Below are 111,551 nucleotides of genomic sequence, written 5' to 3'. Positions count from 1 at the left end.
GGGCGGCGGACGCGGTGGAGGAGTACTTCGACGGCGCGGATCACGACGGCGGCGCCGGCGCGCGGCATCCGCTCGACCTGCCGTGGGATTGGACGGGCGTGCACGGCTTCACCCGCGCGGCGCTCGAGGCGGTCTGCACGATCCCCTACGGCGAGACGGCGAGCTACGGGGAGGTGGCGGTGCTCGCCGGGAGTCCCGGGGCGGCGCGGGCGGTGGGGACGGCGTGCGCGCGGACGCCGTTCTCGATCCTCGTGCCGGTGCACCGGGTGGTGCGCGCCGACGGTTCCATCGGCGAGTACGGGGTAAGACCCGAGGTCAAGCGGGCGCTGCTCGACCTCGAGGTGTCGCGGACCCGACCGTGACACCGCGGCGGGCGCGGGGTGTGTAGGCCACCCCGCCCCCGCCCTGGGAGGGTGGGTGCACTGGCAGGGTAGGAGGATGCCGCCCTCCCCCGACCACTCGTCCGATCCTCGCGCGTACGACCTCGACGCGGTCCGGGACCGGGTGCTCCCGCACACCGAGGGAGAGGTCGACGACAGCATCCCGGAGCTCGCCGACGCCGACCCGGATCTGTGCGGCATCGCCCTCGCCCTTCCGGACGGCGAGGTGCGCGGGAGCACCGGAAGCGACGTTCCCTTCAGCATCCAGTCGGCGGTGAAGCCGTTCCTCTTCGCCCTCGCGCTCGTCGACACCGACGGCGACGCCCTCGACCGGATCGGGATCGAGCCGACCGGCGAGGCGTTCGACGCCATCAAGCTCGAATCCGGCACGGGGCGTCCGCCGAACCCGATGGTCAACGCCGGTGCGCTCCTCACGGCCTCGCTCGTGGACGGGGACGACGTCGCGGCTCGCGTCGCGCGCGCCCACCGTGGCCTCTCCGCTTTCGCAGGGCGGACCCTCGCCGTCGACGAGTCCGTGGCTCGCAACGAGCACCTGCTCGGCGATCGCAATCACGCCCTCGCGCACCTGATGCGCGCCGAGGAGACCCTGTCGGTGAGCGCCGACGACGCCGTCGAGGCGTACGTGCGTGCCTGCGCGGTCCTCGTCGATGCCCGGACGCTCGCGGTCATGGGCGCGACGCTCGCCCTCGGGGGCGTGAACCCCGTCACCGGCGAGCGGGTGGTGCCGGCATCCGTCGCCCGCGACGTGGTCGCGGTGATGGCGACGTGCGGCGTGTACGACGGGTCGGGACGCTGGATGCGGGCGGTCGGCGTCCCGGCGAAGTCGAGCGTGTCGGGGGCGATCGTCCTCTCGGCGCCGGGGCGGCTCGGGGCGGCCGTCGTCAGCCCGCCCCTCGACGAGCAGGGCACGAGCGTACGCGGGCATCTCGCGAGCGAGATTCTCAGCCGTGATCTGGGGCTCCACGTCTTCGCGGCGTAGTGTTACCGTCGTCGATACGATTCGGCGGCGAGAGCGAGTGATTCGTGACCACGATGCAGTGGACATCCTCAGACGGCCAGGTGACGCGGAGCGCTCCGGACGGGCAGCTGATGACGCGTGCACTGAAGGACCTCGCCGCGCACACGCGTTTCCCGGTCGTCTTCGGCGGCTACGTGCAGGACGGCAGCGTCCGCGTGAGCACGGTGATCGGCAACCGCACGCGCAGTCTGGAGGGCCTCGTGGTCCGGCCCGAGCGCGGCCTCGGCGGGCGGGCGATCACCGAGCTGCGTCCGCGCATGACGCCGGACTACCGCTCGTCGCGTCAGATCACGCACGACTACGACGGGCATGTGCTCGGCGAGGGTCTCTCCACGCTGCTCGCCGTGCCGATCGTCGTCGGCGGAGCGGTGCGCGGAGTGCTGTACGGCGGCGCGTGGGCGGAGTCGAGCGTCGGCGACGTCGTGGCCGCGCCGGCGTTCCGCGTGGCGCAGGAGGTCGCCACGGAACTCCGGATCCGCGACGAAGTCGAGCGCCGCGTGGCGGCCCTCCGACCCGCGACGGGACCGATCGCCGTCACCGCGCCGTCCGAAGCGACGACGGATGCCGCGCAGCGGGAGGAGCTGCGCGCCAGCTACGCGGAGCTGCGGAGCATCGTGGCGAGCGTCGACGATGCGGGCCTCCGCGCGCGCCTGTCGGCGATTGAGGAGCGGCTCGCGGGGCTCACCGGCGGCGGATCCGACCCGGCGGAGCCGCTGGACATCCACCTGTCGCCGCGGGAACTCGACGTGCTCGCGTGCGCCGCGCTCGGATCCACGAATGCCGAGATCGCGGCGACACTCGGTGTGCGCGAAGGAACGGTGAAATCCTATTTGCAGACAGCGATGGGAAAACTCGACGCCTCGACGCGTCATGCGGCCGTCACAAAGGCGCGTCGTGCGGGAATTCTCCCCTGAAAGTCCTGCACGAATCGAAAAGCGCGTATTGTCTCCTGCATGACCCGCAGAATTGTGCATCAGCTCGTCGATGACCTCGACGGCACCGTCCTCGAAGTCGGCTCCGGAGAGACCGTTCTCTTCTCCCTCGACGGCATCGCGTACGAAATCGATCTGACCGACGAGAATGCCGCGGCATTCCGCGCCGCCCTCGACCCGTATGTGTCCGTGGCACGGTCGATCTCCGCATCGCGTTCTTCCGCGACCGGCGCTTCCGCCTCGCGCAAGCGCCGCCGCGGCGGTCAGCAGGATTACAGCGCCGTGCGAGAATGGGCCAAGCAGAACGGCCACCAGGTTTCCGAACGCGGCCGGGTTCCGGCATCCGTTCTGGAGGCGTACGAAGCCGCCCACTGACCCTCGCCGAGAAGCGGATTCCCTCGTCCTCGAGGGAATCCGCTTTTCTTTGCCGCCGGAATATTGGACGACCTGTCTATAACGCTGCGCGAAAGCGCGTACGCACCGACAGGGCCGCGAAGGCGATGACCGCGACGGCGCCGAGAATCGTCGCCCATCCGAGAGATTCTCCGAGCAGCAGCGTCGCCCACAGAAGGGTCAGAACGGGCTGCACGAGTTGGATCTGGCTGACCTGCGCCATCGGTCCGATCGCGAGCCCCCGGTACCAGGCGAAGAAGCCGAGGTACATGCTCACGACGGCGAGGTAGGCGAAGGCGAGCCAAGGGACGGCGGATGCCGCGGGCGGCGCCGTCGCGACCGAGACCGCGCTGACGGTCACCGTCACCGGCGCCGCGACCACGAGCGCCCAGGAGACGGTCTGCCAGGCACCGAGTTCACGGGCGAGGAGCCCGCCCTCCGCATATCCGATGGCGGCGGCGATCACCGCGCCGAAGAGGAGGAGGTCGGCCCAGGTCAGGTGCCCGAATCCCCCCGAGGAGAGCGCGGCGAAGACCACCGCCGCCACCGCACCGAGGACGGCGAAGATCCAGAACGACATCGGCGGCCGCTCGCGCGTGCGGAGGACCACCGCGACCGCGGTCGCCGCGGGGAGGATGCCGATGACGACGGCGCCGTGGCTCGCGGGCACCGAGGTCATCGCGAACGAGGTGAGGAGCGGAAACCCGAGGACGACCCCGCCCGCGACGACGGCGAGCCGCGCCCACTGGGTGCCTCGCGGCAGACGCGCGCGGGTCGCGGCGAGGAGGATCGCGGCGAGGATCGCGGCGACGACGGCGCGGCCGGCGCCGATGAAGACGGGGTGGAGCGCCTCGACGGCGACGCGGGTGAACGGGACGGTGAACGAGAAGGCGACGACCCCGACGAGGCCCCACCACACACCCGCGAGGGGCGATAACACTGTCGGCGCGGGGAGAGTAGCGCTATTGTTCTCTGACATGGCACACAATAGCACCGACCGGATCGTCACCGCGTTGCGCACCTGGATCGCGTCGGCGCCGGCGGGAACGCAGCTGCCGTCGAGCCGTAGGATCAGCGCCGAGCACGGAGCGAGTCCGGTGACGGTGCAGAAGGCGCTGCACCGCCTGACCGCGCAGGGCCTCATCGACGCCAAGCCCGGGATCGGGACGTTCGTGCGCGGCACCCGCCTGCGCCCGCCCGCGGACTTCGGCTGGCAGACGGCGGCGCTCGGTGCACCGCAGGGGCGGCATCCGGACCTGTCCGTGACGCAGCGCCCCGGCGCGCCCGATGCGATCGCGCTGCACTCGGGATATCCCGCCGCGGAGCTGCTACCGGGCGGACTCGTGCGGGCGGCGCTCGCGCGCGCGGCGCGATCGGATGCCGCGGTCCGGCGTGCTCCCGCGGACGGCCTCGCGGAGCTCCGGGAGTGGTTCGCCGCCGAGCTCGCCGCCGTCGCTGCGCCCGAGGTGTCGCCGGTGTCGGCGCGGGACGTGGTGATCGTGCCGGGAAGCCAGAGCGGGCTCGCCTCGGTCTTCCGCGCCGCGGTCGGCGAGGGGCGTCCGCTGGTCGTGGAGTCGCCGACGTACTGGGGCGCGATGGTCGCCGCCGCTCAGGCCGGCGTCACGCTCGTCCCCGTGGCGTCGGGACCGGAGGGTCCGGATCCGGACGATGTCGACCGGGCGCTGGCAGCCTCCGGGGCGCGGGCGTTCTACGCCCAGCCGACGTTCGCCAATCCGCACGGCGCGCAGTGGAGCGACGAGCGGGCCCGGGCGGTGCTGGAGGTCGTCCGCCGGCGCGGCGCGTTCCTGATCGAGGACGATTGGGCGCACGATCTCGCGATCGACACCGATCCCTCCCCGCTCGCCCGTCTCGATCAGGACGGGCACGTCATCTACATCCGCTCTCTCACCAAGAGCGTCTCCCCCGCCCTGCGCGTCGCCGCCGTGGTCGCCCGCGGGCCGGCGCGCGAGCGGATCGCCGCCGATCGCACCGCCGATGCGATGTACGTCAGCGGCGTCCTGCAGGCGGCGGCGCTGGACGTCGTGACGCAGCCGGCGTGGCGCCGTCACCTGCGCGCGCAGCGGTCGGCGCTGCGTGACCGACGCGATGCGCTGCTCGGCGGCATCCGTGCGCATCTGCCGGAGTGCACCGTGGCGCTGGTGCCCGCCGGTGGGTTGAACCTGTGGGTGCGCCTGCCGGACGGCACAGATGTCGCGACCCTCGTCCCTGCGGCCGCCGCGCGCGATGTGCTGATCGCCGACGGGCGCGAGTGGTTTCCCGCGGAGACGCCCGGCCCGTACGTCCGCCTGAACTACGCCGGTCCGTCGCCGGAGCGCTTCGACGAGGCGATGCGCCTAGTCGCCGACGCCCTGGCGGAGCAGGGCTGAATGTTCTGGAACAGGGTGGGCCCGATCGCGGTTGACGCCCCCATGACACTCGCGACTCCGCCGACGCAGCTCCGCCTCATCATCGAGACCGACGACTTCGATCGGACGGTGGCGTTCTACCGCGACGTCCTCGGCCTGACCGAGCGTCCCGCGTTCGCGACGGAGGGCGACGATCGGGTCGCGATCCTCGAGGTCGGCGACGCGACGATCGAGATCGCCACGCCCACCCACGCGCGGAACATCGACGTCATCGAGAACGTCCCGGCATCCGAGGGTCCGAGTCTGCGGCTGGCGCTCGAAGTGGCCGACACCCCGGCTGCGGTGCGCGCGAGCCGAGAGGCGGGTATCGAGGTCATCGCCGATGCCACGGACACGCCGTTCCGGACGGTGAACGCCCGCGTGCAGGGCCCCGCGGGGTGGCAGGTGACGTTCTTCCAGGAGACCGAGTCACTCGAGGAGCGCCGCGCGCGGCCGGGCTTCGAGACGGACGACCGTCGCGCCCGGTAGCCCGGGATGCACGACCCTCCCGACGAGAGAAGGCGGGCTCCAGGAGGACCAATTCCGGGGAGCCCGCCTTCCGGCTTGAGGGGCGGGGCGATCAGCCCGTGACGGTGACGAGGGTGCGCTGCCAACCGGACGACCCGTTCGGGGCGATCGGGGCGCGCTCCTGCTCCTGCACCTCGCCGTCGCGGTTGACGGCGCGGACGGTGACGTAGTGGGTGCCGGGCTCGGCCTCCCACTCGAGGAACCACTGCACCCAGGTGTCGACGTTGACGGCGGTGGACAGGGTCGCCTCCTGCCAGTCGCCGTCGTCGATCTGCACCTCGACGCGCTCGATACCGACGGTCTGCGCCCAGGCGACGCCGCCGATGGCGACGGTGCCGGCGGGCACGGGGGCGCCGGCCTTCGGGGTGTCGACGCGGGAGGAGAATTTGATCGGCGCTTCGGCGTCGTATCCGCGCGGGGTCCAATAGGCCTCGTCCTGCGCGAAGGTGGTGACCTTCAGCTCGGTGAGCCACTTCGTCGCCGAGACGTAGCCGTAGAGGCCCGGAACGACCATGCGGACGGGGAACCCGTGCTCGAGCGGCAGCGGCTCGCCGTTCATGGCCACGGCGAGGATCGCGTCGGTGCCCTCGTCGGTGAGCGAGGCGAGCGGGGTGCTGGCGGTGTAGCCGTCGACGCTGCGGGAGAGCACCATGTCGGCGCCGGACTGGACGCCCGCGAGCGCGAGGATGTCGCGCACCGGCACGCCGAGCCATCGTGCGCTGCCGACGAGGTTGCCGCCGACCTCGTTCGACACGCAGGTGAGGGTGATGGAGTACTCGTCGAGGCCGCGACCGATGAGGTCGTCGAAGCTCAGCTCGATGCGCTGGTCGACCATGCCGTCGACGACGAGGCGCCACGTCGCGGGGTCGATCGTCGGGACGGTGAGCGCGGTGTCGACGCGGTAGAACTGGTCGTTCGGCGTGTACAGCGGCGAGATGCCTTCCACGTCGAGCTCGGCGCCCTCGGGGATCGTCACGCGCGACTGCGGTTCCGGAATCCGCAGGGCGCCGCGGATCGCGTCGACGGAGGAGGTCGCGGCGCTCACCGCACGGGCGGCGACGCCCGCGATGACGGCGGAGGCGCCGGCGATCGCGCTGGTGAGGAAGAAGGCTCGGCGGTCGAGGCCCCGCTTCTCGGTGGGCTTTCCCACGGATGCCGAGGCTCCGGCATCCGGTGCGGGTGAGACCTCGTCCCGCCACGCGCGGAGGCGGCGGATCAGCACGATCAAAATGACGGAGCCGGCGATGGTGCCCGCGAGCGGCGGAAGGAACGATAGCGGCTCCGCCAACGCGCGCGTGACGATCGCGGCACCCGAGAGCAGGCCGGCCAGGACGAGGGCGGCGACGCCGAGGTGCGGACGGACGTACTGCAGGATGCCGGCGATGGCCGAGGCGATCGCCACGGCGAGGCCCAGACTGCCGAGAAGGACGATCTTGTCGGCGGACCCGAACGCCGCGATCGCGAACTCCTTCACCGGCTGCGGAACGATGTCGATGACGAAGGATCCGACGGCGAGGATCGGGCTCGCCGCGCGCGCGGCGATGAGCGCCACCAGCTCGGCGGCGGCGAGGAACACCGCGCCCGAGACGAGCCCGGCCAGCGCCGCCCAGAGGAGGAAGCGGGGTCCGGTTCTGCGTGCGCCCATGCGGGTCTCCTTCGGCTTGTGGCTTCGGGAGTTCTTCGGAGCGCGAGGGTCCCCGGATGGGATTCGCTTCGTGTGCGGGCGCTACGCTGCCGGGGCGGTGATCGGATCGTCGTCGACCGGGAGGACGATGCGCGCCGCGGCGGCGAAGTCGGCGAGCAGCAGTCGCAGCTGTACGGGATCGCTTCCGGCGTCCTCGGGGTGCCATTGCACTCCGAGGATCCACCGGTCGTCCGCGCTCTCGATCGCCTCGACGACGCCGTCGGGGGCGGTCGCGCTGACGATGAGTCCGACGCCGAGGGCGTCGACGGCCTGATGGTGCCCTGAACGCACGTCGCGGATGCCGGATCCGAGCACGGCCGCGAGGCGGGTGCCGACGTGGATGTCGACCGGGTGGGTCACCATGTCCTGGTTCGGCTCGCGGTGGATGCCCGCGCCGAGATCCTGGATGAGGGTGCCGCCGCACACGACGTTCAGGAGCTGTGTGCCGCGGCAGATGGTGAACAGCGGAAGGTCCCGCTCGATCGCGGCGCGCATCAGGTCGGCCTCGAACGTGTCGGCCGCGGCATCCGCGGAGTCCATCCACGTGCCGTTCGCGGTGGCGCCGTACAGGGCCGGGTCGACGTCGGCGCCGCCCAGCACGATCACGCCGCGTGCGGTGGCGGCGAGGTCGCGCGCATCCGCGTGGGGCGCGGCCGCGTTGACCCATCGCGCCTCGAGACCCGCCTCGGCGATCGCGATCGCTGCACCTTCGGCGAGGGTGCGGAGCTCTTCGGCGAACGCGGCATCGTGCCGCGGGGTTTTGCTGGAGTACGAGACGAGGATGGGGACGGGGTCGCTCACGAGCACAGCATAGGCGTGGGCGAAGCAAGCCCATCCCGCGAATCGGAGCACCGTGGTGCACTGGGGGTATGCGTGACACGACTCATACGGCCATCAGCATCTTCGGAACCTCGCTGCAGTGGTCCGATCTGATCGCGGCGGCCGTCATCGCGGTCGTCGCCGTCGTGGTCGCCCTCGTGCTGCGTCAGGCGATCGTCCGCTACTCTCAGCGCTCCGACACCGCGCACACCTCCACCTGGTACACGCTGTCCCGCCTGACCACCTACGTCGTCCTCACCATCGGCTTCTTCCTCGTCATCGGCGAACTCGGTGTGCCGCTCAGCCGCTTCACCCTCATCGCCGGCGCTCTCGGCGTCGGACTCGGCTTCGGCCTGCAGCCGCTGGTGGCGAACTTCGTCGCCGGCATCGTTCTGCTCTTGGACAAGTCGCTGAAGGTGGGCGATTTCGTCGAGCTGGAGTCCGGCGCGACCGGGCAGGTGCGCGACATCCGCATGCGGGCGACGACCATCGTCACGAACGACAACATCGACGTGATCGTGCCGAACTCCGAGTTCGTCGCCGGACGAGTCGTCAACTGGACGCATCGCGACGTCCGAAGGCGCGTGCGCATCCCCTTCGGCGTGGCGTACGGCACCGACAAGGAGCTGGTGAAGACCGCCGCGCTCGAGGCCGCCGAAGCGGTGCCGTTCACCCTCGACCTCGACGGACCCCTGCGCCCGCAGGTGTGGCTGAGCGAGTTCGGCGACAGCTCCCTCGTCTTCGAGCTCGTGGTGTGGCTCAATCCCGAGGCGACCATGAAGCCGATCGCCGTCACCGCCGCCTACAACTGGGCGCTGCACACCGCTCTTCAGCGGCACGGCATCGAGATCCCGTTCCCCCAGCGCGACGTGCGCGTGCGGAGCCTTTTCGGTCTGGAGGACGAGGATGCGCGCGCGGCGTTGAACCTCCGCGATGGCGGCGACCGGGAGGCGCCGACGCCCACGGCGGCTCCGTCGCCCTCATCGCCTCCGTCCGAGACGGAGCGGCCGAAGGACGACAACGACGCGATCGCGGACCTCAGCGGCGAAGCCGGGTACGCACCCGAGCGGGTCGATCGATCCGGCGAGCGCGACGCCCGCTGAACCCTGCGCGGGTCGCCCCCCTCAGGCGACGCCGGACTGGAGCATCGCCTCCTGCCCCGCGAGGTAGCCGGCGTATCCGCCGGGCGTGCGACCGACGAATCGGCCCGATGTCATGACTTCGGCCACATCGGACGCGGTGAGGATGAAGCCCGCCGCGCGGGCCGCGGCGACGAAGCCGACGTCCTCGTGCTCGGGCACGTCGGCGAAGCCGCCGACACGGCGGTATACCCCGGCGCGGAAGCCGAGGTTCGCGCCGTGCACGTGCCCGTTGGGGCGTCCGGGGGTGTGCGTGGCATGCCAGTGCTGGACGTGACGGAGGGTCAGGTCGGCGAAGTCCGGGCGGACGGTACCGATCATGAGGTCGGATCCGCCGGCCGAGAGGGCGACCTGGTGGGTGATCCAGTTCCCGGGGACGATCGAGTCGGCATCGGTGTGGGCGACCCACGCGCGCGACTCGTCGTCGAGGCGTCGGAGGGCGGCATCCGTTCCCACTCGTCGGGCTCTCCCCACGCAGCCGGCGTCGATCTCGACGAGTTCGACCGGGTAGCGCTGCGCGATGAGCGCCGAACGATCGGTGCACGCGTCGAGGACGACGACGGTGTGAACCTCGACGCCGAGATCCCGCGCGGTGGCGCTTGCGCACTGGATCGCGTCCAGGCACGACGACAGGAGCTCCTCCTCGTTGTGGACGGGGACGACGACGAAGACGGAGGTCGCGATCATGGGAGCATTCCGGTCTCTTGCGCCACCGACGAGGCGGGGTACGGGCTGAAGACCTCGAGCACGAAGTCCTTCTCGAGGTGCACGACGACGCTCTGCCAGCGACTGTTCGCGCGCAGGCGATCGTGGACCTCGTCTCCACCGGTGGGGTTCTCGGGCATCGGATGCCGCCAGTGGCATGCGACCAGGTGTCCGGACTGCGCGAGGCTCTGCGTGATGCGGTCGATGGCGGTGTCGAGGTCGGCCGCGTTCCAGAAGTAGCCGATCTCGGAGAGCACGACGAGGTCGTACTGCCCCTCGGGCCACCGCTGCGGGAGCGCGGCGGTCCGCAAGGTGACGTTGTCGTGACCGGCGAGCTCGCGCGCGGCGGCCGCGAGGGCCTCGGCCGAGAAGTCGACGGCGACGAGGTGCGCGCACCGTTCGGCGAGGCGGGCGGTGAGGATGCCGGTCGCGCATCCCAGCTCGAGTCCGGCGTCGTACGTCGCTCGCGGGAGGGTCGCGAGGAGGAGGTCGCGCTTGCGCTGCTCGTACCAGCTCGAGCGGAAACCCCACGGGTCGTCGTGGGTGGCGAAGAACTCCTCGAAGTGGGATCGCGGCGTCGAGGAGGTGGGGGGCTCGGGCCGGACGACCTCGGGCCGGAGGAGGATCTCGTGCGCGCGGTCGAAGTGCTCCCGCATCCGCGCGTGGACGATCGCTTCGTCGCCCGGGGCGCCGGAGAGCGGGCGGAGCTGGCTGTCGTGGACGGCCAGGGCGCGGCGTTTGGCGTCGTGCGCATCCGCGTCGAGGGCGACGGACTCGACGCGGTCCCAGGGGACGTCCGCGGGGGTGCCCCAGTGCCAGAGCCAGATCGGGTAGCCGCGGACGGTCGCACCGACCTCGGTCGCGACGCGTTCGGCGAGGGCGCCGACGATGCGGTGGTCACGGTGGCCGTCGCCGGTCCAGGGCGCGACGATGAGGATGCGATGGGATGCGGCATCCGTCAGCCGCATCAGGGCGGCGAGCTCGTCGCGCACGGCGGCGGCGAGCGGATCCTGGTGATCGCCGATCGTGCCGTCGGGAAGGTGGAGCAGGCGAAGGGTCGCGGCGGGTGCGACGACAGCCAGCGCGTCACGCACTTCGGTCTGCCGGCGCGTGGCGAGGTCTGCGGGGGTGTGGGTGGGTGATTCGGGGTGGGAGTTCTCCCCGTCGGTGGCGATGATCACGCGGATGGGGATGCCGCGCTGTGCGACCGTGCGCAGGAGTCCGGCGACACCGAGGGTCTCGTCGTCGGGGTGGGCGGCGATGACGAGGAGCGCGTCGATGTCGAGGGACACCTCGGGCAGGGCACGCGCGGCAAGGGCGGTGCGCCACGCGGATTCGGGGGTTCCGGGGTCGCGGTGGTCGAAGGTCACCACCCGGACTCCCCCTCGCTGGTCTCGTCGTGCTCAGCTCGTCGCCGGACGAGGTCGCGACCGAGGCGCGCGAGGTCGCGTTCGGCGTGGTGCTGGCGGAGGTAGAGATGCAGGTCGGCGACCCGGCGGGCGTGGGTGTCGTCGGCGACCAGCGGTGCCGGGCCAAGCGCATGATCGGCGGTGTGGAGGACCGTCTCAGCGGCGTCGGCGACGATGGCGCGGACGCGGGCGGCGAGGATCGCGCGGTCGATCGCGTCGCCGTCTGAGGCGCGCGCGGCCGCGTCGACGAGGGTGGTGCGGGCGGCCCAGAGGGCGGCATCCGCTCGTCCGAGGTGGACGCGGGCGAGCTGGTCGGCTCGGTCGGTGGCGGCGGCGTCGGTCAGGGCGTGGAGGATGCCGGTGGCTCCGCCCCACCAGGCCGCGGCGACGCCCATGCCGCCGGTGGCGAAGCCCGGGCGGGCGAGGTACCAGCCGGGGTCGCCGACGGGGACGGCCGGGGCGGCGGCGAGGTCGATGGGTGCGCTGATGATGTGCGGGAGGCCGCGGGCGTGCCAGGGTCCGTCGTGCACGTGCACCTCGGGACTGCGGAGTGCGATCGCGAAGAGGCCGCGGTTGTCGTCGTCGATCCAGGCTGTGACGAGGGCGTGGGTGAGGTGGGCGGCGAGGGAGCACCAGGGTTTGGTTCCGGTGAGGGTCCATCCGGTCGACGTGCGGGTGGCGGCGAGTCGAACATCCGGTCCTTCGGCGGCGAACACACCCCAGGTCGAGGTGGGGTCGACGTCGAGCGGGCGGAGGTCGGGGGTGATGCTGTCATCCCATGCCTCGGCGAGAATGCGTTGCGCGTCGACGTGCGGTTCGAGGATGCGGCCGGCGGCGACGTCGAGTGCGGCGGTGGAGGCGAGGAGTTGCCAAACCGTGTCGACGGATGCGGTGGCCGCCCCCGTTTTGCGCGTCGCGTCACGCGCCCACGCGAGGGTGGCGGCGACGGCCGTGCCGAATTCCGGGATCTCTCGGGCGGCGTCGATGGCGTCGACGATCGAGGACTCGACGTCGTCGCCAGGGAAGAGCGGTGCGGGGAGGCGAGAGGTTGCCCGTGTTCGGGCGGAGGAGAGGGGCACGGCCGCATCATGACCCCGCGGGAACGAAACCCGTCTGGGGGTTGCTTTCGTTCGCTGACGCCTGCTACGTGGGCGGCGGATTCTGTCGTCGCCCGTGGATTTCTTTGGCGAACTGTGCGCCTCCGGCGGCGACGATGAGGATGCCGACGACGACGAGCAGGATGCGCAGCCACAGGGGCATGTCCGGGTAGAGCAGGTTGGGCAGCGTGAAGATGAAGGTCGCGGCGATGAAGTACCAGACCGCGACCTGCTGTGGAGGTTGTGCGGGCGGTTGCGGCTGGGGCGGTCCCGGCTGGTCCGGGGGCGGCGGGGGTGCGGGCGTGTTGTCCATGTCGTTGCCTCCTTCACCGGCCACGTTACGGATGCCGTGGGGCGCGGCACCTCCCCCGTGCGACGGAGATCGTCAGGTGAGGCGTTCGAACACCATGGTGGCCTGGATGCGGTCACCGCCGCCGAACCCGGTGCTCCCGGACGCGGAGGTGGAGATCGTGTGGAGGCGGTAGCCGAGGGCGGCTTGCCGGTTGATGACGCCTTCGAGTTCGGTGAGGTTGCCGGATCCCGAGCCGAACAACTTCTCCTTGAGGACGACCTGTAGCACGACGTAGCTGGCTCCGGTGGCGGCGGGGCGGGGCTGTGCGCCGGAGACGGCGTCGGCTTGGGCGCGGGCGATCATGCCGCCGAGTCCCGGTTCGGGTGGGGGCGGCGGCTGGATCTGGTCGGTCCATGCCCGGCCGTCCCACCACCGCATCGTTCCGGTGCCGTCGTCGTACCAGCCTGCTTGTGCGTCGGTCATCGTCGTCCCCCTGTTCGTCCCCTGTTCGTGCGCTCGTCGTGGCGAGCGGTTTCGTGAGAATGTAGCGCGCCGCGTTCCTGGACGCGGCGTTCCTCGAGGATGCCGAGCCTTTCAAGGTCGAGCTCGTCGCGAGCGATGAGGCGTCCATGCGGCCATTGTTGACTAAACGCGTGGTCAAACCCCCGTTGCGGCGATCGACGGAGCGCGCAGGGGAACCCGTGCCGCGTTCAGCCGCGCGCTCGGGGGCAAACTGAAGACGCCTGCCGTGCGAAGGAGGAGCGATTCGGAGCCGATTCCGGCTTAGAACGGTGCGGGGTCGGGCGGCGGTGCGCCGCCACCCTGATCCGGGGGTGGTGCCCCACCTCCGGACGGCATGAATCTCACGAGTGGTGCTGGGGGGTGGTCGATGTAGACCCTCCCCGTCGGTGAGGTCCATTCCAGAACCCCGCCCCCGAGCTGTCGGACGCCCCAGGAGGTGAATTGCTTCATCGAATGGTGTCGTTGACACAGGTGGCAGAGGTTCCGGATGTCGGTGGGGCCACCGAGCGCGTAGTCGAAGGTGTGGTCCAGTTCGCAGCGGATCGCCGGGCGTCGGCATCCGGGGAATCGGCAGTGCCGGTCCCGTGCCCGCAACAACCTCGCCATGGAGGCGGTGCGCCGGTACGAGTCGGTGCAGAGAACCTGCCCTGACACCGGGTGCACCACGAGGCGTTCCCATGTGGTGATGGCGCCGGCGAGTGCGCGGGCGGTGGACGGGTCGATCGGCGACGAACCGACGAGGTCGGCGGTGGTGGTGTCGTTCGCCGGGTCGTCGTCTTTCCCGAGGAGCGTCAACGCGGGGACGACGACCTGCACTTTCGCGCGGATCATCCCGAGGGTGCCGTTGCCGTCTCCGTCGATGGTGGGATCGGCGAGGGGTGAGGCGCTCAGCAGCATGTCGCAGAGGATGTCGGCGCGGATCTGATCCCGCGTCCGACAATCCGGCTCGTCAGCGACGGCGTCAGCATCCGCGTCCGTCGCGAAAGCCGATCCACCCGTGCCCGTCCCGGCATCCGCTCGGGGACCTGCGGGCGCGTTGCGGGCGTCGATGACCGAGGAGGCTTGTTCGTTGAGGCGGTCGCTGATTCCCTCCGCCAGAAGTGTCGGGAGCGTCGCGACGAGTTCCGACATGCCGTCCCGCAGCGGGGTGACGCTCACCCGCCGTTCCTCGCGGGCTTTCGCGTGCCGCTCGGCAAGGGTGCGGGGATGCAACTCCTGCGCGAGATGGTCCAGACGGTCCTTCACCCGCCCGACGCTCTGGCCCACACACATCTCCGCGGCCTGGGCGTCGAACTCCGCCCGCGCATCCCGGGGCAGCACGGTCCCGCACCGGAGTACGGCGGTGGCGTGACCGCGGGTGATCCGCCCCGCCTCCCACGCCGCGAGGGTGGTCGGGTAGCATTCCACCCATTCCACCGCCTGGCTGATCTGCGCCTGCATCGACCGGTCGGTGGTGAAGGTCACCCCGGCAAGTTCCGCGGCGACGGAGCGGTAGACCATTTCCTGCGACCGCACGGACGCCGGCAAACGCCGCGACACCCGCTCCGCGATCGCCCCGGCGCGCGCCTGGTTGCGGACGTTGCCGACTTCCATGGCGCCGAGGGCCGGTGTCATGGTCTCCGCGTACTGCGCGACCTCGTCGAGTTCGGCGAGGTCTTCTTCGCTGAACTCGACCAACCGGCTCGTATTCATGTTCGAAGACTAGCGACAGCCTCCGACATTCAAGACGAACATCTCCCCGATGTGGAAAAGAATCTCGAAAGCCGTCGCTCGATCACCCACCCCCGCGGGCGCACCTCCACTACTCCAGCAACATGCGCCCGACGACGACCACGTAAGGCAGCACGATGAGGGCAACGATGCAGGCCAGCATCGCCGTGTTGCCTCGCGTGTCATTAAGCCGCTGTCCGTCGCGGTGGACGCCGACCGGCGGCACCCGCAGGGTCCCGTCGGTGTTGACGAGGGGGCCGGCGTTGAGCCTGTCATCGCGCCAGTGGGTCCAGCGTGCGACCCGTGCGCGCCACTGACGGAGGAACCTCACGCGCTCTTCGAGAGCGCGACCCCCCGCGGGCATCGTGGATCCGGGGCGGAAGAAGACGGCATCCGTGTCGATGAGCTCCACATCCCAGTCCGCAGCCGAGTCGATGAGGTCGGCCATGACATCGGGGGTGAGGAAGTAGAGGGCATCAGCGCCGTATCCGGCGGGCGCATACGTGTGGAAGTGCGCATCGAAATCGCCCTCGAGCCTCACGCGCTGCGCCCGACTCAGCGAGACGCCCGCGTCAAGAGAATGACCGCGCCGGTTTCCCGTCGCGTCAAGGACGATGTGCGGGAACTGCACCACCGCCGGAACCGACACGAAACTCCACACGTGCGCGCTGTTCGCGCGCAGGTGCGAGTACGTCCGGATGTACTCCCACTCGCCGATTCGCGATCCGTCGGGGAACACGAGCATCGACCGAGCACGCCCACGCGAGCCACGGGAGGCCAGCACCTCCCCCGGCATCCACCCGCGCGCGAAGGGGGTGGAACTACGCACCCAGACGCGCGGCCGCTGCGGCGAGTGCCGTCCACGTACGGTGCGTGACCACCGACATCAGAAGCGCGAGCGTCCAGAACGCGACGATCCACGCGACGGAGACCGCGGCGACCGGCCCCGCGACACCGAAGTGTCCCGCGCCGCCTGACGACGAGGCGGTCTCACCCACCAAGACCAGACCGACGACGCCGACGCCCACGTATCCGGGGAACGCCCACGCCGATCGGCGAGCGCCCCACGTGCGCGCGTAGCGGAGGCCGGACCAACGGATGCCGGGTCCGATCCGCGGCTGGCGTCGTCGACGTCGTGTCGGCACCGGCGGGCGGGCCGATACCGGAGCGTCAGAGTCGAGCACAGGCCGAGTCTGTCAGACCCTTCCCGTAGAGCTCATCGTCACGCCACCCGGAAAATCACACCCCCGGGCGGATCATCAACTCCGGAATCTGCGCATCACGCGGCACGTCGAGCACCGTCAGCATCGCGGTGACGACCGACTCCGGATCGATGAACGCTCCCGGATCGTACGCGGCACCCTCCTGCTCGTGCACGCGCTCCTGCATCGGCGTCGCCGTGCGGCCGGGGAACACCGACGACACCCGGACACCGTGCGCCGCCTCCTCCTGCCGAAGCGCGTCGGCGAGCGCCTTCAGACCGTGCTTGGACGCCGCGTACGCCGACCATTCCGGAGACGCGCGCAGCCCCGCGCCGGAGTTCACGAACACGACCTGCCCCTTCGCCGCACGCAGCGCCGGCAGCAGCAGACGCGTCAGCTCGGCAGGACCGGTGAGGTTGACGTTCAACTGCCACTCCCACGACGACACCGGCAGCTCGCCGACCGGCCCCAGGTCGACCACCCCGGCAGCATGGATCAACGAATCGATCTGGTCCGGCATCCGCTCATCCGCCACGGCCTGAGACACCGCGTCGGCGAGCGCTCCCGGAACAGCGAGGTCTGCGACGACGGCGACGGATCCCGGATGCCGCTCCTCGAGCTCGCGCGCCCGCTCGGCGCTTCGCGCGATGAGGACGAGGTCGTCGCCCCGTTCGCGCAGCCGCGTCGCGAGCGCTGCGCCGATTCCCGAACCGGCACCGGTCAGTACGTGAAGAGCCATACGTTCATGCTCGCACGCACCCCCGACGCGACCCCCGCCGCCGACCCGCCCGGCAGCGCCCCGCCCCACACCGCCCACACGCAATGGTGCCCGGCGCGAACCATCCCGCACCGGGCACCACCACGCAGAATCGCCCTAGATCACCAGCCCCAGCGCCCACGGTCCGATGAGAACCGTGAAGAGGGTGATGAGGATCGCGCCGACGATGTTGAGCACGAGTCCGCCGCGGACCATCTCGGTGATCTTCACCTGTCCCGACGCGAAGACGATCGCGTTCGGCGGGGTGCCGACGGGGAGCATGAACGCGCAGGTCGCGGCCAACGCCGCCGGGATCAGCAGCGTCATCGGGTCGATGCCGATACCGATCGCGACGCCGCCGAGGATCGGGATGAACGTCGCCGCCGTGGCGGTGTTGCTCGTGATCTCGGTGAGGAACAGCACCAGCACCACGACCAGCGCGATCAGCAGGACGATGGGCAGCGTGCCGAGGCCGGTGACCTGTTCGCCGAACCAGGCGTCGAGGCCGGTGGCGGCGACCGCGCCGGCGAGGGAGAGGCCACCGCCGAAGAGCAGCAGCACGCCCCAGGGCAGGCCCTTCTCGGCGTCCTTCCATTCCAGCGTCATGGTGCCCTTCTTGTCTCCGGGGAGGAGGAAGAGCAGCACGCCGGCGCCGATGGCGATGACGGTGTCGTCGAAGATGCCCAGCCACGGCATCAGCTGTTCGAGGTCTCCGATGCCCGCGAGCAGACCCGGAACGATCCAGAAGAACGCCGCGAGGAGGAACACGGCGAGCACGGTCTTCTCGCCCTGACTGGTGGGTCCGAGCTTGGCGATCTCGTCGTCGATGAGCTGCTTGCCGCCGGGAACCTCGTCGAGCTGGAAGCGGAACAGCACCCGCGTGATCAGCAGCCACGCGAGGAAGGTGAAGACGATGACGATCGGGACGCCGAGCATCATCCACTCGAGGAAGCCGATTTTGCGGCCGAGTTCGTCGCTGATGTAGCCGGCGACGATGGCGTTCGGCGGGCTGCCGAGAAGCGTGCCGAGGCCGCCGATGGTCGCCGACCAGGCGATGGCGAGCACGAGGCCGACGCCGAACTTCCGCACGTCAGGGACGCGGATGACCTCGCTGATCGGGGTGCCGTTGCGGATCTGCTCGGTCATCGAGCCGGCGTTCTCGCGTCCGCCGATGCGGTCGCTGTTCTCGACGACAAGGGCGAGGACGCTGAGGCCGATGGGGAGCATCATCAGCGCCGTGGCGGTGTTGGAGACCCACATCGACAGGAACGCGGTGGCGATCATCATGCCGAGCACGATCCGGCGCGGGTGCGTGCCGACACGGCGAAGAGTCAGGAGCGCGATGCGGCGGTGGAGGTTCCATTTCTGCATCGCGATCGCGATCAGGAACCCGCCGACGAAGAGGAACACGATCGGATTGGCGTACGGGGTGGTCGCTTCGGGGACCGTCCGCGCCGTCAGCAGCGGGAGGATGACGATCGGAAGGAGCGAGGTGACCGGGAGCGGCACCGCTTCGGTCGTCCACCACACCGCCATGAGGATCGCGAGGGCTCCGACCACTCGCGCGTCGTCGCTCACGGTCGTGGTGCCGAGCAGAAGCCACGTCACCAGCGCGAGCACCACGCCCAAAAGGCGGAAGAACCAGATCTTCGCGGGTGGTCGGGTCTTCTTGGTGCCCACCTGCCCGATGGGCGCTGCGGGCGGTTGGGTCTTGGTCGCGGGAGTCATCGTCGTCTCCAGGAGTACTTCGTCGTCTACGCCGGCGGTTGCCGTGTGCACGATCCTGGACGGATGCCGCGGCCACGTCGTGTTTTGGTCTTAACGGACGCAGGGAGGCACGCTGCCGGTTCGGCGTCGTTTGGGTCCTCGCCGCTCGACGTGATCGCATCGCGTTCGAGACCGAGCACGGCCCCGACGCCGGCAAGCAAGACCCCGTCCGCTGAGGCATCCGCCTCGGAATCTCGTGCCCGACCTCCCGCTGATGGTCGACGAAGGGCGCCGAAGTCAGCGCCATACTGCTGAGATGGAAAGCGATGCGAAGCCCCTTGCCGCATCACGACGGCCTCGCCTCGCTATCCCCAGCCTCGTCATCGGCGGCATCCTGATCCTGGCCGGCGTCGTCGGAGCCATGGCGCCCTTGATGACGCGAGACGCGTCAGCGTGCGTCTACAACATCCAACCTCCGGCGGACTTCACCGCGACGCACCAGGAGGGCATCACGGCGACCGGCGAGATGATCTCCTTGTTCCCCTTCGGCGCGCGGTGCTCGTACCTAGCCCCGTCGACCGGTGAAACAGCACTCTCCGTTGTGCCGCTTTGGCCGACGATCAGCGTGCTCGGCGGAGTTGCCGGCATCGCCCTGAGCGCGACGACCCTCGCGGGATCCCGCCGGGCGGGTTAACGTCGCCACAGCCCGCTTCTTCACTCGACGTCGGAGCGCACCCACCGGCACCCGAGGCTCCCTACCCCGCGACGGCCACCCGCACCGCGTCGATGATCTGCTCCTGCGCCTCGCGCCCGGCTCGCGTCGGCACGAGCGGATACACGTGCACCTGCCCGGCCTCCTCGCGCAGCTCGAACGACACTCCCGCCACACGCGCTCTCTCCGCGAGGACGTGCGCGTCGGGGTTCAGGACGTCTCGTGTGCCGGTGAACACGGTGATCGGGCCAAGCCCGGCGAGGTCCCCGAACAGCGGACTCACCACCGGGTCGAGCAGGTCCAGCTCGCCCCGCCAGTGCTCGGCGAGCACCCGCCCTCCCGGAGTGCCGAGCCACGGGTCGGTCGGTTGCACGATCGGGATGCGCGGGTTGCTCCACGACAGGTCCAGCGCGGGTGAAATGAGGATCGTCCGCGGCAGCACCACGCCCTCGTCGCGCAGAGCGAGCGCCGCCGACAGGGCGATCTGACCGCCGGCGGAGTCCCCCGCGAGACACGTCGCCCCGTACTTCTCGTTGCTCGCCCGCACGAGAGCGACGACGCCGTCTCGCGCCTCCTGCGCCGTGCCGAACGGCACCAGCGGGTAGATCGGAACCACGACCGCCACCGGTGCCTCCGCCGCGATGCGCGCCGCGAGATGCCAGTGCTCGGCTGAGATCTCGTTGACCCATCCCCCACCGTGCACGTAGACGACGGCTCCGCGCACCTCCGGCGGCGAGATCGTGTACACCGGCCAGCCATCGACCTGCTCGACATCCACACGGATGCCGCTCCGCAACCGCCCCGGAGGCCCATACGGCATCGGCCGCAGCTCCCGCTCCCGGATCCGCCGCCGCGCACCCTCGGCGGTGACGAAGGTGTGGTTGGCGCGCATCAGCCGCAGAAGGACTGGGACGAGGGAGTCGGGTAGAACCAGGTTCACCGCCCCAGCATCACACGTCCCTGACGCGCAGCGTTGCTCGCGGGATCACTCGCGCCACAGGCTGGCCGAGGGCCGGATCGACCTGAGGAGCGCATCCGTCGGCAGGGGTACGGTCGTCTTGTGGCCGAGGGCATCGCGAGCGTACGACACCGGGACCTGACCCGCGCCCAACTCTCTTCCCTCCGAGACCTCTTCGACCGCGAGTACCGCTCGAGTCACGGGGAGTGGGACCCTGACCGCCCCTACGGTTACTCACCCGCCGACGTGCACGTCATCGCGACCGACGCAGGGCGCGTCATCGGCCACGTCGGGTTCCAGACTCGCTGGATCAGGATCGGGCGGGGGAACATACTCATCGCCGGAGTGGGCGGCGTACTCGTGCACCCCGAGCACCGTTCACGCGGTCTCGGCCGCCAGCTCATGGAGGCCTGCCATGAACGCATGCTCGGCGAGACCGATGCACGGTTCGGCTACCTCGGTTGCCGCGGGGAAGTAGTCTCCTTCTACCAGAGCGCCGGCTGGTCCCGCGTGGAGGTCGTGGAGCGCTGCATCTCCAGGGAAGATCAGACGACTGTCGAGATCTCGACGAACACTCCGGTATTGATTCGGCCGGTACACGCCAAGCTCGGAGACTGGCCGGAAGGCGACGTCGATCTGCGTGGAACCCCCTGGTAGGACGCCGCCGGTTGCTTCTATTCTCAGCAGTCCTGCCTGATTCCTCAGCGCCCCGGTCATACACCCGAGCGGCGACGCCGGATCCACCGCACCACCCGCAGATCGTCGGAGGTGAACCGTCCGCGCGGTAGCGCGGCGCGGATACGAGCCTCATCGAACGGCAGGCGAGGACGAAGATCCGCCGGGAGTTCCGGTGCCGGCGGAGCGGCTTCACTGACCCCTTCGGCCAGCATTCTGGCCTGGGCTTTCGCGACAAGCGGGGTGACCATCAACCACTCCGTCACCTGTGCGATCGCGCGAATCACCCATACCGGAAGTCGCACGTACAGAGGCTGGCGACCCGCGACACCCGCGATTCGTCGGACTGCCTGACCCAGCTCCAGCTCCTCAACCCCCATGACGGCGTACGTCTTATCGGGCACTCGCCCGCCAACTGCGGCGACCAACACATTCACCGCGTCTTCGACGGGCACAGGGCGCACCTTCCTGTCGCGATACCCGACCGTGCCGAAGAGGGGGAACGTCCGCACCGCCTTAGCGACGTGGTCGACCATGTGGTCTCCGGGGCCGTAGATCATTCCGAACTTGAGGATCGCGTACTCGATGCCCGATGCACGGATCAGCTCCTCGGCCACCCATTTGGTCTCGTGATAGCCCGAATCGCAATCGGGTCGAGCTCGCAGAAAGCTCACCATTACGATGCGCTTCACACCAGCCCGACGAGCGGCCTCGACCACGGAACGGGTGCCCTCAACGTGGACCCGCGCGAAGGTCTGATCCCCCAGTTCGCGGTTAATCCCGGCGCAGTGCGCGACCGCCTCGCATCCCTCGAACGCTGTCGCCAGGGCGTCGACATCGTCGATGCGGACGCCGGTTCGTCGAGAGATGACGACGGTGTCGGTCGGGTCGAGCTTCTCGGCAAGGTGACGGCCGACAAAACCCGTGCCCCCGGTGATAGCTACTCGCATGACAATGCTCCTTCGCTTATTAGCAATGGAGCTAAATGCTAATTAGCCTTAGTGCTATATTGCAACAGTGACAGATTCGGTGTCAGACATCTTCGCGGCGCTTGCGCATCCCACGCGGCGGCAGATCCTCCAAGACCTCAAGGACGGCGAGCTCGCAGCCGGCGAGATCGCGGCGCGCTTCAATGCCACCGGCCCGACGATCTCCAGGCACCTCTCGGTGTTGCGGCAAGCAGGTCTCGTCACCGAGCGACGTGATGCGAACCGCATCCTGTATTCACTCGTCGGCGAACGCCTGGCGCTGTCCGTCGGGGACTTCCTGTCCACTGTCTGCCCTGAGCAGATGGTGCTCCGAGAGGTTCGGAAGCGCAGCAACGGTCACGCAGTCAAGGCAGACGCCTGATCGGCACCTACCTTGACTGGGGTTCGGCCTCCTGGGCCGAGTAGCAGCGCCGCAGCCTACAGCGCATCCACCGCCGCGAGGATTTCCGCGGTCTCGGTGCGCTGGGTGTAGTCGACCTTGATGTCCGCGAACGCCACGGTCCGCGCGGCGTCGACGACGATGACCGACGGGAACGGGATCGCCGGGGTGTCGTCGGCGTTGCTGTCCTTCACCGCGAAGCCGAGCTGCGTGTGCGCGTCCTGCGCGGCTCCGCTCGGGGCGGTGACGATCCCGAGCGCGCCGGCGAGCGCGTTGCCCGGGTCGGAGACGACGGTGTAGCCGAGCTCCCCCTTCTCGACAGCGGATGCCGTGCCGTCAGGTGACTGGGGGCTGATGGCGATCAGGCGCACACCGCGCTCGTCGAGCTCGGGGGCGAGCGTGCGCTGGTAGTGCGCGAGGGTGATGTTGCAGAAGGGACACCACGCACCGCGGTAGAACACCAGCACCGCGGGGCCCTCGCCGAGGAGCGACGCAAGGTCATGCGACTCACCGCGGATGTCGACGACGGTCGCCGCAGGCAGGGCGTCACCCACCGCGACAGCCCCATCCGGCACTCCCCCGGCTCGCAGATCGCTCTGCTCCTCGTCGAACACGGCGGTCAGCGCCGGGCCGACGGCGTTCGAGAAACCGGGGACGAAGTCGGCGACCTCTGCGGCGATCGAGTTCGAAGTGGTCATGGGGGCTCCTGTCTCGGAAGTCCCGCCGGCGCTCACACGCGGCGGAGTCGGCTGTCTCCGATTATTCGGAGCGGATGCCGGGCCAGGGCGAATCTGCCCGAAACGCAGTCACGAACGGTAACACTCCGCTCGAAGCTCCCGCCCGCAGGAAGCACGAGGGTAGCGCCATCACCGGCGCCCGCCCCGCCCGTCATCTCCCGGACGGCGCCCCATCGATCCCGATAGCCTCGAAAAGGCGCCCCTGGGGGATGTCCGCGAGGCGAGCTCGTTTCATCCTCTTCTGCCCACGTACCCGATCGTGAGGCTGTGCGGCGCCGGCACCCGAACACAGCGAGAGGCAGATCATGACCCGCCGCACCCACAGCATTCACAACACCCGCCTCACCTCCGGCGCAAGGCGCACGCTGCGCCGGCACCGAGCGACACTCGCCCTCGCCCTCACCGCCGCGGCATTCGTCGCCCTCACGGCGTGCGCCGCACCGGCCGCCGCGCCCGTAATCACGCCGACCGAGACGACGCCGGCCGTCTCGCGACCCGCGGCCCCCGAGGGCGACCTCCCCGCGGATCTCGTGGCCCAACTACAGCAGACGCTCGACGAGACCATGGCCGAGTACTCCGTGCCCGGCGGGGCGGTCGGCGTGTGGATTCCGGGCGAGGGCTCGTGGACGGCCATCGCCGGGATCGCGGATGTCGAGACCGACGAACCCGTGACGCCCGACATGCAGTGGCCGATCCGCAGCATCACGAAGTCGTACACAGTGACGCTGATCCTCCAGCTCGTCGACGAGGGCGTCCTCAGCCTCGACGACACGATCGACCAGTACATCGACGGAATCACCGACGGCGACACGATCACCCTGCGTCAGCTGGCCGACATGTCCAGCGGCAACTCCGACTACTTCACCGACGCGTTCATCCAGGACTTCTTCATCGACGACCCCGAGCGGCTTTTCACCCTCGATGAGCTGAACAGCTATGTCCTCGATCAGCCGGCGCAGTTCGCCCCCGGCACCGAGAAGGTCTACACGAACGCCAACACCAACCTCCTCGGGAAGGTCGTCGAGGTCGCGACCGGACAGGACTTCGCCGAGGCCCTGAACGAGCGCATCCTCGAACCGCTCGGGCAGACCGGCACGCGCTACATCACCGATGTCTCCACGTGGACAGCCCCGCACGCGATCGGCTACTCCCCCGCCGAGACCGGTGAGGGGTGGGAGGAGGGGATCCCGAACTTCTCGGTGCTCGGACCCGCCGGGTCGATGGTCACGACCCTCGACGACGCGCGCGTGTGGGGCGAGATGCTCGCCGGGGGCACGCTGCTGGATCCCGCGACCCAGGCCGAGCGCCAGCAGGGCGCACCGCTGGATGCCGGTCCCCCGTACGACATCTATGCGCTCGGCATGGGTGAGACCGACGGGTGGTGGGGTCACAACGGTGAGGGGCTGGGCTATACCGCCGCGACCTTCCACGACACCGAGACCGGGGCGACGATCGCGGTGTTCTTCAATCTGTCGGACTTCACGCCGAAGGCGCACCCCGCCGACCAGCTCTTCCGGCGCCTCGCCGCCGTGATCGAGGGCGAGCGATGAACCGGCGCGGGTCGGCCGCGGCTGCTGCCGCCGTGCTGCTGGCCGCGGCATCCCTCACCGCGTGCACGATCGGCGGAGGCGATGACGACGACACCTCGTCAGCGACGGATTCCGCCGGGATTCCGGATGCCGCGCTCGCGGTGATGAACGAGGACCGTTACGCGAACTCGCGGTGGCAGATCTACGTCGAGGACCTGGAGTCGGGCGACGTCCTCGTCGACTACTTCGGCGACGCGATGGCCGAGCCGGGCTCGTTCGTGAAGACGTACAGTGCGGGCGCCGCGTGGCTGGAGTTCGGCGCCGACAGCACGCTGACGACTCCGGTGAAGGCATCCGGGGAGGTCGTCGACGGCACCCTGCAGGGGGATCTGATCCTGGTTGGTCAGGGCGATCTGACCATGGGCGGGCGCACGAAGCCCGACGGGACCGTCAGCATCACCGACCTCGACCACAACGACGCCAACCCCCTCCCGGGTGCGACGCTGACGCCCGAAGATCCGCTCACGGGCCTCAACGACCTGGCCGAGCAGGTCAAGGCGTCCGGCATCGACAGCGTCAGCGGCGACGTGATCGTCGACGACCGGCTGTTCACCGGCGAGCTCGTGGGGCAGCCGGTCACGCCGATCAACATCAACCAGAACATCATCGACGTGCTCATCACCCCGGGGGCGTCCGAGGGCGACCCCGCGACGGGTGAGCTGATCCCCGCGGTGGCGCCGTGGACGCTCACGGTCGACGTCAAGACCGTCGAGGCCGGCGGCACGACCGCGCTCGACGACCCGGTGGACGCGGGTGACGGGCAGCTGACGATCACCGGGACGATCGCGGCGGATGCCGACCCGACCCTGAAGGTCTACGTGTTCGATGACCCCGCGACGTTCGCGCGCACGGCGTTCATCGAGGCCCTCGAGCGCGCGGGTGTCGCCGTCACCGCCGATCCGATCACTCCCAATCCGGATGCCGCCCTCCCGAGCGAGGACGAGGTCGCGGAGCTCGCCGCCGTCGCCGAGCTCGCGTCGCTGCCGCTGTCGGAAGAGGTCACGTATGTGATGAAGATCAGCTACAACCGCGGAGCGCAGACGCTGATCTGTCGCCTGGCGGTGGCGGGCGGGTCGAAGGACTGCGACGACGGCATGGCGGTCGCCGGCGAGATCTGGCAGGACGCGGGTCTCGACACTACCGGCGCGTCACTGGTCGACGGATCGGGGCTTCCCGGCAACTTCATCACCGCCGAGAACGCCGCTCAGGTGCAGCGCATCATGATGGAGGGTCCGGATGCCGATCTCTGGGTCGATACCCTCCCGATCATGGGTGTCGACGGGTCGCTGGCCACCGTGCAGGCCGACAGCGAGGCGGCGGGCAAGGTCTTCGCGAAGACCGGGACGCTCGCGGCGTTCGACGCGTTCAACACGCGGTTCCGCATCGTGACGAAGACCCTCGGAGGGGTGATCGAGGCCGAGAGCGGCCGCACCCTGCTGTTCACGGTGATGATGAACAACGCATTCGCGAGCCCCGAGGACTACATCGACGCCGTCTTCCAAGCCAACGACGACGTCGGCGCGATGGCCGCAGCGATCCAGCAGGAGTACTGAGCGGGAGATGCACGGGCGTTGTGACCGGCGGGTAGGCGAGGATCCCCACCCGCAAGACTAAGCGCCTTCGATGGTCACCGCTCGGCCGCCCCGGCCCTCTGCATCCCCACCGTTGGCGACTTCCGGAGCGTTGCGCTCACGATCGCGGACGAATCCCTCGTTGGCGACGCCGCGCAGCCCTAGGGCGGAGTGGCAGCCGGGGCCGGGGTCGGCGGGCGATTGCACGACTGAACATCGTGAGGTCACGGGATCGACGCCCGTCGGGGCCACACGGACCGTCGTTACAACGGCCCCAGAGGCCCTCGCCGAGCTTCGACTGACGGGGGCTTTGCTTCTTCCCGATAAAGGGCGCTCTCACGTTGCGCGCGGCGCTCCCATCGTCCGGTCGTTGTCCGCACGAGGCTAGTCGAGACGTTCAGCGAGGATGCCGGCCCGCTAGCCGCGTCGGCGGCTTGGGCCGGTCGGGGTGCCGATCCGGTCCGAGAGCGAGCCAAGCGCCAATTGCTGGCGCGGATTTTGGTGGCCGCGGAGGTGACGCCGAGGTCGCACAACCCTCCCGCGATGACGGCGACACCTTGTAGCGTCTGGAGGATGGGTCATCTGCCTCCGAAAACCATCGCCGAAACGCTCCGCGGCATTCAGTCCTATGAGTTTGTTCTTCCGGCGATTCAGCGTGAATACGTGTGGAAGCCATCGCAGGTGGTGAGACTGTTCGACTCGATCCTGCGCGGGTATCCGATCGGGAGCTTCCTTGCTTGGCGCATCGAGCCGGAAACGGTCGAAAAGTTCAAGTTCTACGGTTTCATGAAGGATTACTCGCAGTTCGACAATCGGCACAATCCAGATCTCGATCTCCCGGGCAGGACAGTGACTGCGGTGCTGGATGGCCAACAGCGTCTCACTTCACTGAACGTAGGACTGCGAGGTTCTTACGCCGTGCGAGAAAAGTGGGCTCGCCACAACACTGCGCGCGGCTACCCGACCCGACGGCTCTACTTGAACGTGCTCGGCGAGGCAGCTCCCAACGATGCCGGATTGCTCTACGACTTTCGGCTCCTCACTGATGACGAACTGCAAAAGTGGCAAGACGACGACGCGCACCACTGGTTCCCGGTCGCCAAAGTGTTTGATGCGCCAACCGCGATTCAGCTGATGCGGGATCTGGCGAAGGTCGACCTCGGCAACAACGACTTTGCGATCGAGGTGCTCGGAAACCTGCATCACGCGGTGCATTCTCACCCCTCGCTTCATATGTACGAGGAAACCGATCAGGACGTGGAGCGCGTGCTGGACATATTCATCCGTGTGAACTCCGGCGGGACAGTCTTGTCGTACAGCGATCTGCTACTTTCCATAGCCACCGCGCAGTGGAAAGAGCGAGACGCCCGCACCGCGATCCATGGCCTGGTTGATGCTCTGAATACAACTGGCGCCGGCTTCAGCTTCTCGCAGGATGTCGTGCTCAAGGCTGGCCTCATGCTCGCCGGCATCCCGGACATCTCATTCAAAGTGAAGAACTTCACTGCGGGCAACATGGCTGAGTTGGACCAACAGTGGGACGGTATCGGCGACTCGCTCAGACTGGCGGTCGCCTTGCTCAGCGATTTCGGCCTCTCGGACGCGACCCTCGCTGCCAAGAGCGTCGTCATCCCCATCGCCTACTACGTGCACAAGCGCGGGCTCGACGACAGTTATCGCACGGCTGTTGCGCACGCTACCGACCGCGCTGTGATGCGCTCCTGGGTCCTCCGCTCTCTCATTGCACGCGGCATCTGGGGGTCGGGGCTCGACACACTCCTTCGCGACCTTCGCACCGCAATTGATGCGCATGGGGATACGGGCTTCCCATCCGCTGAGCTTGAGCGAACGATGGCGTCGCGCGGAAAATCGCTCGCTGTGACCGACGAGCTCGTTGACGACATCCTTAATCTCTCGTACGGCGGCGGACGCACGTTCGCAGTTCTTGCCATGCTGTTTGATCACGTAGACACGCGAAATCAGCACCACGTCGACCACGTCTTCCCGAAGGCATTGCTGGACCCCAAGCGCCTCCGCGAGCAGGGCTTCTCTCGTGACGAGATCGAAGAGCTCAGTGGCCGGCGTGACCGGTTTGCGAACCTCCAGCTGCTGGGAGGCCCAGAGAACATCGACAAGTCGGCAACCACTCCGGATGAGTGGGCACTGCACGCGTTCCCCACGCGTGATGCGATGGCGAACTACCTATCGCTCAACGAACTGACCGTGTTGCCGAGCGAGGCGCTCGCGTTCAACGACTTCTTTGAGGCCCGACAAAGCGCTCTGGCCGACCGAATCCGGCGAAAGCTAGCATCGGGCGTCATTTCTTCGGCCACCGTGCGAGAACCTCAGGAGTACGACGCCATAGAGCTCGACGCGGCTCTCGAGGAGTAGGCCGGAGCGGCCAGGCACCCCGATTGGGCCGGACACGCGGTGCACAGCGGTCAATGAAGAACACCGAGGTCAACGCTGCTTTTAAGGCAAACTGGACACCTGCTACCGTCGGCCGCATGGCCTTCGCGAGCGACGCAATCTCCAGCCTCAGCGGCATCCGATACAGCATCACCGATGCGCCCAGGCACGTACCAGAAAAGCCCGGCCTCTATGCCGTCTACGGCGACGACCAAGCGTGGGACGAACTCGGCTTGGAACCCAATCTCGACTCGCCGCTATACGTAGGGAAAGCGGAAGACAGCCTCGCGCGCCGTGAACTGCGAGGACATTTCGCCGCCGGCGGAGGCCGAGCGCAGACCGGGAGCTCTACGGTCCGAAGGAGCTTTGCGGCTCTACTCCGAAACCGGCTTGGTCTCCGTGGCGTCCCCCGCAATGCCAACAATCCTGGTCACTTCAGCAACTACGGGCTGGCCGAAGGGGGAGACGCCGCGCTATCGACGTGGATGCACGAACGACTGACGATTGCTGTGTGGCCGGCGCCGGCGAGCCTCGACGTACCGCTCGCGACGGTCGAGCGCGAGGTCATCCGACACTGGACGCCGCCGATCAACATTGCCGAGAACCCATCGCCGGCGCCCGGGCTCAGCGCGGCCCGCGCCGCGATGGCGGCAGAGGCTCGAGCTTGGATGCCGGGACCCTCCTGACTTCCCAAGTGGAGCGCCACTTGACGGGGTGGCCGCGAGGACGAGGTGGCGGGCGCGTGCCGATGACTCCCGAAGGCCCAGTTCGATAATCAAACCCGCGGCTGACAGGCTGGCGAGCATGAATCGCACCCAGAAGATCACCCTCGCCGCTTCGGCGTTCGTCGTCGCTGGGCTCGTCGCCCTCGCACTCCCCGCGGTCACGTCGGTGACTGTTCCCGAGGAGCCAAACGTCGTCGACATGCTCCCCGTCACGGGGTCACAGCCGGAGGCCGTCGAAGTTCAGGCGGAGACTGAGGGTGAGTTCGCGATCCCCACCGAGCGACCGCTCACAGAATTGCCTGACTGGGCGAAGGACAACGCCCCCTGGTTCGTCTACCCGGATGGCCTTCGTTGCCAGGGCACTGAGGGTTGCCCGAACGACTATCGCGCGTTCTTTGGCGAGCCCGGAGAGACGTTGCCGCCGGGCGTCGTCGTCTACGACCCTGCGCAACACGACGGGGTGTACGTCTTCCCGGCGGAGTAGCGGCATAGAAGGGGCGAGATTGCCGATAGTGCAGCATTCCACCTTAGGAAGCAGCTCGCATAGCCTCGCCACCTCGATCGCTGGCCCCCGCGCTACTGCTTCTCTGCAGCCCTCCTCCGCTGACGCTCTGCTTCCATCTCAGCCGCAACCTCGGGGGTCGGTGCCGCCCCGCCCAGGTGCGCCGGCTGCCACCACTGCCCCTCGCCGGATCGTGGATAGGACGCCTGCGCGTCCGCGAGCAGGGTCTCCAGCTCGGTCCGCAGCGCCGCTGTGGCCTCGACCGGGTCGTCGGACTCGCTCACGTGCATCGACTTTCCGATCGACACGCGGATCGGAGCCCGGAACGCCTCGCGGAAGCTCGCGCGGTGATTCTTCGTGCGAAGGAACTGTCCACCCCAGACGACCACCGGGATGACCGGAACACCGGCGGCCGCCGCCATCCGCACGGCACCCGTCTTCAGCTCACGCACCGTGAACGACGCGCTCACACCCGCCTCGGGAAACACACCGAGAACTTCGCCGCGCTTCAGCGCCGCGACCGCGTTCGTGTAGGCGTCGCGTCCGGCGGACATGTCGACCGGGATGTGCCGCATCTGGTTCAGGTGCCACCCGACCACCGGCTTATCGGCGGCGCGCTTGGTCACCATGTACCGCACCCGGCGACGGGTCCGGAGCCACGCGACCCACTCGACCAGGGCGAAGTCCATGTACCCGAAGTGGGTGATCGCGAGTACCGCGGGTCCGGTCTTCGGGATCGCCTCGGCGCCGGTGATCTTCGGCCGAAGCTGCAGCGCTCCCCCGAAGAACACGCGGCCCGCGCCGACCGCCATCGAGTAGATCGGTTCGAATCGACGCTTCGGGTTCGGGTGCATCCTTCTATTGTTTCGCGCTTGGCTGTGAGATGGGCCGTGAGGCTAGCGTCTGACCAGCCCCATGGGTGCCGCTCTCAGCGCCCCGCGAGCCACTCCCGCGCGGCGTCGATGTCGCTCTGTGCGAGGCCATGCCCGCCGGGACGGGTGTGACGCGTCACCGTCGCACCGTGCGATGCCGCGATCTCCTCCAGCCGGTCGACCGAGGCCGACGGAGCCATCGGGTCGGCGACGCCGTTCAGCAGCACTACCTCGACCGTCGAGACCTCGCCGACGGGGTCACGGTCGGCGAACGGGAACATCCCGCTGAACGCGACAACGCGGTCGAGCACCTCGGGGTGAAGAAGCGCCGTCGCGAGGCCGATATTCGCTCCGTTCGAGAAGCCGACCGCGATGATGCGCCGATTCGCGAGGCGGTACTGCTCGCGCGCGGCGGTGATGAACTCAGCGAGCTGACCAGCCCGCTGGATCACGTCGTCGACGTCGAAGACGCCCTCTCCGAGGCGACGAAACCAGCGGTTCATCCCGTTCTCGCTCACGCGTCCGCGCGAAGAGAGGACGCCGGCGCCGGGCCAGAGGTGGGAGACGATCCCGGTGATCTCCTGCTCGTTCCCGCCGGTTCCGTGCAGGGTGAGCAAAACCGGGGCATCCGCTTCCCCGGGGGTAAAGACGTGGGGCCAGGACTCGATCGAGACCGCGCTCACGCTGCCGCTCCCGGGTTGTTCTCGGCGGGAAGCTGCACCGGAACGACGGCGGCTTCGATCGCCTCGCGGGAAGGCTCGAGCCACGGCGGCAGCTTGAGGGCGCGGCCGAGTTCGAGGAGGGGCTCGTCGATATCGAAGCCGGGGGTGTCGGTGGCGATCTCGAAGAGCACGCCGCCCGGCTCGCGGAAGTAGATGCTCGTGAAGTACTGGCGGTCGAGGATCTCGGTCACCTGGTGTCCGCGCGAGACGAGCTCGTCGCGCCACTGCTGCTGCGTCTCCTGGTCCGGCACACGGAAGGCGATGTGGTGGACCGTTCCGCCCGCGGTGAGTCCCGTCGGGGCGAGGCCGGAGCCCACGACGTCGACGATGGCTCCCGGAAGACCGTCACCGGCGGCGAGGCGCGTGCGGTTGCCGGCCTGCTCGACGACCCTCATGCCGAGGTCGTTCACGAGAAGCCCGACCGTGCCCTCCGGGTCGCGCACGGTGAGGACGCTGGAGTGCTGCCCGCGCACGGCGTACTCCGCCGGCACGCTCGCCGAGTCCCACGGGTCGCGCGGGTCGTCGGTGTTCGTCGCGACGAGTTCGATGCGGAGCCCGTCGGGATCGGCGACCATCAGGCGCTCCTCGCTGCTGGAGGGCGAGGTGATGCGCGGCTCGGCGCCGAAGGAGGTGAAGTGCTCGTGCCACCAGCCGAGGGACCCGGCCGGTACGCTGAACGCGGTCGAGGTCGACTGTCCGGCGCCGATGCGTCCGGGAGCGATGTTCCGCCACGGGAAGAAGGTCATGAGGCTTCCGGGCCGTCCGGACTCGTCGCCGTAGTAGAGGTGGTACGTGCCGGGATCGTCGAAGTTGACGGTCTTTTTCACCAGCCGCAGGCCCAGCCCGCGGACGTAGAAGTCGATGTTCTTCTGCGGGTCACCGGCGAGCGCGGTGACGTGGTGCAGTCCCGAGGGTGCGACATTCATGGGGTTCTCCCGTCGATGGTCAGATAAAGTTCGGGATCGGTTCTCTTGAGACCCTCTCACCGCTTCCATTCAAACGCATATAACTTCAGAACATTCCCGGGTTGACACTCGCGCCGCTGTGCGCCCCTGCTGCTTCCTCGGCTGGCGCTCCGCCACGAGCATGACCACGCCGCTCGCGCTGGACTGCCTCAGCATTGCTCTTGTCGACCCGCCGTCGTAAAGGCGTCTCTGGGTCCTGGTTCCCTTGCCGCGCACCAGTCCGTTGATGCCGAGGTCCCCCATCAGCCGGTCGACCTGCCGCTTCGACACGACCAGACCCTGTCGGCGCAGCAGCGCGGTCATCTTCCGCGACCGATACATCGACTCCGGTGTCGCCTGCACGTGCTCGTCGACGCGGGCGGCGAGGATCGCGTCGATCACGACCGCGTCGTCGAGATCCCTCGCGGAGGGTTGGGCGCGTTTCCACGCCCGACAGGTGCGCTCGGCGGCCTGCACGCCCTGGTCCCGCAGGACCTGGCAGATCGACCCGACCGAGCGGCCCTTGGATAGCTACTCCTCGATGAACGCGAGGATCAGCGGCGTCGGGGGTCGAGTTCCCGGCGAAGAAAACCGCCGCACCCAGCAGGATAGCGTTCGCCTCACGCAGCTCAACACGCAAATGAAGCCCGGCCGATGGCCGAGCTTTTCATGACAAGTCGCCTATGTCGCAACTCACCTGTCGCCTATGTCGCGACTCATCACACTGGTGAACCTGACCGAGGCTCCGCGATCGCGGGCAGGCACTGCTACCGAGCAAGGCGATCCACCCGGGCGCTGAATGATTTGTACCACGGGCCCGGTGACCACGACCCCTCAGCCGCGGCCATCGCCGTCGCAACGATTGCCCAGTCGCGCGGTGAGGGATGCCGCGGCGACGGGCGTTCGAGGATGGCGAGCTCGCAGAGCGCCTCGAGCGCCAGATCGAAGTCGCCCCGCGACGAATTGAATCGTCGGACGGATTCCCAGAGCTTGTCGAAGGCCCCATCGACATCGCCTAACGCTGCGAGAATGCGGCCGTCCGTGAGCGCGTCGAGTTGGAGGACCCAGCCGGACGCCTCCTTGAACCCGGCGAAGGCGCGAGCATACGCGGCATCGGCCGCGTCGGGTCTTCCCATCACTGCATGTGCACGTGCGAGAAGCGCCTCAAGTTCCGTCTGAGCAAGCGGATCACGCCAATAAGGCCTCTCGGTGTCACCGCCATGCAGTTCGCTCTCGTCCAACTCCTGCGGTCGGTAGGCGTCTAGAAGGATGTCGCTCACGTCGGCGGCTGTGCGGACTGGGTCGCCCGCGGACCACAGTGCTGCGATCTCGTTCATGTAGGGACGGGCGAGCCCGGAATCGTTGAACTCCGACATGGTGACAACCGCGAGGAGCGATTCCTCAAGCCCCATGAGCTCGTCCTGCCAATCCGCGAGGTTGCGGATCTCGTGATCAGGGTTTGCGATGTAGTGCTGCCACGATGCCTTCGGGTTGTGGTCAACGAGCGAGGAAGCCGGATCGGTAGCGTCGATGATCGCGCGGAGTCTCTGTTGTTTCGACTCATCCCACCTGGGCACGAAGGACCACCAGGTTACGCTCTCGACGAGCTCGAATGCGAGGTTCGCCCATTCGGCGCGCCTCAGAACTGCGTCGATCTGCGGATCATGGGCTTCGAACGTGGCGAGCTCAAAGAGCGCCTGCAAGTAGAGGTCCGGGTCCCAGTGGTCATTCGCCGGGGGCTGCGCCGACATGCAGAGACGATCGATCGCCGCTTCCGGATGCCCGAGGAAGCCCTCCAGACGCGCCTCGGCGAGAAACCTCGCCTGCATCAGATACCAAGGGCAACCCATATCGATCTCTGTCCAGAGCGCGCGGAGGGCTTCCTCGTTCTTTCCTGCGTCCAGCAGGTTCCGCCCTGCCCAGGCGGACCGAGCCCAATCCGGGAGATCAGTGAGCGCTGAACGCTTGTCTCGGGCGCGCGCAAGCCCTGCCCGCGCGTCTTGGATCGCTTGGTCAACCTGCTCGACGGTCACGTTGGGGTCTCCTTCCGATCCGAGCACTACACGGCTTGTGATTCGGATCTACTGTCTTCGGCGATGAGGGCCATCCACTCGGCTTCAAGCGCGCTACCAATGCGTTGCTCCCGAGCAATCGACTCCTTGAGCCAGGCGATCGTTGCCGGCGCCATCGCAAGCAACTGCGGGTAGTTGAGCGCGGCCGGATTCATCCCGAAGACGAGACCCGTTTTGACCAGCGTTCCGGACGACGCCACAGTGTGGCCGAGCAGGAGCATCGAGCGGAGCTTCGCGACTTCCAGTTTTCGCTGGTCGGCGCTCTTCCCAGTAGAGAGAGCATCGAGCATCCAGTACGCCCGGATGATCGCTTCGACAGCCGCGGGGACGATACCCATCGTCAAAAAGTGTCGGAGGTCGTAGCCGTTTCGGTACATGTCGCGGGCGATGTCCGTCCACGGCACCTTTGGCCCGTCCTTCCACAGCGCGAACGGGGACTCCGTCTTGACGAGTTGGAGCAGGCTGAACAACGGAGCGGGCAAGCCGGCCGGCGTGAAGGCATCAGAGAGAAGGTGAGCTACCTGTTTGAGCAACGCGGTCGTAAGGTCCACCGGCGCCATGTTGGTCGTCACCTGCACAAGATTGCCGAGCTGGTCGACGTATGTCCCCGTCCCGCGCATGAGGTCGGCAATGCCCACCAGGAAGCCGAGCATCGGGTCGTGTCCCGGACTCATCAGCCTGTGCACCTTCGGGAACATGCCTCGCACGGCATCGTTGGTGGCCTTCGTCGTTGGCGCGTCGAAGGGAACCTTGGCGAAACCTTCGAACGGCTTGCCGAATCGCTCATGGAGAGACTTGCTGTTTTCGTTGAGCCAATCCGTCAGCGGTGAGCCCTCGTACTTCTTGCCCAAAAAATTCCGGTCGGCGGGGATTCGCACCAGCACGACGTCGAGGATCGTCGCAACGACTCCTGCACCGAGGATGACAGCCCAGTCCGCCTTGGTCCAGCTCACGTCTCCAAACTGAGCGTCGTACTGCTGGAGACTCGCCTTGATCTGCCCCTGCGGCAGTACCTGGAGAAGCGGATCGCGGCTCAGATCAACGTCGAGCATGGCGAGGCGGGCTTCTGCCAGCGCGGTGAGGTCTGAGAAGTTGAGTCCTGTCGGCGCGACGTGAAATCCATGGCCGGGCTGGTGAACTGCGCCATCCGAGGGCACCTCGCTCGCCTGCGCTGTGTCGCGTGGGAAGTCCGGAACGTGGATGCCTCGCGCCGCCAACTGCTGTCTGACGGCGCCGATCTCGTCCTCAATGCTCGATACCGAGGCGCTTACTCGAGCCTCCCGCTCAAGTGCCTCACGCAGGTCGAAGTCGACGCGATCGAAGACGCCACGGAGTTCGGTCAATGTCACGTCCTGGTATGCCGCAACGGTCGAAACTGCGGCGAGTGAGTCAGGCACTGACAGGCTCACCCTGCTCAAACGCGTCGCGATTGGCCTGCAGGCTTGCGAGTGCGAGTTTGAACGCTGCAAGGTCGGCGCGCAACGCGGCGAGTCGGTGTTCATTCTGTGTCGTTTGTGCGAGGTAGTCCTCCATGCGGCTTGCCAGCCCGGCGATGTCTTGAGTGAGGTCACCGATTGCCTGCTGGTGGTTCTTGAGAACCTGCTGGATCAGGTGTTCGCGACGATGCTCTCGTTCGCGCTCGTTGATGCCGAGCACCCAACGGGTTCCTGCGTACACGCCCACACCGAGGAGCACTGCGACACCGATGCCGGTCGTCATCGGGTTCAGGCCGAGAAGGCCACCGAATCCGAGTGCCGCGAGCCCCGACGTGATACCCGCGGCGCCAAGGCCGCTGACGCTTCCGGCGAAACTGACAGCGGCGATCGGCGCGCTAAACGCCGCAGCCTTGGCGAGCACATCCTTCGTGACGGTCTCTAACTGAGTGGTTGAGATCTTCCCCGCAAGGTAATCCTCCTCAGCTATGACCAGGGTTCTGGTGGTCGCGACCACATCGTCATTAGCCTCGCCGAATTGCACCTCCGCGATCTTCGCGATTAGCCGGTCCTCTTCCTCGGACTGGTGCTTGTCGGCGCGAGAGATACGGAGAAGATCCCTAATGAGCGCAGCGAACACGGCTTCGACGTCCTCGTCGACGAGTTCCTCCTTCAGGCCAACCGCGTATCCGACGGCCGACTCCTCGAGCGTTTCGGTCTCGTTGCCAAGACTGTGCGCCGTCAACTCTCCACGCAGAACTGAGCGCGCGTCGGGCTCAAGCTGAATCGTCGAAGCGAACAGATACAGATTCGCAATCTCGCGAGGGTCAATCGCGGCGTCCGCCAGAGTAAGGCCCGCGAGAATGCGGCAGTAAGCGAGCTTGGCCTCGGTACTCAGCGCTGACAGGTCCGCGCCATTCTTGTGCTTGCCCTGGAGACGACCTGCAACGCCCTGCCCGAAGGCAGTGAGCGAAGCGGCTGTCTGATCCGCAGACTTCTTCACGCCCTGCCCAACGCCGTCTGCGACCTCTACGGTCTTCTCCCAGCCGGAATTCGCCACGCCCGCGACCTTGCGACCAGCCGCGTCAGCAACATCCTTGAGCCGGCCGAAATCGAGTCGCCGTTGTTCCACCATCGACCTTGAGCCTCTCCCCATGCGGAACGATGTTCGCCATCTTCCGACACCCTGAGGCTATCGCGCGTCTCCGACCCTCCCGGTGGACTTGCATCAGAGACGGCCGAGGGCGTGGATGCGCGACGAGTTCGGCAGGACAATCAGCCGTAACCGCGGAGCATTGACTTCAGCGAGGAAGTGGCGGAGACGCGTCGATGAACGCTCCGCTCCCCCAGCCGACTTCCCACCCCTGCCGGGTGTCGTAGTAGTCCGCGAGGGCGATGGGCACGGCATCCTGCGCGGTGATCAGCCGCATAAGCCGGACGTACCAGTCCGCATAGGCGGGGTCGAGCACGTGTTCTTGTACCCACGGCATGGAAGCAAGGATCAGGCCGGCGACCTCTTCTGGCTTGGAGGATCGGTCGACGATTGTGTCCGCGAACTCGGGTGCGGCTCCGGTGCTGTATCTGAGCACCACGTTCTCGTTTCGGTAAGCGACGTAGCCTTCGGAGTCGTCCATGGCTGCTGCCTCTGCGATTTCGACGCGCCAGTGTATCCCTGACGGACTCATATACGTGAGGACGCGGAACTGTTCGTAGCCGCGTTTGTAAAGTCGCTGAACGCCTTCGAGGATCCGGCGCGGAGTGGCTTCGTCCTGCTTGGCCCGCATCCGCTCGTAGACGTCGTGATTAAAGGCGACAAGTGTGACTGAGGTCACGGCCGCGCGCTCAGTCGTCATCATCTGTGAACCGCAGCTCAAGCCGACTACGGAATGGCAGGCGATCGCACGCGCGCGACGCTTGGGTCAGCTCCAGTCCGTCCAGGTTCACCGGCTCCTGTCCGAGGAAGGTGCCGACCTACGCGTGACGCAGATCTGGTCATCACCCGTCTGTTCCCTCGTCCGCGAGGCCTCTTGTGTGTCGCCGTCATCTGACGTGGCCCTCACGCGATCGACATCCGAAGTTTCGTGGGTAAGCGAGGTCGACCGCGTACCTAGATCAATGACGATGTATGGATAGTGTCAATCGGGATAGAGCCACCGTGGTCGTTCCAGAGAAGGGGCCCGCGGGTGAGATTGCAACCCGCGAAATTGGAGAATCGATATGGCGATTGTCAGAGCATTGGTGCAGGGGCACCAGAACGTCCACGCTCATCCGACAACGGTGGAGGGGTACGTGCAGATCCTGCATGACGACGACGGGCGCCCTCTCGTGCATGTGAGCACCTGGGGCTCCGACGCTCGGCAAACGGTCAAGAAGCAGAGCCAAGTGGTTCAGTTCGATAAAGCGTCTGCCGCCCAGCTAGTGCGCTATTTTGTCGCGGCGTTTGGCGATCGAGTACGTCCATAGTCAGCAACCCCAGCAATTCCAGTTGTCGACGACTATCTGGGCTCTTCGGACATTCGGTGGGGTGAGGGTGGCGGCGTGATTGGCGGGTAGGGGACGAGGTCCCCGAGGATCAGAAGCGCTAACCCTCATCGACTACGAGGACCTCGAAGTGCTTCACCCTACGGCCGGGTGCGCTGACGCGCGCCCCGCCGACTGTCCGTGAGCCCGTTGCGAGCTGATGCTCGGTCTCGACGGCGTCCATATCGCGGACGTCGACCTCCGCAATGAGTTGTTGGTCGCGACGGTCTCGGGCCCGTCGGCGCCGGCCGGGTGCCCGGCGTAGGGGTTGTCGCGGTCGGCCGCAGGCGACGGCGTCGGGTGCTGCATGACGCGCCTGGGTGACTAGATTGCGAATCGTGTGAAGGCAACGGATGTTCCGGTGCGGTGGCGTCAGCTACGCGAAGATGACCTTTGTCGAGCAGACTCCGAGCGGGGTCCTGTGCCGCGGGTCGATCGCCATCCGCGCGATCAGCTGGGCGATCGGGCAACTTCGGCGAGAGCATGCGACCATCGCCGGACTCGCCTGGCAACTCGGAACATCATGGACGACGGTGTGGCGGGCCGTCGAGCCCGAGCTTGTAAAGCTCACTGCGGACGAGTCCCGGTTCGACGGCGTCACCACGCTCGGTGTCGACGAGCATATATGGCATCACGTCGACCCGCGCCGGCGGGGTCCGAAGGAACGACCGGGATGGTCGACAAGACGACTAGCTTTCGATGGCTGAGCACGATGTCGGCACGAACGCGCATCCTCGATTCGGGTCGAGCATCAACTTGATAGCGAAGACCAGCGGCGTGCAAAAGACGCCGAATGCGCAACTCGAGATGGGTGCCTCTTCGCCGATTGGCGACCATTGTGAGCCGCGCGGCTTAGCTCGAGGCCAAAGAATCAGCCATGTAGTCACGCTAGACCAATTCGCTGAGCGGCCGAACATCCCGACCCTGGGCGCTTCCCCCAGACCGAGTCAAAACGCGTCTGAGGGGATGATGCCCTCCTGCACGCAGCGTTCTAGGACTCTCACGAGTCTGAGCGCCTGGCGATCGGAAGGCATCGACTTCTTGGTTGCGAGTTCCACGAGGGCTACATCGGTGGGGCTGAGAAGTCCGGCGCGCGTTCCCTCCACAACCACCGTCTCCCATGTGGCGGCGGCGACGCTCAATATCCGGGACGCTGCTTCGAGACCGGAGTCGATCTGGCGCTCCCGCTTGGCGTCGGCCAGACGGCTCCTTTCTTCGGATGCGCCCAGCAAATCGTCGGCAATGGACGGTGGGAGCTCCACTTTCGCCTTCTTCGCTGCTTCCCATGCAGCCGGTTGCTTCGCCCACTGAGTCACGTTCGCCTGCGGGCGATCGTCGGCGGTGAGGACTTTCTGCATTTGATGCGCGATATGAAGGAGTGATTCGCGACTTGATTGAGATAGCGCCTGTCGGCGCCAAACAGATTCGAAGTCGTATTTTTGGTTGGGGTGCTGTCGCGACAGCTCGAACGCGAACCGAGAAACGGCGTAGGCAACGATGTTCGCGAGGTAGCCAGTCGCGTACCAATCTGCGCTGAGAATCGTTTCGCGCACATCGTGAAACATGATTGCCTTGGCGACGCCCGTGCGGAAGTATGCGTCGCCGATTTGATCAGGGTCTTTCTCCCAGAGATCGTTAGCGACTTTGGCGTAGGCCATGAAGTTCGATTGCGCGCCCTTGCTCACCTCATGCGGGCGTTGAGACCAGCAGAACGCGAACTTTGCCCAGTCTGTCTTTGTCAGCCGTTGCCGCTTGGGGTACTCGAGTTCGAATCTCTTCGCCTCGGCTGCCGTGCCCGCGTTTCGCTGGTTCTCCCATTGGCCTCTCGCGCGCTCATAGAACCACTTCGTCTGATACTGATGGCCCTCAGCCGGCGGAGCCATCACTCGTCGGCTGATCTGCTCGAGGCGGACGTGGAAGGGGCTGTTTGAGAACAGGTCGGCTTCGCTCACGGCATTCTGACTATTGGCGAACCGGGATATCGAAGCGACCATTTCTGAGGCTGTCTCGGGCTCCACCGTTACTAGCTTCATGGCAACGTACACATCGTCGACCTCACGGTTCCCCGCGCCGCGGATGAAATGGGCAAGCGACGCCGTTGTCTGTCCGCCATTCACGATCTGCCAATTGTGCAACGTATGGATTCGGGTGCCTCCCGAACCCTCGATCATCTCCACTCCTGTCGCAGTCGTCGTGAGTCCGTTGTTGTACGCCAAGAACATGTCGGGATGGTTGGCCAGCGTCGACTGAATCCCCCGGTTCACCTTGCCGCGCGCGCTGAGGAAGGTCCGGACATTAGATTCGAGCAACTGACTTCCAAACTCCGCGTAGAGGTCCGCGAGAAGCTTGCCCGGTATAACTGCGAGGTAGGACTTCGCGCGCGAATCGCTCTCCGATCCGACGAGACACGGCAATCCCGCCGGTAGCCACTTGGTGAGATCGACTTCAAAGTCATCTTGCCCGGACTCTGACATCGTCAAGTCCTCGAACCGGCGCAGGTCCCAGATCGCATATGACGCCGGACGGCCGCACAGCTCGTCCGTCGGAATTGACCTGATCCTCTCGCTCATCGTCCCGTCAGTCGCGAGAACGAACTTGAATCGCTCGACACGACCCAGGGAGTTGCGATGTTCTCGCGAGAGCAACTCTTGGAAGTAGCGAGCGTGCTCGGCTTCGGCCGAGCTGATCTCGAGCGCGTCGATCAGGTATCCATCTGCCGATTGCTCGATGAATCCACGGGCAGAGGCGAACACCGACTCAGCTTCAGTCTTCGTGAGCGTCCTTCCGGGCTCTCCATAAAAGGCAGCGCAAAGGACGACAAGCGAACTGTCCGCCGCGTCCTCGGCGTACCCCAAGAGGCGCAGCTTCCGGCGGTTTCTTCCAGTGCACTGTAGGGCGATGACCGTGAGGTCGAGTGCGACCTCCGCCTCCTCGAGTCGCTCGGCGACTTCCTCCCCAAACGCCGTCAGCTGAAAGCCTGAGTTGCCATGGGCCCGCAACGTGACTGAATTCGCGAACTCCTCATGAAAATCGGCCACTGTCCCTCCTATTCCTCAGGCGCGTCGACCCAGAACGCGGTCGTTGCGTAGTCAGTGACTTGGTCGATGTCGATCGAATACCGCACACCCGTGATTGGCGAAGGGACGTCGTCCGGCCTTATCCGCGGGAAGCCATCGGTTACGTCGAACCAACGCCACTCGCCGAGATCGAACCGCCACTGCCGGTAGTACGCATCCGTGAGATCCAGTCCGATAGTTGCCAACGCTTGAGCGAACAGGCTGGCAGCGGCGGGGTCGTCGTCCATCCAAGCCTGGACATCCGTCATGATCGCGTCCAGCGTCACGCCAATGCCGTCGATCCGACGATCAAGCTCCAGAACCGCCAGCCTGAGTTCCTCCCCCCTTGGGTCGAGCTGGTCCACGTTGGAGATCTGCAACCTGTGGTTTTGACGCCGCACAGACTTGACCTCGACACACTTCCGCCCCGGGAGAACGAAGTCCTTGGCGGCACGATATGGGCCCTGCCAGGACCCGACGGCTGCGGCGGGACTGTAGCCCGCGCCGCGCAGAGCCGTGAGCATCGCCAGCTCTGCGAATAGCCCTCGTACTCCGGCCTCGCTGAGCTGTCCTCGGTCTGCAGCGAGCATGGACTTGAACTCGTCGAAGCTGTCAATGAGTGCGGAGAGGGCGCCGTCGATCCCGGGATGCCCCACTGAGCTCTCGAGGAGCGAGTCGATCAGCGCTTCGAACATAGGAGTCGCTCCGGGCACAAGGGACTCAAGCCTCAGGTAGCTTTGTCCTCCGGAAGTCGCCTCGACAACCACTTTGACGCCCTGAGTCCCGGCGATGTACCGCTCGATAGCCCAGGGCACGTCGACGACGATCGCCGGTCTCCCATCAACGTTCTGCGCATACATCGAGAGAACTGGATGATCGATTGGGAGAACTTGAAAGTTCTGTTTGGTGAGGACCTCCGCGATACGCGCGTCCATCACAGGTCTTCATCCTCGTCGGCGTCGTCCTCAAGGCTCATGGACATCCCGAGCTGTCGGCGCGCGTACACTCTGTTGACTTTCCATCGGACGCCTCGGCCGTTGACGAGCTCCTCATACTCTTCCTCCGCAGACAGCTTGGGTGTAGCGACAACGGCAGCGACGAGCGGAGCGTCCAAGGGCACGTGCACCTTCCCGTCGGCCAGCTCTTTCCCGTCAAGATTGGAAACAACCGTGTAGAGCATGAGCACCGGGCGTTGCAGGATCTCGCGTGCCAGAGCCCGGTCTCCCTTTAGCGCAGTGGGTCGTTCGCCCTCGCCCTCCGCCGCGAGCGGCACCAGCGATCGAAGGTCTTGGCCTGCGGCGACGCGACGATTGGGGAACTCGACGAAAGGTCCACCATCGCCGATCGGAGTGCCCACCTGGAGCTGGTCGCGGACGCTCGCCTTATGCTCAGCCGGAAGCCCAACCGCGGTGACAGCTGGACCGGAACCGGAGATGTACGCGACATCCCACGTGTCGCCGTTCTTGATCTCCGATATGTTCTGGAGGATCAGACCCCCGGGCCTTCCGCCACCGAAGTTGGGTTCCTCTGAGTAGCTGCGGAACGCCCCGAGGAAGTCCTCAACGATCCTGCGGTCGACCTGTGGCCAGTACGGGTCGCCTGGACTTCGTTTGCCGGGGGTCCTGGACGACGGGCCGAGGACTTTGAGGAGGGTACGCAAAGCGCTCAGGTTCGCTTCGCGGTCGTCAGGGCGGAAGGAGAGCGCCGTCGACTCGAAGACACGGCCGTTAATGGAGATGATGCCGTCATGGTCGACCGCGTCTCGCATTTTTCGAGCGGCGGCGATCTGAAAGCCTTCGGGATGGCGTTTGATCTTCAGTCCGAACTGCGCAGGCGTCAGCCCTAGGCCCTTCATCTCAGAAATTGACTCTCGCAGCTCGGCGGAGATATCCGCGGTCCAGCGGAAAAGCTCCGCCGTCTCGTCGTCGATCCACAAACGAACGAGGTCTTCATATCCCGGCCGGTAGCCGAACCACCTGCCCATCTGGAGAAGGGTGTCGGCGGCAGCGGCGCGGCGCGAGTAGTAGCTGACCTGAAGGCCCTCAATGGTGAGACCGCGAGCCAGCACGTCTCCTCCGACGTAGATCGTCGGCAGGAGCGCCTCGGCGTCACGCACGCTTTTAGGCGTCTCGCGCGTGTGCTTCTCTCTCTCAGCCTTTGTCTGCGAGTTGATCAGCTGCGTTCGGAACTCGCCCGCGATGGGGATGAGTTCCTGTCGGACCGTCTGCCAGCTGACGCCCGCTTCTTCGAAATGATTCGCAAAAGCATCGAACAGCAGTTGCCCGCGGCGACTGCGGCCGCTGGACGCCTCGGGAATCCCAAACTCACTCATGATCGTCGCGGCGAGCTCGCGAGTAAGGTCCTCGACTAGGGCGGCGACTTGAGATTGGACGTCATTGAATCGACTGACGTTTATCAGCATCGACGCCGGCCGCGGTTGCTCCTCGCGAATGCGCCGGATCGCTGTCCCCACGAAGAACGCAGCGATTGCTCGCTCGACGCTTGGCGGAAGGTCTCGAACAGCGAGCGTTCGCTTGTGAGAGTACGGAATGGCGGTGAGTGAGTCGGACACATCTCCGACGAGGGCCGGATGATTCGCACTGGAGAAGTACTTGCCTACACCTTGGTAATTCGAAGGACTCTGCAGCGCGACGATGTAGTCACGCGGGAAAATGTCCTCTTCGACTTCATCGTCGATGAAGACATTGGCAAATGGGGTTGCCGTGATTCCGAGGTAACTGTTCCGGTTCGATGTCGCGAGGATGTCTCGGATAGCTTGATTTACTGCGGACACATCTTCGCGTGAGTTGACGTTGATCGAAGCCCAGTCCGCCTCGTCGTCGATGAGAATGAGCGGCGGCTGACTCGCCCAGTTGGGAATGTGCGCGCGCAGGTATGTCGCGAGGTTCTGCATGACTCGCGCGTTCTTCTTGATGACGAAGATCGTCGGCGTGTTGCCCCCGAGAGCCACGTTGCCGGCGCGCTTGCTATGTGCGGAAAAATCGGACCGTGTCGTGGTCAACACATTGATGCTGGAGGCGAGCGTCTGATCGACGCGTCCGATGCCGATTCGCGCCACGTCGGTTTCGACGATGATGTTGTCTGCAAGATAGGCCGAGTCCACGCCGGTCAGGTCCGAGTCGAGCCGCGCCTGCGTTTGTCGCCTGAGATCTTCGGTGTGGCCACCGATCACCACGATGATCTTGTACCCGTAGTCGATCGCCTTCGCGAGCAGACCGATGTAAGTGCTGGTCTTGCCAGACTGGACCTCGCCGATCGCCAAGCCGCGACGCTTCCATGGTGCTGACTTCTCTGGATCGCCAACCAGATCCATAATTCGATCGGTCTGCTCGTCGAGCGTGTCGACGACATTTCCTGCCCACGAGCGCGACAGCAGAAGCTCCTGATATGCGCCGGACCGCCTCGTTTCGACACCTGGCTTGCGCTCCTCGAGCCAAGGGGCGAAGGTTGCCGGATTGACAATTGAGTCGCCGACGCGCAGGACGATTGCGTTCATCTCAACGGCCCGAGCGATCACCGCTTGGAATTCAGCGTCCTGGATTCCTGGCGCGACAAATGGCCTGACCCCCGATGCCGCGCTCTTGAGCGCCGTGAGATCAAGCGTCTCGTCCTTCCGCAACATCGCGTTGAGGGTCATCAAGAGGGTCTCTCCCTCGTCACTCAGTTGCGTACTCATTCGTTCTCCTTCCAGACCTGCATGACCAGGTCCTGCAAGTTGTCGACGTCGTTGAAGGGCTCGACTCGCCTCAAAGCCGGCACGAGCGAGTCGGCATCTGCGAGGGCGCCTCCGGCGTCACGGATCGCGCGGAGTCTGGCGCGCAACTCATCGTCTGAGACTTTGGTCGCGACCTGTGGCTGACTGTCGGCCATTCGCAGGTAGAGGTCTGGTGCCGGAAAGTATGTCGCCAGATCCTGCAGGGTCTGCAAAAGTAACAGCCGCTTCTCCGGAGGCAACTGCGCCTCGAGTCCCGAGATCATCGGGTGCGTCATATTGACGGCGTAACGGTATCCGCCCCGTTCCTCGATCACCTGCCACAAGTGAGTCGTTTCTGTGCGGCTCTGCGAGCGGCCGCGAAAACGATGCATGCGCTTGCTCCCACCCGTCACATGCTCAATGATCTGGCGAAAGCGGCTGCGGAATGCCTGAGGCGGTTCAACACGCGACTTCTTGATATCGAGTTGCCACTGGTGATCGAGCTCCGGCGGGATTTCCACTCTCACACGCGACTGTTTGCTCAGCTCGTCGAGCTTCGCGAGGCCGAACCACCCGCCACTACTGATCAGCCGGCGGTTTCGGTAGACGTAGAAGCCCTGGTGCTCCCGCATTGCCGCCCCGAAATCGGGCCTTCCGCGCTCGCGTGCGGTGAGGGACGACGGATGCGGCAGGGTGAACGGTTCCACAGACACGACATGCCCATCGATGACAATGTTCTCCTGGGGGCCGGGTTGGGTTTTGGAGTTGCCTTCGAGAAAGGGGTCGATGGCATCGACGCGTACCCCGTTGATGTCGATGCTGATAGCGCCCCGGCCCTCCAGGAAACGCTGAAACACGAGCCCGAGGTGGTGACGCAGACTCGCAAGTCGCTCCGCGACCTCGAGGGCCGGATCGTGCGCCCCGGCAAGGAGGTAGTCAAGGGATTGCCAAACGACGAGCGTGCCGGACACTGAAGATTTGAGTTGCTCGGCGTGCGGAATCTCGGAGATGTCGTCTTGATCGAGGACGCGGATGGACCAGCTGCCTGTGCTTAGAACATGGTCCAGATCCCATTGAAGTCCAGTCATAACGCCCTCTCGTACCGTGAGCACGCTTAGCCGCCGACACTGCGAGAGGGAGGCCGTTTTGAGACCCAAGCCGAATCGCCCGAGATCACGCGAGTCACGTATGCTCCCACTTGTCCCAGCCAGCCGTAGCGCGTGACGCGCTTCGTCGTCGGACATTCCCTCGCCGTCATCGAGAAATGCGATGTAGGTTGCGTCAACCGAGTCTGCGAGCACACCGACGTGCTTCGCATTCGCTGCGATGCTGTTGTCGATGATGTCGGCGACCGCCGCATCAAAGGAATAGCCCACGGAGCGCATCGACTCGAGGAGCTCGACGCCCGGCACAAGGATTTCGTCGCGCACAGTTTTGCTATTGCGTTCGCTTGGTGCTCGGGGCTAGACGAGCGCGGGCATCTGCAGGTTCGACGAGATGCTCTCGTACGATTCTCCGCTAAAGGTCTTGAAAAGAGCCTCGAAGATCTTCTGGGCTCCGAGTACGGGAACTGCCATACCCACCTGCTTGCGGACGCTCTCTTTCGTCCCCTTGAAGACGAAATCGTCAGGAAAGGTTTGGAGCCGGGCACGCTCTCGGTTTGTGAGGGCGCGGGGCTCGTCCCAGTGATAGCCGTGTGTACCGCCGCCGCCCGATCCGGTCATCGTGTAAGCCGGTTCATTCGGGTGCAACCGGCGATAGATATGACTCAAGGTGACACCCTTCACATTCAAACGCAGATCGGCCGGGATATCGGCGTTGAACGCGTTCTGTCCTGGCTCGATGTATGACAGCCGGTCGACCACCCGCTGCGATTGCCGTGTCCGTTCTTGATTCGTTGCCCATGCCGGAATCCCCTCCAACGCACGAGCGGCGGTCTCCCACATATCCGCCGTTGGATGCGTCGGAGCAGGCACGCGAAAACGGACAGGAATGTTCGCGCGGACGCCGACGATGATGATCCGGTGTCGTCGCTGCGGAACGCCGTACTCCTCGAATTTATAGAGATGAGGCGTAAGCACGTAGCCTGGCCCCGAGGAAGACATCGCTTCAAGAATCTGCTCAAAGTCGCGACCGCCGTTTGAGCTTCGCAACCCGCTGACGTTTTCCGCGACGAACCACTCAGGCTGATGGTGGTTTAGAACATCGATCCCGTACCGGTATAGCGGACCGAACTTTCCGTTGAGACCAAGGTTTTCTCCGACCACGCTGTAGTCGTTGCACGGAAAACCGAATGCGAAACCGTCAATCCGACGGAGAGCCGTGACATCGAGGTTTCGAACGTCTTCGCATCGCACTGAATCGGTTGTAGCGCCAGGGATGTTGGCGAGGTACGTGTTGCACGTCGCATCGTCGTAGTCGTTGGCCCATCCGTGGCGAAGGTCCACCCCGAGGCTCGAGGCGGCCAGATGCGCCCCCGCAGCCATTCCACCGGGTCCAGAGAAGAGTTCCCCCATGGTGAAGTTCAGTCCCAATTGCATTCTCCAAATCCACTAGATGGCGCGGGTTGTCGAGTCGCGACTCATCGCGTGAACACAGCCCAGCCCTCTAGTTAGCAGCATACCCGGTCGCATTGCTCTCACCGGAGAGTCGGACTACGTGTCTCCCCCGAATGTAGCTTCGGGCGCCGACATCGCGGCGTGTTCTGCGGGCCCCGATACCATCAAGCACGCACCGGACTCGACCCCTGATCGGTGCGCCGTGTGCTCCACGGACGAGAGTCTCCACGTCAGCCCCGCCGACACGTCGGTCGCAGCCTAGGAGCATACGGCGGCGCTCGACCGAGGCCAGCCTTCCTCTGACATTCAGCGGCCCGGGCGGTCGGGCGCGGCGCAGTGCTCGTCGTCGAACGGCTGCTAGCGGAGCGCGCCAGCGCGGAGCCTGCAAGGAGTGAGCGGCGAGAACGGAGGTGCGAGCGATCGCTACACTCTCGGCGTCGAAGGGGAGCCGCATTCAATCCGACGCCAGTTGGCGACGTCTTGCTTCGTTTATCCACATCTCGCCTCGGTCGCGTTGACGACGGCCGATCGGTGTCGGACCCTGGCCGGATACGGACCGTGAAGCCGGCATGAGCGGAGGTCGAGATGGGCTATATCACCCCGTACGAGACGGCAAAGGGCCGGCGCTACCGTGTGCGCTATCGCAAGCCAGATCACACCGAGACGCAGAAGCGCGGGTTCACGACGATGCGTGAGGTGCAGCTCTACCTCTCCATGGTCACGGTGTCCAAGTCGAAGGGCGAGTACATCGACCCGTCGTCGTCGCGGGTTCCGGTCCGGATGTTCGCCGATAGTTGGCTGCGTTCGAAGCAGCCGCCAATGTCGAAGCCGTCGTACTACACGACACTCGGGCAGTCGTGGCGCAATCACGTCGCTCCGATGTGGGCAGATAGGGAGATCTGGTCGATCCGGCGATCCGGCGATCCGAAGTCCAGGATTGGGTATCGGAGCTCGCGACGCGGAAGTCGCGTACGATCGTTCTTCGCGCTCTCGGTGTCCTTGCCGGCATCCTCGATGTCGCCGTCGACGATCGCCGTCGACGATCGCCGCCTTACGAGCAACCCGGCCCGCCATATTCGCAATCTCCCTCGCAGCGGTCAGCGCAAGCGCCGCGTGTACCTCTCGCACGACCAGGTGGCGACGCTGGCGGCGTGCTCGGCGCATCCGACGATGGCCGTGACCCTGGCGTATACGGGCCTGCGCTGAGGTGAGGCGACGGGCCTGCGGGTGCGCAACGGGAACCGACTGCGTCGACGTTTCGTCATCGAGGAGAACGCGGTGGTGATCGCCTACGAGATCCATGTCGGCTCGCCCGAGACGCACGAGCGGCGCTCGGTCCCTTACCCCGAGCGGCTCGCTCCCTGGCCAGATGAAAATCGAGTGCCCCTGGAGGGACTCGAACCCCCAACCGTTTGCTTAGGACGCAACTGCTCTTCCATTGAGCTACAGAGGCTGGCCCGGCAAGTTTAGCCGAGCGTTCCGGGGCAGGATCGCGGTCGCGACGACCCAGACGGCGAGCGCGGGCGTGCGTAGGGTGGGGGCGTGCGCACTCCCCCGGCATCCGTCACCGGGGTCTGCGTATGAGCGCCGAGGATGCGGCGAGTGACACCTCGGAGACCGAGGTCGTCAGCCGGAGCCCGTTCCTGCACGCGCTACTGAACACCGGCATTCTGCTCGCCATCGCCGCGGTGGCGTGGGCGGTGTTCCTCCGCGACGACGACGTGCTCCTGTTCGCCTGGATCCCGCTCGTTTTCGCCGCGATCGGCTGGTACGTGCACGGACTGCTGCTGCGGGTCTTCCCCCCGCGATCGCGCTGGGCGGCCGCGTGGCGCGCGATCGCCGCCGCGTACGTCGGGCTCGGGGTCGGACTCTTCCTCCTCTCCCCCGGAGCACCCCAGCTGCTGTTCGGCGGACTGCTCACGTTCACGGTGTTCGGCGGGTTCGTCGTGGTCGGCGCGGTGGCGATGCTGACGTGGCCGCTGCTCGGCATCCGCTCTCCGCATCGGGTCGATCCGCTCGCGGCGGACGAACCTCCGTATCCGGTGTGAGTCGACGCCCATAGGGCGGTATGGGTTGCGGTCGCCGCGGATTCTCGGAATCGTGGCCACCTCGTTGACCGCAGGAAGGAAAGGAGCACTCAATGCTTACTATGACCGACACCGCGGCCGAGGCCGTCAAGACGATCATCGCGCGCGTCCCCGAGGCCGGCGACGGAGGGGTCCGCATCCGCGACACCGGCGCCCAGAACGGCTTCGAGCTCAGCGTGGCTCCCGCACCGGAGCCCCAGGACACCGTCGTCGTCACCGACGGCGCACGTGTCTTCCTTGACGAGGCCGCCACCACCGCACTCGACGACCGGGTGCTGGATGCCGAGCTCGGGCAGGACGGATCCGTCCGCTTCGCCCTCGGCTCCCAGGCGTGATCTGACGTCTTCCGGCTCAGCCGGACCTGCGGGCCTTCGCGTTTCGACGCGGGGGCCCGCCGTCGTGTGTACCGGGGGTGGGTTGCGAGGGGTGGGTAGGGTCGGACGATGAGCGGGGCAAAGGACATATCAAGTCAGTCGACAACGACGTTTCTCGCGGGTGCGGGCGTTGCGAGGCTGCTGATGGCGAGTGCCGCGATCATGTTCTTCGCCAGCGCCGGCCTCCTGGTTCTTGCGGATTCGTCGGGCTGGCGTCTGCTCGGCTCAATGCTGATCCTTGTGGCGATTCCTCTGGCAATCTGGGGCGGGCGTTCCTGGCGGATCCATCGCGAGCGATCCGCGCGAACCTCGAGCCCGCAGGAAGGCGGACGATGAGCACCCCACGCCGTCGCGGCGAGATCATCGGGTGGGTCGCCTCCGCCGTCGCGCTGGTCGCGGGGTTCGTACTGATCCTGGTTGGGATCGCGACACCGGTCAGTGTGGCGTCGTTCGGGTGGGCCGCGTACGCGCCCCTCTCCGATTTCGCCTACGTGGCCGGCGCACCCGGACTGGCCGTGCCGCCGGTCACCGCGGTCGGGTTCACCCTCTTCGTCGTCGGGCTGGTCGGGGTGGCGTTCCTCGTCGGCATCCGTGTCGGAGCGCGTCGCGGGGCGTAATTTCGCGACCCGCGAGGCCCATTAACGCGCGGATCTCGGCATCTTCTCGGAGTGTTCACACGCGGCACACAGGTTCGGCCCTATGCTCACGCGCATGCATGTTGCTCTCGAACTTCTTCCCCTGATGACTTCCGACAACCTCGGCAACTCCGGCGCGGGCGCGGGCGGACTGATCGGTGGCCTCATCGGCTACGTTCTGTTCGTCGCCGCCGTGTGGCCGTTCCTCAACAAGGCCGGTCAGCCCGGCTGGACCGCCCTCATCCCCATCGTCGCCGCGTTCTTCATCGTCCGCGCCGCCGGCCTCTCCGCCTGGTGGACCCTGCTCTACCTCGTGCCGATCGTGAACATCGTCTTCGCGATCATCGTCGCCCTCCGCCTCGGCAAGGGCTTCGGACACGGCGCCGTCTTCTCGGTCTTCCTGCTGTGGCTGTTCGCCCTCATCGGCTACTTCATCCTCAGCTACTCCAGCAACACCTACGACCGGTCGCGCATCGCCTGATCACCCCCTCGACGCGCCCCCGTTCCCCGACCAGGATGAACGGGGGCGCGTCGCATATCGAGGAGGCATCCGATGACGAATTATCTGATCTCGTTTCCCAGTTCGGCGATGGTGGTGACGGAAGCCGAGCTGCCGGCCGTATCCGACGCCGCACACGCCGTCGTGCGAGAGGCGAAGGATGCCGGAGTCTGGGTCTTCGGCGGCGGCATCGACGAGAACATCCCCCCGGTCATGGTCGACGCGGACGGCACGGTGACCGAAGGCACGTATCCCGAGACGACGAAGATCGAAGGCGGATACGCGGTGCTGGAGCTCCCAACCCCCGAGGACGCGACACGCTGGGCCGCGAAGTTCGCCGCCGCCTGCCGGTGCCCGCAAGAGGTGCGGGCGTTCATGTACGACCCGGAGAGCTGAACACGTGCGGCGTTTCGCGGCGGTGATCGCGGCGGCATCCGTTGCCGTGGTGGTGAGCGGGTGCGCGACCGGGGCCGGTGGTGTGGGCGACGGACGTGGTGCCGAGGGCGCCGAGACGGCGAGCGCCGACCAGATCGCCGCGAGCATGGGCGGGCTGACCATCGACCCCACGCTGGTCTACACGACGGATGTCGACGGCTACGACCTCGCCCCGCAATCAGTCGGCGGAAGCGCCGAGACTGGGATGTCGGCCGTCTGGTTCAACGCGACGTCGTCCGCGATGGTCGAGCTCCGCACCGAGGCGGGCGACCTCGACGCCGAGAGCTGCGCGGCGCTCCCCCTCTGGAACGGTCCGAGCGGCGACGTGACCTGCACCGAAGAGCCCGGCGACATCTGGTACCGGCAGCTGGATGCGGCCGTAGAGTTCATCGCGGTCCGCGACGGGGCGCTCGTCCGGCTGATCGGCAACGGCGCGAGCACCGACGACCTCCGCGCCGCCGCGCAGAACGCGCACGTGCCGACGGTGTCGGAGCTGGAGGTGCTGTTCTCGGACGCCCCGCGGATGCCGACCGGCGAACCCGTCGAGCGCGGAGACCTCCCCGAGAACGGCGACGGCGCGCCCGACAACTCGGTCGGGCCGGGCGGCTGACCGGGTCTCGGTCGACGTGCCGCTCCCCCGGAGTGTCGGGGGTCGGTGCGAGCATCGGCGATCATGACGGCACCCGATCGCCTTCCCGCGCCGACCCGCGCACCTGACGTCGACGACGACTTCCGCGACGGCCTCGACCCCGACCGATGGGTCGCGGCGTACCTGCCGCAGTGGACCACACCGGACCGCGCACGCGCGCGATACCGCCTCGTCGACGCGGGCCTGGATCTTCGGATCGAGGCCGACCAGCCTGACTGGCGACCCGAGGACGCGCCGCTGCGCGTATCGAACATCCAGACCGGCACCTTCTCGGGGTCCGTCGACTCGGACCGCGGAACCCACCGTCACCGCGACGGTCTGCGCGTGCGGACCGAGACTCCCGAGCGGCTGCTGTTCGCGCCGTCGCGCGGACGCGTCGAGGTGACGCTCTCGGCAGGAACGGATGCCGGCACCATGGTCGCCGCCTGGTTGGTGGGCACCGAGCACCGCCGCCCCGAGGAGTCGGGCGAGATCTGTCTGTTCGAGATCGACGCGGACACGGTCGGTGCGACGAGCCGAGCGCGAACGGGCATCAAGGCCCATCACGATCCGTCGCTCGACACCGACATTGCCGAAGTGTCAGTGCCGATCGACGCCTCGCTGCCGCACACGTGGACCGTGATGTGGGGCGACGGCGAGACCGTCATCGGCTGCGAGGGCGAAGTCGTGCGGCGGATCGCGCAGGCGCCGGAGTATCCAATGTTCCTGCTCATCGACCTGTTCGAGATCGGCGGCCCCGGTGGGACGTACCCGAAGGCGGCCACGATCCACCGCGTCCGCGGCTGGGATGACAGCGGCCGGGACGCCGGAGTATGAGCTCGATCAGGCGTCGCGGCGGTCCAGCACCGCGCGCGTGCTCGCCTCGGGCGCGAGGTCGATGCGGCGGAGCAGCTGCGCGTTCAGCGCGACCACCACCGTCGACAGCGACATGAGGATCGCGCCGATCGACATCGGCAAGACGAACCCGATCGGCGCCAGCACACCCGCGGCGAGCGGGACCGACAGCAGGTTGTAGCCGGCCGCCCACCACAGGTTCTGCTTCATCTTCCGGTACGTCGCACGCGAGAGCTCGATCACCGACAGCACCGAGCGGGGGTCGGAGCTCGCGAGGATCACTCCGGCCGAGGCGATCGCGACATCCGTTCCCGCACCGATCGCGATGCCGACATCGGCCTGGGCGAGCGCGGGCGCGTCGTTCACGCCGTCGCCGACCATCGCGACCTTCCGGCCCTCCCTCTGCAGCTCGGCGACCTTGTCGGCCTTGTCTTCTGGCCGCACGTGCGCGAACACCCGGTCGATACCAAGTTCGGAGCCAACGGCGTCGGCCACGGCATCCGCGTCTCCCGTGATCATGACCACCTGGATGCCGAGGGCGTGGAGCGCGTCGACCGCGTCGCGCGACTCGGGGCGGATCTCGTCGGCGAGCTTCAGCCCACCGATCACGACGCCGTCGCGGACGACGTGGAGGATGATCGCGCCGTCCTGACGCCACGCGTCGGCCTGGGAGATCTCATCGGCGTCGATCTCGTCGAGCAGGCGCGGACCGCCGACGCGGATCTCGGCTCCGTCAACGGTGGCGGTGACGCCGACCGCGGGCGACGAGGTGAACCCGGTCGTCTGCGGGATGGAGAGGTCCTTCTCCTCCGCCGCACGGACGATCGCCTTCGCCAGCGGGTGTTCGCTGTCACCTTCGGCGGCTGCGGCGAGCGCGAGCACGGCATCCGCGTCGAGATCCCCGACCGCGTCGACGGCGGAGACGACGGGCTCACCCTTGGTGAGCGTGCCGGTCTTGTCGAACAGGACGGTGTCGACCGTGCGCATGCTCTCGAGCGCGAGACGGTCCTTCACGAGCACCCCGCCGCGCGCGGCGCGCTCGGTCGCGATCGAGACGACCAACGGGATCGCGAGACCGAGGGCATGGGGGCACGCGATGACCAGCACGGTGATCGTGCGGACGACAGCTTCGTCGGGCAGGCCGATCAGCGTCCAGACGAGGGCGGTGATGACCGCCGCGGTCAGGGCGAACCAGAACAGCCACGCCGCCGCACGATCGGCGATGCGCTGGGCGCGGGACGAGGAGTTCTGCGCCTCGGTGACCAGCCGCTGGATGCCGGCGAGGGTGGTCTCATCGCCGGTGGCCGCGACCTCGACGCGGAGCCCGGAGTCGGTGGCGACGGTGCCGGCGGTGACGGGGTCGCCGGTCGTGCGTGCGACAGGACGGGACTCACCGGTGACCATGGATTCGTCCATGTCGGCGCTGCCGTCGACGATCGTTCCGTCGGCGGGCACGCTGCCGCCGGGGCGAACCAGGACGACATCTCCGACCCGCAGGTCGGCGGGCGCGACGGTGACGACCTGGTCGCCCTCGACACGCTCGGCCTCATCCGGGATCAGCGCGGCGAGGGAGTCCAGGGCCGAGCTCGTCTGGGCGAGCGAGCGCATCTCGATCCAGTGGCCGAGCAGCATGATGACGATGAGGAGCGCCAACTCCCACCAGAACTCCAGCTCGTGATCGAGGATGCCGAGCGTCGCGCCCCACGACGCGACGAACGCGACCGTGATGGCGAGGCCGATCAGCAGCATCATCCCGGGCGCGCGCGAACGCAGTTCACTGACAGCGCCGGTGAGGAACGGCCACCCGCCCCAGACGTACATCACGGTGCCGAGCGCCGGCGCGATCCACATCGCCCACCCGGGCACGTCGTAGCCGAGCAGCATCCCGAACATCGGCGAGAACACCACGACCGGGATGCCGATGATCAGGTTGATCCAGAACAGGCGCCGGAACTGCGAGACGTGGTCGCCGTGGCCCGCGTGGCCGCCGTGAGACGCGTGGTCGCCGCTGCCGTGCGCGGCGTGGTCGTCGTGCTCGTGGTGGCCGGCATCCGTCGTGGCGTGGTGGGCATGGGGGTTGGTCATCGATTCACTTCCCTGGGCCTCGTGGGCATCGCGTGCGCGACGTCGATTGCCTCCAACCGGCATACCCCCCTAAGGTATTCCTGATCGAGTTGGAACGCGAGAGATCCCTAGGATCGAGGGCGTGCTGGCCTTCGACGATCCCCTGCCGTTCCGGCCCCGTCGGGTGCTGGTCGCGGGAGTGTCCGGCGCCGGGAAGACGACTCTCGCCCGCCAGATCGCGTCGGTCATCGACGCGCCGCACACCGAGATCGACGGGCTGTACCACGGGCCGAACTGGGTTCCACGCGAGGCGTTCCTCGACGACGTCCGCGCGCTCGTTCAGACCCCCGCGTGGGTGACCGAGTGGCAGTACCGGGCCGCGCGTCCGACGCTCAGTGCGCACGCCGACCTCCTCGTCTGGCTCGACCTGCCGTTCTTCCGGGTGACGCTCCCCCGCGTCGTCCGGCGCACCGTTCGGCGACGGATGCGGCGCGAAGAGCTCTGGAACGGCAACGTCGAACCCCCGCTGCGCTCGATCTTCACCGAACGCGACCACATCGTGCGGTGGGCGGTGCGGACGCGGAAGAAGTACGACGCGCTCCCCGTGCGGCTCGCGGACGAACGGCCCGACCTCGCGATCGTGCGGTTGCGCACTCCGCGCGAGGTGCAGGCGTGGGTGGCGGGGCCGCTCGCCCGGGCGTGAGCGACTGATCAGCCGGCGGGCCTACGATCCGACTCCCGGTCCGACGACGGATAGTGCGCCGGGCGGGTCCTGTCAACGGGTGGAGATCTTCGGGGCAACGCCGTCAAAGTCGAAGCATGATTGAGGACGAACCCGAGTTCGCGAAGCGATGGAACGCAACGTGGGTGTTCATCACCGTCCTGATCGTCTGCGGTTTGGCGGCCATCACAGGAGTCCTTCTTCTCATTGCAGGAACGCTTGCCGGCGCCAGCTTCCTGGTCACGGGACTTCTCTTCGGATGGGTGAGCATCTTCTCGCTCCGCCGATTCGCTTCCGAGCGCCGCGAGTACGAGAGCAGGAGCGAGCAACCGTAGGGGCGTGGGGCGGCCCGCTCAACCGAGGGACGTCACCCCCGCACCCTCTCGCGGCGACGTTGCTCGACATCCCACCTCGACCGCTCGCGGCCCGTACAAGCGAGCGCTGGAAGCCCTTCGGCTCGCCCTCGCTCCGACGAGGTCAGCGTCTCGATCACGAGCCTGAGATCGAACGCGGGCATGGCGCCCATCCGTGCGGAAGGTCGCGGAGGATGGGTGCGGCGTCTGTGTACCGCTCGGTGGGGAGATCCCGGGAGCGAGAGGGTCCCCCGGTACTCGTGCCGTCGGGGTAGGTGAAGGCATAGCCGACCCAGGATCGGAGTCCGCGCGTGATCGTCTCTCGATAGTTGCCGCTGACGACCGCGAACACCTGCTTCTCGAGTTCATCCGCTTCGGCTTCCCAATTCGAGTCGCACGCGTCGCAACCGCAGATCGGATAAGGGAAGTCGTGCAGCAGACCCGCGTGCATGTAGATCCCCGGGTAGGTGGTGAAGACGAACGTCAGGGATGCGCACTTCGGATCGCGGGGCCGTATCCGTACGGCGCGCACCACGTCGTGAAATGCGGGATGCAAAAGATCGCCCGCTGTCTCAGCGTCGTCGTCTACCTCGACGTCATACGTCTCTCGGAGGTGCACGATCAGGGCGTCGGCTACGGCATGGATCGGTGCAAACCGCTCGGGGTGCGTGTCGACCGAATAGGTGTCCTCCGGAGGTGAGCCGTGCTACCGATTCCCGTAGTCGATCACGGCACCGTCGGCATCGAGGAACACCGGCGCTTCGATCGAAGGGCGCACGTAGGAGCTCATCCCGTCATCCTGCCGGATCCTCACGGATGCCGACCGGCCCGTTCTGCAGGTCGTCGAACGGGTTGTGTCCCGGCCCGGTGCGCTTTGAGCCGGTCGAGATCAGGTAGACCGCCCGGTCAGCCGGCGGGGGCGACGTCGATCAGCACCTCGTTGCGGCGGAGGAACCACGGGATGAAGGGCGCGTTGAAGCGCGCGAACTGCGGCTCGCCCACCGGTTCGAAGCCGGCCTCGCGGACGTGCGCGAAGAGTGCGTCGCGGTGCTCGGCGTACGACTCCTCGGTCCACCGACCCGAGAAGGTGGTGGCAGCGACGAGTCGCTCGGGAACGGTGCGGATCGTCACGCGCGAATCGGTCGGGACCGGGGCATCCGCCTCCTTGATCTCGGCGGGGAGGACGAACGCGACGACGAAGCCCTCGTCATCACCTCCGGTCTGCACGACGGGCGCCGTCATCTCGATCTTCTCGGACGTCTGCGGCGAGCGCCCCTGCACGACCGGCGCGGTCATCGCGATCGACTGCCGCGAGACGTTGTCACCCTTGATGTAGCCGACCAGGCGCCCGAACGCGCGATTGCCGGCGTCTTCGAACGCCACCCCGGTCACCGTGGTCTCGGCGATGACGTGCGGCGGGTAGCTGCGCAGCTCCCACTCCTTCTCTTCGCGGACGACGGTGTACGGCTGCTGCTCGGTCATGCTGCGACGGTACGCCCGACGGATCCCGCGGGGAGGGGTCTTGACGGGCGGCCTCGGGGGCACTCCGGGTATCGCGATCTCGCGCTACAGTGCCGCATGCGCATCGTGGTTTCGGGAACGCACGCCAGCGGCAAGAGCACCCTCATCGCCGACGTCGCCGCCGCTCTGCCGTCGTACGCGGTGCTGCCGGACCCGTTCGAGCTGCTCGACGAGCGGTTCGACCAGCCGGGCCCGGCGATGTTCCTCCAGCAGCTGCGGCTCACCGCGGAGCGCCTTCTCGACGACCCGCCCGCCGACCTGATCGCCGAACGCGGACCGCTCGACTTCCTCGCGTATCTCGCGGCGCTCGACGAGCTCGGCCGGGGCACGGCATCCGGCGACGCTCTCGACCGCGCCCGGGTGCTCACCGAGCGCGCCCTGCACCGCGTGGATCTCCTGGTGATCCTTCCGCTCACTGCGAGCGACGGCATCCGTGCGGGAGAGGACGAAGACCTCGAACTCCGCGAGGCGACGGATGCCGCCCTCCTCGACCTCGTCGACGAGGCGGAGCTGATCCCCCGCACCGCCCGGGTCGTCGAGATCACCGGCGACCGGGCGACGCGGGCGGCGGCACTGCGGGCCGCGATCACCGAGTGACGCGGGACTCGCGTCCGCGGAGGGCCAGCGTCGCCCAGGCGATCGCGAGGGCGCACATCCCCACGACGACCGCGACGACGCCCGACCACGCGAAGGCGCTGAGCACGTACCCGAGGGCCCACCCGAGCAGGCTCGACCCACCGTAGTAGGCGAGGTAGTACAGCGACGACGCCTGCGCCCGGGCATCCGGCTGTGAGATGACCGGCGCCCATCCCGACGCGATCGCGTGCGCGGCGAAGAATCCGGCCGTCAGCACCACGAGACCGATCAGCACGAGGACGACACTCCTACCCGCCGTCAGCACGACCCCCGCCGCCATCACGACCGTCGACCCGACGAGGACCCGAAGACGCCCGATGCGCGCGGCCAGCGCTCCCGCACGCGGCGAGGCCACTGTGCCGGCGAGGTAGGCGACGAAGAGCAGGCTGCCCTGGGCCGGCGGCAGCGCGAACGGCTCGGCGATCAGCCGGAACCCGAGGTAGTTGTAGATCGCGACGAAACCGCCCATGAGAAGGAACGCCTGGGCATAGAGCGCCCACTGCGGTCCGGAGCGGAGGTTGACCGCGAGGCCGCGCCGGAGTCCACGGATCCCGGGCGCTCCGCCGCCGGCTACTCCCCCACCGGGGGCGAATCCGCGCGACGGCGGCGCGAGCCGGAGGAACGCCACCGCACTGAGGGCGCAGAGGAGCGCGACCGCGAGCACGCCGGTGCGCCACATGTCGAGGTCGGCGACCGGACCGGCGACGATCCGGCCGACCAGGCCGCCCACGCTCGTGCCGGCGATGTAGCTCCCCGCCACGCGGACCGTGTGGGCGACACTGACCTCCTCGGTGAGGTAGGTGAGCGCGATCGCGGGCATCGCGCCGAGGCCGACCCCTTCGAGGAAGCGCGCGAGGAGGAACAACTCGACCGTCGGGGCGAAGGTCGCGAGGATGCCGATCGCGGTGGCGACGCTGATGCCGACGGCCATCGCCGGCACGCGCCCCCATCGGTCGGCTGCCATCGACCACGGCAGTACCGCGAGCGCGAGCCCCAGAGTCGACACCGACACCGCGAGCGCGGCGACCGACGGGCTGACCGCGAACTCGGCGGCGATGAGCGGCAGCACCGCCTGCGGCGAGTACAGCTGCGCGAACGTCGCGACACCGGCGAAGAAGAGTCCGATCACCAGGCGCCGGTAGTCGCGATCCCCGGGCGCATGACCGAGGAACGCACTCACCGGATCACGATAGCCCGGCCGGGGACGGCAGGAGCGCCCGCGCCGTCGGCGCCGCCCGGGATAATGGCCCGATGGAATCGTGGGAGCTGCGGGAGTGGTACGCCGACTTCCTCGACACCTGCAACCGCCACGACCTGGACGACGTGCGCTCGTTCGTCGATCCTGGGGTGCGGCGCGCGCACCTCCCGGGCGGCGCGGACGCGTTCATCGACGACCTCGCCGATCTGTTCCACGGGTTTCCGGATTGGCGGTGGCGCCGCATCCTCGTCGTCATCGAAGACGACCGGATCGCCGTGCATCTGCGCGGGACCGGCACGCACACCGGGATCTTCCGCGGGATCGCCGCCACCCGTCGTCACGTGAACGTCGCGGAATACGTCTTCTACCGGGTGCAGAACGGGCGCATCACCGAGGTCGCGGGAACCACCGACCGCGCGGACCTCGTCGCCCAGCTCACCGGGTGATGTCGAGGCCGTCGGCGCGGCCGGCGTGCCGAGTGATGAAGGCGGTGGTGCGGTCGTGGAGCTCGTCGCGCTGCGGCAGCTGCTCCCACCCATGGTCGGCGCCGTCGACGATGACGACCTCGGCGCGGTCGCCGAAGACCTCCGGATCGGCGTAGCGCTCGGCGTAGGAGTGCGGTACGAAGTCATCGGTGCCGTGGAGGAGCAGCGCCGGTCCGGCGTACGCGGCGGCCCTTCCGTACGGGTCGAAGGTGGCGGCATCCGCGCGCATCGCAGGCCCCAGTCGCATGCCGTGGAAGTCGAACCAGCCGATGGTGTCGAGGGTGTCAAGCGACATCCCCTGAATCCGACCGGAGCGGATCTCGTCGACGAACACCGCGGCGGTCGACCACATCGTCAGCGATCGGACCGGACGCGTCGCCTGCTGCTCGGCCGCGACGACCGAGGCGATCACCGCCCCGAGGCTCATGCCGAGGAGGTGGAGGTCGTCGCCGTCGACACCGGGCAGGGCGCGAACGACCTCGAGCACCCGATGGGCGGTACGGATGTCGCCCGACGCGGTGGTGTCGAAGAACTCCCCGTCGCTCTCACCGTGCCCCGCGCGGTCGTACGTGACCACCGTGATGCCTTCGGCGGTGAGCCGCCGCGCCTGCGTGACGAACATGCGGGAGGCCTCGACGCGGGTGCCGCCGAATCCATGGAAGAACACGGCGACGGGACGGGGGCTGCCGGCTGCGGCATCCGCTCGGAAGATGCTGCCGCGCAGGGTCGCGCCATCGATGTCGACGGAGAAGGGCTCGACGCGGGGATCGGTCATGCTCGCCATTCTCGCCGAGCCGCGGCGCCCGGGCTCGGGACGGACCGAAGTGACCTCACCGGAAGTCGCGCGACGCGTGCACCACCCCCACCCGCAGGTCTTCGAACCGGTCGGCGAGGAGGTTCGTGACCCCCTCCGGCGAGCGCTCCAGCATCCCGCGCACGATGAGCGCCGGCGCATCGCGGGCGACGCGACGATGCCGGTTCCACACCCCGACCGAGCAGATGACGTTGACCACGCCGTGCTCGTCCTCGAGGTTCAGGAACGTCACGCCGGATGCCGTCGCCGGACGCTGCCGGTGCGTGACGAGACCCGCGACCTCGACCCGGCGCCCGGTCTCGTGGGTGCGCATCTCGCGGGAGGTGAGCACCCCGCGGGCATCCAGCGCCGACCGGTAGTGCGCGAGCGGATGATCGTCGGTCGAGATGCCGGTCGCCCACAGGTCGGCGGCGAGGATGTCGTAGCTCGACTGGTCGGCGAACAGCGGCGGCTGCACCGACACCATCGAATCCGGGAGGTACTCGGCGCGATCCTGCGCCGCCGAGCCCGCCATCCAGATCGCCTCGCGCCGCGTGATGCCGAGGCACTCGAACGCGCCCGCGGTGGCGAGCGCCTCGACCTGGGCGGCGGTGATCCCGGTGCGGCGGACCACGTCGCGGAGGTCGCGGAACGGACCCTCCGCATCGCGTGCGGCGACGATCTGCTCGGCGACGGCGGCGCCGATGCCCTTGACCCCGGCAAGACCCAGGCGGACGGCGAGGTTGCCGTCGCGCCGGTGCGCCTCGTCCTCGACCGGGGCGGTCGGATCGAACACCTCCACCGGCGGCTGCACGCGGTGGGTGCAGGAATCCCGGCCGGTCGGCGCGACCGCGGGCGGCGGCGCCACCGCGACGGCGGGCGGGTCGACGACGGGCTCCAGCACCGCGGTCACCCGGGAGGCGTGGAGGTCGGGGCGACGCACCTCCACCCCGTGCCGCCGGGCATCGGCGACGAGGGACGCCGGCGAGTAGAACCCCATCGGCTGCGCGCGCAGGAGCCCGGCGAGAAACGCCGCCGGGTAGTGCAGCTTGATCCACGACGACGCGTACACCAGCAGCCCGAACGACAGCGAGTGCGATTCGGCGAACCCGAAGTTCGCGAACGCCTGGATCTTCGTGTAGATCTCATCGGCCACATCGCCCACGAGCCCGTGCGACGCCATCCCCTCGTAGAGCTTCTCCCGCAGCGACTCGATGCGCTCCACCCCGCGCTTGGATCCCATCGCGCGGCGCAGGAGATCGGCATCCTCTCCGCTGAGCCCGCCGACGGCCATGCCCATCTGCATCAGCTGCTCCTGGAACACCGGGATCCCGAGCGTGCGCTCGAGCACCGGCTTCAGCTTCTCGTGCGCGTAGGTGACCTCCTCCATCCCGAGCTTCCGCCGGACGAACGGGTGCACCGCCCCGCCCTGGATGGGCCCCGGGCGGATGAGCGCGATCTCGATGACGAGGTCGTAGAACTGTCGGGGCTGCAGGCGCGGCAAGAGCCCCATCTGCGCGCGCGATTCGACCTGGAACACCCCGATCGAGTCGGCACGGCAGAGCATGTCGTACACCGCCGCCTCCTCCTTCGGCAGGGTCGCCAGCTCCCACACCTCCCCCGTCGATTCGCGGATCATGTCGAAGCAGTACTGCAGCGCGGCGAGCATCCCGAGCCCGAGGAGGTCGAACTTCACCAGCCCCATCCACGCGGCGTCGTCCTTGTCCCACTGGATCACCGTGCGGTTCTCCATGCGGGCGTGCTCGATCGGCACGACCTCGCCCACGGGCCGGTCGGTGAGCACCATCCCGCCGGAGTGGATGCCCATGTGCCGCGGCGCCTTCAGCAGCTCGCCGGCGAACTCGATCACCTGATCCGGGATGTCGTGGCCCTGCGTCGACTCCAGCGACGCGCCCCAGCGCTCGACCTGCTTCGACCAGGCATCCTGCTGGCCGGGCGAGTGCCCGAGCGCCTTGGCCATATCGCGCACGGCGTTCTTCGGCCGGTACTGGATGACGTTCGCCACCTGCGCCGCACGGTCGCGCCCGTAGGTGGCGTAGACCCACTGGATGATCTCCTCGCGCCGATCCGAGTCGAAGTCGACGTCGATGTCGGGCTCCTCGTCGCGGAGGCTCGAGAGGAACCGCTCGAACGGCAGTCTGTAGGCGATCGCGTCGACGGCGGTGATGTCGAGCAGGTAGCAGACGGCACTGTTGGCCGCCGATCCTCTCCCCTGGCAGAGGATGCCACGGCGCCGGGCCTCCTGCACGATGCCGTGGACGATCAGGAAGTAGCCGGGGAAATCCTTCATCTCGATGACGGCGAGCTCGCGATCGATGCGCGCGGCATCCTCCGCGGGAAGGTCGGGGTACTTCCGCGGCACCGCCTCCCACACCAGGTGCCGGAGCCACGACATGGGGGTGTGCCCCTCGGGGACGGGGAGCTTCGGCAGCGCGGGCTTGGCGCGACGCAGCGGAAACGCCAGCTCGTCGGCGAGGGTGACCGTGCGGGCGACGGCGTCGGGATAGCGGACGAAGCGCTCGCTCATCTCGAGCCCCGACCGCAGGTGCGCGCCGGCGTGAGCGGGGAGCCACCCGTCGATCTCGTCGAGCCCGCGGTTGGCGCGGACGGCGGCGACCGCGGCGGCGAGGAGCTGGCGCTGCGGTACGGCGTAGTGGACGTTGTTGGTCGCCAGCAGCGGCAGCCCGCGCTCGCGCGCGAGCCCGGCGAGCACGTCGTTGTCGCGGGAATCGCAGGGGTTCCCGTGGTCGATGAGTTCGACGTGGACGCTGTCGCCCCCGAACAGGGCGACGAGGTCGTCGAGGGCGCGGGCGGCGCCTGCCTGCCCCTCCTCGGCGAGCGCGTGGCGGACGGTGCCCTTCCGGCATCCGGTGAGGACGGCGAAGTGCGCGCCGTCGCCCTCCCGGCAGAGTGCGGACAGCTCGTCGAGGTCGTACTGCGGGCGTCCCTTCTCGCCGCCGCGCAGTTGCGCGTGGGTGATCGCCGAGGCCAACCGGTGATAGCCCTCCTCTCCGCGGGCGAGGACGAGAAGGTGTCGCCCGGTGGGGTCGGGCTGCCCGTTCTGGGGTCCGGGGAGTCCGAGCGACAGCTCGGATCCGAATACGGTCTTCAGCTGCAGGGTCTCGGCCGCCTCGGCGAAGCGGACGATGCCGTAGAAGCCGTCGTGGTCGGTGACGGCGAGCGCGTGCAGGCCCAGGCGCTCGGCCTCCTCGGCGAGCTCCTCGGGCGAGGAGGCGCCGTCGAGGAACGAGAACGACGAGTGCGCGTGCAGCTCGGCATACGGGATGGTCTCGGCGGGTCGCTCGATGCCCTGCGCGACGTACGAATCGCGCTTGTGCGACCACGCGGGGCTGTCGCCTCCGTCGGCCCCCGCCGGTCGGGTGCCGGGACGCCGCCGGCCGCTCAGCACCCGCTCCATCTCGGACCACGGGACGCCGGGGTTGTTGAAGCCCATCAGTCGTACGCCCCCTCGACCCACCAGCTCTCGCCCTCGCACACCAGCAGCCACGCCGCCCCCTCGACGTCGACGACCTGGAAGCGGTGCGCGCGGCGCGCACGGGCGGCATCCCACCCGCGTTCGACGACGGGCCACGGTCCCGCCCACGCGGTGATCTCGCGGCTCCGTCCGCTCTCGGCGAGGAAGGCCGGCACCGCCGAGACGCTCCCCCGCTCGTCGACGTCGATCACCTCGCCGCCGAGCGCACGGACGTCGGCGGGCACCGGCTCGAGGAACACCGTCGCCGGATGCGGCTCGGGAAGGCTCCCCGGCCACGGCCGGGCGCGCACGGCCGTCTGCGCGCCGACCCGGTCGCCCCACGGCACGAGCACCTGCCGCTCGGCGAGCCAGCGTCCGCCGCCGATCTCGGGGGTGAGGACCCCCCGATGCCCGAGCATCGCCTGCACGCGCGAGAGGGCGTGGTGCACCCGCTCCTCCGGCCCGCCGCCGAAGAGAGCGGGGGCGTGGTGGGATGCCGCATCCACCGCCGCCGGCTCGATCCGCACCCGGGTCACCCCGCTGCGGAGGCCCTCCTGATCCTCCGCGAGCTGCCAGCGCACCCGGTCGACGATCGCGGCGGCGTCGAAGGACCGCGGATGCAGCCACACGCGGTGACTGTGCTCGCCGCGGTCGCCGAAGAGCTCCACCCGCAGCTCGGTGCACACCAGGTCGATCGCCCCGAGGCGGGTGGTGAACTCCTCCGCCGCCACGCGCATGCCGAACGCGACCTGGTCGGCGATCTCGAGCGGCGGCTCGAACGCGACCTCGCGGTGCAGCTCCGGCGGCGGGATGCGGGGCTCGACCGGGCGCGAGTCCCACCCCGCCGAGAGGGTGTGGAGGCGGATGCCGCGCTCGCCGAACCGCTCGCGCACCCGGTCGGGGGTCATCGCCGCGAACCCACCGAGGGTCTGCACCCCGAGGCGCGCGAGGAGTCCGGGCAGGTCGTCGGCGGCGCGGGCCGGCTCGCCGGGCGTCACGTCGGCGAGCACCGACACCGACAGCGGCGCGAGGAAGCCCGCCGCGCCGCCGGCGGGGACCGTGAAGACCGGCTCGGCGCGGGTCGTCGCCGCGCGCGCCGCCTGCTCGGCGGTGAAGGGTCCGTCGGCGATCCCCGCGCGCACGTCGGCGAGGTCGAGCTCGGCGAGGGCGGCGAGCAGCACGCGCGCCGCCTCCGCCTCGCCGCCGTAGTACCGCGCCGGACCCTTCGCCCGCAGTGCGCACAGCCCCGCCCGGAGCACCTGCACGCCGGGCGCGCGCTCCTCGACGGCCGCGACGATCGGCGAGAACGCGCGATGATCGCGGATCGCGTCGGCGGGGACGATCACGAGCCCCGGGCACCGCGACTGCGCGTCACGTCGGCGCTGCCCCCGCCGCACACCGTCGGCGCGGGCGTCGGACGAGCAGGCCACGACGGCGTTGTGCTGGACGACGGCGATCGGTCGGCCCTCCGCCCCCGGCGGCATCCCCTCGCCGTCGCGGAGGAGTGCGGTGACCGGCCAGTCCGGGAACCACAGCACCATGCTGCGCTCGGGCGCCCGCGTGGTCATCAGCCGACCGCCCGCATCGGGGGCACGGACGCCGCCCTGCGCTCGTCGCGCCCGTCGCGCCCGTCGCCGGTCACGCCGCTGCGACCGCCACCGGATGCCGCCCCCTCGCGCTGCGGTTCGAGCGCGGCCAGCGGCTCGGACGCGGACGAGATGCCGCCCTGCGGATCGGGCAGAAGCACCCGCGCGCGGCGCTGATTCGGCCAGCGCCTGCTCGTCGATCGGAGCGTCACCTCGCGACGGGAGAGGTAGCCGTGTCCGCGGCCGAGGCCCTCCCAGTCGGGCTGGTCGATCTCGATCGCCGCCTCCGCCTGCGGCCACGGCCCCTGCACCAGAAGCACCGCGCCGCGCTCACGCAGTCGCCCGGCCAGGCGCGAGATCTCGCCGTCGGGCACGCGTCCCGCCGGCCGCACCGCCACCACGGGGAGCACGTCGGCGATCGTCGCGGTGACCGCGAGCCACCGCGGACCGGGCTCGGGGATCAGCACGAGTTTCGACAGATCGACCCCGAGCGCCTCGGCCGCCTCGGCGCCGAAGCGCGGCATCCCGACCGCGGCGCACCACGATCCCGAACTCGACGGGGTCGCCAGCAGCGCCATCAGCAGCGACATCGACCGTGGGAGCGAGTACGCCGCCCCCGGGCGAAGCCCACCCCCGGGAAGGAGCGAGGCGAGCGCGGGGTGCACCGGCAGCACGGGAGCGTCGAGGCGGCGCCCCTGCATCCGCTCCATCTGTGCGCGCAACGCCGCCACATCGGCCCGCGCACCGGATCCTGCGTCGCGGGACGACATCGCGGTAGCCTGCACGATCGCCCTCATCCCTCCAGTGTAGAACGCATGTTCTACGTGTATCTACGTCGATCTCGAACGTATCTCTGCCCTCCGACATCGCACCCGCGCCCGCCCATCGCCGGCCTTCAGGTGGCAGAAATCGCCGCCTCAGCGCGCGCGAGGAGGCCATAAGCGCCACACGAACGCGCAGATCACTCAGCCCGCCTCACGGGCGCGACCCGCGTCCGCCGCGCCGGCTGCGCGGCCAGCAGGATGCCGCCCACCACGAGCGCGACGCCGACGGCCTGGGGCATCCCGAAGGCCTCGCCGGCCAGCGCGACCCCGAGGACGACGCCGGTGACCGGATTGAGCAGCCCCACCACCCCGACCGTGCCCGGCGGAAGATGCCGGAGCCCCGTGAACCACGCGGTGAACGCGAGCGCGGTCGCGATGAGCGAGACGTAGGCGAAGGCGAGCGCCGTGGGCACGTCGAGCGGGGGCGGCGGCCCTTCGACGAGAATCGCGGCCGGCAGCAGCACGCCGGAGCCGGCCACGAGCTGCCACGCGGTCATGTGCAGAGCCGGGATGTCGCCGCCCCACCGCACCGTCAGGACGAACCCGATCGAGGAGGCCACCATCGCCCCGAGGGACGCCGTGATGCCCCACGGATCCGCCGAGCCCGGATCGGCACCCAGCATGATCGCCACACCGACGAGTCCCACGAGAGCCCCCAGGGCCGCCGCCGGCGCGGGACGGCGCTTCAGCAGCAGCCACGCGAAGAGCATCATGCACGCCGCCGAGGTCGACATCAGCGTCGCGGCGAGGCTCGAGGGCAGCCGCTGACCCGCCACGTAGATGAGCACGAAGAATCCGCCGACGTTCAGGATGCCGAGCACCAGCGACCGCCACCACCACTGTCCGCGCGGCAGCGTGCGAGCAATCAGAAGCACGACGATCCCGGCGGGAAGCGCGCGCAGCACCCCACCCCAGAGCGGGGATTCCGCCGGCAGCAGAGTGCGGGTGACGACGTAGGTGCTCCCCCACGCGATCGGCGCGATCGCCGTCAGCGCGATCCATCGCCATGTTTTCTCTTCCATGGAAGATACAATAGCTTCCCGGGAAGATAATATGAACGGATGGACGCAGAAGATCACGTCGCCGCCATCCAGGCCGACTGGCGCCGAGAGCGCCCCGACCTCGACCCGTCGCCGCAGGGCGTCATCGGTCGCCTGCACCGCGTCGCGCTGGCACTGACGGATCGCCTGATCGAGGTCTATGCGCGGTTCGACCTCACCGAGCCGGAGTTCGATCTGCTCGCCACCCTCCGCCGCGCCGGAGCCCCCTACGAACGCCCCGCGGGCGAACTCGCCGCGCACACGATGGTCACGACGGGCGGCCTCACCAAACGCGTGGATCGCCTCGCCGCCCGGGGACTGGTCGACCGTCGCATCGAACCCGGCGACGGACGCCGACGCATGGTGCGACTGACCCCCGAGGGCCTCGCGCTCATCGATGATGCGATCACCCAGCACCTCGCGAACGAGCACCGCCTCCTCGACGAGCTCGGCGCCGACGACGCGCGCACCCTGGAGCCGATCCTCACCCGCTGGCTGCGGATTCTCGACGCCGACTGATCCACGACGCCGAGGTCGCGGCATCCGTCACCGACGCCCGTCAGGTGGCAGAAGCTGCCGCCTCCACGCGAGCTAAGGGGCGAGAAGTGCCACACGAACGCGCGGATGCCGCCCGCGACGGCGCATGCCGCGCGACGCCTCAGGCGGCGAGGGCCAGGTACGGCTCCCAGCGGGGGTCCGAGCGGTCGGTGCCGCGCACCATCCACTGCGGTCCGCGCGGCGGGCGCGGCGCGACGCGCAACTCCCACCCCATCTCCTGCGGCGTCCGGTCGCCCTTGACGTTGTTGCAGCGCAGGCAACAGGCGACGAGGTTCTCCCACGAGTCCGCTCCCCCGCGGGAGCGCGGCAAAATGTGATCGATCGTGGTGGCGCTCTTGTCGCAGTAGCCGCAGCGCTGCGCGTCGCGTCGCAGCACCCCGCGACGGGTGACAGGCACCTGCGAGCTTCCCGGGACACGCACGTACCGCGTGAGGATGATCACCGCCGGGCGATCGAACGACCCCGACGCCGCCCAGACCGGCTCCCCTTCCAGGCGTTCGACCACGGTGGCCTTGTCGTTCATCACGAGCACGAGGGCTCTCTTGAAGGACACCACCGCGAGCGGCTCGTATCCGGCGTTCAGCACCAGTGTGCGCATTCGTCATCCTCTCGAACGTCCGGGACGGCTTCCCGGTGATTCGACCTGTCGACGTTTCCCGATGCGCACGGGCATGAAAAAAGGCGCTGTCTCAGAGACAGCGCCTCGGCGCCACGGCAGTGCCGCGGAATCCGATCATGCAATGCCGGAGGACGTGGCGTCCGAGCGCATCCATGGTGCGGATGCGTGGTGTGCGGTCCATCGGCTTTTCCCTCCGCTTCGTGGAGCGTCGGGTTTCAGGGTAACCCACGCCACGACGCGCCGGCGCGGAGGCCGGTGAACGCGTCGTGGCGTGTCGACGAATGTGGGGAGACGACGGATGCCGTCAGCCGGCGTTGACCTGCAGCCACGCCCACGGGTCGACGACCGAGCCGTTGATGTGCACCTCGAAGTGAAGGTGGTTGGCGGTGGAGCGTCCGGTGCTGCCGACGAGTCCGATCAGCTGACCGGCCTCGACGTACTGTCCGGCCTGCACCTGACGGCTGCCGTAGGTCATGTGGCCGTAGACGGTGTTGACCTGCTGACCGCCCACGACGTGGTCGATGGTGACGGCGACGCCGTAGCCGTAGTAGCTCTCACTGGAGACGCGGACGACGCCTGCGGCGGCGGCGTAGATCGGGGTCCCGCCGTCGGCGAGGAGGTCGACGCCCTGGTGGTAGCCCGAGTCGCCGAGGCCGCGGCCCTTGGTGAAGGTCAGGAGCGGCCAGCGGACCTCGCCGGTGCCGGGCGAGGTGAGGCTGATGTTCATCGGCACGGAAGACGACGACGAGGATGCCGCGGCGGCGGCCGCAGCGGCGGCGGCTTCGGCGCGGGCGACGGCGGCGGCTTCGGCCGCCTCCTTCGCCTTCTTCTCGTCGATCTCCTCCTGTGTGGTGGCGGAGTAGCTCTCGCGCTGGATCTGCGAGGCGCTGGCGTCGGAGGCGACGAGCAGCGACTGGGCGTTGTCGGCGGCGATCTGGTGCTGCGTGATCGCCTCCTCGCTCTGCGGCATGGCAGCGAAGGCGGGGATCGCGGCGGTCGCGACGAGGCCGCCCACCATGCTGAGGATGACCATCGAGCGCAGCGGCTTGGTCACACGGCTCGGGGCCTTGGGGGTCGTCCGGACGGGTGCAGTGGCGGCTTTGCGGGCGGCGACGGCAGCGGCCTTGCGCTGTGCGACGGCGGACTTCCGCTGCGCGACGGCGGCGGTGCGACGGGCGGCAGGGGTCTCGCTCCTGCGGGAGCGACGAGTGGGGGGCGTCGCCTCGGTCGGGTTCTCGCCCTCGGGCGAGGAATTCTCTTCAGCCAATAGTTCCTCCGGCGCCTCTGCGCCGGGGGCGCTGGCTCGTCGGCACTCGGTGTTCGGGGCACAGTGTGCGGGTCGGGGGCCTCGGAAACGACGAGCCAGGGAGGCAATTTCCGAGGGGTCCTACGGCGGGCTTGTCGCCTGTGGACGGTCCGAGGCTACCCGAAGGTAACGAATAAGTCACGCTCAGACGGCAGACCGAGACGATTCCCAGGGAGAGGACACGGCTCCGACACCCTCCCCGCACACGGGAGCTCAGGCCATACTCGACAGCTGGATGAGGTTGCCGCAGGTGTCGTCGAGGACGACGGTCACGACCGGCCCCATCGCGGTCGGCTTCTGCGTGAAGGTGACGCCGCGGCCGGACAGGTCCTCGTAGGCCGCGGCGACATCATCGACCACGAAGGATGCCGCGGGGATGCCGTCGGCCGCGAGGGCGGCCGTGTATGCCTTGGCCGCGGGGTGCTCATCCGGCTCGAGGAGCAGCTCCGGCCCATCCGGCTCTCCCGGGCCGACGACGGTCAGCCACCGGTGCTGGCCGAGCGGGATGTCGTTCTTCACGACGAAGCCGAGCTTGTCGGTGTAGAAGTCCAACGCCTTCGCCTGGTCGTCGACGAAGACGCTCGTGAGATTGATGCGGATGCCCATCCGTCAGTCCTTTCCGGGTGCAGGCCAGCGCTCGATGATCTCGCGCAGGGGTGCGGTGTGCAGGTGGTGGATTCGTGTGCGACCCACCCGCTCCGAGCTGACGAGTCCGGCGTCCTCCAGGACGCCCAGGTGCTGCGAGATCGCCTGACGACTCGAGGTGATGCCGTGCCGCATCGCAAGACGCGAACACAGCTCGAACAGACTCTGCCCGTCCTGCGTGGTCAGCTCATCGAGGATGAGCCGTCGTGTCTGATCGGACAGTGCGTGGTAGAGGTCGCCCACGGCCTCAGAATAGGCAAGTAGTCACTTGCATGTCAATGGTCGCGGGAAAGATCCTCAGGCCGGCTCGGCGACGAGGAAGATGTGGGAAGCGACCTCGACGGGCAGCTCCAGCCCCTCGTCGGTCCCGTCCATCTCGACCAGCACGTACCCCTCGTTGAAGCGGAAGGACCCGCGGGCACCGGGCATGACGCCGGCACCCTTCAGCTGCTGGAGGAGCTCCGGATCGACCTGCGCGGGCTCGGCGAGACGGCGCACGGTGCCGGTGATCGGCGCCCCCGCCTCGTTCATGCGCTTGACGAGGCCGATGACACCCTGCTCGAAGGTCTTGGCCGGAAGGTCCCCCAGCTGGTCGAGGCCGGGGATGGGGTTTCCGTACGGCGACTCGGTCGGGTGCCCGAGGAGCTCCACGAGCCGACGCTCGACCTGCTCGCTCATGACGTGCTCCCAACGGCAGGCCTCTTCGTGCACGAACGCCCAGTCCAGCCCGATGACGTCCGAGAGCAGGCGTTCGGCGAGACGGTGCTTGCGCATCACGTCGACGGCCTTCTGACGGCCGGCGTCGGTGAGCTCGAGGCTTCGGGTGTCGGTGACGACGACGAGACCGTCGCGCTCCATACGACCGATGGTCTGCGACACGGTGGGACCGGAGTGTCCGAGCCGCTCGGAGATGCGCGCCCGCAGCGGAACGATGTTCTCCTCCTCGAGTTCGAGGATCGTCCGCAGATACATCTCGGTGGTGTCGATGAGATCGGTCATTTGTGTGTCATCCTTCGCCGTCCGAGCCGGTGAGGACAGCCTATCCACCCTAGAATCGACCCATGCCCCACGTCGTGCTTCCCCGAGAGATCCTGCCCACCGACGGTCGCTTCGGTTGCGGTCCGGCCAAGATCCGCGGTGCGCAGCTGGAGGCCCTCGTCGGGCCCGGCGCCGCACTGCTGGGCACCTCGCACCGCCAGGCCCCGGTGAAGGACCTCGTCGGCCGCGTGCGCTCGGGGCTCCGCGAGCTCTTCCGCGCCCCGGAAGGATACGAGGTGATCCTCGGCAACGGCGGCTCGACCGCGTTCTGGGACGCCGCAGCCTTCGGCCTCATCGACAAGCGCAGTCAGAACCTCGTCTTCGGCGAGTTCGGCGGCAAGTTCGCCGCGGCGGCGAAGACCCCGTGGCTCGAGGCGCCGGACGTGCGCAAGGCCGACCCGGGCACCCGCATCCTGCCGGAGGCTGTCGAGGGCGTGGACGTCTACGCGTGGCCCCACAACGAGACCTCGACCGGCGTCAGCGCTCCGGTCGAGCGCGTGCACGGCGACAGCGGGGCGCTCACCGTCATCGACGCGACCAGCGCCGCTGGCGGCATCGACCTGTCGATGCACGAGGCGGACGTCTACTACTTCGCCCCCCAGAAGAACCTCGGCTCGGACGGCGGCCTGTGGATGGCGGTGGTCTCGCCCGCCGCCATCGAGCGGATCGAGCGGATCGCGGCATCCGGCCGGTACATCCCCGAGTTCCTCAGCCTGAAGAACGCCCTCGACAACTCGCGCCTGAACCAGACGCTGAACACCCCGGCGCTCACGACGCTGTTCCTTCTCGAGCAGCAGGTGTCGTGGATCCTCGACAACGGCGGCCTGCAGTGGGCCGACGCCCGCACCCGCGAATCGTCCTCGGCTCTCTACGCGTGGGCCGAGGCCTCGTCGGTCGCGACCCCTTTCGTGACGGATGCCGCGGACCGCTCGCCCGTGGTCGTCACGATCGACTTCGACCAGACCGTGGACGCCGCGGCGATCGCCTCGAGCCTCCGCCAGAACGGCATCGTCGACACCGAGCCGTACCGGAAGCTCGGCCGCAACCAGCTGCGCGTGGCGACGTTCGTCTCGATCGAGCCCGACGACGTCCGTCAGCTCATCCGCTGCATCGACTACACCATCGAGCGTCTCTGACCGGGCGGGGCTGAGCCCCGACCCGGCGGACGGTCGGGGTCAGTCCTCGTCGTCGTCTTCGTCCGAGTCGTCGTCCTCGTCCGAGTCGTCCTCGTCATCCGAGTCATCGTCGGCGAGTTCGTCGATGTCGACGCCGTCGACGTCCCCCGCGTGGAGGATCCGCGAGCCGTGCTCGTCGAACTCGGCCGCATCGAGATCGTCGACGTCGTCGAGCTCGTCGTCATCCTCGTCATCGTCCGAGGCGTCGCCGTCGCCGGCCTCGGCCGCGGCCTGCGCCGCCGCTTCCTGCGCGGCCTGGTATTCGGCCAGACGCTCGGCCCACGGCACCCACTCCGGCGCGAGGAGCGCCCCGTCGCCGGGAAGCAGTTCGACCTCGAGCACGGTGGGCTCGGCATCCTCGACCCGGGCGATGGTGACCGTCCAGAACCAGCCGGGGTAGCCGGCGAGGCGGTTCTCGAAGCGCAGCGAGACGACACCGTCACCCTCGGCGCGGTAGCCCGCCGCTTCGCCGATCGTCGACTCCGGCGTGATCTCAGCGAGCGCCGACAGCGCCAGCTCCCGGGCGTCCAGGAGCGACGGGTCGAACGGGATCTCAGGCGTCGAAGTCATCGGCGACCTTACGCAGCACCGCGGCGATCTTCTTGGCGTGGGCACCACTGGGGTAGCGGCCGCGACGGAGGTCACCGCCGATGCCGTCGAGCAGCTTCACGAGGTCCTCGACGATGACCGCCATGTCGTCCGCGGGCTTGCGCGACCGCTTCGACAGGCTGACCGGTGCCTCGAGCACACGCACCGACAGCGCCTGCAGTCCGCGCTTGCCGTCGGCGACGCCGAACTCCAGGCGGGTGCCCTGCTTCGGTGACGGGGAACCGGCGGGAAGGGCCGAGGCGTGCAGGAAGACGTCCTGGCCGTCATCGGTGGTGATGAAGCCGAACCCCTTCTCGTCGTCGTAGAACCTGACCTTGCCGGTGGGCATCGAGACCTCGCTGGATCGGTGTGCCCGAGCGACGGGCACGAAGAGAACACGGTGAAGACGGGGTCGGCAGACCCCACCCTTCAGCCTACGGCACCGCCCGCCGCGCGACAGGACCGTGCGTCCACAGGAGTAGGGTGAAACCGATGAGCGCGCGCACACCCGGGAACGATGTCCCGATCCGTCCGATCGACCGGATGCTGTCCTTCATGTCGTTGGGGCTGCTGATCCTGTCGGTCGTGTGCTTCTTCGCGATCATGATCGGCTCGTCCTCCGGTGCCGACATGCAGTCCGGCGTCTGGCCGGCCGTCGCCTTCGTTCCGCTGTTCGGCCTGCCGATCGCCTTCCTCCTCCTTCTCGCCGTGCTCATCATGAGTTTCGTGCGGAGAGCCCGGGCCAACAAGGGCGACTGAGTGGCCTCCGACGAACGGGCCCTGGCAACGTGGCTGGCCGCCCGCAGTGACGACGATCTCGCCGTCATCTTCGCCGCACGCGGCGTCTCCCCCGCCGCCGGCTGGCGCGACTTCTTCGACGCCGCCGACGGGCTGCTCGATCCGATCTCGATCGATCGCGCGCTGACGAAGCTGCCCCGCGCCGCCCTCCAGGCCCTCGCCGATCCGGCCGGCGGCCCCGAGGCACCCCCCGTCTCCGACACGCTCGCGCTCCGCGGCGACACCGGCACCGTGTTCCCGACGGTCGCCGCCCGCGTGGCCGTCCTGGCCGAGACGACGCCGGAGGCCTTCACCCCGTTTCCGGATGCCGCACCCGTGGCCGCCGGCGGCGAGGCCGAGGCCGCCGAACGCGCCTTCACCGCCGCCGGCGCGCTGGCCGAGATCCTCGTCACCGCGCGCCGCGCCCCCATCTCGCGCACGGGCGCGGGTCCCGTGAGCGCGCTGGACCGGCGACGCCTGCTCGAGGCCGACATCGTCGATTCCGCCGAGGAGCTCGACGACCTGCTCGCCGCCGCCGAGCACGCCGATCTCGTCGCCACCGACGGGCGCGAGTTCACCATCACCGGCGCGGGCGAGCGCTGGCTCGAACTCCCGACCCTCGCCCGCTGGACGACGGTCGTCGCGGGCTGGCGCGACCGACTGCCCGCCGGGCTCGCCTCCGCGGGCGGCGACATCCTCCCTCCCACGCACTGGACGGGGGCCTACCCGCTCGATCGGGACTGGCCGGCGCGCGCCGAGCAGAGCCGTCGGATCGCCGTCCGCTGGGGGCTCCTCTCCCTCGACGGCGGCATGCCGGAGTGGACCCCGACGATCCTCGGCGGCGGCGAGATCCCCACCGACGCGATCGCGCCGCACCTGCCGGCCGAAATCGACCGCCTCTACCTCCAGGCCGATCTCACCGCGATCGCCCCCGGTCCGCTGGCCCCGGCGCTCGACATGCGTCTGCGCCGGATCGCGGTCCGCGAATCGCGCGCTCAGGCCTCGACCTACCGCTTCACCCCCGAGAGCATCGCCGCCGGCCTCACCGAGGGCGAGACCGCGGAGTCGATCCACGACTTCCTCGCCGAGGTGTCGCTCACCGGCATCCCTCAGCCGCTGGACTACCTGGTGCAGTCCACCGCCGATCGGCACGGACTCGTGCGCGTGTCGACGGATGCCGCCGGCCTCACCCGCGTGGACAGCGTCGACCCCGCGCTCATCGACGCGATCGCGATCGATCAGGCCCTCCGCCCCCTCGGGCTCGTGGCCGACAGCGGAGCGCTCCGCTCCCGCGCCGAGCGGAGCGTGGTGTTCTGGGCACTGGCGGACGCCCGGTACCCGGTGATCGCGGTCGACGCGCAGGGCTCCCCCGAGTCACTTCACCGCCGCACCGCTCCCGTCCGCTCGGCGGTGACCGTCGCACCGCACACCGCCTATGCGCCGCTCATCGCGACCCTGCGCGCCCGCCATTCCGACACGGGCGAAGGGGCATGGCTCGAGCGCGAGCTCGACCAGGCGGTGCGCGCCAAGGCGACGCTGCTGGTCACCGTGCGCCTCCCCGACGCCAGTGAACGCACCTTCACGCTCGAAGCCTCCGGTCTCGGCGGGGGGCGCCTGCGCGGCCTCGACCGCGCCGCCGACATCGAGCGGACGCTCCCGATCTCGAGCATCGTCGCCGCCGTCCCGACCGACACCGTCTCCTCCGGCCGCCGCTGACCGGCATCCGCCCGCCGCACCGCCGGTAGACTGGCACGTTATGGCTGACGGACCCCTCATCGTGCAGAGCGATCGCACCGTGTTGCTGGAAGTGGCGCACCCCGACGCCGAGACGGCACGGCACGAACTCGCGATCTTCGCCGAGCTCGAGCGCGCCCCCGAGCACATCCACACCTACCGCATCACGCGCCTGGGCCTGTGGAACGCCCGCGCGGCCGGCCACGAGGCCGACGACATGCTCGCCACCCTCGACCGGTTCTCGCGCTTCCCCGTCCCGCCGTCGGTGTCGATCGACATCCGCGAGACCGTCGGCCGCTACGGCCGGCTCGTCATCGAGCGCACCCCCGTGGGCGACGACGGCTCGGGCGGCGACCTCGTCCTCCGCTCGACGGATGCCGCCGTGCTCGCCGAAGTGTCGAAGAACAAGCGCATCCAGCCGCTGCTGATCGGCCGCCCGACCCCGGACTCGTACCTCGTGGACGCGTGGGCGCGCGGGCAGATCAAGCAGGAGCTGCTGAAGATCGGCTGGCCCGCCGAAGACCTCGCCGGCTACACCCCGGGCACCCCGCACCCCATCGAACTCGCCGAGACCGGGTGGGAGCTGCGGCCGTATCAGCGGCACGCCGTGGACACCTTCCGCGAGGGCGGGTCGGGCGTCGTGGTCCTCCCCTGCGGCGCCGGGAAGACACTCGTGGGCGCGGGGGCCATGGCCGAGACGAAGACGACGACCCTCATCCTCGTCACCAACACCGTCAGCGCCCGACAGTGGCGCGACGAGCTCCTCAAGCGCACGAGCCTCACTCCCGAGGAGATCGGCGAGTATTCCGGGGCGTCGAAGGAGATCAAGCCGGTCACCATCGCGACCTACCAGATCCTCACGGCGAAGCGAAAGGGCGAGTACGCCCACCTCGCCCTCCTCGACGCGCTGGACTGGGGCCTCATCGTGTACGACGAGGTCCACCTCCTCCCCGCCCCGGTGTTCAAGCTCACCGCCGACCTCCAGGCCCGCCGACGCCTCGGCCTCACCGCGACCCTCGTGCGCGAGGACGGGCGCGAGGGCGACGTGTTCAGCCTCATCGGCCCCAAGCGCTTCGACGCCCCCTGGAAGGAGATCGAGGCGCAGGGCTTCATCTCCCCCGCCGTCTGCTATGAGGTGCGCGTGGACCTCCCCGTCGACGACCGGCTCGAATACGCCGCATCCGCCGACGAGGAGCGCTATCGTCTCGCGGCGACCGCACCCGCGAAGATCGACGTGGTGCGGAGCCTCGTCGACCGTCACGCCGGCGAGCGCATCCTCATCATCGGCCAGTACCTCGACCAGATCGACGTCCTCGCCGACGCGCTGAACGCGCCGAAGATCACCGGCCAGACCCCGGTGGACGAGCGGTCCGAGCTCTACCAGGCGTTCCGCGAGGGCGAGATCTCGGTGCTCGTGGTGAGCAAGGTCGCCAATTTCTCGATCGATCTCCCCGAGGCATCCGTCGCGATCCAGGTGTCGGGCTCGTTCGGGTCGCGCCAGGAGGAAGCTCAGCGCTTGGGGCGGCTCCTCCGCCCCAAGCAGTCCGGGCACACGGCGAGCTTCTACACGCTGATCGCCCGCGACACGGTCGATCAGGACTACGCGCAGAACCGTCAGCGCTTCCTCGCCGAGCAGGGCTACGCGTACACGATCATCGACGCCGAGACCCTCAGCGCGGCGTGACTCCGGCATCCGCGCGCAGCGGACGGATGCCGCGGCGGACCTGAACGGTTCATCGGTGTTCGCTATGCGCGAGGCGCCGTACCGGCCGATATCCAGGCACCGCGGCGAAAGCCTGACAATAATGGGCCGTATGACCGCACCGCGCATCCTCGTCGTGGACGACGAGCCGAACATCCGCGACCTGCTCATCCAGAGCCTCCGCTTCGCGGGGTACCAGGTCAGGGCCGTCAGCAACGGCGCCCAGACGATCTCGGCCGTCCTGGAAGAGGAACCCGACCTCATCGTGCTGGACGTCATGCTCCCCGACATGAACGGGTTCAGTGTGACCAAGCGCCTCCGCGGCGCCGGATACACCGCCCCGATCCTGTTCCTCACCGCCAAGGACGAGACCGAGGACAAGATCACCGGGCTCAACGCCGGCGGCGACGACTACGTCACCAAGCCCTTCAGCCTCGACGAGATCGTCGCGCGCATCCAGGCGATCCTCCGCCGCACGATGCAGGCCGACGAGGAGTCGGTCATCCGCGCGGGCGAGCTCACGATGGATCAGGACACCCACGACGTGCAGGTGGGCGACGTGAGCATCGACCTGAGTCCCACCGAGTTCAAGCTGCTGCGCTACCTCATGCTCAACCCCAATCGCGTGCTGAGCAAGGCGCAGATCCTCGACCACGTGTGGGAGTACGACTTCAACGGCGACGCCGGCATCGTGGAGAGCTACATCTCCTACCTGCGTCGGAAGATCGACCCGCACTCCTCCGAGCCGCTCATCCAGACCAAGCGCGGCTTCGGCTACATGCTGAAGGCCGGCAAGACGGCCTGACCCGCCGCCGCGCCCGCCGCCCGCACCACCTCGAAGGAACCTCCTGTCCAGCCACCCGGATGCCGTCACCCGCTGGTGGCGCGGCACGAGTCTGCGCGCGAAGGTCACCGGCGTCACGGTCGCCCTCCTCGTCGTGGGCCTCTTCGCCGCCGGGATCGGGACGATGGCCTTCCTCCGGGAGAGCCTCGTCACGAGCGTGAAGACCCAGCTCACGCAGCTGGCGGCCACCGACGTCACCAGCCCGCTGTTCCAGATCACGGTGGAGGACGGCGTCCCGACGTTCACGCGGCGGGCGGCGACCCCCGCGGCGACGACCTACTTCGTGGCGATCTACGACGCCGACGGGGTGCTGCAGTCCACCGCCGGCGGCGGAGGCCTGGTCGAGCCGGACTTCCCGAGCGAGTTCACCCTCGATGACACCTACCGGAACCTCTCCGAGCCCTTCACGCTGAAGAACCCCGACGGCGGCCCGTCCTACCTCGCCGGCGTGGGCTTCATCGAGATCAGCGGCGTCCGCGACAGCTACACGCAGATGGTCGTGCAACCCCTCGCCCCGACCAATGCGGTCGTGGCCAATTACGTTGCGATCTACAGCATCCTCGCCTTCATCATCATCATCGGCGGGGCCGTCCTCACCCGGGCCCTCGTGAGTATCACCTTCCGCAGCCTCGGCCAGGTCGAGGCGACCGCCGACGCGATCGCGGCGGGAGACCTCAGCCTCCGAATGACCGACGTCGAACCGCGCACGACCGAGGTCGGACGCCTGAAGGCGGCGCTCAACGCGATGCTGAGCCGCGTGGACGGCGCCCTGGCGCAGCGCGACTCGACGGTGCAGCAGATGCGCCGGTTCATCGGCGACGCCAGCCACGAGCTGCGGACGCCGCTGGTGACCGTCCGCGGCTACGCGGAGCTGTACCGCATGGGCGCCATCCGCGGAGACGACGACATAGCCCAGTCGATGGAGCGGATCGAGAAGGAGGCGATCCGCATGGGACTCCTCGTCGAGGATCTCCTCGCCCTCGCCCGCCTGGACGAGCGCCGCGACGTCGTCATCACCGACGTCGACCTCCGCCCCATCGCCCGGGACGCCGCACTGGATGTCCGCGCCGCCGCCCCGTCGCGGCCGATCGCGGTGCTGGACACCACGGTGGAAGCGCCGCCGACCGCGCCCATCACCCGGCCCGTGCTGGACGCCGAGACCGGCAAACGCGGACCGGACGCCCCAGCCCGCACCGGCGCTCTCGCGCGTCTGCGCCGCCGACCGAAGCCGACCGCCGCGGCATCCGCCTCGCCCGTGGAAGAGCTCACCCAGGCCCCGCCGGCCGGGATCGCCCCCGTCGTGCGGGGCGATGAGAACAAGATCCGTCAGGTCGTGACGAACCTCCTCGGGAACGCCCGCCGCTTCACGCCCGAGACCTCCCCCATCGAGCTCCGCCTCGGCGTGGATGCGGAGCGGGATCTCGGCTGGATCGAGATCATCGACCACGGCGAGGGCGTCCCCGATCAGATCAAGGACAAGATCTTCCAGCGCTTCTGGCGCGCCGACACCTCCCGCACCCGGGAGACCGGCGGAAGCGGGCTGGGCCTGTCCATCGTCGCGTCGATCGTGGAGGCCTTCCACGGTTCCGTCGACGTCCGCGACACCCCCGGGGGCGGTGCGACGTTCCGCGTCGGGTTCCCGCTGTCGCAGAAGCGGGATGCCGCCGAACAGCTGGACCGCGACACCCAGCCGATCGACCCGCTGCCCGAGACGATCCCTCCCCCATCACGGGCGACTGACTAAGCTGATCCGCACACACCAGCGTCGGTGTGCGGGTCGACGGATGTCGGCCGTCGTCCTCGCCCGAAGGATCCGAGATGACTTCCCGTCCCTGGCTGGAGCACTACCCGGAGGGCGTCGCGGCCGATCTCGGCGCCCTGGCGTTCGAGAACATCCCGGCGATGATCCGACACGCCGCCTCCGAGTACGCCACGACCACCGCGTTCACCCAGTGCATGCCCAACGGCATGAACGGCTCGCTCAGCTACGGCGAGGTCGACGCCCTCTCCGACGATTTCGCGGCGTACCTCCGCGAGGTGGCCGGCCTCGCCCAGGGCGACCGGGTCGCCGTGCAGATGCCGAACTGCCTCAGCTACCCGGTCGTCGCGTTCGGGGTGTTCAAGGCCGGGTGCGTCCTGGTGAACACCAACCCGCTCTACACGGCATCCGAGATGTCGAAGCAGTTCGCCGACTCGGGCGCGAAGGCCCTCGTCGTGATCGACATGTTCGCCGATCGTCTTCCCGAGGTCCTCCCGGCCACCGACATCACCACGGTCGTCACCGTGAAGATCGCGGAGTTCTTCCCCCCGGTCATCGCGGGCGTCATCCGCATGGTGCAGAAGGTCTGGAACCGCTCGCTCCCGCCGATCACCGTCCCGCACACCGAACTCCAGGCCGCCCTCGCCGAGGGCCGAAAGCGCAAGAGCGACGCCGCCGCGACGGACTACCTCACCGGCATCGGCCCCGACTCCCTCGCGGCGCTCCAGTACACGGGCGGGACCACGGGCGTCGCCAAGGGGGCGATGCTCTCGCACGGCAACCTCGTCGCCAACACGCTGCAGATGGTGACGATGTGCGGCACGCACATGCGCGCCGGCGTCGAGGTGGTCCTCACCGCCCTGCCGCTGTACCACGTGTTCGCCTTCACGGTGAATCTCCTCGGCTTCTACCACCTCGGCGCACGGAACATCCTCGTCCCCTCGCCGCGACCGCCGAGCAACCTCAAGCGGGCCTTCGAGAACTACAAGATCACGTGGCTGACCGGCGTGAACACGCTCTTCAACGCCCTGCTCAACGAGCGCTGGTTCGTCGACAGCCCACCCCGTCACCTGCGCGCCTCGGCTGCCGGAGGCATGGCCCTGCACGAGTCGGTGGCCGTCCGCTGGCGGGAGGCGACGGGCACCCCGATCGTCGAAGGCTACGGCCTCACCGAGTCCTCACCGGTCCTGACGTTCAACCCGCTGGGCGGGCAGGGCAAGGACGGGTCGATCGGCATCCCGGTCCCCTCGACAGACGTCCGCTGCGTCGACGAGAACGGTGTCGAGACGGCCGTCGGCAGCCCCGGCGAGCTGCTCGCCCGCGGACCGCAGATCATGCTCGGCTACTGGCGGAAGCCCGACGAGACGGCCGCGACCCTCACCGACGGATGGCTCCGCACGGGCGACATCGCCCAGATGGACGAGGAGGGCTACTTCACCATCGTCGACCGCAAGAAGGACATGATCCTCGTCAGCGGCTTCAACGTGTACCCGAACGAGATCGAAGAGTGCATCGCCGCGATGCCGGGCGTCACCGAGGTCGGTGTCGTCGGCATCCTCGACGACACCACCGGCGAAGCCGTCCGCGCCTACATCGTCGCCGAGAATCCCCCGCCGACGGATGCCGAGGTGATCGCCCACTGTCGGCAGACGCTCGCCGGCTACAAGGTGCCGAAGTCGGTGCGCTTCGTCGACGAGCTCCCCAAGAGCCCCATCGGGAAGATCCTCCGCCGGGAGCTCCGAGACTCCGTCACCGCCACCATCCGCTCTCAGCCGGAGGACCGGTCGTGAACGCCCTGCTGATCCTGGCCTCGACGACGCCGCCCGCCGTGAACGAGCAGGACGTCGTCACCCCCTTCGAGCAGGTGCTGCTGGTCGGACTCGTCTTCGTGATCATGTTCGGTCTCGGTGCCGGCCTCACCCCGCGCGACTTCAAGCTCGCCCTGCGCCGGCCCTACGGCCTCATCATCGGCCTCGTCACGCAGTTCGGGATCATGCCGCTCCTGGCCTACCTGCTCGTCATCACGGTGCTCTTCCAGCTCCCCCGCGAGTACGCCGTCCCCGTCGCGATCGGTGCTCTGCTGATGGGGTGCGTCCCGGCCGGGACGACGTCGAACATCTTCACCTACTTCTCCAAAGGGAATCTCGCCCTCAGCGTCATCATGACGACGAACTCGACGCTGTGGGCACTGATCCTGACCCCCCTGATGCTCGCTCTCTACGGCTCGTTCATCTTCACCGAGGGCGCCGACCTCCAGATCCCGATCACGAACATCGTCGTGACGCTCGCGACCCTGCTGATCCCGGTGGTGGCGGGCATGCTCGTCCGTCGGTTCAGCGCGAACATCGGCGCGGTGCTCGAACTCCTCGGCGGGTTCTTCGGACTGTTCTTCATCGTCTTCCTCATGGCCACGTGGGTGCCCCGCAACTGGGCGCTCCTCACGGCCACGCCGTGGCAGACCTACCTCGTGGCGATCGGCCTGGGGCTGTTCGGCATCGCGATCGCGTACGGTCTGGCGCGCGCCATCCGCCTGCACCCGAGCAACGCGCGCACGATCGGCCTCGAGACCGGCATCCAGAACGGACCGCTCGCGATCGCGATCGTGCTGCTGACCTTTGCGAACAGCGCGGACATCGGCCTCATCCTCATCGTGCCGGCGCTGTACTCGCTGTTCATCGTGATCGTGGCCACGTTCGTCACCCTGTGGTTCCGTCGGGCGAACCTCGCCGAGGAGCAGAAGATCCCGAACCTCCTCTGAGAGCGATGGTCAGCGCCGGCCGGGGCGCTCACGGTCGGGTCGGATCAGCAGGTCCCCGAGGTTCTGGGCGAGCCAGCCGTTCCACATCCCCACCCCGCGCCAGGCGTCGCTGACGATGTCGAACACCTCCGGGCCCCACATCCAGTCCGCCAGCGGCTCCGTGCGTCCGACGGCGAGGTGCTTCAGCCGCAGCAGGCCGATGCGGGGGTGGTCGATCGGATACCCCCGCGGAGCGGTGCGCAGGGCGTCCTCGCTCATCGGCACGAGCTCGTCCTCGGCGAGCGCCGAGAGGAGGCCCTCCACCTCCGGTCCGCGCCGGTCGTCGTCGACGAGCTCGCGGAACCGCGCCAGCGCCGCGGGCGGGACATCGTACGCGCCACCGCCCACGAGCATGCCCGTCGCCGAGAGCTGAGCGTAGAAGGCGACCGGCGCGAGCGAGACCATGCCGATGTGGAGCTTATACGGCGACTTGTCGGCGCTGAAGCGGACGTCGCGGTTCGGCCGGAAGATCTTCAGCTGCCCGAACTCCGGCTCCAGCTCGGCCGCGAGCGCCTCGAACGGACCGCGGACGACGGCGTCATAGCGCGCCTTGTTCGCGAGCCACCACTCGCGGGTGTTGTCGGCGGCGAGCTCGTCGTAGAAGCGCGGGGCGTCGGGGTCCAGTCCGTCGAAGGCCATGACGCCGATCGTATCCGCCGTCGGAGGGGGTGGAACCACGCCCCCTCCTCCCCAGACGACGGATGCGGCGGCCCTCTGCACAGACGCCGGGATGCGCCACCGAGGGCCGGGGCGTCGGACCTAGCCTGAGGCTCTTCCCCGACAGAAGGAGAACACCATGGCCGTCTTCGCCGTCGACAGCGACGCCGTCATCGCCCAGTCCGCCGCCGTGCGCGGCACGATCGAACGCCTCCAGGCGGAGTCGACCGCGATGATGGCGCAGCTCACGAACCTGCAGTCCACGTGGACCGGCTCCGCCGCGGTCGCCTTCCACGGCGCCGCCGAACAGTGGCGGGTCACCCAGCGCCACGTCGAGGAGGCGCTCGCGGGCATCAGCGCCGCCCTCGGCGCCGCCGGGCGGCAGTACGCCGAGACCGAGATGGCGACGGCGGGACTTTTCCGCTGACACGCAGAAGCGCCCCTCCCGAAGGAGGGGCGCTTCTGTCAGAAAGGAACTGCTATCCGATCCTCGGGATCAGAAATCCATCCCACCGGTCGGGTCGCCCGCGGGCGCGGCGACCTTCTCCGGCTTGTCGGCGACGACGGCCTCGGTGGTGAGGAACAGACCGGCGATCGACGCGGCGTTCTGCAGCGCCGAGCGGGTGACCTTGGCCGGGTCGATGATGCCCTGTGCGAACAGGTCACCGTACTCGCCCGTGGCGGCGTTCAGGCCGTGGCCGGCGGGGAGGTCGGCGACCTTGTTGGCGACGACACCGGGCTCGAGACCGGCGTTCAGCGCGATCTGCTTGAGCGGGGCCTCGATCGCCACGCGGACGATGTTCGCACCGGTCGCCTCGTCGCCGGTCAGCTCGAGGCTGCCCAGCGCCTTGGTGCCCGACTGGATGAGCGCGACGCCACCACCGGGGACGATGCCCTCCTCGACGGCCGCCTTCGCGTTGCGGACGGCGTCCTCGATGCGGTGCTTGCGCTCCTTGAGCTCGACCTCGGTCGCCGCGCCCGCCTTGATGACGGCGACGCCGCCGGCGAGCTTCGCGAGACGCTCCTGGAGCTTCTCGCGGTCGTAGTCGCTGTCGGTGTTGTCGATCTCGCGACGGATCTGGGTGACCCGACCCTCGATCTGGCCGGCGTCGCCGGCGCCTTCGACGATGGTGGTCTCGTCCTTGGTGATGATGACCTTGCGGGCACGACCGAGGAGGTCCAGCGTCGCGTTCTCGAGCTTGAGGCCGACCTCTTCGGTGATGACCTGGCCGCCGGTGAGGATCGCGATGTCCTGCAGCTGAGCCTTGCGACGGTCGCCGAAGCCGGGGGCCTTGACGGCTGCCGACTTGAAGATGCCGCGGATCTTGTTGAGCACCAGGGTCGCCAGCGCCTCGCCCTCGACGTCCTCGGCGATGATCAGGAGCTCCTTGCCGTCCTGGATCACCTTGTCGACGATGGGCAGAAGGTCCTTGATGTTCGAGATCTTCTGGTTGGCGATCAGGATGTACGGGTCCTCGAAGACCGCTTCCTGGCGCTCGGGGTCGGTGACGAAGTAGGGGTTCAGGTAGCCCTTGTCGAAGCGCATGCCCTCGGTGAGCTCGAGCTCGGTGCCGAAGGTGTTGGACTCCTCGACGGTGACCACACCCTCCTTGCCGACCTTGTCGATCGCCTCGGCGATGAGCTGGCCGATCTCGGGGTCTGCGGCGGAGATCGACGCGGTCGCGGCGATCTGCTCCTTCGACTCGACCTCCTTGGCGCCGTCGAGAAGCTCGGCGGTGATGGCCTGGACGGCCTTCTCGATGCCGCGCTTGAGGCTGATGGGGTCGGCGCCGGCGGCGACGTTGCGCAGGCCCTCGCGAACGAGCGCCTGAGCGAGCACCGTGGCGGTGGTGGTTCCGTCACCGGCGACGTCGTCGGTCTTCTTCGCGACCTCCTTGACGAGCTCCGCGCCGATCTTCTCGTACGGGTCGTCCAGCTCGATCTCCTTGGCGATCGAGACGCCGTCGTTCGTGATCGTGGGGGCGCCCCACTTCTTCTCGAGAACGACGTTGCGGCCGCGGGGGCCCAGGGTGACCTTGACCGCGTCGGCCAGGATGTTCAGGCCGCGCTCGAGGCCACGACGGGCCTCCTCATCGAAAGCGATGATCTTTGCCATGTGGGTTTCGTCCTCCCAGGACGGTGGCTTACGGATTTAGCACTCAACGAAGCGGAGTGCTAAATCATTCTGGCACTCGACCCCCTCGAGTGCAAGCCACCGGCCGGAGCGGCGAGCGTGGTCAGGCGACGACGCGCACGGACTCCGCCTGCGGGCCCTTCTGGCCGGAACCGACCGTGAACTCGACGGTCTGCCCCTCCTCGAGGACCCGGAAGCCGGTCATGTCGATGTTGGAGTAGTGGACGAAGACGTCCTGTCCGTCCGTGACCGTGATGAAGCCGAAACCCTTCTCGGCGTTGAACCATTTGACGGTGCCCTGGGTCATGCTGATCTCTCCTGCTGCTGGTGGGACAGCGTCATCGTATGCACGTCGAGGGGCGCGGAACGGGGCCGAAGAGCACTTGTTGACACGGCAGAACCGAAGTGTTTACCGGGCCGAAACACCGGGCACGCTCAGGGGGCGTCGGGAGCAGGTTCCCCGCCATCGGTGCGATCCACACCCAGGACGATCGTGAGCTGCGAGCGCTCCGGATCCGCCGACGGATACGCGTCGCTCTGCTCGGTGCGCGCGCCGCCGATGACGTCGGCGAGACCCGCCGCCGCCGCCTCGTCCTCGGGGGCGACGTAGTAGACGGTGGTCTCGGGGAAGTCGGTCGACCCGGCCTCGCTCGCCAGGACGTCGTCCGCCGCCCACCCGGCCGCGACGACGGCATCCTTCGTCTGCGTCGCCAGGCCCGCGGCATCGGTGGCGTTGAGGATCAGCACCTGGTAGGCCGTGTCGACGACGGGCTCCACCGCGGGGGCGGTCGCCGTCGGCACGGGTTCCGCCTCGGCGGGGAACAGCTCGATACGGCCGGAGAGCAGGAGGCTTCCGAAGATGCCGAGGACGATCAGGATGATCGTCGCCACCGCCGACCAGAGCAGAACGGCGCCGGCGCGCATGCGCGGGTTCTCGGCGCGGTGGGCGCCGACGCGCCCGGCGGACGGGACGTCGTCGAAGCGATCCTTCGGGTATCGGTTCTTCGGCACCAGACGATGCTACCGGCCCGGGTCCGTGAGGCCCGAAGCGCCGGTTCAGCCGAGGCGGACCCGCGCCGCGCGATCGCGCAGCCGCTCCTCGCGGAGCCGCCGCAGACGCTTGACGAGCATCGGGTCGTAGGCCTGCGCGTCCGCCGTGTCAATGAGGCGCCCGAGGAGCTGGTAGTACCGCGCCGGTGTCAGGGCGAGCTCGGCGCGGATCGCCTCCTCCTTGGCGCCGCCGTGCCGCTGCCACTGCGCCTCGAAATCGAGCAGGGCGCGGTCGGTGTCGGTGAGGGGCACCCGCCCACGCTAACCCCGGGGTGCTCCGGATTCGCGGTGCCACACCACGCGTGCGCCGAGCGGATCGACCGTCGCGAGCGGTTCCCCGTCGAGGGCGAGGACGAATCCCTCCGCTTCGGCCGGCACCGGCCCCCGCCACGCGTCGTGGAGCGCGCGCGGATCGATCGTGATCCACCGCATCGGCCTCCCGGCGATCTCGCCGCGCGCGAGGATCTCGACGATGCGCTCCCGCCCGGCGCGCGGCACGTGCGGAAGGACGCCCGGTGTCGTCACGACGAGCGTCAGCTCTTCGGGTACGAGGGATGCCGCGCGCGCGAGGACCGCCGGATCCGACGCGTCCCCGCGCAACAGGGTCGGCGGGTCGTCGCGGGCGATGTCCAGCGCCGCGCGGATGCGGGCGGCCCGGCCCTCCTCCCCCGGCCACACGAGCGTCTCGAGGAAGCGGCGATCCTCCGAGTCGGCCGCATCGCGCGGGGCGAGGTCGATGCCTCCGCGCCAGCCGACGCGCGACACCCGGAGCCTCGGATCTCCTTCCAGCTCCGAGCGCAGGACGACGCGCGAGGCGCCCCCGGCGGGATCGAGGGCGATCGTCTCACCGTCCCGGTCGTACCGATAGGAGTAACGGTCGGGATACAGGCACAGACCCGCGCTCGCGCCGAGCTCGAGGAGAGCCACGGGACCCTCGATGAGCGCCAGGGCGGGCAGGATCGCTGCGCACCGGAGGGGCTCGTTGGTCTGCAGGCTCCTCCGGCCGGTCTCCTCGACGAGGGCCTCCGGGTGAGCACGGACCCACCCCGCCCACTCGGCGAAGCCTGCGAGCGGAGCACCGAGAAGCCGGGAGACCGCGAACACGAGGGGCGGCTGCCGGCGGACAGCGGGGATGCGGGCGAGGATGCCGGCGATGCCCTGGTCTTCGGCCACCCCCGACGCCCACGCGGCATACAGCTCCGATCGCGCGGGCGCCTCGTCGCGGGCGAACCGCCCGTATCGCTCCTGCACGGCCGCGATCTCGGCGATCTCCGCGGGCGCAGCGTCGGCGGGCTCGGCATCCATCCGCCCATTCTCCCGGCGGACGTCCAGTCACACGGGAACACGCGCCCCCGGGGCACGGTTGAATAGGAACGATCGCGGCCGCGCCCTGCGCCGCGATGAAGGCACGGAGGATCCATGAGCTACGCCGTAGACAAGAACGACGACCAGTGGCGCGCCGAACTGACCCCCGAGCAGTACGCCGTGCTGCGCGAAGCGGGCACCGAACGTCCGTGGACCGGAGAGCTCCTCGATGAGAGCCGCGCCGGGCTCTACACGTGTGCCGCGTGCAACGCCGAGCTGTTCAAGAGCGGCACCAAGTTCGACTCGCACTGCGGGTGGCCGAGCTTCTACGAGTCGATCCGCCCCGAGGCGGTCGAGCTCATCGAGGACAAGAGCCACGGGATGGTGCGCACCGAGGTCCGCTGCGCCGCGTGCGGATCGCACCTCGGCCACGTCTTCCCCGACGGCTTCGGGACGCCGACCGGTGACCGCTACTGCATGAACTCGATCTCGCTGAACTTCACGCCCGAACCCTCCGCATGACCGGAGTCCGTGAGGCGGCGCTCGCGCGGCGCTCCTGCTCCAAGGTCACCGACGCCGCTCCCGATCCCACGGAGCTGCTCGCTCTCGTCGCCGCCGCGGGACGGGTCGCCGATCACTCGTCCCTCCGGCCGTGGCGGCTCATCGAGATGCGTGGCGAGGATCGGGCCATCCTGGGGCGCGCGCTGAACAAGGCCGACGGGAAGAAGGGCGTGTCGTCCAAGGCGATGCGCGCCCCGCTCGTCATCGCGGTCGTCGCGAGCTACCGCAAGAGCAAGGTGCCGCGGTGGGAGCAGGAGGCCGTCGCGTCCGGCGTCGCCCACCTGCTGAGCCTGCTGCTGGACGACGCCGGTTGGGGCGTCTTCTGGCGCACCGGTGAGCACACCCGGTCGAAGAAGGTGGCCAAGGCCCACGGGTTGCGCAAGAACGAGGTGCTCCTCGGCTGGCTTTACGTGGGCGGAAAGCCCGAGAAGGAACGCTCGTCCCACCGGAAGACCATCGACCCCACGGCGTTCATCGGCCGGATGCCGGGCGCCCACTGAACGTCAGCGCGTGCGTCGCCGCCGCGGTCGCGCCGTCGCCACCACCACCGAGGCGAGGGCGAGCGCGATCATGAGCGCCCCCTCGACCGTTCCCGGTGTGCCCGGCGCCGGCCACACCAGGTCGATCAGCATCGACGACACGAGCTGGCCGACCACGACGCCGAGCCCCAGCAGCAGGACTCCCGTCTTCTGGACGATCGCCGCCGACAGGAAGATGTAGGCGACCCCGAGCGCGCCACCGACGTACACCCAGACATCCGTCGGCGCCGGTGCGGGCGGGCCGCTGAGGGCGACGTGGACACCGGCGACCACGAGGAGCAGCAGGGTGCCCCCGGCGAAGTTCACCACCGTCGCCACCACCGCCGAGTCGATCCGCTGGCGCAGGCGGCCGTTGGTCGCCTGCTGCCAGGCGATCCCCGCACCGACGAAGAACGGCAGCACCGGCATCCACCAGGGGATGCCGCGCAACGCCGGTCCGGTCAGCGCCAGAGCCACCGCGGTCACCGCGAGCGCGCCGCCGATCAGACGCGGCACCGTCACGGCCATCACCCCGCCCGGCGCGTAGCCGACGCGGTCGAGGACGAGACCGGCGACCGTCCCGCCGGCCACCGAGCCGACCGTGAACAGAGCCACCCCGATGATGCCGACCGTGAGCCCCTGCGTCGCGACCGAGAAGGCGCCGGCCGCACCGCCGGCGAACATCCACCACGGGACCGCGTGCGCCCGCACCGCGGCGCCGAGGCGGCGGAGCCCCGCGCGGCCGGCGGGGAGAAGCAGGCACACCGCGACGACGAGGACGAGTCCGGAGGAGAACGACACCGCGGCGGCGACGAATCCGTCTTCGAGCCGGACGCCGAGCTGTCCGTTCACCCGCGCCTGGAGGGCGGTGAGAACGCCCACGACCACGGCGCCACCGAGGGCGAGGGCGCCGGCGAACCGTGACACAGCCGGGTCCGGCATCCGTGCGGTCATCGAGCCGACGACGGGACTTGAACCCGTAACCGCCCGATTACAAGTCGGGTGCGCTACCAATTGCGCCACGTCGGCAGAACGCCCAGTGTACCGGCGCCGGCGGCGCGGTCTGTGTCAGGGCGTCGGCGTGCTCGTCGGCGTCGGGGTGGGGCTCGGCGTCGCCGCCTCGCGGTAGTAGGTGTCGCTCGCGACCGTCAGGACGAACTGCGAGAACTCCTTCGGGTCGGTGAGCGCGCCGACGTACGGCGTGCCGTTGACGAGGATGGTGGGGGTTCCGGTCAGCGCGACGCCGTCGGTGTCGGGCAGGCCCTCCAGCGCGCGCTCGGTGGCGGAGTTGGCCCACGAGACGAACGCCTGCTCCTCGATGCACTCGCGGACCACCGCGGGGCTCTCGACCCCGGACGCCTGGGCGATGTCGGCGATCTCGGTGTCGGTGTAGCCGTCCTCGTCGACGTTCGGCTGGTCGCTGAGCAGCCGATGATTGAACGCGAACAGGGCGTCGGGCGCGTGGGTCGCGACGCACGCGGCCGCGCCCGCCGCACGAAGCGAGTACTTGGTGCCGTTGGACTTCGCCGTGAGCATGGCGACCGGATAGTAGGTGAGCTCGGCGGCGCCGTCCTCCACCCACTGCGAGAGCTGCTGGACGTTGGCGAGCTGGAACTCACGCGATCCGGTGGAGAGGTAGTCGACGTAGACGCGGATGTCGACGGCCGGGCGGGCCGTCGGTTCCGGCGTCGGCTCGGCGGTCACCTCCGCATCCGGGGTCGGAGAGGCGGTCGCCTCACCGGCGAGGGCGTCGGCGACACCGGCATCCTCCGCCACCATGCTCACGCCGGCGACGGCCGAGACGGTGAAGCCGTCTCCCGAGACGTTCTCCGGGCTGAGGAGAGGCTTGGATGCCGACGAGGACACCGCGTACGTCACACCGACAGCACCCGCCGCGACGACCGCGACGACCACCGACGCCAAGGCGACCGAGCGCGCGATGCGCGCACGGGATTGGCGGACCCGCACCTGCTGGGCCTTTTCGCGCACCGCATCTCGGCGGTCGCGGGGCGCAGGAGCGTTCGGGGTTTCGTCGCTCGACATGGAACCTCTCGCAAGACGTGTGGCCGGGCATCCGGCAGGCGGCGAACGGGGGCGTTTCGCGGCCGAGGAAGATGCTAACGATCCAGTCTGGGAAATGACCAGACACCCCATCCACGTCCGCCGTACCGCCCCGGAGCGGTCCGTGGCATACTGAGCGAAGCGTCCGACGAAGGGCGCGCGGGTCACACCCGCTCATTCCATCACTACGGATCGTCCGGCACGTACCTGCCGGTGAAGGAGAAGAGAACAATGGCGTCCGTCACATTCGACAACGCAACCCGCCTGTACCCCGGAGGCACCCGCGCCGCCGTCGACAAGCTCAACCTCGAGGTGGGCGACGGCGAGTTCCTCGTCCTCGTCGGCCCCTCCGGCTGCGGCAAGTCCACGTCGCTGCGCATGCTCGCCGGCCTCGAAGAGGTCAACTCGGGCCGCATCCTCATCGGCGACCGCGACGTCACCGACGTGCCCCCGAAGGACCGCGACATCGCGATGGTCTTCCAGAACTACGCGCTGTACCCGCACATGACCGTGGCCGAGAACATGGGCTTCGCCCTGAAGATCGCCGGTGTCGGCAAGGAGGAGCGCGCCTCCCGCGTCCTCGAGGCCGCCAAGCTCCTCGACCTCGAGCAGTACCTCACCCGCAAGCCCAAGGCCCTCTCGGGTGGTCAGCGTCAGCGCGTGGCGATGGGTCGCGCGATCGTGCGTCAGCCCCAGGTGTTCCTCATGGACGAGCCGCTGTCGAACCTCGACGCCAAGCTCCGCGTCCAGACGCGTACGCAGATCGCCTCGCTCCAGCGCCGCCTGGGTGTCACCACCGTGTACGTCACGCACGACCAGACCGAGGCCCTCACCATGGGCGACCGCATCGCGGTGCTCAAGGACGGCATCCTGCAGCAGGTCGGCAGCCCGCGCGACCTGTACGAGCGTCCGAACAACGTCTTCGTGGCCGGCTTCATCGGCTCGCCCGCGATGAACCTGTTCCCGTCGAGCCTCGCCGAGGGCGGCGTGCAGTTCGGAACCGAGGTCGTGCCGCTCGACCGCGACACCGTGGGCCGTGCCCACGGCAGCGAGGTCACCGTCGGCGTCCGCCCCGAGGACATCGTCGTCGGCCCCGCCGACGGCAAGGGCCTCTCGGTCACCGTCGACCTCGTCGAGGAGCTCGGCGCGGACGGCTACCTCTACGGCCACACCGACATCAACGGCAAGCGCACCGACATCGTCGCGCGCGTCGACGGCCGTCGTCACCCGAACGCCGGCGACACGGTCACCCTCGCGGCGACCGCCGGTCACGTCCACGCGTTCGACATGGAGACCGGCGAGCGCCTCAACGACGCTCCGGTGACCTCGGGCAACTAACATCGTCACTGCGGCGCGGAGGGTCTCACCGGCCCTCCGCGCCGCAGCCGTTTCCGCCCGCCTCGCCACCCGGGAGTCCGATGTCCGACGCACTGCGCATCACTGCGAGCTCCGTGGATCCGGGTCTGCTCTCCCTCCCTTGGGCGACGCCGCTCGCGGACTGGCCCTCGCATCACATCGTGTTCCTCCCCAAGGGACTCTCGCGTCACCTGGTGCGCTTCGCCAATCTCTCCGGTCGCGTCGTGGCGATCAAGGAGACGACCGAGGAGATGGCCCGCCGCGAGTACGACATGCTCGGGAACCTCTCCCGGCTCGACGCTCCGTGCGTGGAACGCGTCGCCGTGATCGCCGGGCGGACGGATGCCGACGGCACCCCGCTCCCGGCGGCGCTCGTCACGGCGCACTTGAAGTTCTCACTCCCCTATCGCGCCCTGTTCACCCAGATCCTGCGCCCCGACACCGCGACGCGCCTCGTGGACGCCCTCGCCGTCCTCCTCGTCCGCCTGCACAACGTCGGGTTCTTCTGGGGTGACGTCTCCCTGTCCAACACCCTCTTCCGCCGTGACGCGGGCGCGTTCGCGGCCTACCTCGTCGACGCCGAGACCGGCGAACTCCACGAGACCGGCCTCACCGACGGGCAGCGTGCGCACGACCTCGACGTCGCGCGCACGAACATCGCCGGCGAGATCATGGACCTCGAGGCGGGCGGGCGCCTGGAGGGCGGCGTCGACGCCGTGGCGATCGCCGACGGCATCATGTCGTCGTACCACTCGCTGTGGGCAGCCCTCACCGACACCGAGACCTTCGGGTCGGACGAGGCGTGGCGCCTCACCGAGCGCGTCCAGAAGCTCAACTCCATCGGCTTCGACATCGGCGAGATGTCGATCACGACCACGCCGGACGGCACACGGGTGTCGATCCAGCCCAAGGTCGTCGATGCCGGACACCACCAGCGGCGCCTGCTGCGCCTGACGGGTCTCGACGTCGAGGAGAACCAGGCGCGGCGCCTGCTGAACGACCTGGACGAGTTCCGCGCGCGCATCTCCCGCCTCGGAGACGACGAGGAGATGGCCGCGCACGAGTGGCTGACCCGCGTGTTCGAGCCCGTCGTGCTGGCGATCCCGTTCGATCTGCGCGCCAAGCTCGAGCCCGCCGAGGTCTTCCACCAGGTGCTCGAGCACCGCTGGTACATGTCGCAGACCCGCGGGCGCTCCGTCCCCCTCGCCGAGGTGCTGACGAGCTACATCGACGACGTGCTGCGCCACCGTCGCGACGAGGCGACCCTCATGGGCCCCTCGACCGAGACGATGTCGCTCCCCGTCGTCACCTCCGCCGTCCCGGTGGTCGACGAGGACGACGACGTCGACTGGCGGGACCTCGTCTGACCTCCGCGACGGCGCTGACGCGGGTCAGTAGCCGACCGTGAACCGCTCCCGGGAGTGGCGCGGGTTCTCGATCTCGTCGACGACGGCCACGGCGAGGTCGGCACCGGAGATGAAGGACTCGCCGTCGGCATCCGTCACCAGGACGTCACCGCCGTCGCGGTAGCTCCCGGTGCGCTCGCCCGGGTTCCAGGCGCCGAATCCGCCCGCGGGGTGGACGTAGAACCAGTCGTGGCCGCGGTCGTCCGCCTGCAGGTCCTCGAGGATGCCGATGGCCTCGAGCGCCTCGGGCTTGTACTCCTCGGTGAAGGCCGGCTGATCGATGAGCCGCTCGCCGCCGGGGGCGATGAGACTGCCGCCGGCGCCGCCGATCACGCCGACCCGGACGGTGCCGGGGAGCCGGTCGACCAGGGCGGCGATGTTCTGTCGGACGTTGCCGAGCATGTCGCCGCGCGCGGCGACGGTCGACACCACGACGTCGACGCCTTCCAGCTCCGTCACGAGGCTCGGCACGTCGAGGATGGTGCCCTCGACGTATGTGGCCCCTTCGATGCGCTCGGCCGGGACGGAACGTGCCACGGAGACGACGGTGTGTCCGCGCGAGACGGCTTCGGCCACGATGTGGCTCCCGGCGTATCCGGTGCCACCGATGACGGCGATGCGTGCCATGGGAGAGGTCCTTTCCTCGAGGATCGTCAGAGGGATCGCGTCGTGAAACCGCCGCGCGCGGGTCGGCATTCCCTCACACGAGCAGGCCGAGCGGGTTCTCCACGTGCACGACGAAGGCCGCGAGCCACTGCGCGGCGAGGGCGCCGTCCATCACCCGGTGGTCGGCCGACAGGGTGACCGTCATCACGGTGGCGACCCCCAGGTCCCCCTCCGCCGACACGATCGGACGCGCGGATGCCGCGCCGACGGCCAGGATGCCGGCGTGCGGGGGGTTGATGATCGCCGAGAACTCCTTCGTGCCGTACATCCCGAGGTTCGACACCGCGAACGACCCGCCCTCGAGCTCGTGCTGCTTCAGGCGCCCCGCGCGGGCGCGATCCGCGAGGTCTCGGACCTCGGCGGCGATCGCACCGAGCGGTTTGGCCTGCACGTCGCGGAGCACGGGCGTGACCAGTCCGCCCGGAATCGAAACCGCCACGCCGATGTCGACGGCGTCGAAGCGCCGGATCGCGTCGGTGGTCCAGATCGCGTTGGCCTCGCCGACATCCGTCATCGCCGCCGCCACCGCCTTCAGCACGATGTCGTTGACCGACACCTTCACCGCGGTGCGGGTGTTGATGCGCCGACGGAGATCGATCAACTCGTCGACCCGGCAGTCCGCGGTGAGGAAGAAGTGGGGCACGGTGGTGACGCTCTCCGCCAGCCTCCGCGCGATGGCCCGGCGCATCGGCGTGTGCGCCTCGTCCCGGAAGCCCGCACCCGGCACGGACGCCGACGCCGACACGGATATCGACGCCCGCACGGGCTCCGCCTCCGGCGTCGGCGACTCCGGGGCGTCGTGCGAGGACCGCACCGGCTCCGCCACGCCGAAGGCATCGAGGTCGCGCCGGACGATCCGCCCGTTCGGACCCGATCCGCGGACCGACGTGAGATCGACACCGCGCTCCCGCGCGAGACGCCGCACGAGCGGGCTCGCGAACAGACGCGCCGGCGTCGGCATCGGCGTCGCGGAATCGACCGGCGTGGTCGAGGCAGGGGCCGGAGCCGCCGCCTCCACGGACTCCCCCCTGCCTGCGAGGACCGCGATCGGCTCGCCCACGGCGACGGATGCCCCGGGCTCGACCAGGAGGGCGGCGACGGTGCCCGCCTCCTCGGCCTCGTACTCGACGATCGCCTTCTCCGTCTCGATCTCCACGATCGGCTGCCCGGCGTCGACGGTCTCGCCCACGGCGACGAGCCAGGTCTGCACGGCGGCCTCGGTGGCGCCCGCGGCGAGCGCCGGCATCCGCACGGTGATGCTCACGATCGCCCTCCCCATCCGTCGCGGACGCGTTCGAGCCCGGCCACGACCTCCTCGGTGCGGGCGATGGCGGCGCGCTCGAGCACCTTCGAGATGCTCGGACTCGCCTCGCCTCCGGTGACCCTCTCGATCGGTTGGTCGAGCCAGTCGAAGAACCGGCGCTGGATCTCGTCGGAGAGCCACGCGCCGTACGACGTGCCGCGGGCTCCCTGCTCCACGATGAGCACGTTGTTGGTCTTGCGGATGCTGTCGCCGATCGTGTCCCAGTCGAGCGACGCCCGGTCGAGCCAGCGCAGGTCGACCACCTCCGCGTCGACGCCCGTCTGCTCGACAGCTTCGAGGGCGTGACCGACCATCGAGAGGTAGGTCAGGACGGTGACCTCGGACCCCTCCCTCCGCACGGCGGCGGACCCGGGCGGGATCACATAGTCGAGGTCGACGTCCGGCAGCCGGTCGGCCGCACCGTAGAGGTCGACGTGCTCGATGACGAGCACGGGGTCCTCCAGGGCGAGCGCGGCGTTCATGAGGCCCACGTAGTCGGCAGCCGTCGACGCCGCGACGATCCGCCACCCCGGGCTGGTCGCGAAGATGCCCGCCGGGTCCATGAGGTGCTGCGAGCCGTAGCCGGAGCCCATCGCGACCTTGGTGCGCAGGACCAGCGGCATGGTGTTGTTGTCACCGAACATGTGCCTGGCCTTCCCGACCTGGTTGAACACCTGGTCGGCGGCGACCCACATGAAGTCGGGGTACATGAACTCCACGACGGGACGGAACCGGCCGTCGAGGGCGATGCCGCCGGCGAGGCCGAAGAAGCCGTTCTCGCTGATCGGAGTGCCGATGACGCGATCGGGACCGTACGCCTTGGCGAGGCCTTTCGTCGCGCCGTTCGTGCCGCCGTTCAGGCGGTGCACGTCTTCCCCGAGGACGATGATGCGCTCGTCGGTCGACATCCTGCGATCCATGACCCCCGCGACCGCGTCCACGAACTTCGTGTCGCGCCACGCGCCGGAGTGCGACGCCGGGTCGAGCACCGCGAGGGCGGCGAGCTCCGACGCGTCGCCGCGGATGCCGGCGTCGACCCCGGCCGGGTCGGGCCAGAGCTCGGGCCGGATGCGGTTGCGCCCCGCGTTGTCCGGGTCGTCCTCGACGAGAGCGGCCACGGCATCCGCCATCGCGGCGACGGCCTGGTCGCGAACCGTGCGGACCTCGTCATCGGAGAGGAGGCCGAGCCGCGCCATCTCGGACGCGACGCGTTCCAGCGGATCGCGGGCGCGCCACGTCGCCTCCTCCTGCTTGGTCCGGTAGCCGAAGGCGCTGCCGGGGTACGGGCCGTTCTGGTGGAAGAAGCGGTACACCTCCGCCTCGACCACCGCGGGGCCGTCGCCTCCGCGCATCCGCTGGAACGCCTCCTCCGAGGCCAGGTGCACCGCGAGGGGGTCCATCCCGTCCACGCGCCACGACGGGATCGCGAAGCCCTGACCGCGGACGGAGAAGCGCGGATCGGCGCTCGCCTCGTCGGCGTGCGTCGACACCGCGTACAGGTTGTTCTCGATGAAATACATCACCGGCAGTTTCCACACCGCGGCGAGGTTCATCGATTCCAGGATCGACCCGATCTGCGCGGCGCCGTCGCCGAAGTAGTTGATCGACACGTCGGTGGTGCCCGCGTGCTTCTGCGCCCAGGCGTTCCCCGTCGCGATCGGGGCACCGCCGCCGACGATGGCGTTGGTGCCGAGCGCCCCCGCCTCGAGCCACTGCAGGTGCATCGACCCGCCGCGTCCGCCCGAGAAGCCCTGCGCGAGCCCGAGGATCTCGGCGAGCGTGCGCTGCAGGAGCGCCTGCAGGTCGGGTGTGACGAGCCCGTCGAGCGACAGTGCGCCGCCCGAAACGTGGGCGATGGCCTTGGCGAGGAACTGGTGGTGGCCGCGGTGCGAGCCATTGACGGCATCCGTCGAGCGAAGGCCCACGATGGATCCGACCGCGCCGCCCTCCTGACCGATGCTCGAGTGCGCCGGTCCGTGGACGAGCCCCTGCCCGGCGAGGTCGAGCACCGACTCCTCGAACGCCCGGATGAGGTGCAGCTGACCGAGCATGGTCGCCAGCAGCGCGGGGTCGGCGGCCGCCCAGTCCTCGGGCGTGGTGCGCAGCTCCGTCCAGGGGACGCCGGTGTGCAGGGAGTGGTGCTCGGGCATGTCGTCTCCATCGATGCGCATGCGAGTGATGTGATCGAACGGTACGCCTGATTGCATCCAATCGCAAGCATTCTCGCGTCGGATGCCCGAGCGATGGCGCTTTCGGCACGATTCTGGATACTATTCAGTCGTCGAGCACACGGAGGTGACGATGGGCATTCCCGGGATGCGGGGTGCGGACCACATCGGATTCACGGTCCCCGACCTGGACGACGCCGAGGCGTTCTTCGTGGAGGTCCTCGGCGCGGAGCGGATCTACACTCTCGGCCCCAAACGCGCCGAGGACGACTGGATGCGCGTGCAACTCGGCGTCCATCCGCGCACGGAGATCCGGGAGATCCGCTTCTTCCGCCTCGGCCACGGGACGAACATCGAGCTGTTCGCCTACGACAGTGCTGACGGCCAAGCGCCGCCGCCACGCAACAGCGACATCGGCGGACATCACCTCGCCCTCTACGTCGACGACATGGATGCCGCGGTGGCGCACCTGCGGGCGCACGACGTCGAGATCATGGGCACGCCGGTTGCGAGCGCCGGCGCGTCGGCGGGGCAGCGATGGATCTACTTCCGCAGCCCCTGGGGCATGCAGTTCGAGCTCGTCAGCTTCCCCGAGGGCAAGGCGTACGAACGCGACGGCGGCCCCCTGCTCTGGCATCCCGCTCGGCCCGCCGAATGAGGGACACAGCGGCACGCACGCGCGACGGCGACGCCGGCATCCGGATCGCCGACGGCGTGCGCGCCGGCATCATCTCCGGCATCCATCCTCCCGGCACCCGCATCCGCCAGGAGGACCTCGCCGCGCAGTATGGGGCGAGCCGGGTGCCCGTCCGCGAGGCGATCCGGCAGCTGGAGTACGAGGGGCTCGTCACCGTGGTCCCGAACGCCGGGGCCTGGGTCGTCCGCCTCACCCTCGCCGAGTGCGAGGAGATCTACCGCATGCGCGAGCGGCTCGAGCCCCTCCTCCTGCGGTACTCGGCTCCGCTGCTCGCACCGGAGGACATCGACGAGCTCCACGACCTCGCCGAGCAGATCACGGCGACCGGCGACGACACCGACGCCTTCCTCACCCTGGACACCGCATTCCACCTCGCGAGCTACGCCGGCGCGCACACCGCGCAGCTGGGAGATCTCGTCGGGCGCCTGTGGAATTCCACCGCTCCGTACCGGCGGGCGTACGTGTCGTCCTGGTCGGCGGATGCGCGTCGCATCGCCCACGAGGAGCACCACCTCATGATCGCCTCACTGCGCGACGGCGACACCGCCGAGGCGGAGCGGATCCTCGCCGGGCACATCCGCCGCACGCGGCGCCACCTCGCGCGGACTCCCGAGATCTTCGACGCCGCGGTCGATCAGCGCACGCCTTGATCGACCGCGGCGAGCATCTCGTCGACGAGTTCGGGCGCGGGCATCCGCCGCCCCTGCTCCACGTCCAGGGCGAGGCGCACGACGGCGGCGTTGACGGGAGTCGGGATACCGCACAGCACCCCGTGGGTGACCACCTCGCCGTTGAGGTCGTCGACCTCGCTGTGCCGCCCCTTCGTCCAGTCCTGCAGCACGGTCGTCGTCGCCCCCGGAACGACGAAGCCCGAGAACAGGCGATCCGTCATGACCTCCACGACACCGCGCGGGTCGCGCAGGTCGTCCTCGTCGAGACCGAAGATCGGCAGCGTCTCGTGTCCGAGCGCCTCTCCGACGGCGAGCGCCTCCTCCCCCGCCGCCACCATCACGCGCCGGAAGCCGGGCACGTGGAGGGCATCGAGCATCGGGAGCCCGAGGAGCGCGGACGGCACGAGAAGGGTGCAGTTGCTCACCAGCTTCATCCACTTCGCCGCGGCGATCTTCGTCGTCACCGCCACGGTGCCGGCGTGGGCGAGGATCCGCCGTACCTCCTCCACCCGCTCGACGGGGCCGTCGCGGAGTGCCCCGAGCGCGAACCAGGAGCGGCTCACCCCGGTGTGCCGATGGATGACGCCGGGCTCGGTCATCGTCGCCGAGCATTCGATGACGCACCCCAGGGTGCGCTCGTCGCCCACGACATCGGCGATCTCGGGCGCGGTCATCCCGTTCTGGACGCCGACGAGGATGCCGGTGCCGGCGAGGTACGGCTCGATCAGGCGCGCCGCCCAGGGCGTGTCGTACGCCTTCATCAGCATCAGGACCACGTCGAACGGCCGGCGGAGCTCGGCGACCTCGCACAGGTGGAGGACATGAGGGCGGACGTGCAGGTCGCCGTCGGGCGAGACGACGCGCAAGCCGTCCGCACGCATGGCCTCCACGTGCGCCGGCCACTGCTCGATGAGGGTGACGTCGAGTCCGGCGGCGATGAGGTCCGCGCCGAGCGACGCGCCGTTCGCTCCGGCGCCGAGGATCGCGATGCGGGGGGACATGAGCTCCCTCTTCCTCGAGGTGAACGTGTGCGACTCCCTGCACGATACAGCAAGGATGTACACGCGTCGCTTGATTCCGCGACAACGCGCGAGCTACGCTGACGCATGTAAACCGTGACTGGACACTTTCGTCGATGGCGACGAAGAGAGCAGGCCCGCCATGATCCTCCATCTCGTCTCATTCCGCTTCCGCGAGGGCGTGACCGACGCGGACGTCGAGCGTCTCACCGCGGCTCTGCACGAGATGGCCGCCGGCATCCCCGTACTGCTGTCTTACGTCGCCGGTCCGAATCTTCACCTGCGCCCCGGCGGCATGGACTACGCGGTCACCGCGATCGTCGCCCGCCCGGAGGACCTCGACATATACCTCGACCACCCCGCCCACCTCGCGGTGTACTCCGCGCACCTGTCGGACATGATCACCGAGCGCGCCGCCGCGCAGCTTCCGCTCACCGACGGCACACTCCGGTGAGCACCATGAGGGCCGCGGTCCTCCACGGTGTCGGAGACCTCCGCATCGAGGAGGTTCCCCGACCGACGCCGTCCAGGGGCGAGGTGCTCATCCGGGTCGGCGTGTGCGGGGTCTGCGGTTCGGATGCGACCGAGTTCGGACGCGGACGGGTTCTCGCGCGCCCGCCGGTGATCCTCGGGCACGAGTTCTCGGGCACCGTCGAAGAGGTCGGGCCGGGCGTCTCCGGGCTGGCCCCCGGGACGCCGGTCGTCTGCGGCGCCGGGGTGTCGTGCGGAACGTGCCGCCCCTGCCGGACCGGACGGACGAACCTCTGCCGGTCGTACCTCACCCTCGGCTTCGGCCTCGACGGCGGTCTCGCCGAGTTCGTCGTCGCCCCCGCATCCATCGTCTTCGACGTCGGCGCGACCGCGCTCTCCGCCGACACTCTCGGCCTCGCGCAGCCCATGGCGATCGCGGTGCACGCCGTGCGCCGCAGCGGACTGCGTGCGGGACAGGATGCCGTTGTGGTGGGCATCGGCGGCATCGGTGCGTTCATCGCGCACGCGGCGGCGGCGACCGGTGCGCGGGTACTCGTCGTCGACACGACCCCCGCCCGGCTCGAACTCGCCCTCGCGCTCGGTGCCGCCGAGGCGATGGTGGCCGGATCCGCTTCCCTCGCGGACGTCCTCGCCGAGCGGGGATTCGACCCGGAGGTGTTCTTCGAGGTCTCCGGCTCGGCCACCGGCCTCGCGTCGATCCTCGATGCCGCCACCCCCGGATCGACGATCGTCCCGGTCGGCATCCAACGCGGAGAGCCGGCGCTCCCGCTCGGCTCCTGGACGCTCCGCGAGTACACGATCGTCGGCACGGTCGCCCACGTCTACGGCACCGACATCCCCGAGGCGGTGCGACTGCTCGCCGCGCGCGAGGACTGGCAGGACGTCGCCGCGACCGTCCTGCCGCTCGACGACCTCGTCGACGGGGCGCTCCGGCCGCTGCTCGAGGGCGGCCGCGCGCAGATCAAGACCCTCATCGACCCGTGGGCGGCCGTCCGTCGTCCCGCGGAGCACGGCCCCGGGACGGATGCCGATGCGCGCTCCGCGATGGACTGACCCGGCGGCGGTGCCCGCGCGTCAGTCCATCCGCTCCATCGCCCGGAGGACGTCGACGGCCGACGCGGGGACGGCGGGCTCCACGAGGACTCCGGGTGCCGTCGGCGCTGCGAGGTTGTGCGCGCGCCGCCCGAAGACGAACCACACGCCCTTCGCCGGGCGGTCGGAGACGTTGGAGAACATGTGCGGGCGCATCGAGTCGAAGCTGAGCGAGTCGCCGGCACCGAGGGTGAACGTGTCGAACTCCAGCTGCAGGGTGAGCTCGCCCTCGAGGAGGTAGGCGTACTCCACACCGGCGTGGCGCATGAGCTTGCCCTCGATCGAACTGCTCGCGCCCGGCTGATAGGTCACCAGGAGCGCGTCCGCCGGTCCATCGGCCGTCGCGGCGAGCTTCTCCCACCGCACGCCGTTCTCCATCTCGATGACGGGGTAGTCGTGCGAGCGCTGCACGGTGGTCGCGGCCGGGCGCGGGGACGCGGGCGGCGCGGGCGCAGCATCCGACGCGGCGACGGCTGCTCCCCCCTGGCCGACGAGGTCGTCGAGGGAGACGCCGAGGTGCGCCGCGAGGGCGAACAGCGTGGAGACAGAAGGCTGCGTGCGCCCGATCTCGACCTGGGACAGGAGCGATGCGGACACCCCGAGCGCTTGCGCCACCGAACGCAGGCTCAGCCCGCGCGCCGTCCGCACCTCGCGCAGGCGCGCTCCGAGACTGTCGCTCACGATGCCTCGCCTTCTCGCCGCAGCCGGTCGGCGCGGATCCCGTCATTGTAGAGCAGCACTTCACGCTCTCCCGGAAGGCGCGGCGCCTACAGCAGCGCGGTCCCGCGGTCGACCGGGAGATTCACCGCCGAGACGCCGCGGTTGCGCAGGAGGAACTGCGTCGCGCCGACGACATCCGCCATCGTCGCCAGCTTCCCGCCGGGAGTGTGCCGCTCGTACTGCTCGAGGACGCCCGCCGGCTTGGTCGCCCAGAACGGGCTGTCGCCGATGATGCCCGGGTGCACGGCGTTCACGCGGATGGGAGCCAGCTCCAGCGCGAGCGTGTTGACCAATCCGGTCACGCCGCCGTTGATCGTGGACACCGTCGTCGACCCCGGGTAGGGCAGATCCTTCGCCCGACCTCCGAAGAGCACGATGCCGGTGTCGACGGAGTCCTCCATCCGGTCCAGGAGGGCGCGGATGACCGCGGTGTACCCGACGAGCTTCAGGGTGACGAGCCGCACCGCGCGATCGATGTCATAGTCGCGCACCGTGTTCGCGTCCCGCTCGATGGCTGCGAGGACCAGCCCGTGCACGGGCCCGACCTCCGCAAGGCTCGCGGCGACGCCGTGCGGTTCGGAGATGTCCAGAGCGATGCCGGTCGCGGCGTCGCCCAGCTCCGCCGCGATCGCGCGGGCGCGTTCGGCATCCCGACCGGTGAGCACGACCCGCTCCCCACGGGCGATGCAGTCCCGCGCGAGTTCCAGGCCGATACCCGAGGTCCCGCCGACGATGACGATGGTGCGTGCGCTCACTTCTCCTCCTCGAGAAACAAGTAGGGCTGGACAGAAATGTCCAGTACAGCTTTACTGGAGTCAACCCGACGGGGGCTGACACGTCAAGCCCCCGGAGCGTGAGGAGGATTCGATGAAGAACACCGGAACCACGGGGACCACCGCGGTCGATTGGGAAGCGCGCGTCGACTTCGAGCGCCTCCGCGACGAGCGTCTGGCGCGGTTGCACGCGGAGCTCGACCGGTCCCACCTGGGTGCCGTGCTCGCCTTCGACTTCTCCAACATCCGCTACATGAGCGGCACGCACATCGGCACGTGGGCGATGGACAAGCTGATCCGTTTCGCCCTCCTCACGCGTAAGACCGACCCGATCGTCTGGGACTTCGGCTCGGCCGCCAAGCACCACGCGCTCTACAACCCCTGGCTCGACGTCACCACCGCCGAAGCCGACGCCGACCCGCACTCCCCCCATGAGGGCGCCAAGCGTCCGCGCCTGGAGAGCGGCGCGCGCGCGGGGATCTCCACCCTCCGCGGCGCCTTCCCGCCCGACGCCGACCTCGCCGCCGACGTCGCCCGGAAGATCAAACGCGAACTCGAGAAGTTCGGCCTCGCCGGCGAGCCCCTCGGGGTGGACGTGGTGGAGATGCCGGTGCTGATCGCCCTGCAGCGGGAGGGCATCGAGGTCGTCGACGGCCAGCAGGTGTTCATGGAGGCGCGCCGGATCAAGACCGGCGACGAGATCCGGCTGCTCACCCAGGCGGCGAGCATGGTCGACGCCGCCTATGAGGAGCTCCACCGGTTCCTGCGTCCCGGCGTCCGCGAGAACGAGGCGGTCGGCGTCGTCGCCAAGACCCTTTACGACCTCGGATCCGAATACGTCGAGGGGGTCAACGCGATCTCCGGCGAACGCTGCTCGCCGCATCCGCACGTCTTCAGTGACCGCCTCATCCGCCCCGGAGACCCGGCGTTCTTCGACATCCTGCACAGCTTCAACGGCTACCGCACGTGCTATTACCGGACCTTCGCGGTCGGATCGGCGAGCACGGCGCAACGGGATGCCTACACCCGCGCCCGCGAGTACATGGACCGGGCGATCGCGCTCGTCCGTCCCGGAGCGACCACGGCCGACATCGCCGCGGTGTGGCCGCGCGCCGAGGAGTTCGGCTTCCCGGACGAGATGGCCGCGTTCGCGCTGCAGTACGGCCACGGCGTGGGGCTGTCGATCTGGGAGAAGCCCATCTTCTCCCGCCTGACCTCCTTCGATCACCCCGAGGTGCTCGAAGAGGGGATGGTGTTCGCCCTCGAGACCTACTGGCCCTCCTCCGACGGCTGGGGTGCGGCGCGCATCGAGGAGGAGGTCGTCGTGACCGCCGACGGATGCGAGGTCATCACCAAGTTCCCCGCGGAGGAGCTCATCGTCGCCGGGCGCCGCTACTACACCGTGGACGGCCCTCTCGACGTCAACCGTGACGCGCAGTCGCACCGCAACACCACCTGGGGTCGGGGCGAAGCGTGAGCACCGTCGGCTTCCTGGGGCTCGGCGCGATGGGCTCGGCGATGGCCGGGCGCCTCATCGACGCCGGTCGCGACGTCATCCTGTGGAACCGATCCGCGTCCGCCGTCGAGCCGCTCGTCGCCCGCGGCGGACGCGCGGCCGGCAACGCCGCCGAGGCGCTCTCCGCGGATGTCGCGATCTGCATGCTCGCCGACGACCGCGCGGTGGATGCCGTCCTCGACGACGCGACCCTCGGGGCGACGCGCGGCCGGACCCTCGTCCTGACCGCGTCCATCTCCCCCGATCTGAGCGACGCGCTCGCCCGGCGCGTCGCCGAGGCCGGGGGGACCTACGTCGCCGCTCCCGTACTCGGGCGTCCCACCGCCGCCGCCGACGGGAAGCTGAACATCATGACCGCGGGACCGGCCCCCGCCGTCGACGCGGTCGTCCCGATCCTCGACATCCTGGGAGTGCGCGTCTGGCGTCTCTCGGAGCGGGCCGCCGTCGCACACGCGGTCAAGGCCGCCGTGAACTACAACATCATCCATGCGATGCAGGCCATCGGCGAGTCCGTCGCCATGACCGAGCGCTGGGGGGTGGATCCGCAGCTGTTCACCACCCTGCTGTCGCAGACCCTGTTCGGAGGCGTGGTCTACGCCGGGTACGGGTCCATCATCGCCACCGGCGCCTACGACCCGCCGGGTTTCCACATCGCCCTCGGGCGGAAGGACCTCGAACTCGCCGCAGCCGTCGCGGCCACAGGCGGCCTGCACCCGGCGACGCTTCCCGTCCTGATGCGGGTCTTCGACACCGCGCTGGCCGATCCGGAGCTGGCCGACCTCGACTGGTCGGCCATCGCGGAGGTCACGCGCCGCGACCTTCCCCTCGCCCCGGAGCATTCCTGACCCCCACACCCCACCCATCGCGAATCAAGGAGGATGAGCGAACATGTCCGAAACCCCGCTGCCTGCCCGAGGTCAGCCCGTCGTCCTGCGCGGCGGCATCGTCCTGACGATGGACGATGCGCACACCGTCCTGCCGCGCGGTGACGTCCTGGTCGTCGACGGCGCCATCGCCGACGTCGGTGTCGACCTCTCCGTGCCCGACGGCACGTTCGAGATCGACGCCACGGGCGGCATCATCATGCCCGGCATGGTCGACACGCACCGGCACATGTGGCAGACCGCCATGCGCGCCTACGGTGCCGACTGGACCCTCACCCAGTACTTCGTCTGGTACTACCTGCAGCACGGCGCGAAGTTCCGCCCCGAGGACGTCGCCGCGGGCAACCTCATCTCGGCGCTCGACGCGGTCGAGTCCGGCGTGACGACCAGCGTCGACTGGTCGCACGGGCTGCGTACCCTCGACCACGGGGAAGCCGCGTACGAGGCCCTGGCCACCTCACCCGGCCGCTTCGTCCTCGCCTACGGGAATCTCGCGCAGAGCCCGTGGGAGTGGACGGCGGACCCGGCCATCCAGGACCTTCTCATCCGGTCCCGGGACGATTCGCGCATGTTCGGCACGCAGATCGCCTTCGACGTGCCGAATCAGGACGATCAGTTCCCCGAACTCGCCGCCTACCGCGTCGCCGAAGAGCTCGGACTCCCCGTCACCACCCACGCCGGGGTGTGGGGCGCGACCAACGACTGGGGGATCAAGAACGCCTACGACGCCGGAGTGATGAAGGAGGGGTACACGTACGTCCACGCCGCATCCCTCACCGCCGAGTCCTACCAGAAGATCGCGGCGACCGGCGGCAACGTCTCGCTCGCGACCGAGTCGGAGGACACGTGCGGGCAGGGCTACCCTCCCATCCATCAGCTGCGTCGGTACGGCATCCCCGCGTCCCTCTCGGTGGACACGAGCGTCTGGTTCAGCGCCGATCTGTTCTCGGCGATGCGGGCGACCGTCAACGCCGATCGCGCGCTCGAGCACTACCTCGCCCACCTCAAGGAGCCCGCCGAGACCGTCACGCACGTGAAGCTCCGCGCGGAAGAGGTCGTGGAGATGGCCACGCGCGGCGGCGCCAAGGCGATCGGCAAGGACCACCTCATCGGGTCGCTGGAGAAGGGCAAGCTCGGCGACGTCGTGCTCCTGAAGAACGAGCACTCCGCCACGTGGGCGCCGCTGATCAACCCGTGGGGGCAGATCATCTACCAGGCCCAGCGCGGCGACGTGCACACCGTCCTGGTGGGCGGCGAGGTCGTCAAGAGCGAGGGGCGCCTCGTCGCCGGAGACCTCGCCGGGGTGAAGGCGAAGCTCGAAGACACGGTGTCCTACCTCGAGCGCGAGGTCGGCGACGACTGGATCGCGGGGCAGCACCCCGAGATCCCCGAGGCAGAGGTGCTCTACAACCCCTACCAGTACAAGAAGGCCGAGTGACGCAGCGCGGGCGGCGTCAGCTCTCGCGCGGCGCCGCCCGCAGCGTCGACACCTGGTACAGAGCCACGGATGCCGCGATCCCGGCGTTGAGCGACTCTGTCGCCGCGTCGATCGGGATCGAGACGATCTGATCGCACGTCTCGGCGACGAGCCGCGAGAGCCCCTTGCCCTCGGAGCCGACGACGATGACCACCGGGCGGTCGGCGAGCTCCAACGCGGGGAGGGAGACGTCGCCGTCTCCGGCGAGACCGAGGACGAAGACACCCTGCTTCTTGAAGTCCTTCAGCGTCGCGGTGAGGTTGGCCGCCAGCGCGACGGGGATGCGGGCGGCGGCGCCGGCGCTGGTCTTCCACGCCGCGCTGTTCACGCTCGCGGAGCGGCGCTGCGGCAGGATGATGCCGTGTCCGCCGAACGCGCCGGTCGAGCGGATGATCGCCCCGAGGTTCCGCGGGTCCGTCACGCCGTCGAGGGCGACGAACAGCGGCGTACGGTTCGAGTGGATGACCTTCTCGAGCAGATCCTGCGGGTGGGCGTACTCGTAGGGCGGCACCTTCAGGGCGACGCCCTGGTGCACGCCGTCGAAGCCCGCCATCCGGTCGAGCTCGGGCCGTGTGACCTCGAGCACCGGGATGCCGCGATGGGTCGCGATCGAAAGCATCTCCTTGACGCGGTCGTCCATCTCCACGCGCTGGGCGATGTAGAACGCGGTCGCCGGGATCTTGGCGCGGAGCGCCTCGAGCACCGAGTTGCGGCCGGTCACCGTCTCGGTGTCGTCGCCGCTCTTCGCCTTCTGCCCGCGCACGCCCTGCCCGCTCGGCTTCCCGCCGGGCTTGCCCTTCCCGCCCGCCGCGGCATAACGCTCGGCGGCGGCCTTCCGCTTGCCGGCGACGTGCCAGGCGCGGTCTTCGGCCTTCGGCGTCGGCCCCTTGCCCTCGAGGGACTTGCGGCCGAGACCGCCGGTGCCCTTCGTGGGGCCCTTCTTCTTGCCCTTGCTCGCGCCGGGGCGCCCTGGCTTAGCCATGTCCTACACTCCAATGGGTCCCGGCGGGACCGTCTTCGAGGGTGATGCCGGCGGCCGCGATGGCATCGCGGATCCGATCGGCACTCGCCCAGTCCTTGTCCGCGCGCGCACGGGCGCGCTGGTCGATCATCGTCTGCACGAGCGCGTCGAGCGCCTCCTGCTCGACGGAGGTGTCGGCGGTCCGCCACTGCGGGTCGCGGGGATCGAGCCCGAGGATCGCCGTCATCGCGCTCACCTGCCCGAGCGCCGCGACGGCGGCATCCGTCTCGTCCGCATCGACGGCCGCGTTGCCGGCGCGGACGGTGTCGTGGACGACGGCGAGCGCCTGCGGAACACCGAGGTCGTCATCCAGCGCGGCGACGAAGGCTTCCGGCAGCGGGTGTGCGGCATCCGCATCCCGTCCGGTGGCGAGCCGCGATGCGCGCTCGACGAACCCGCGGATGCGCCCGAGCGCGGCCTCCGCCTCGTCGAGCCCCTTCGCGGAGACGTCGAGGTTCGACCGGTAGTGCGCGGCCGCAAGGGCGTAGCGCACGACCAGCGGGTCGCGCTCGGCGAGGAGGTCGGCGGCGAGGATGACGTTGCCGATGGACTTCGACATCTTCTGCCCCTCGACGGTCACCAGACCGTTGTGCACCCAGTGGCGGGCGAAGCCGTCGCCGGCCGCCGTCGACTGCGCCCGCTCGTTCTCGTGGTGCGGGAAGCGCAGGTCCAGCCCGCCGCCGTGCAGATCGAACTCGGGCCCGAGGTAGCGGCGCGACATCGCCGAGCACTCGATGTGCCAGCCCGGTCGGCCCGCTCCCCACGGCGAATCCCAGCGGGCGTCGTCGGGCTCGCCGGGCTTCGCAGCCTTCCACAGCGCGAAGTCGAGCGGGTCGCGTTTGCCCGCATCGGTGTCGGGTGAGGAGTCCATCGCGTCGGGACGCTGATTGGTGAGCACACCGTACTCGGACCACGAGCGCACGTCGAAGTACACGCTGCCCTCGGCGGGGTAGGCGTGGCCTCGCGCGACGAGTCGCTCGATGAGCTCGATCATCTGCGGGATCGACGCGGTGGCGCGCGGTTCGTACGTCGGCGGAAGGATGCCGATGGCCTCGTAGGCGGCGGTGAACTCCCGCTCGATCCGGTACGCCAGCGCCCACCAGGGCTCGTCGGCGGTGGCGTTCTGGAGGACCTTGTCATCGATGTCGGTGACGTTGCGCACGTACGTCACCCGGCCGAAACGCTGGGACAGCCAGCGGCGCAGGAGGTCGAACGCGAGGGCACCGCGGAGGTGCCCGATGTGGGGTCCGGACTGCACGGTCGGTCCGCACACGTACATCGTCACGTGTCGCGGATCGGCCGGAACGAAGGCGCGCACGCTCTGCGTGCTGCTGTCGTGGAGTCGGACGTTCACCGAACCACTCTACCGGCGGCGGTGCCGATGCCGTGGGGGCAGTAGAAAGGAGCGGTGCATGTCATCGCCATCCTCGCCGCCGCGATGCTCTTCGGAACCACCGGAACCTCCCAGGCGCTCGGGCCGTCCGGGACCACCCCGCTGTCGATCGGCGTCATGCGGATGGTGATCGGCGGCACCGGGCTCGCGCTCCTGGCGTTTCTCCTCGCCGCCCGGCACGCGCGCCGCTCCTCGGCGCCTCGCCCGCCCCTCGGCATCCGTCCGCTCTCGCTCATGGTCCTCACGGGCCTCTGCCTGGCCCTGTACCAGCCGCTGTTCTTCCTCGGCACAGAGCGCAACGGCGTCGCCGTCGGCACCGTCGTCGCCCTCGGGTCGGCGCCGATCCTCGCGGGGCTCCTCGAGTGGGCGCTGACCCGACGGATGCCGACCACGACGTGGATGGCCGCGACCGCGCTCGCCACCGCCGGCGTCGTCCTGCTCGGCTTCGGCGGGTCGGCGGGAGGGGCGGGCGGCACCGACGGTCTCGGCCTCCTCGGCTCGATCGGGGCCGGGGCGTCCTTCGCGGTCATCGCGAACGCCCAGCGTCGACTGCTGGACGCCGGGTGGGACCCCTTCACCGTCGTCGGCGCGATGGGGGCGAGCTCGGCGGCGGTGAGCGCCCTCGCCGTGCCGTTCGTGGATCTGGCATGGATGCAGACGCCCGCCGGACTCTTGATGGCGCTGTGGCTGGGCTTTGCGACGATCTCGGTCGCATACGTGCTGTTCACGTGGGGCCTCAGCGGGCTCACGGCGGCGACAGCAGCCACGCTGACCCTTGGGGAGCCGCTGACCGCGGCGGTCCTCGGCATCGTCGTCCTCGACGAGCGGCTGTCGATCCTGGCGATCGTCGGTCTCGCGGTGCTCGGCGCCGGCCTCGCCCTCCTCGCCTGGGGATCCCGCGCCCCGAGGGACCCCGCCCCCTTCGCCGTCGAAGGCTGACGGATCGGTCGCGTCAGGATCGCCCGCCCGTCACGCGGGCGA

The 111,551-nt window shown here is 68.9% G+C and carries 113 protein-coding genes and 2 tRNA genes (1 of these 115 only partly in view); 51 read left to right on the top strand and 64 right to left on the bottom strand.

The genetic code is table 11. The features are described 5' to 3' along the window. The 4 genes from AB0O93_RS03540 to AB0O93_RS03525 all read left to right on the top strand — a co-directional run. Positions 1 to 362: the 3' portion of an MGMT family protein gene (locus AB0O93_RS03540; protein ID WP_363340555.1), read on the top strand. The gene continues 217 nt to the left of window position 1, outside the view; 362 of the gene's 579 nt are visible here — the last part of the coding sequence; the start codon falls outside the window, past its left edge; the stop codon is at positions 360 to 362. Positions 363 to 438: 76 nt separating this feature from the next. Further along, a complete protein-coding gene (gene glsA, locus AB0O93_RS03535) occupies positions 439 to 1,380 on the top strand; it encodes a glutaminase A (protein ID WP_363340553.1) in 942 nt (313 codons plus the stop codon). A gap of 110 nt (positions 1,381 to 1,490) precedes the next feature. Beyond that, positions 1,491 to 2,333, top strand: coding sequence for a LuxR C-terminal-related transcriptional regulator (locus AB0O93_RS03530; RefSeq protein ID WP_363340551.1), 843 nt, complete (start codon positions 1,491 to 1,493; stop codon positions 2,331 to 2,333). Between the two features lie 39 nt (positions 2,334 to 2,372). Further along, positions 2,373 to 2,726, top strand: a complete 354-nt coding sequence (locus AB0O93_RS03525) for an Lsr2 family protein (RefSeq protein ID WP_053547971.1) — start codon at positions 2,373 to 2,375, stop codon at positions 2,724 to 2,726. 76 nt (positions 2,727 to 2,802) lie between these two features. Here the strand turns inward: AB0O93_RS03525 and AB0O93_RS03520 are convergent, their stop codons facing one another. Then, a complete protein-coding gene (locus tag AB0O93_RS03520) occupies positions 2,803 to 3,723 on the bottom strand; it encodes a DMT family transporter (protein ID WP_363340549.1) in 921 nt (306 codons plus the stop codon). Here AB0O93_RS03520 and AB0O93_RS03515 point away from each other — a divergent pair. Continuing rightward, the gene (locus AB0O93_RS03515; RefSeq protein WP_363340547.1) at positions 3,722 to 5,131 is read left to right on the top strand and encodes a PLP-dependent aminotransferase family protein; all 1,410 of its coding nucleotides are present in this window, start codon (positions 3,722 to 3,724) and stop codon (positions 5,129 to 5,131) included. The genes AB0O93_RS03520 and AB0O93_RS03515 overlap by 2 nt on opposite strands. Positions 5,132 to 5,173: 42 nt before the next feature. Then, positions 5,174 to 5,638 (top strand): VOC family protein, encoded by a 465-nt coding sequence (locus tag AB0O93_RS03510; RefSeq protein WP_363340545.1) that lies wholly within the window; start codon positions 5,174 to 5,176, stop codon positions 5,636 to 5,638. Between the two features lie 91 nt (positions 5,639 to 5,729). Here AB0O93_RS03510 and AB0O93_RS03505 read toward each other — a convergent pair whose 3' ends face one another. After that, complete coding sequence (locus AB0O93_RS03505) at positions 5,730 to 7,322, bottom strand: molybdopterin-dependent oxidoreductase (protein WP_363340543.1); 1,593 nt, start codon at positions 7,320 to 7,322, stop codon at positions 5,730 to 5,732. A gap of 81 nt (positions 7,323 to 7,403) precedes the next feature. Beyond that, complete coding sequence (locus AB0O93_RS03500) at positions 7,404 to 8,162, bottom strand: gamma-glutamyl-gamma-aminobutyrate hydrolase family protein (RefSeq protein WP_363340540.1); 759 nt, start codon at positions 8,160 to 8,162, stop codon at positions 7,404 to 7,406. 68 nt (positions 8,163 to 8,230) lie between these two features. Between AB0O93_RS03500 and AB0O93_RS03495 the strand changes: the two genes are divergently transcribed. After that, a complete protein-coding gene (locus AB0O93_RS03495) occupies positions 8,231 to 9,283 on the top strand; it encodes a mechanosensitive ion channel domain-containing protein (RefSeq protein ID WP_363340538.1) in 1,053 nt (350 codons plus the stop codon). A gap of 21 nt (positions 9,284 to 9,304) precedes the next feature. On the opposite strand, the gene AB0O93_RS03490 is transcribed toward AB0O93_RS03495, so the two are convergent. The 10 genes from AB0O93_RS03490 to AB0O93_RS03445 all read right to left on the bottom strand — a co-directional run bounded on the left by AB0O93_RS03490 (position 9,305) and on the right by AB0O93_RS03445 (position 18,792). Beyond that, positions 9,305 to 10,006, bottom strand: a complete 702-nt coding sequence (locus tag AB0O93_RS03490; protein WP_363340536.1) for a glycosyltransferase — start codon at positions 10,004 to 10,006, stop codon at positions 9,305 to 9,307. Further along, positions 10,003 to 11,397, bottom strand: coding sequence for a bifunctional PIG-L family deacetylase/class I SAM-dependent methyltransferase (locus tag AB0O93_RS03485; RefSeq protein ID WP_363340534.1), 1,395 nt, complete (start codon positions 11,395 to 11,397; stop codon positions 10,003 to 10,005). Before AB0O93_RS03485 ends, AB0O93_RS03490 begins: the two co-directional genes overlap by 4 nt. After that, the gene (locus AB0O93_RS03480) at positions 11,391 to 12,512 is read right to left on the bottom strand and encodes an acyl-CoA dehydrogenase family protein (RefSeq protein WP_363340533.1); all 1,122 of its coding nucleotides are present in this window, start codon (positions 12,510 to 12,512) and stop codon (positions 11,391 to 11,393) included. Before AB0O93_RS03480 ends, AB0O93_RS03485 begins: the two co-directional genes overlap by 7 nt. Before the next feature lie 64 nt (positions 12,513 to 12,576). Further along, the gene (locus tag AB0O93_RS03475) at positions 12,577 to 12,843 is read right to left on the bottom strand and encodes a hypothetical protein (protein ID WP_363340531.1); all 267 of its coding nucleotides are present in this window, start codon (positions 12,841 to 12,843) and stop codon (positions 12,577 to 12,579) included. A gap of 72 nt (positions 12,844 to 12,915) precedes the next feature. Further along, on the bottom strand, positions 12,916 to 13,305 hold the full coding sequence (locus AB0O93_RS03470; protein WP_363340529.1) for a DUF2510 domain-containing protein: 390 nt from the start codon (positions 13,303 to 13,305) through the stop codon (positions 12,916 to 12,918). A gap of 300 nt (positions 13,306 to 13,605) precedes the next feature. Then, positions 13,606 to 15,036: a DUF222 domain-containing protein gene (locus AB0O93_RS03465; RefSeq protein WP_363340526.1), complete on the bottom strand. Its 1,431-nt coding sequence runs from the start codon at positions 15,034 to 15,036 to the stop codon at positions 13,606 to 13,608. A gap of 109 nt (positions 15,037 to 15,145) precedes the next feature. After that, positions 15,146 to 15,883 carry a hypothetical protein gene (locus tag AB0O93_RS03460; protein ID WP_363340524.1) on the bottom strand — a complete coding sequence of 246 codons (738 nt, stop codon included), beginning with the start codon at positions 15,881 to 15,883 and terminating at the stop codon, positions 15,146 to 15,148. Next, entirely contained in the window at positions 15,876 to 16,238 is a 363-nt protein-coding gene (locus AB0O93_RS03455) for a hypothetical protein (protein WP_363340522.1), read from the bottom strand. Before AB0O93_RS03455 ends, AB0O93_RS03460 begins: the two co-directional genes overlap by 8 nt. A gap of 55 nt (positions 16,239 to 16,293) precedes the next feature. Continuing rightward, complete coding sequence (locus AB0O93_RS03450) at positions 16,294 to 16,995, bottom strand: SDR family oxidoreductase (RefSeq protein WP_363340520.1); 702 nt, start codon at positions 16,993 to 16,995, stop codon at positions 16,294 to 16,296. 135 nt (positions 16,996 to 17,130) lie between these two features. Further along, positions 17,131 to 18,792, bottom strand: a complete 1,662-nt coding sequence (locus AB0O93_RS03445; RefSeq protein WP_363340518.1) for a DASS family sodium-coupled anion symporter — start codon at positions 18,790 to 18,792, stop codon at positions 17,131 to 17,133. A gap of 184 nt (positions 18,793 to 18,976) precedes the next feature. Here AB0O93_RS03445 and AB0O93_RS03440 point away from each other — a divergent pair, with 184 nt between their 5' ends. Next, complete coding sequence (locus tag AB0O93_RS03440) at positions 18,977 to 19,414, top strand: hypothetical protein (RefSeq protein WP_363340517.1); 438 nt, start codon at positions 18,977 to 18,979, stop codon at positions 19,412 to 19,414. Positions 19,415 to 19,475: 61 nt separating this feature from the next. Here AB0O93_RS03440 and AB0O93_RS03435 read toward each other — a convergent pair whose 3' ends face one another. Continuing rightward, positions 19,476 to 20,372 carry an alpha/beta hydrolase gene (locus AB0O93_RS03435; RefSeq protein ID WP_363340515.1) on the bottom strand — a complete coding sequence of 299 codons (897 nt, stop codon included), beginning with the start codon at positions 20,370 to 20,372 and terminating at the stop codon, positions 19,476 to 19,478. Positions 20,373 to 20,492: 120 nt separating this feature from the next. Here AB0O93_RS03435 and AB0O93_RS03430 point away from each other — a divergent pair, with 120 nt between their 5' ends. Then, the gene (locus AB0O93_RS03430; RefSeq protein ID WP_363340514.1) at positions 20,493 to 21,047 is read left to right on the top strand and encodes a GNAT family N-acetyltransferase; all 555 of its coding nucleotides are present in this window, start codon (positions 20,493 to 20,495) and stop codon (positions 21,045 to 21,047) included. A 56-nt stretch (positions 21,048 to 21,103) separates the two neighbouring features. On the opposite strand, the gene AB0O93_RS03425 is transcribed toward AB0O93_RS03430, so the two are convergent. Beyond that, complete coding sequence (locus AB0O93_RS03425) at positions 21,104 to 22,015, bottom strand: NAD-dependent epimerase/dehydratase family protein (RefSeq protein WP_363340512.1); 912 nt, start codon at positions 22,013 to 22,015, stop codon at positions 21,104 to 21,106. A 67-nt stretch (positions 22,016 to 22,082) separates the two neighbouring features. On the opposite strand from AB0O93_RS03425, the gene AB0O93_RS03420 reads away from it, so the two are divergent. Continuing rightward, the gene (locus AB0O93_RS03420) at positions 22,083 to 22,415 is read left to right on the top strand and encodes a metalloregulator ArsR/SmtB family transcription factor (RefSeq protein ID WP_363340510.1); all 333 of its coding nucleotides are present in this window, start codon (positions 22,083 to 22,085) and stop codon (positions 22,413 to 22,415) included. 56 nt (positions 22,416 to 22,471) lie between these two features. Here the strand turns inward: AB0O93_RS03420 and AB0O93_RS03415 are convergent, their stop codons facing one another. Next, positions 22,472 to 23,131, bottom strand: coding sequence for a peroxiredoxin-like family protein (locus tag AB0O93_RS03415; protein WP_363340508.1), 660 nt, complete (start codon positions 23,129 to 23,131; stop codon positions 22,472 to 22,474). A 344-nt stretch (positions 23,132 to 23,475) separates the two neighbouring features. Here AB0O93_RS03415 and AB0O93_RS03410 point away from each other — a divergent pair, with 344 nt between their 5' ends. From AB0O93_RS03410 to AB0O93_RS03390, 5 genes are all read left to right on the top strand, one after another. Beyond that, complete coding sequence (locus AB0O93_RS03410) at positions 23,476 to 24,720, top strand: serine hydrolase domain-containing protein (protein ID WP_363340506.1); 1,245 nt, start codon at positions 23,476 to 23,478, stop codon at positions 24,718 to 24,720. Further along, entirely contained in the window at positions 24,717 to 26,312 is a 1,596-nt protein-coding gene (dacB, locus tag AB0O93_RS03405) for a D-alanyl-D-alanine carboxypeptidase/D-alanyl-D-alanine-endopeptidase (protein ID WP_363340505.1), read from the top strand. The genes AB0O93_RS03410 and dacB overlap by 4 nt, the downstream gene beginning before the upstream one ends. 591 nt (positions 26,313 to 26,903) lie before the next feature. Next, entirely contained in the window at positions 26,904 to 28,721 is a 1,818-nt protein-coding gene (locus AB0O93_RS03400) for a DUF262 domain-containing protein (RefSeq protein ID WP_363340503.1), read from the top strand. A 53-nt stretch (positions 28,722 to 28,774) separates the two neighbouring features. After that, positions 28,775 to 29,425 carry a GIY-YIG nuclease family protein gene (locus AB0O93_RS03395; RefSeq protein ID WP_363340501.1) on the top strand — a complete coding sequence of 217 codons (651 nt, stop codon included), beginning with the start codon at positions 28,775 to 28,777 and terminating at the stop codon, positions 29,423 to 29,425. 118 nt (positions 29,426 to 29,543) lie between these two features. Next, positions 29,544 to 29,948, top strand: a complete 405-nt coding sequence (locus AB0O93_RS03390) for a hypothetical protein (protein ID WP_363340500.1) — start codon at positions 29,544 to 29,546, stop codon at positions 29,946 to 29,948. Between the two features lie 92 nt (positions 29,949 to 30,040). Here AB0O93_RS03390 and AB0O93_RS03385 read toward each other — a convergent pair whose 3' ends face one another. The 8 genes from AB0O93_RS03385 to AB0O93_RS03350 all read right to left on the bottom strand — a co-directional run bounded on the left by AB0O93_RS03385 (position 30,041) and on the right by AB0O93_RS03350 (position 37,865). Further along, a complete protein-coding gene (locus AB0O93_RS03385; RefSeq protein ID WP_363340499.1) occupies positions 30,041 to 30,820 on the bottom strand; it encodes a lysophospholipid acyltransferase family protein in 780 nt (259 codons plus the stop codon). Between the two features lie 74 nt (positions 30,821 to 30,894). Next, positions 30,895 to 31,521: an alpha/beta hydrolase gene (locus AB0O93_RS03380; RefSeq protein WP_363340498.1), complete on the bottom strand. Its 627-nt coding sequence runs from the start codon at positions 31,519 to 31,521 to the stop codon at positions 30,895 to 30,897. Beyond that, entirely contained in the window at positions 31,518 to 32,486 is a 969-nt protein-coding gene (locus AB0O93_RS03375) for a ring-cleaving dioxygenase (protein ID WP_363340496.1), read from the bottom strand. The genes AB0O93_RS03380 and AB0O93_RS03375 overlap by 4 nt, the downstream gene beginning before the upstream one ends. A 69-nt stretch (positions 32,487 to 32,555) precedes the next feature. Beyond that, a complete protein-coding gene (locus AB0O93_RS03370) occupies positions 32,556 to 32,906 on the bottom strand; it encodes an IS3 family transposase (protein WP_363340494.1) in 351 nt (116 codons plus the stop codon). Positions 32,907 to 33,271: 365 nt separating this feature from the next. Continuing rightward, positions 33,272 to 34,537, bottom strand: a complete 1,266-nt coding sequence (locus AB0O93_RS03365) for a hypothetical protein (RefSeq protein WP_363340493.1) — start codon at positions 34,535 to 34,537, stop codon at positions 33,272 to 33,274. 26 nt (positions 34,538 to 34,563) lie between these two features. Beyond that, the gene (locus tag AB0O93_RS03360) at positions 34,564 to 35,973 is read right to left on the bottom strand and encodes a hypothetical protein (protein ID WP_363340491.1); all 1,410 of its coding nucleotides are present in this window, start codon (positions 35,971 to 35,973) and stop codon (positions 34,564 to 34,566) included. Continuing rightward, positions 35,966 to 37,144 (bottom strand): TerB family tellurite resistance protein, encoded by a 1,179-nt coding sequence (locus AB0O93_RS03355; protein ID WP_363340489.1) that lies wholly within the window; start codon positions 37,142 to 37,144, stop codon positions 35,966 to 35,968. Before AB0O93_RS03355 ends, AB0O93_RS03360 begins: the two co-directional genes overlap by 8 nt. A gap of 166 nt (positions 37,145 to 37,310) precedes the next feature. After that, positions 37,311 to 37,865 (bottom strand): hypothetical protein, encoded by a 555-nt coding sequence (locus AB0O93_RS03350; RefSeq protein ID WP_363340487.1) that lies wholly within the window; start codon positions 37,863 to 37,865, stop codon positions 37,311 to 37,313. Positions 37,866 to 38,915: 1,050 nt separating this feature from the next. On the opposite strand from AB0O93_RS03350, the gene AB0O93_RS03345 reads away from it, so the two are divergent. Continuing rightward, positions 38,916 to 39,236 carry a hypothetical protein gene (locus tag AB0O93_RS03345; protein ID WP_363341022.1) on the top strand — a complete coding sequence of 107 codons (321 nt, stop codon included), beginning with the start codon at positions 38,916 to 38,918 and terminating at the stop codon, positions 39,234 to 39,236. Here AB0O93_RS03345 and AB0O93_RS03340 read toward each other — a convergent pair. The 6 genes from AB0O93_RS03340 to AB0O93_RS03315 all read right to left on the bottom strand — a co-directional run bounded on the left by AB0O93_RS03340 (position 39,127) and on the right by AB0O93_RS03315 (position 47,840). Further along, complete coding sequence (locus tag AB0O93_RS03340) at positions 39,127 to 39,366, bottom strand: hypothetical protein (protein ID WP_363340485.1); 240 nt, start codon at positions 39,364 to 39,366, stop codon at positions 39,127 to 39,129. The genes AB0O93_RS03345 and AB0O93_RS03340 overlap by 110 nt on opposite strands. A gap of 110 nt (positions 39,367 to 39,476) precedes the next feature. Next, a complete protein-coding gene (locus tag AB0O93_RS03335) occupies positions 39,477 to 41,567 on the bottom strand; it encodes an AIPR family protein (RefSeq protein WP_363340484.1) in 2,091 nt (696 codons plus the stop codon). 8 nt (positions 41,568 to 41,575) lie between these two features. Beyond that, entirely contained in the window at positions 41,576 to 42,520 is a 945-nt protein-coding gene (locus AB0O93_RS03330; RefSeq protein ID WP_363340482.1) for a PD-(D/E)XK motif protein, read from the bottom strand. After that, positions 42,520 to 45,282, bottom strand: coding sequence for a Z1 domain-containing protein (locus tag AB0O93_RS03325; protein WP_363340480.1), 2,763 nt, complete (start codon positions 45,280 to 45,282; stop codon positions 42,520 to 42,522). The genes AB0O93_RS03330 and AB0O93_RS03325 overlap by 1 nt, the downstream gene beginning before the upstream one ends. Beyond that, positions 45,279 to 46,730 carry an ATP-binding protein gene (locus AB0O93_RS03320; RefSeq protein ID WP_363340478.1) on the bottom strand — a complete coding sequence of 484 codons (1,452 nt, stop codon included), beginning with the start codon at positions 46,728 to 46,730 and terminating at the stop codon, positions 45,279 to 45,281. The genes AB0O93_RS03325 and AB0O93_RS03320 overlap by 4 nt, the downstream gene beginning before the upstream one ends. 33 nt (positions 46,731 to 46,763) lie before the next feature. Then, positions 46,764 to 47,840 (bottom strand): DNA cytosine methyltransferase, encoded by a 1,077-nt coding sequence (locus tag AB0O93_RS03315; RefSeq protein ID WP_363340476.1) that lies wholly within the window; start codon positions 47,838 to 47,840, stop codon positions 46,764 to 46,766. 603 nt (positions 47,841 to 48,443) lie between these two features. Between AB0O93_RS03315 and AB0O93_RS03310 the strand changes: the two genes are divergently transcribed. Further along, a complete protein-coding gene (locus tag AB0O93_RS03310; RefSeq protein ID WP_363340474.1) occupies positions 48,444 to 49,064 on the top strand; it encodes a hypothetical protein in 621 nt (206 codons plus the stop codon). A gap of 175 nt (positions 49,065 to 49,239) precedes the next feature. Here AB0O93_RS03310 and AB0O93_RS03305 read toward each other — a convergent pair. Continuing rightward, positions 49,240 to 49,311 (bottom strand) — tRNA-Arg (locus AB0O93_RS03305). A 127-nt stretch (positions 49,312 to 49,438) separates the two neighbouring features. Here AB0O93_RS03305 and AB0O93_RS03300 point away from each other — a divergent pair. The 8 genes from AB0O93_RS03300 (at position 49,439) to AB0O93_RS03265 (ending at position 53,353) form a co-directional block, all read left to right on the top strand. Next, entirely contained in the window at positions 49,439 to 49,906 is a 468-nt protein-coding gene (locus tag AB0O93_RS03300; protein WP_363340472.1) for a hypothetical protein, read from the top strand. Between the two features lie 101 nt (positions 49,907 to 50,007). Then, positions 50,008 to 50,280 (top strand): Fe-S cluster assembly protein HesB, encoded by a 273-nt coding sequence (locus AB0O93_RS03295; protein WP_363340470.1) that lies wholly within the window; start codon positions 50,008 to 50,010, stop codon positions 50,278 to 50,280. Positions 50,281 to 50,388: 108 nt separating this feature from the next. Beyond that, on the top strand, positions 50,389 to 50,655 hold the full coding sequence (locus tag AB0O93_RS03290) for a hypothetical protein (protein WP_363340468.1): 267 nt from the start codon (positions 50,389 to 50,391) through the stop codon (positions 50,653 to 50,655). Continuing rightward, positions 50,652 to 50,936 (top strand): hypothetical protein, encoded by a 285-nt coding sequence (locus AB0O93_RS03285; RefSeq protein ID WP_363340465.1) that lies wholly within the window; start codon positions 50,652 to 50,654, stop codon positions 50,934 to 50,936. Before AB0O93_RS03290 ends, AB0O93_RS03285 begins: the two co-directional genes overlap by 4 nt. Positions 50,937 to 51,030: 94 nt before the next feature. After that, a complete protein-coding gene (locus AB0O93_RS03280) occupies positions 51,031 to 51,435 on the top strand; it encodes a DUF5684 domain-containing protein (RefSeq protein WP_363340463.1) in 405 nt (134 codons plus the stop codon). Positions 51,436 to 51,507: 72 nt separating this feature from the next. After that, a complete protein-coding gene (locus AB0O93_RS03275; RefSeq protein ID WP_363340461.1) occupies positions 51,508 to 51,849 on the top strand; it encodes a transcription initiation protein in 342 nt (113 codons plus the stop codon). A 4-nt stretch (positions 51,850 to 51,853) separates the two neighbouring features. Continuing rightward, on the top strand, positions 51,854 to 52,498 hold the full coding sequence (locus AB0O93_RS03270; protein ID WP_363340459.1) for a hypothetical protein: 645 nt from the start codon (positions 51,854 to 51,856) through the stop codon (positions 52,496 to 52,498). Positions 52,499 to 52,561: 63 nt separating this feature from the next. Further along, complete coding sequence (locus AB0O93_RS03265; protein ID WP_363340457.1) at positions 52,562 to 53,353, top strand: hypothetical protein; 792 nt, start codon at positions 52,562 to 52,564, stop codon at positions 53,351 to 53,353. A 6-nt stretch (positions 53,354 to 53,359) separates the two neighbouring features. Here AB0O93_RS03265 and AB0O93_RS03260 read toward each other — a convergent pair whose 3' ends face one another. Continuing rightward, complete coding sequence (locus tag AB0O93_RS03260) at positions 53,360 to 55,456, bottom strand: heavy metal translocating P-type ATPase (protein WP_363340455.1); 2,097 nt, start codon at positions 55,454 to 55,456, stop codon at positions 53,360 to 53,362. Positions 55,457 to 55,577: 121 nt separating this feature from the next. On the opposite strand from AB0O93_RS03260, the gene AB0O93_RS03255 reads away from it, so the two are divergent. Beyond that, positions 55,578 to 56,138: an AAA family ATPase gene (locus AB0O93_RS03255; RefSeq protein ID WP_363340453.1), complete on the top strand. Its 561-nt coding sequence runs from the start codon at positions 55,578 to 55,580 to the stop codon at positions 56,136 to 56,138. Between the two features lie 116 nt (positions 56,139 to 56,254). Next, a complete protein-coding gene (locus tag AB0O93_RS03250; protein ID WP_363340450.1) occupies positions 56,255 to 56,491 on the top strand; it encodes a hypothetical protein in 237 nt (78 codons plus the stop codon). Between the two features lie 154 nt (positions 56,492 to 56,645). Here AB0O93_RS03250 and AB0O93_RS03245 read toward each other — a convergent pair whose 3' ends face one another. Further along, the gene (locus AB0O93_RS03245; RefSeq protein WP_363340992.1) at positions 56,646 to 57,155 is read right to left on the bottom strand and encodes a DUF6226 family protein; all 510 of its coding nucleotides are present in this window, start codon (positions 57,153 to 57,155) and stop codon (positions 56,646 to 56,648) included. Between the two features lie 260 nt (positions 57,156 to 57,415). Further along, positions 57,416 to 57,991, bottom strand: coding sequence for a heme-binding protein (locus tag AB0O93_RS03240; RefSeq protein WP_363340448.1), 576 nt, complete (start codon positions 57,989 to 57,991; stop codon positions 57,416 to 57,418). A gap of 96 nt (positions 57,992 to 58,087) precedes the next feature. On the opposite strand from AB0O93_RS03240, the gene AB0O93_RS03235 reads away from it, so the two are divergent. Continuing rightward, complete coding sequence (locus tag AB0O93_RS03235) at positions 58,088 to 58,627, top strand: AAA family ATPase (RefSeq protein ID WP_363340446.1); 540 nt, start codon at positions 58,088 to 58,090, stop codon at positions 58,625 to 58,627. Here the strand turns inward: AB0O93_RS03235 and AB0O93_RS03230 are convergent. After that, positions 58,617 to 59,846 (bottom strand): MFS transporter, encoded by a 1,230-nt coding sequence (locus tag AB0O93_RS03230; protein WP_363340444.1) that lies wholly within the window; start codon positions 59,844 to 59,846, stop codon positions 58,617 to 58,619. The two genes, AB0O93_RS03235 and AB0O93_RS03230, sit on opposite strands and share 11 nt — an antisense overlap. Before the next feature lie 71 nt (positions 59,847 to 59,917). Here AB0O93_RS03230 and AB0O93_RS03225 point away from each other — a divergent pair, with 71 nt between their 5' ends. Further along, on the top strand, positions 59,918 to 60,310 hold the full coding sequence (locus AB0O93_RS03225; protein WP_363340442.1) for an ester cyclase: 393 nt from the start codon (positions 59,918 to 59,920) through the stop codon (positions 60,308 to 60,310). Here the strand turns inward: AB0O93_RS03225 and AB0O93_RS03220 are convergent. The 5 genes from AB0O93_RS03220 to AB0O93_RS03200 form a co-directional block, all read right to left on the bottom strand. After that, on the bottom strand, positions 60,300 to 61,124 hold the full coding sequence (locus tag AB0O93_RS03220; protein ID WP_363340440.1) for an alpha/beta fold hydrolase: 825 nt from the start codon (positions 61,122 to 61,124) through the stop codon (positions 60,300 to 60,302). The genes AB0O93_RS03225 and AB0O93_RS03220 overlap by 11 nt on opposite strands. A 55-nt stretch (positions 61,125 to 61,179) precedes the next feature. Further along, positions 61,180 to 64,617: an error-prone DNA polymerase gene (locus tag AB0O93_RS03215; RefSeq protein ID WP_363340438.1), complete on the bottom strand. Its 3,438-nt coding sequence runs from the start codon at positions 64,615 to 64,617 to the stop codon at positions 61,180 to 61,182. Further along, complete coding sequence (locus AB0O93_RS03210; RefSeq protein ID WP_363340436.1) at positions 64,617 to 66,206, bottom strand: DNA polymerase Y family protein; 1,590 nt, start codon at positions 66,204 to 66,206, stop codon at positions 64,617 to 64,619. Before AB0O93_RS03210 ends, AB0O93_RS03215 begins: the two co-directional genes overlap by 1 nt. Continuing rightward, positions 66,206 to 67,021 (bottom strand): hypothetical protein, encoded by an 816-nt coding sequence (locus AB0O93_RS03205; RefSeq protein ID WP_363340434.1) that lies wholly within the window; start codon positions 67,019 to 67,021, stop codon positions 66,206 to 66,208. The genes AB0O93_RS03210 and AB0O93_RS03205 overlap by 1 nt, the downstream gene beginning before the upstream one ends. Before the next feature lie 164 nt (positions 67,022 to 67,185). Beyond that, positions 67,186 to 68,070, bottom strand: coding sequence for an EamA family transporter (locus AB0O93_RS03200; protein ID WP_363340432.1), 885 nt, complete (start codon positions 68,068 to 68,070; stop codon positions 67,186 to 67,188). Between the two features lie 39 nt (positions 68,071 to 68,109). Between AB0O93_RS03200 and AB0O93_RS03195 the strand changes: the two genes are divergently transcribed. After that, complete coding sequence (locus tag AB0O93_RS03195) at positions 68,110 to 68,607, top strand: MarR family transcriptional regulator (RefSeq protein WP_363340430.1); 498 nt, start codon at positions 68,110 to 68,112, stop codon at positions 68,605 to 68,607. Between the two features lie 139 nt (positions 68,608 to 68,746). Here the strand turns inward: AB0O93_RS03195 and AB0O93_RS03190 are convergent, their stop codons facing one another. The 5 genes from AB0O93_RS03190 to AB0O93_RS03170 all read right to left on the bottom strand — a co-directional run bounded on the left by AB0O93_RS03190 (position 68,747) and on the right by AB0O93_RS03170 (position 72,215). Next, positions 68,747 to 69,244 carry an HNH endonuclease gene (locus AB0O93_RS03190; RefSeq protein ID WP_363340428.1) on the bottom strand — a complete coding sequence of 166 codons (498 nt, stop codon included), beginning with the start codon at positions 69,242 to 69,244 and terminating at the stop codon, positions 68,747 to 68,749. A 325-nt stretch (positions 69,245 to 69,569) separates the two neighbouring features. Then, positions 69,570 to 70,532, bottom strand: coding sequence for a M23 family metallopeptidase (locus AB0O93_RS03185; protein ID WP_363340426.1), 963 nt, complete (start codon positions 70,530 to 70,532; stop codon positions 69,570 to 69,572). A gap of 252 nt (positions 70,533 to 70,784) precedes the next feature. Then, positions 70,785 to 71,177: a VOC family protein gene (locus AB0O93_RS03180; protein ID WP_363340424.1), complete on the bottom strand. Its 393-nt coding sequence runs from the start codon at positions 71,175 to 71,177 to the stop codon at positions 70,785 to 70,787. 3 nt (positions 71,178 to 71,180) lie between these two features. Further along, complete coding sequence (locus AB0O93_RS03175) at positions 71,181 to 71,459, bottom strand: metalloregulator ArsR/SmtB family transcription factor (RefSeq protein WP_363340422.1); 279 nt, start codon at positions 71,457 to 71,459, stop codon at positions 71,181 to 71,183. A gap of 54 nt (positions 71,460 to 71,513) precedes the next feature. Further along, complete coding sequence (locus AB0O93_RS03170; protein WP_363340420.1) at positions 71,514 to 72,215, bottom strand: metal-dependent transcriptional regulator; 702 nt, start codon at positions 72,213 to 72,215, stop codon at positions 71,514 to 71,516. Positions 72,216 to 72,277: 62 nt separating this feature from the next. Between AB0O93_RS03170 and serC the strand changes: the two genes are divergently transcribed. After that, positions 72,278 to 73,390: a phosphoserine transaminase gene (serC, locus tag AB0O93_RS03165; protein WP_363340418.1), complete on the top strand. Its 1,113-nt coding sequence runs from the start codon at positions 72,278 to 72,280 to the stop codon at positions 73,388 to 73,390. Positions 73,391 to 73,429: 39 nt separating this feature from the next. Here the strand turns inward: serC and AB0O93_RS03160 are convergent, their stop codons facing one another. Together AB0O93_RS03160 and AB0O93_RS03155 are read right to left on the bottom strand one after the other, a co-directional pair. Next, positions 73,430 to 73,999 carry a DUF3027 domain-containing protein gene (locus AB0O93_RS03160; protein WP_363340416.1) on the bottom strand — a complete coding sequence of 190 codons (570 nt, stop codon included), beginning with the start codon at positions 73,997 to 73,999 and terminating at the stop codon, positions 73,430 to 73,432. Next, positions 73,983 to 74,366 (bottom strand): cold shock domain-containing protein, encoded by a 384-nt coding sequence (locus AB0O93_RS03155; RefSeq protein WP_301134998.1) that lies wholly within the window; start codon positions 74,364 to 74,366, stop codon positions 73,983 to 73,985. Before AB0O93_RS03155 ends, AB0O93_RS03160 begins: the two co-directional genes overlap by 17 nt. A 143-nt stretch (positions 74,367 to 74,509) precedes the next feature. Here AB0O93_RS03155 and AB0O93_RS03150 point away from each other — a divergent pair, with 143 nt between their 5' ends. The 7 genes from AB0O93_RS03150 (at position 74,510) to AB0O93_RS03120 (ending at position 83,591) form a co-directional block, all read left to right on the top strand. Then, positions 74,510 to 74,776 (top strand): multidrug ABC transporter ATPase, encoded by a 267-nt coding sequence (locus AB0O93_RS03150; protein WP_363340413.1) that lies wholly within the window; start codon positions 74,510 to 74,512, stop codon positions 74,774 to 74,776. Then, positions 74,777 to 76,510, top strand: a complete 1,734-nt coding sequence (locus tag AB0O93_RS03145) for a helicase-associated domain-containing protein (RefSeq protein WP_363340411.1) — start codon at positions 74,777 to 74,779, stop codon at positions 76,508 to 76,510. A 40-nt stretch (positions 76,511 to 76,550) separates the two neighbouring features. Beyond that, the gene (locus tag AB0O93_RS03140) at positions 76,551 to 78,212 is read left to right on the top strand and encodes a DNA repair helicase XPB (RefSeq protein ID WP_363340409.1); all 1,662 of its coding nucleotides are present in this window, start codon (positions 76,551 to 76,553) and stop codon (positions 78,210 to 78,212) included. Positions 78,213 to 78,342: 130 nt separating this feature from the next. Beyond that, entirely contained in the window at positions 78,343 to 79,035 is a 693-nt protein-coding gene (locus tag AB0O93_RS03135) for a response regulator transcription factor (RefSeq protein WP_236967626.1), read from the top strand. A 163-nt stretch (positions 79,036 to 79,198) separates the two neighbouring features. Then, positions 79,199 to 80,818 (top strand): HAMP domain-containing sensor histidine kinase, encoded by a 1,620-nt coding sequence (locus AB0O93_RS03130; protein WP_363340407.1) that lies wholly within the window; start codon positions 79,199 to 79,201, stop codon positions 80,816 to 80,818. Between the two features lie 74 nt (positions 80,819 to 80,892). Further along, positions 80,893 to 82,623 (top strand): AMP-binding protein, encoded by a 1,731-nt coding sequence (locus tag AB0O93_RS03125; RefSeq protein ID WP_363340405.1) that lies wholly within the window; start codon positions 80,893 to 80,895, stop codon positions 82,621 to 82,623. Further along, positions 82,620 to 83,591: a bile acid:sodium symporter family protein gene (locus AB0O93_RS03120; protein ID WP_363340404.1), complete on the top strand. Its 972-nt coding sequence runs from the start codon at positions 82,620 to 82,622 to the stop codon at positions 83,589 to 83,591. Before AB0O93_RS03125 ends, AB0O93_RS03120 begins: the two co-directional genes overlap by 4 nt. A gap of 9 nt (positions 83,592 to 83,600) precedes the next feature. Here the strand turns inward: AB0O93_RS03120 and AB0O93_RS03115 are convergent, their stop codons facing one another. Beyond that, complete coding sequence (locus AB0O93_RS03115) at positions 83,601 to 84,269, bottom strand: DUF2461 domain-containing protein (RefSeq protein WP_363340402.1); 669 nt, start codon at positions 84,267 to 84,269, stop codon at positions 83,601 to 83,603. Positions 84,270 to 84,426: 157 nt separating this feature from the next. Here AB0O93_RS03115 and AB0O93_RS03110 point away from each other — a divergent pair, with 157 nt between their 5' ends. After that, positions 84,427 to 84,714, top strand: a complete 288-nt coding sequence (locus AB0O93_RS03110; protein WP_053547920.1) for a WXG100 family type VII secretion target — start codon at positions 84,427 to 84,429, stop codon at positions 84,712 to 84,714. Positions 84,715 to 84,783: 69 nt separating this feature from the next. Here the strand turns inward: AB0O93_RS03110 and groL are convergent, their stop codons facing one another. The 5 genes from groL to AB0O93_RS03085 all read right to left on the bottom strand — a co-directional run bounded on the left by groL (position 84,784) and on the right by AB0O93_RS03085 (position 88,776). Next, the gene (gene groL, locus AB0O93_RS03105; RefSeq protein WP_363340400.1) at positions 84,784 to 86,403 is read right to left on the bottom strand and encodes a chaperonin GroEL; all 1,620 of its coding nucleotides are present in this window, start codon (positions 86,401 to 86,403) and stop codon (positions 84,784 to 84,786) included. Between the two features lie 121 nt (positions 86,404 to 86,524). Beyond that, the gene (locus AB0O93_RS03100) at positions 86,525 to 86,728 is read right to left on the bottom strand and encodes a cold-shock protein (RefSeq protein WP_053547918.1); all 204 of its coding nucleotides are present in this window, start codon (positions 86,726 to 86,728) and stop codon (positions 86,525 to 86,527) included. Between the two features lie 128 nt (positions 86,729 to 86,856). Beyond that, the gene (locus AB0O93_RS03095; RefSeq protein WP_363340398.1) at positions 86,857 to 87,432 is read right to left on the bottom strand and encodes a LytR C-terminal domain-containing protein; all 576 of its coding nucleotides are present in this window, start codon (positions 87,430 to 87,432) and stop codon (positions 86,857 to 86,859) included. A gap of 45 nt (positions 87,433 to 87,477) precedes the next feature. After that, a complete protein-coding gene (locus AB0O93_RS03090; protein ID WP_363340396.1) occupies positions 87,478 to 87,723 on the bottom strand; it encodes a DUF3263 domain-containing protein in 246 nt (81 codons plus the stop codon). 9 nt (positions 87,724 to 87,732) lie between these two features. After that, positions 87,733 to 88,776, bottom strand: a complete 1,044-nt coding sequence (locus AB0O93_RS03085; RefSeq protein ID WP_363340394.1) for a DUF2332 domain-containing protein — start codon at positions 88,774 to 88,776, stop codon at positions 87,733 to 87,735. A gap of 114 nt (positions 88,777 to 88,890) precedes the next feature. Here AB0O93_RS03085 and msrB point away from each other — a divergent pair, with 114 nt between their 5' ends. Together msrB and AB0O93_RS03075 are read left to right on the top strand one after the other, a co-directional pair. Further along, positions 88,891 to 89,298 (top strand): peptide-methionine (R)-S-oxide reductase MsrB, encoded by a 408-nt coding sequence (gene msrB / locus AB0O93_RS03080; protein ID WP_363340392.1) that lies wholly within the window; start codon positions 88,891 to 88,893, stop codon positions 89,296 to 89,298. Further along, the gene (locus tag AB0O93_RS03075) at positions 89,295 to 89,837 is read left to right on the top strand and encodes a nitroreductase family protein (RefSeq protein WP_363340390.1); all 543 of its coding nucleotides are present in this window, start codon (positions 89,295 to 89,297) and stop codon (positions 89,835 to 89,837) included. The genes msrB and AB0O93_RS03075 overlap by 4 nt, the downstream gene beginning before the upstream one ends. Positions 89,838 to 89,840: 3 nt before the next feature. Here AB0O93_RS03075 and AB0O93_RS03070 read toward each other — a convergent pair whose 3' ends face one another. The 3 genes from AB0O93_RS03070 to AB0O93_RS03060 form a co-directional block, all read right to left on the bottom strand. Further along, positions 89,841 to 90,797: a DMT family transporter gene (locus AB0O93_RS03070; RefSeq protein ID WP_363340388.1), complete on the bottom strand. Its 957-nt coding sequence runs from the start codon at positions 90,795 to 90,797 to the stop codon at positions 89,841 to 89,843. Between the two features lie 14 nt (positions 90,798 to 90,811). Further along, positions 90,812 to 90,884, bottom strand: a tRNA-Thr gene (locus tag AB0O93_RS03065). Positions 90,885 to 90,923: 39 nt separating this feature from the next. Further along, a complete protein-coding gene (locus tag AB0O93_RS03060; RefSeq protein ID WP_363340386.1) occupies positions 90,924 to 91,898 on the bottom strand; it encodes a thioredoxin domain-containing protein in 975 nt (324 codons plus the stop codon). Between the two features lie 249 nt (positions 91,899 to 92,147). Between AB0O93_RS03060 and ugpC the strand changes: the two genes are divergently transcribed. Both ugpC and AB0O93_RS03050 read left to right on the top strand, forming a co-directional pair. Continuing rightward, positions 92,148 to 93,254 carry a sn-glycerol-3-phosphate ABC transporter ATP-binding protein UgpC gene (ugpC, locus tag AB0O93_RS03055; RefSeq protein WP_363340384.1) on the top strand — a complete coding sequence of 369 codons (1,107 nt, stop codon included), beginning with the start codon at positions 92,148 to 92,150 and terminating at the stop codon, positions 93,252 to 93,254. Positions 93,255 to 93,334: 80 nt separating this feature from the next. After that, entirely contained in the window at positions 93,335 to 94,639 is a 1,305-nt protein-coding gene (locus AB0O93_RS03050; protein ID WP_363340382.1) for a DUF4032 domain-containing protein, read from the top strand. A gap of 24 nt (positions 94,640 to 94,663) precedes the next feature. Here the strand turns inward: AB0O93_RS03050 and AB0O93_RS03045 are convergent, their stop codons facing one another. The 3 genes from AB0O93_RS03045 to AB0O93_RS03035 all read right to left on the bottom strand — a co-directional run bounded on the left by AB0O93_RS03045 (position 94,664) and on the right by AB0O93_RS03035 (position 98,797). Continuing rightward, positions 94,664 to 95,305 (bottom strand): NAD(P)H-binding protein, encoded by a 642-nt coding sequence (locus AB0O93_RS03045; RefSeq protein ID WP_363340380.1) that lies wholly within the window; start codon positions 95,303 to 95,305, stop codon positions 94,664 to 94,666. Between the two features lie 73 nt (positions 95,306 to 95,378). Continuing rightward, positions 95,379 to 96,608 carry a dihydrolipoamide acetyltransferase family protein gene (locus tag AB0O93_RS03040; protein WP_363340378.1) on the bottom strand — a complete coding sequence of 410 codons (1,230 nt, stop codon included), beginning with the start codon at positions 96,606 to 96,608 and terminating at the stop codon, positions 95,379 to 95,381. Beyond that, positions 96,605 to 98,797 carry a thiamine pyrophosphate-dependent enzyme gene (locus tag AB0O93_RS03035; protein WP_363340990.1) on the bottom strand — a complete coding sequence of 731 codons (2,193 nt, stop codon included), beginning with the start codon at positions 98,795 to 98,797 and terminating at the stop codon, positions 96,605 to 96,607. The genes AB0O93_RS03040 and AB0O93_RS03035 overlap by 4 nt, the downstream gene beginning before the upstream one ends. A 151-nt stretch (positions 98,798 to 98,948) precedes the next feature. On the opposite strand from AB0O93_RS03035, the gene AB0O93_RS03030 reads away from it, so the two are divergent. Next, a complete protein-coding gene (locus tag AB0O93_RS03030; protein WP_363340376.1) occupies positions 98,949 to 99,473 on the top strand; it encodes a VOC family protein in 525 nt (174 codons plus the stop codon). Continuing rightward, positions 99,470 to 100,162, top strand: coding sequence for a GntR family transcriptional regulator (locus AB0O93_RS03025; RefSeq protein WP_363340374.1), 693 nt, complete (start codon positions 99,470 to 99,472; stop codon positions 100,160 to 100,162). Before AB0O93_RS03030 ends, AB0O93_RS03025 begins: the two co-directional genes overlap by 4 nt. Here the strand turns inward: AB0O93_RS03025 and AB0O93_RS03020 are convergent. Further along, positions 100,147 to 101,184 (bottom strand): 2-dehydropantoate 2-reductase, encoded by a 1,038-nt coding sequence (locus AB0O93_RS03020; protein ID WP_363340372.1) that lies wholly within the window; start codon positions 101,182 to 101,184, stop codon positions 100,147 to 100,149. The genes AB0O93_RS03025 and AB0O93_RS03020 overlap by 16 nt on opposite strands. Before the next feature lie 160 nt (positions 101,185 to 101,344). On the opposite strand from AB0O93_RS03020, the gene AB0O93_RS03015 reads away from it, so the two are divergent. Both AB0O93_RS03015 and AB0O93_RS03010 read left to right on the top strand, forming a co-directional pair. Further along, complete coding sequence (locus AB0O93_RS03015; RefSeq protein WP_363340370.1) at positions 101,345 to 101,656, top strand: Dabb family protein; 312 nt, start codon at positions 101,345 to 101,347, stop codon at positions 101,654 to 101,656. 5 nt (positions 101,657 to 101,661) lie between these two features. Further along, positions 101,662 to 102,747 (top strand): alcohol dehydrogenase catalytic domain-containing protein, encoded by a 1,086-nt coding sequence (locus AB0O93_RS03010; protein ID WP_363340368.1) that lies wholly within the window; start codon positions 101,662 to 101,664, stop codon positions 102,745 to 102,747. 21 nt (positions 102,748 to 102,768) lie between these two features. Here AB0O93_RS03010 and AB0O93_RS03005 read toward each other — a convergent pair whose 3' ends face one another. Beyond that, entirely contained in the window at positions 102,769 to 103,467 is a 699-nt protein-coding gene (locus AB0O93_RS03005; RefSeq protein WP_363340366.1) for a helix-turn-helix domain-containing protein, read from the bottom strand. An 86-nt stretch (positions 103,468 to 103,553) separates the two neighbouring features. Continuing rightward, positions 103,554 to 104,261, bottom strand: coding sequence for an SDR family NAD(P)-dependent oxidoreductase (locus AB0O93_RS03000; RefSeq protein ID WP_363340364.1), 708 nt, complete (start codon positions 104,259 to 104,261; stop codon positions 103,554 to 103,556). 112 nt (positions 104,262 to 104,373) lie between these two features. On the opposite strand from AB0O93_RS03000, the gene AB0O93_RS02995 reads away from it, so the two are divergent. The 3 genes from AB0O93_RS02995 to AB0O93_RS02985 are packed head-to-tail and all read left to right on the top strand — an operon-like array spanning position 104,374 to position 108,117. Then, positions 104,374 to 105,756 (top strand): Xaa-Pro peptidase family protein, encoded by a 1,383-nt coding sequence (locus tag AB0O93_RS02995; protein ID WP_363340362.1) that lies wholly within the window; start codon positions 104,374 to 104,376, stop codon positions 105,754 to 105,756. Continuing rightward, complete coding sequence (locus AB0O93_RS02990) at positions 105,753 to 106,640, top strand: NAD(P)-dependent oxidoreductase (protein WP_363340360.1); 888 nt, start codon at positions 105,753 to 105,755, stop codon at positions 106,638 to 106,640. Before AB0O93_RS02995 ends, AB0O93_RS02990 begins: the two co-directional genes overlap by 4 nt. Before the next feature lie 43 nt (positions 106,641 to 106,683). After that, entirely contained in the window at positions 106,684 to 108,117 is a 1,434-nt protein-coding gene (locus AB0O93_RS02985) for an amidohydrolase family protein (protein ID WP_363340358.1), read from the top strand. 16 nt (positions 108,118 to 108,133) lie between these two features. Here the strand turns inward: AB0O93_RS02985 and rlmB are convergent, their stop codons facing one another. Further along, the gene (rlmB, locus tag AB0O93_RS02980; RefSeq protein ID WP_363340356.1) at positions 108,134 to 109,138 is read right to left on the bottom strand and encodes a 23S rRNA (guanosine(2251)-2'-O)-methyltransferase RlmB; all 1,005 of its coding nucleotides are present in this window, start codon (positions 109,136 to 109,138) and stop codon (positions 108,134 to 108,136) included. Then, a complete protein-coding gene (gene cysS / locus AB0O93_RS02975) occupies positions 109,131 to 110,531 on the bottom strand; it encodes a cysteine--tRNA ligase (protein WP_363340354.1) in 1,401 nt (466 codons plus the stop codon). Before cysS ends, rlmB begins: the two co-directional genes overlap by 8 nt. 54 nt (positions 110,532 to 110,585) lie before the next feature. Here cysS and AB0O93_RS02970 point away from each other — a divergent pair, with 54 nt between their 5' ends. Continuing rightward, positions 110,586 to 111,509, top strand: coding sequence for an EamA family transporter (locus tag AB0O93_RS02970; protein ID WP_363340352.1), 924 nt, complete (start codon positions 110,586 to 110,588; stop codon positions 111,507 to 111,509). Positions 111,510 to 111,551 lie beyond the last annotated feature (42 nt).

Source organism: Microbacterium sp. NPDC077184 (assembly GCF_040687055.1).
GTDB lineage: Bacteria > Actinomycetota > Actinomycetes > Actinomycetales > Microbacteriaceae > Microbacterium.
Note: the sequence above shows the minus strand (reverse complement) of the source record. Positions and strands in the feature narration are given on the sequence as shown.

Excerpts from the sequence above, each read along its gene's own strand:
- glsA (WP_363340553.1), top strand. The coding sequence starts at position 439 with ATGCCGCCCTCCCCCGACCACTCGTCCGATCCTCGCGCGTACGACCTC.
- AB0O93_RS03530 (WP_363340551.1), top strand. The coding sequence starts at position 1,491 with ATGACGCGTGCACTGAAGGACCTCGCCGCGCACACGCGTTTCCCGGTC.
- AB0O93_RS03525 (WP_053547971.1), top strand. The coding sequence starts at position 2,373 with ATGACCCGCAGAATTGTGCATCAGCTCGTCGATGACCTCGACGGCACC.
- AB0O93_RS03515 (WP_363340547.1), top strand. The coding sequence starts at position 3,722 with ATGGCACACAATAGCACCGACCGGATCGTCACCGCGTTGCGCACCTGG.
- AB0O93_RS03520 (WP_363340549.1), bottom strand. The coding sequence starts at position 3,723 with ATGTCAGAGAACAATAGCGCTACTCTCCCCGCGCCGACAGTGTTATCG.
- AB0O93_RS03510 (WP_363340545.1), top strand. The coding sequence starts at position 5,174 with ATGACACTCGCGACTCCGCCGACGCAGCTCCGCCTCATCATCGAGACC.
- AB0O93_RS03505 (WP_363340543.1), bottom strand. The coding sequence starts at position 7,322 with ATGGGCGCACGCAGAACCGGACCCCGCTTCCTCCTCTGGGCGGCGCTG.
- AB0O93_RS03495 (WP_363340538.1), top strand. The coding sequence starts at position 8,231 with ATGCGTGACACGACTCATACGGCCATCAGCATCTTCGGAACCTCGCTG.
- AB0O93_RS03490 (WP_363340536.1), bottom strand. The coding sequence starts at position 10,006 with ATGATCGCGACCTCCGTCTTCGTCGTCGTCCCCGTCCACAACGAGGAG.
- AB0O93_RS03475 (WP_363340531.1), bottom strand. The coding sequence starts at position 12,843 with ATGGACAACACGCCCGCACCCCCGCCGCCCCCGGACCAGCCGGGACCG.
- AB0O93_RS03470 (WP_363340529.1), bottom strand. The coding sequence starts at position 13,305 with ATGACCGACGCACAAGCAGGCTGGTACGACGACGGCACCGGAACGATG.
- AB0O93_RS03465 (WP_363340526.1), bottom strand. The coding sequence starts at position 15,036 with ATGAATACGAGCCGGTTGGTCGAGTTCAGCGAAGAAGACCTCGCCGAA.
- AB0O93_RS03450 (WP_363340520.1), bottom strand. The coding sequence starts at position 16,995 with ATGGCTCTTCACGTACTGACCGGTGCCGGTTCGGGAATCGGCGCAGCG.
- AB0O93_RS03425 (WP_363340512.1), bottom strand. The coding sequence starts at position 22,015 with ATGCGAGTAGCTATCACCGGGGGCACGGGTTTTGTCGGCCGTCACCTT.
- AB0O93_RS03415 (WP_363340508.1), bottom strand. The coding sequence starts at position 23,131 with ATGACCACTTCGAACTCGATCGCCGCAGAGGTCGCCGACTTCGTCCCC.
- AB0O93_RS03410 (WP_363340506.1), top strand. The coding sequence starts at position 23,476 with ATGACCCGCCGCACCCACAGCATTCACAACACCCGCCTCACCTCCGGC.
- dacB (WP_363340505.1), top strand. The coding sequence starts at position 24,717 with ATGAACCGGCGCGGGTCGGCCGCGGCTGCTGCCGCCGTGCTGCTGGCC.
- AB0O93_RS03400 (WP_363340503.1), top strand. The coding sequence starts at position 26,904 with ATGGGTCATCTGCCTCCGAAAACCATCGCCGAAACGCTCCGCGGCATT.
- AB0O93_RS03395 (WP_363340501.1), top strand. The coding sequence starts at position 28,775 with ATGAAGAACACCGAGGTCAACGCTGCTTTTAAGGCAAACTGGACACCT.
- AB0O93_RS03390 (WP_363340500.1), top strand. The coding sequence starts at position 29,544 with ATGAATCGCACCCAGAAGATCACCCTCGCCGCTTCGGCGTTCGTCGTC.
- AB0O93_RS03385 (WP_363340499.1), bottom strand. The coding sequence starts at position 30,820 with ATGCACCCGAACCCGAAGCGTCGATTCGAACCGATCTACTCGATGGCG.
- AB0O93_RS03375 (WP_363340496.1), bottom strand. The coding sequence starts at position 32,486 with ATGAATGTCGCACCCTCGGGACTGCACCACGTCACCGCGCTCGCCGGT.
- AB0O93_RS03355 (WP_363340489.1), bottom strand. The coding sequence starts at position 37,144 with ATGGTGGAACAACGGCGACTCGATTTCGGCCGGCTCAAGGATGTTGCT.
- AB0O93_RS03350 (WP_363340487.1), bottom strand. The coding sequence starts at position 37,865 with ATGATGACGACTGAGCGCGCGGCCGTGACCTCAGTCACACTTGTCGCC.
- AB0O93_RS03345 (WP_363341022.1), top strand. The coding sequence starts at position 38,916 with ATGACCTTTGTCGAGCAGACTCCGAGCGGGGTCCTGTGCCGCGGGTCG.
- AB0O93_RS03340 (WP_363340485.1), bottom strand. The coding sequence starts at position 39,366 with ATGGTCGCCAATCGGCGAAGAGGCACCCATCTCGAGTTGCGCATTCGG.
- AB0O93_RS03330 (WP_363340482.1), bottom strand. The coding sequence starts at position 42,520 with ATGGACGCGCGTATCGCGGAGGTCCTCACCAAACAGAACTTTCAAGTT.
- AB0O93_RS03325 (WP_363340480.1), bottom strand. The coding sequence starts at position 45,282 with ATGAGTACGCAACTGAGTGACGAGGGAGAGACCCTCTTGATGACCCTC.
- AB0O93_RS03315 (WP_363340476.1), bottom strand. The coding sequence starts at position 47,840 with ATGCAATTGGGACTGAACTTCACCATGGGGGAACTCTTCTCTGGACCC.
- AB0O93_RS03310 (WP_363340474.1), top strand. The coding sequence starts at position 48,444 with ATGGGCTATATCACCCCGTACGAGACGGCAAAGGGCCGGCGCTACCGT.
- AB0O93_RS03300 (WP_363340472.1), top strand. The coding sequence starts at position 49,439 with ATGAGCGCCGAGGATGCGGCGAGTGACACCTCGGAGACCGAGGTCGTC.
- AB0O93_RS03295 (WP_363340470.1), top strand. The coding sequence starts at position 50,008 with ATGACCGACACCGCGGCCGAGGCCGTCAAGACGATCATCGCGCGCGTC.
- AB0O93_RS03290 (WP_363340468.1), top strand. The coding sequence starts at position 50,389 with ATGAGCGGGGCAAAGGACATATCAAGTCAGTCGACAACGACGTTTCTC.
- AB0O93_RS03285 (WP_363340465.1), top strand. The coding sequence starts at position 50,652 with ATGAGCACCCCACGCCGTCGCGGCGAGATCATCGGGTGGGTCGCCTCC.
- AB0O93_RS03280 (WP_363340463.1), top strand. The coding sequence starts at position 51,031 with ATGCATGTTGCTCTCGAACTTCTTCCCCTGATGACTTCCGACAACCTC.
- AB0O93_RS03275 (WP_363340461.1), top strand. The coding sequence starts at position 51,508 with ATGACGAATTATCTGATCTCGTTTCCCAGTTCGGCGATGGTGGTGACG.
- AB0O93_RS03265 (WP_363340457.1), top strand. The coding sequence starts at position 52,562 with ATGACGGCACCCGATCGCCTTCCCGCGCCGACCCGCGCACCTGACGTC.
- AB0O93_RS03260 (WP_363340455.1), bottom strand. The coding sequence starts at position 55,456 with ATGACCAACCCCCATGCCCACCACGCCACGACGGATGCCGGCCACCAC.
- AB0O93_RS03250 (WP_363340450.1), top strand. The coding sequence starts at position 56,255 with ATGATTGAGGACGAACCCGAGTTCGCGAAGCGATGGAACGCAACGTGG.
- AB0O93_RS03240 (WP_363340448.1), bottom strand. The coding sequence starts at position 57,991 with ATGACCGAGCAGCAGCCGTACACCGTCGTCCGCGAAGAGAAGGAGTGG.
- AB0O93_RS03235 (WP_363340446.1), top strand. The coding sequence starts at position 58,088 with ATGCGCATCGTGGTTTCGGGAACGCACGCCAGCGGCAAGAGCACCCTC.
- AB0O93_RS03225 (WP_363340442.1), top strand. The coding sequence starts at position 59,918 with ATGGAATCGTGGGAGCTGCGGGAGTGGTACGCCGACTTCCTCGACACC.
- AB0O93_RS03220 (WP_363340440.1), bottom strand. The coding sequence starts at position 61,124 with ATGACCGATCCCCGCGTCGAGCCCTTCTCCGTCGACATCGATGGCGCG.
- AB0O93_RS03215 (WP_363340438.1), bottom strand. The coding sequence starts at position 64,617 with ATGGGCTTCAACAACCCCGGCGTCCCGTGGTCCGAGATGGAGCGGGTG.
- AB0O93_RS03210 (WP_363340436.1), bottom strand. The coding sequence starts at position 66,206 with ATGACCACGCGGGCGCCCGAGCGCAGCATGGTGCTGTGGTTCCCGGAC.
- AB0O93_RS03205 (WP_363340434.1), bottom strand. The coding sequence starts at position 67,021 with ATGAGGGCGATCGTGCAGGCTACCGCGATGTCGTCCCGCGACGCAGGA.
- AB0O93_RS03200 (WP_363340432.1), bottom strand. The coding sequence starts at position 68,070 with ATGGAAGAGAAAACATGGCGATGGATCGCGCTGACGGCGATCGCGCCG.
- AB0O93_RS03195 (WP_363340430.1), top strand. The coding sequence starts at position 68,110 with ATGGACGCAGAAGATCACGTCGCCGCCATCCAGGCCGACTGGCGCCGA.
- AB0O93_RS03190 (WP_363340428.1), bottom strand. The coding sequence starts at position 69,244 with ATGCGCACACTGGTGCTGAACGCCGGATACGAGCCGCTCGCGGTGGTG.
- AB0O93_RS03180 (WP_363340424.1), bottom strand. The coding sequence starts at position 71,177 with ATGGGCATCCGCATCAATCTCACGAGCGTCTTCGTCGACGACCAGGCG.
- AB0O93_RS03170 (WP_363340420.1), bottom strand. The coding sequence starts at position 72,215 with ATGACCGATCTCATCGACACCACCGAGATGTATCTGCGGACGATCCTC.
- serC (WP_363340418.1), top strand. The coding sequence starts at position 72,278 with ATGCCCCACGTCGTGCTTCCCCGAGAGATCCTGCCCACCGACGGTCGC.
- AB0O93_RS03160 (WP_363340416.1), bottom strand. The coding sequence starts at position 73,999 with ATGACTTCGACGCCTGAGATCCCGTTCGACCCGTCGCTCCTGGACGCC.
- AB0O93_RS03155 (WP_301134998.1), bottom strand. The coding sequence starts at position 74,366 with ATGCCCACCGGCAAGGTCAGGTTCTACGACGACGAGAAGGGGTTCGGC.
- AB0O93_RS03150 (WP_363340413.1), top strand. The coding sequence starts at position 74,510 with ATGAGCGCGCGCACACCCGGGAACGATGTCCCGATCCGTCCGATCGAC.
- AB0O93_RS03140 (WP_363340409.1), top strand. The coding sequence starts at position 76,551 with ATGGCTGACGGACCCCTCATCGTGCAGAGCGATCGCACCGTGTTGCTG.
- AB0O93_RS03135 (WP_236967626.1), top strand. The coding sequence starts at position 78,343 with ATGACCGCACCGCGCATCCTCGTCGTGGACGACGAGCCGAACATCCGC.
- AB0O93_RS03130 (WP_363340407.1), top strand. The coding sequence starts at position 79,199 with ATGGCCTTCCTCCGGGAGAGCCTCGTCACGAGCGTGAAGACCCAGCTC.
- AB0O93_RS03125 (WP_363340405.1), top strand. The coding sequence starts at position 80,893 with ATGACTTCCCGTCCCTGGCTGGAGCACTACCCGGAGGGCGTCGCGGCC.
- AB0O93_RS03115 (WP_363340402.1), bottom strand. The coding sequence starts at position 84,269 with ATGGCCTTCGACGGACTGGACCCCGACGCCCCGCGCTTCTACGACGAG.
- AB0O93_RS03110 (WP_053547920.1), top strand. The coding sequence starts at position 84,427 with ATGGCCGTCTTCGCCGTCGACAGCGACGCCGTCATCGCCCAGTCCGCC.
- groL (WP_363340400.1), bottom strand. The coding sequence starts at position 86,403 with ATGGCAAAGATCATCGCTTTCGATGAGGAGGCCCGTCGTGGCCTCGAG.
- AB0O93_RS03100 (WP_053547918.1), bottom strand. The coding sequence starts at position 86,728 with ATGACCCAGGGCACCGTCAAATGGTTCAACGCCGAGAAGGGTTTCGGC.
- AB0O93_RS03085 (WP_363340394.1), bottom strand. The coding sequence starts at position 88,776 with ATGGATGCCGAGCCCGCCGACGCTGCGCCCGCGGAGATCGCCGAGATC.
- msrB (WP_363340392.1), top strand. The coding sequence starts at position 88,891 with ATGAGCTACGCCGTAGACAAGAACGACGACCAGTGGCGCGCCGAACTG.
- AB0O93_RS03075 (WP_363340390.1), top strand. The coding sequence starts at position 89,295 with ATGACCGGAGTCCGTGAGGCGGCGCTCGCGCGGCGCTCCTGCTCCAAG.
- AB0O93_RS03070 (WP_363340388.1), bottom strand. The coding sequence starts at position 90,797 with ATGCCGGACCCGGCTGTGTCACGGTTCGCCGGCGCCCTCGCCCTCGGT.
- AB0O93_RS03060 (WP_363340386.1), bottom strand. The coding sequence starts at position 91,898 with ATGTCGAGCGACGAAACCCCGAACGCTCCTGCGCCCCGCGACCGCCGA.
- ugpC (WP_363340384.1), top strand. The coding sequence starts at position 92,148 with ATGGCGTCCGTCACATTCGACAACGCAACCCGCCTGTACCCCGGAGGC.
- AB0O93_RS03050 (WP_363340382.1), top strand. The coding sequence starts at position 93,335 with ATGTCCGACGCACTGCGCATCACTGCGAGCTCCGTGGATCCGGGTCTG.
- AB0O93_RS03045 (WP_363340380.1), bottom strand. The coding sequence starts at position 95,305 with ATGGCACGCATCGCCGTCATCGGTGGCACCGGATACGCCGGGAGCCAC.
- AB0O93_RS03035 (WP_363340990.1), bottom strand. The coding sequence starts at position 98,797 with ATGCCCGAGCACCACTCCCTGCACACCGGCGTCCCCTGGACGGAGCTG.
- AB0O93_RS03030 (WP_363340376.1), top strand. The coding sequence starts at position 98,949 with ATGGGCATTCCCGGGATGCGGGGTGCGGACCACATCGGATTCACGGTC.
- AB0O93_RS03025 (WP_363340374.1), top strand. The coding sequence starts at position 99,470 with ATGAGGGACACAGCGGCACGCACGCGCGACGGCGACGCCGGCATCCGG.
- AB0O93_RS03020 (WP_363340372.1), bottom strand. The coding sequence starts at position 101,184 with ATGTCCCCCCGCATCGCGATCCTCGGCGCCGGAGCGAACGGCGCGTCG.
- AB0O93_RS03015 (WP_363340370.1), top strand. The coding sequence starts at position 101,345 with ATGATCCTCCATCTCGTCTCATTCCGCTTCCGCGAGGGCGTGACCGAC.
- AB0O93_RS03010 (WP_363340368.1), top strand. The coding sequence starts at position 101,662 with ATGAGGGCCGCGGTCCTCCACGGTGTCGGAGACCTCCGCATCGAGGAG.
- AB0O93_RS02995 (WP_363340362.1), top strand. The coding sequence starts at position 104,374 with ATGAAGAACACCGGAACCACGGGGACCACCGCGGTCGATTGGGAAGCG.
- AB0O93_RS02985 (WP_363340358.1), top strand. The coding sequence starts at position 106,684 with ATGTCCGAAACCCCGCTGCCTGCCCGAGGTCAGCCCGTCGTCCTGCGC.
- rlmB (WP_363340356.1), bottom strand. The coding sequence starts at position 109,138 with ATGGCTAAGCCAGGGCGCCCCGGCGCGAGCAAGGGCAAGAAGAAGGGC.